The sequence below is a fragment of the Cupriavidus sp. KB_39 genome, assembly GCF_052114485.1.
In the GTDB taxonomy this organism is placed as follows: domain Bacteria; phylum Pseudomonadota; class Gammaproteobacteria; order Burkholderiales; family Burkholderiaceae; genus Cupriavidus.
In genome coordinates this window covers 173,014-288,356 of the sequence record NZ_JBFREV010000001.1, presented here as the reverse complement: position 1 = coordinate 288,356, position 115,343 = coordinate 173,014, and the positions used below count along the sequence as shown (strand labels likewise).

The window sequence follows — 115,343 nt, the reverse complement described above, 5'->3', positions numbered from 1 at the left end:
AACCCAGACCGCCAGCTAAGGTCCCCAAATATAGCTAAGTGGGAAACGAAGTGGGAAGGCTAAAACAGTCAGGAGGTTGGCTTAGAAGCAGCCACCCTTTAAAGAAAGCGTAATAGCTCACTGATCGAGTCGTCCTGCGCGGAAGATGTAACGGGGCTAAGCTATATACCGAAGCTGCGGACGCACAGTAATGTGCGTGGTAGGAGAGCGTTCTGTAAGCCTGTGAAGGTGTCTTGTAAAGGATGCTGGAGGTATCAGAAGTGCGAATGCTGACATGAGTAGCGATAAAGGGGGTGAAAGGCCCCCTCGCCGTAAGCCCAAGGTTTCCTACGCAACGTTCATCGGCGTAGGGTGAGTCGGCCCCTAAGGCGAGGCAGAGATGCGTAGCTGATGGGAAGCAGGTTAATATTCCTGCACCGTCGTATGATGCGATGGGGGGACGGATCGCGGAAGGTTGTCCGGGTGTTGGAAGTCCCGGTCCCTGCATTGGAGAAGGCGCTTAGGCAAATCCGGGCGCGTAATTCAAGGATGTGGGGCGAGCGGCCTTGAGCCGCGAAGCAATTGGAAGTGGTTCCAAGAAAAGCCTCTAAGCTTCAGTCATACGAGACCGTACCGCAAACCGACACAGGTGGGCGAGATGAGTATTCTAAGGCGCTTGAGAGAACTCGGGAGAAGGAACTCGGCAAATTGGTACCGTAACTTCGGGATAAGGTACGCCCTTGTAGCTTGACTGGCCTGCGCCAGGAGGGTGAAGGGGTTGCAATAAAATGGTGGCTGCGACTGTTTAATAAAAACACAGCACTCTGCAAACACGAAAGTGGACGTATAGGGTGTGACGCCTGCCCGGTGCCGGAAGATTAAATGATGGGGTGCAAGCTCTTGATTGAAGTCCCGGTAAACGGCGGCCGTAACTATAACGGTCCTAAGGTAGCGAAATTCCTTGTCGGGTAAGTTCCGACCTGCACGAATGGCGTAACGATGGCCACACTGTCTCCTCCCGAGACTCAGCGAAGTTGAAGTGTTTGTGATGATGCAATCTCCCCGCGGCTAGACGGAAAGACCCCATGAACCTTTACTGTAGCTTTGCATTGGACTTTGAACCGATCTGTGTAGGATAGGTGGGAGGCTTTGAAGCGTGGACGCTAGTTCACGTGGAGCCGTCCTTGAAATACCACCCTGGTTTGTTTGAGGTTCTAACCTTGGCCCGTGAATCCGGGTCGGGGACAGTGCATGGTAGGCAGTTTGACTGGGGCGGTCTCCTCCCAAAGTGTAACGGAGGAGTTCGAAGGTACGCTTGGTACGGTCGGACATCGTACCTAAAGTGCAATGGCAAAAGCGTGCTTAACTGCGAGACTGACAAGTCGAGCAGGTGCGAAAGCAGGACATAGTGATCCGGTGGTTCTGAATGGAAGGGCCATCGCTCAACGGATAAAAGGTACTCTGGGGATAACAGGCTGATACCGCCCAAGAGTTCATATCGACGGCGGTGTTTGGCACCTCGATGTCGGCTCATCTCATCCTGGGGCTGTAGCCGGTCCCAAGGGTATGGCTGTTCGCCATTTAAAGAGGTACGTGAGCTGGGTTTAAAACGTCGTGAGACAGTTTGGTCCCTATCTGCCGTGGGCGTTGGAATCTTGACGGGGGCTGCTCCTAGTACGAGAGGACCGGAGTGGACGTACCGCTGGTGTACCTGTTGTCTCGCCAGAGGCATCGCAGGGTAGCTATGTACGGAAGAGATAACCGCTGAAAGCATCTAAGCGGGAAACTCGCCTGAAGATGAGGATTCCCTGGAGGCTTGACCTCCTTGAAGGGTCGTTCGAGACCAGGACGTTGATAGGCTGGAACCACCCCTTCCCATCCCGAACAGGACCGTGAAACGACTTTGCGCCGATGATAGTGCGGACTACCCGTGTGAAAGTAGGTCATCGCCAGGCTCTTATACCCAGAACCCCCAGCCCCATAAAGGCTGGGGGTTTTGCTTTGTGGGCTTCCGATTCAGCATACTGCACGTGCGATCGGAATTGTCCGTCGCGCCGTGGCTTCCGGATCGCGTACCGGCATCGGTGCCGCGACCGGCGTATCCATCAGCTTCCGATACCAGCCGTGGAAATGGCGCATGCCATCTTCCAGCGGGGTCTGGTACGGACCCGCRTCYGTCTTTCCTTGTCGATATAGCGCGCGCCGGCCGGCGTCTACGCGCTCGGCAATCTCGTCGTCCTCGATCGCCGTTTCCATATAGGCGGCGCGGTGCGCCTCCACCAGTTCGCGGTCGAACGCGGCCAGCTCCTCCGGGTAATAGAACTCGATGACRTTCATCGTCTCGTGGACACCCTTCGGATAAAGCGTCGACAGCACCAGCGCGTACGGGAAGACCTCGATCATATGGGTCGGATAATAGGTCGCCCAGATCGCACCGAAGTCAGGTACCCGGCCATCGCCGTAAGCGAGCAGTCGCTCATGCCAGGTACGGTACGTGTCGGTGCCTGCGATCTCCAGCGTTGGATGCACGTCGATCCGCTGCACGCTGTACCAGTCTCCATATTCCCAGCTCAGTCCCTCGCTATGCACGTAGCGGCCCAGTCCCGGGTGGAAGGGGCCGATGTGATAGTCGTCGTTGTAGATTTCGACGAAGGTCTTCCAGTTGCAGTCGCAACGGTGCATTTCCACGTGGTCGAGCACGTAGTCGCCAAAATCCAGTTCGGGCCGGTCGAACAGGCCGCGCAGGTCTTGCGCGGCGTTGCGCGGGCCCTCGAACAGGAAGCCATTCACGTTCTGGAGCGGAAAGCGCTCCAGGTTCCGGCACGGTTTTTCAGGAAATTGCGGTGCGCCGATCAACTGGCCGCTGCTGTCGTAGGTCCAGCCGTGGAGCGGGCAGACGATGTTGCCGCCGCGCTCGCGCAGGTTACCCTGGCCGTTGCCGGCAGTCGCGCCGGGTCCGCCGGGGCCGTATTGGCCGAGCATGAGCGCCTGCCGATGCCGGCAGACATTCGAGATCAATTCCACGCCATGGTCGGTGCGCACCAGGACGCGTGCGTTGTCCTCATGGCCCAGCGCGCGCCAGTCTCCCGGGTCGGGCACCATGCGGTCGTGGCCGATATAGCTGGAGCTGCGCGGGAAGATGCGTTCCATCTCCATTGCAAAGACGTCTTCATCGCAATAACTTGAAACCGATAACTGCAGGGCCTCCGCTTCGAAATGGGAGGACTGACTCAGATCGGACATGGGTGTTCTCCTTGCACGGATGAGCGCCGCCGCGCATGGCGGACGCATACGAGGAAAAATCAGAAAAAAGTGAGAGAGGGGACGCGGGCGGGCTAGGGCCCGTYGCGGGCAGCGAGTCGTGCCAGGCGCTCGGGTACGCGTTGGCGCGGACAGGTGGCGCACATCTCGCCGTCGGTGCGGCGGTAGTGGAGGCAGCAACCCTTGCGGGCGAGGGCGAGCCGTTCGGCGCCGCTGCCATCGCGGTAGGCGAGGAAACCGCATTCGCCGCCCAGGCCGATGGCCTCGAGCCAGCGTTGTCCCAGCGCATGCATGCGCGGCGCGTCCCAATCGGTTCGCTCGCGYTGCACGCACAGTAAGGCGCCGAGGACGCAATCAGCCAGCAGTCGGCCGGCCGCCTTGACCGGCAGCGGGCCGACGTCACGCCATTGCGCGTGCAGCCGAGTCCAGCCTTCGGCGATCTGGCGGGCGACGCCCCGCAGCCCGTCATCCTCCGCGCCCAGCCGCGGCGTATGCGGCGCGATGCGGAAACCGTGGATGCCGCCCGCCTCGGTGCGCTGGGACAATGCCGACAGATCCGGCGCGCACGCACAGCAATGCACGCCGACTATGCCGAGATACACCGGTTGCCAGATATGCAATCCCCAAGCGCGAAGTGACCAATAGTGCGCCCCGGCTTCGGGGACATGCGTGCCGAGGTGCCGCACCATCGGTGCGATGTCCTCCGCGCGCGCCTCACTCCACGCGCGCCCGCCCCGGCCGCCGCCATCGTCGATTCCGTTGATTCCGTCGATTCCGTCGATCGTGCCGATGGTGCCGATGGTGCCGTCAAGTCCCGGCACCACACGTGCCGCCGTGGCCAGCAGCGCGTGGAGCCGGTCCGGCGCGGGCGCGAGCATCAGGCGGCCGCCTTGACGTTGGCGGAGCGGGCGCGGCCCGCCAYGGGGTTGGRCAGCGACCCCGCCATGGTCAGGCTCGACGCCGGATCCGCCAGGTTCACCATCTGCAGGTTGTTCTTGAGCTGCAGCCGGTTCAGGCACGAGTGCAGGAAATCCGGCGCGAAGAAGTCGTAGCGCGCGAACTTGTGCTGCAACTCGGGATGCGCCGCCTGGTAGTCGTGCGCGCTGTCSGCCACCACCTGCCAGAAGTCRTCCTCGGAACAGCTGCCGCCCTCCACCAGGATCTGCGCCATGTGCCGGAACACGCCGTCGAACACGTCGATGAAGATGCCGAGCAGCTTGTAGTCCTCGGGCACGTCCACGGCGAGCCGCTGGATGCCTTCCGGCAGCACCGCGTCCTTGTTCAGGATGGCCGACTCCTCGGCGATGTCCTTCATGAACACSCGCGCGACGGTATGCCCCTCCAGCACCAGGATCAGGTTYTCGCAATGCGGCATGAACACGAGGTCGTGCGCATAGAAGCAGTGCATCAGCGGTTCGAGGTAGGCGCGCAGGTACTGGCGCAGCCACGTCCGCGCGGAGAGCCCCGAGCGGCGGATCAGCGCCGGCAGCAGGGCGTCGCCCTGCGGGTCGGTGTGGAGCAGCGCGGCCATCGTCATCAGCCGTTCACCCTCGCGCAGCTTGCCGAGCGGGCTTTCGCGCCAGAGCGCCGACAGCATCTTCTTGTAGGGGCTGTCCGTCTCGAGCGCAGCCTCGTAGTAGCGGTTGCGATAGCCGACCGACGCCACCTCGCGCAGGATGCTGAAACCGTAGCCGCGCAGCGTGGCATCGTCGTTGATCAGCCCGTCCAGGAAGGCGTTGATGGCGGGCGTGCCGGCCATGTAGTACGGCGACAGCCCGCGCATGAAGCCCATGTTCAGYACCGACAGCGAGGTCTTCACATAGCACTTGTCCGGCTGGGAGGCGTTGAAGTACGTGCGCACCGACTGCTGGGCGGTGTACAGGTCGTCGCTGTAGCCGAGCGGGATGATCTTGCGATTGGCTACATCGGCGGCAAACGCGATGCTGAGCTTGTTGAACCACTGCCACGGGTGGGCCGGCATGTAGAGGTAGTCCTCTGGCGCTACATCGGCCTGCGCCAGCGCCTGGCGGAACGCGGCCAGGCGCGCTTCGCCCAGTTCGCTCGCCATGTGGGCCTCGTAGTCCAGCCCGGGAATGCTGGCGAAGTGGGCGTTGTCACGATGCACGGCCAGCCAGATCACGGCGAAGCGCGAGCCGGTCTCCGGGGCGAAGGCGCGGTAGTCCTCGGCATCGAAGCCGAGCCGGCCGTTGTTCGCCACGAAGCCCGGGTGGCCTTCGATCATCGCCCACTCGTAGGTCTGGAAATCCGCGTCGAGCAGGGCCTCTGCGCTCGGCGCCTGCGGGTTGTGCTTGTAGGCCGCGCCGAACAGCGTGCTGCTGATCTCGTCGAGGTAGACCGGCAGCTTGTCGGCGGGAATGCCGAGCGTGTGCTTGAAGTCGTTGATGAAGGTCAACGCGTCCAGCGGCACGCTGGCGCCGTCGAGCACGCGCTCGATGCTGGCCGGGTCGATGCGCCAGTGGCGCAGGGCCATCGGCTGGCCGTCGAAGGTGTAGTGGCAGTTGGGCGTGTCGGCGTCGATGCGGTAGCGGGTCCAGCCGTCCGCATCGGCCGCGCCTTGCGCCGCCGGCGTGATGACTACCTCGTGCGCGTATTCGGCGATGGCCTTGCGCACGAGCAGGCGGTTCACTTTGGCCCAGACGGCCGGTTCGAGGTGGCTGACCACATGGCGCGGCTCGCGCGTGGTCTGGGCTTGCAAGGTGGCGTGGATGGTGGCGTCAAGCGGGGCGTTCATCGGTGAAATCTCCTCGGATGGATCGTTCGAAATCGGGGCGGGTGCAGAAGGCCAGCCAGGCGGTCTTCTGCGGCAGGGTGATCTGGCGGTCGTAGGCGAAGCCCACGGCGCGGTTCAGGGCATGGACCTTGTCGTTGCGCGCATCGGGCTCCACCACCACGCGCTGGGCGCCCAGTGTGTAGAACGTGTGCGCCATGACGTGGCGCAGCACGTCGCGCGTGAAGTGGCGGATCGGCGCGGCCGGCGGGCCGACAAAGAAATGCATGCCGATGTCACTGGCGCGCGGCGCGAAGTGCGTGCCGACGGGCTCGTGCGCGGGGTCGTAGCATTCGATCAGGAACGCCGGCGCCCCCTCGCAGAGGCCCATGTAGGCGCCGCCATGGCCGCTCGCGAGCAGATCCGTGTAGAAGCGGCGCGTCTCGTCGAGCGTCAGGTCCTGCATGTTCCAGAAGCGCGCGTAGTCCATGGTGAACCAGCGATGGAGCAGGCCGATGTCGTGGTCGAGCGACAGCGCCCGGATCGTCATGGCCGGGTGGAGCGACGGGCGCAACGCGGCGGGAATCGGCTCGGCGCCTCCACGGGTGATGTCCCAGCGGTCAGCTTGCATGGGGCGCTCCAGCAAGTCCGGCGGTACCCGCGGCATCGGTCTGAGGCTGCGCGGCTGGCGCCGCGTGGCGACGATCCACCCCAAAGGTCCAGCGGTCCAGCGCGGCGGTCAGCAGCATGCCGGCGGCGGCCAGCACGAAGGTGACCTCGATGCCGAAGCGGTTCACGATCAGCCCGGCGCCGAACGACGACAGCAGCACCCCCAGGTTCTGGAAGAAGTTGGCGATGCTGAAGTCCTTGGCGTAGGCGTCCGGCGTGCTGACCTTGAACAGCGTCACCTCCAGCTTCACGATGACCTGGAACATCGACCACCCGTACAGGCAGCGTCCGATCAGCACCAGCGCCGGGGACGGCGCCGCCTGCAACAGCAGCCCCACAGTGCCCAGCAGCAGGTTGCCGAGCGTATGGTCGAGCAGCTTGCGGCCGTCCCGCGTGGCCCGCTTGTTGGCGATCAGCGCCACCAGCGCGACCACGCCCGGAATCGCGAACACCAGCCCCGTCAGCATCTGGTTGTGCATGCCGGAGATCTGCTCCCAGTACACCGAGAAGAACGGGCGGACGAGGTAGGCGCTGAAGTCGAACAGCAGCATCAGCAGGCTCAGGCGCAGGATCAGCCCCAGCGTGCCGCGCCGCGCCGTGCTGGCGGCACTGCCTGCCGCCGGCGGCGGCGCATCGGTGCCCAGCACGCGCACCACCCGGCCGGTCCGGATCAGGTAGATGCACAACGCCATCTGCACGAAGTCGCCAGCGGCCATCATCCACAGGCAGGTGCGCGGGCCGAACTGCTGGAGCGCCATCCCGCCCGCCATCGCCCCGAAGATGCCGCCGATATGCACCACCACCGAGAGCAGGCCGATGGTGGCGCCGTGCGTCTCGGCCTTCTCCAGCCGCATCAGGTACGGAAACATCAGCAGGTAGCTGCTCTTGGTCATGAACATCAGCATGGTCAGCACCCAGAAGGCGGTGACCGTCTCCGCCCAGGCGCTCAGGGCGCCGAAGGTGCCGGCTACGAGCTGGGTGTAGACCAGCAGGTGCATGGTTTCCACGCGCCGCGCCACGCGCGCCCAGAGCGGCAGCGTGCACATCACGGCGATGGAGATGGCGGCGATGTAGGCGCCCACGTGCACCGGGCTGGTGATGCCGTAGCGCACTTCGAAGAACTGCGGGTAGAACGCGATCAGGATGGCGTCGCTGATGACGCCGAACGCGGACATGATGACGATGGTGAGTCGCAGGCTCATGGTCTATCCCGCCACCGTGATCAGCTGCGCCAGCGCTGGCTGGGTCGGCATGGGCGTGCCGTTGCCGGGGGCCGGCACGGTTGCCGAAGCTTCCGTCGCCTCGATTCGCTCGAAGCCGCTGTTGGCGCGCGGGGCGAAGTCCTGGAACGTGGTGCGCGCCTCGGCGCGATAGTGGTCCACGCCGGTCAGCGCGTGCAGCAGCCGTGCATTGCGATGGCAGGCCATGCCCAGGTCCGGGTTGGTCAGGCCGTGGCTGTGGAARCCGGCGTTCTGCACGAAGATCTCGTCGCCATGCACGTCTACCGCGAAGTTGCGCGCCTGCTGGTAGCGGCCRCCCGCRTCCCAGCGGATGCGCTCGCGAATGCCGTCGATAAAGGCYGGCACGCGATGCGTGTAGCCGGTCGCCATGACCACGCCGTCGGCCACGTGGCGGTAGGCCTCGCCCAGATCCATGTGGCGGAACGTCATCTCGTACTGGCGCGCGGCGGGGTCGAAGTGCATGCCGTCCAGCGCGAGGTTGGTCAGCAGTTGCGTGCGGGCCCCGGCGCGGTGGCGCTTTTCGTCGAGCGTGTCGTAGATCTGGTCGATCAGCGTCTTGTTGATGCCGTTGTAGATGCTGCGCTGGTCCTCCAGCACGCGCGTCTTCACGGATTCGCCCAGGTCGTAGAAGTGGTCGCTGTAGGCCGGCGAGATCAACTCCAGCGTGAGCTTGGCGTTCTCCATCTGGAAGAAGCGCGGCGAGCGGGTCACCCAGTTCAGCGTATAGCCGTGGGTGTCGCAGTCCTTGAGCAGGTCGTGGTAGACCTCGGCGCCGCTCTGCCCGCTGCCGATGACAGTGATGGTGCGGCGCTGCTGGAGCCAGCGCTTGTTGGCGAGGTAGGCGGAGGTGTGGATCGGCGCGTGCTCGCCCGCGCAGCAGGCGGGCAGGTTCGGCGTGCTGCCGATGCCGAGCACAAGCCGCCGCGCGCGATGCCGGAACGGCGTTCCGGTGTGCGTATCGACGCCACTCACCACGTAGCCGGGCAGCGACGGGTCGTGACGGATGTCGAGCACGTCCTGCCGATAGCGCACGTTGGGCAGCTGCCCGGCGGCCCACTTGCAGTAGCGGTCGTACTCCTGCCGCGTCAGATAGAAGTTCTCGCGGATGTAGTAGTTGTAGATGCGGCCCTGCTGCTTGCAGTAGTTCAGGTAGCTGAAGCGGCTGGTGGGGTCTGCCATCGACACGAGGTCGGCCAGGAACGGGTTCTGCAACGTCGTGCCGTCCACGAGCATGCCCGTGTGCCAGCCGAACGCTTCCTTCTTCTCGAGGAACAGGCTGCGTACGCCGGGCAGCGGATCGGCCAGGCACGCGAGGCCGAGATTGAACGGGCCCAGTCCGACGCCGATAAAGTCATAAGGATCTTCATTGCTCATGTTTAGCCCTGGTGGATCGCGAAACAGGAAGGCTTCCGCAGTGGAAGGGGGATACCCATCAAGACGAATGGCCTCGCAATTCGTTTAGTTCGGCCATGTCATTCACTTAAAACATGCGGGGCTGTGCGGGCTCGCGTCATCGAAGCCGTGCTACGCGTGCCCGGGCACGCGCGAGGCACGCATGGCGCGTGCACGTGTGGAAGATCGGCAAGCGGAAGGAGAGCGGCGCGCGGCATCCACCGCGCGGCCGTAGAGATCAGCGGGCGACGGTCATCGCGCAGCCGTGCGCTCAGCGCGCGATATTCATCGCACTGAGGGCGCTGCGCGCATCCTGGAGGATGAAGTTCACCATCGTGGCCGAGATGCCCAGCCGCTCGGCGATGCGCTTCTGCGTCTGGTCCTCGTAGTAGTACTGCACCACCGCGTCGCGGGTGCGTGATGGCAGGCGCCGCATCGCGTCACGCAGGCAGGTGGTTTGCTCATGCGCCATGGCGATGCAGTCCGGCGAGTTGGTGTCGAGCGGTGCGTCCTGCTCGGGCACATCGCCGATGAATAGCCGCTTCTCCAATTGTTGGCGCCGGTAGCTATCCAGCGCGAGATTGCGCACCACCCGGCTGATGTAACTCGCCTCGCTGCGCAAGGCTTCGGGGCAGGGGTCCTGGCAGAGCTTGAGAAACGCGTCGTGCAATACGTCCTCGGCCAGGCAGGGGCAGCCCAGGATGCGGGTGGCAGCGTGAAGCAGGTTGCGCCGTTGCGTGATGAAGGTGTGGAAAACCGTGCCGGATGGATCGTGCGCAGGGGGCGTGTCAGCGCGGGCAGGGGGCGTGCGATCGTCGATCACTGTCATGTGAACTCCATGGGAAGGGCCATGCGTTCCCCGCAGCGGGGATGTACCGTTTTCAACGAGGCGCCCATCCTAAAGTAAATGCGAATCGTTCTTATTAATGACCGCGCCGCACAAGTGGTCACTGRGGACGAAAGCTGAACACAGACTTAAATGACGTGATATGCGAGGAAGATACGTCTTGTTACACGCACGATGSCGACAGACGCCAGTGCAGGCCTTACCCATCGGTTGTAATTCCGGAGCGCTCCCTAGCCGGCACGCGGCCCCCAGGGCGCCCGGCACCGCACGTGCGGGACCGGCACGGCTTTCGCTACCTCATGAAGGGAGCGGTGGTGATTTCCTCCCGCCGCAAGCGATTTGCCATGTGGAGGTAAGCCATGAAGACCATGAAGACGATGCGCGCCAGCAGTGTGTTGGCCGCCGGGGCGCTGGCGCTGATGTCGGTGTCGGCGCTCGCGCAGATGACGCCGGGCCCGCGTGACCCCTACACGCAGGGCGGTGTCACGTCCACGCCGGTCGACCCCTCGACCAGCGGCGCGCGCACGGGCGACAAGTTCGACCCGTACTCGCAGGGCGCGGCGCAACCGACGCGACAGGATCTGGCCCCGCAGCAACAGCAGCAGATGCAGATGCCTTCGCAAAAGTACGATCTGGTGCCGGGCGCGACGACCACGACSAATCGTAGCTATGGCAGYGCYGCCTATCAGGGCGACATGCGYTGGACCACGCCGAATCTTGGCCGGCCCATCGGCGAGCGGAATCGCTATCTTGATGGCGCCTGATCGTTGATCGGACCCCAAATAAGAAACGCCCCCGTTTTTCCGGGGGCGTTTCTTATTTGAGGCGGCAAGGCGCAGTCGGACGCGTGAGCGTCACAAAAGTGCGCCATAATTCACTGAAAGCCGCTATCCGTACTCACCCGCCGTGTATTTCAGTGCATTACACGGCAAGTCCTGTCATCCAGATTCTTCTTCAAGCTGGTACGATGACGCGCATCTCGTCATTCGGCTATGGAACTAGTTGCAATCCTGTTAGCCGAATGCTGCATTGCATCACGACGGCGACGGCTTCCCTGGAGGAGACGGTTGTCTTTACCCTGATACAAAGGGTGCCGCCGTGCGGTGCAGACATTACCGTGGCAATGCGCCGCCAGCAGGCATCGGGAAAACCGATTATTGTGGCGGCCGGCAAGACGTAGCGCGACGTTCAGATCGGCGCACGGGCTGGCGCGAAGCACGGTGAACCGGACAAGCGAAGGAACGTGCAGGACATTTCAGAATACGGGGAGCAGGGCGGTTCCACGAACCCCCTGCGGCCGGACACGCGCGCGCGGCGCGGCCGGTCTTGTGTTTTCCTCCAGGCCAGCAAATGGCGAAAGCAGGGGCCCATGGCGACAATCCGCTGAACCCGACGACCGAATTTCGTGCCGGCGACCCGGCACGCCACTTGCGTCCACGCGCTGCGCCGTGGCGCCCGCCTGGTCTACGGGGCCAGGCCACAACATTCCGTTTCATCCTCGAGGAAATCGCTATGCAAGCAATGCGCGCCAGGCGTGCTTTGATTCCGGGCATGCTGGCCATCGCCGTCACGGTCCTTGCCGCCTGCGGCAAGGAAAACAAGCCGCCCGCAGCCCAGACGCCGGAAGTAAAGGTCGTGACGCTGAAGGACGAGACCGTGACACTCGACTCGTCGCTGCCCGGCCGGACCACGGCCTTCCGGATCGCCGAAGTCCGCCCGCAGGTGGACGGCATCATCCTGAAGCGGCTGTTCGTGGAAGGCTCCGACGTCAAGCAGGGCCAGCAGCTGTACCAGATCGACCCGGCTACCTACGAAGCCACGGCCAAGAGCGCCGATGCCACGCTGGCGTCGTCGCGCCTGCTCGCGGAGCGCTACGGGCGCCTGGTGGGCGAGGAAGCGGTCAGCAAGCAGCAGCACGACGAAGCCAAGGCTGCCTACCTGCAGGCCCAGTCGACGGCGGACCGCGCCCATATCAACCTGCGCTACACCAAGGTGCTGTCCCCGATTTCGGGCCGCATCGGCCGCTCGGTGGTCACCGAGGGGGCGCTGGTCACCAATGGCCAGGCCACCGCGCTGACCACCGTGCAGCAGCTGGACCCGATCTACGTGGATGTGACGCAACCGTCCACCACGCTGCTGCGGCTGCGGCGCGAACTGGCCGACGGCCGGCTCCAGGCCGCCGGCGCCAACGCTGCCAAGGTGATGCTGATGCTCGAGGATGGCAGCACCTATAAGGAAGCAGGCCGGCTGGAGTTCTCCGAAGTGTCCGTGGACCCGAGCACCGGCTCGGTCACGCTGCGCGCGGTGTTCCCGAACCCGCGCCACGAACTGCTCCCGGGCATGTTCGTGCACGCGCGGCTGGCCGAAGGCGTGAAGACCTCGGCCATCCTGGCGCCGCAGCGCGGCGTCACGCGTGACCTCAAGGGCCAGGCGACCTCGCTGGTGGTGAACGCCAACAATGAAGTCGAGCAGCGCGTGCTGAAGACCGACCGGACCATTGGCGACAAATGGCTGGTCACGGACGGCCTGAAAGCCGGCGACCGCGTCATCGTGGAAGGCCTCCAGTTCGTGCGCCCCGGCGCCAAGGTCAAGGCCACCGAGGCCAGCGCCACCGCCACCGCCGTTACGGCCCCCAATGCCGCCTCGGCCCCGGCCGCCGCTTCCGCGCCCGGCGCGGCCAAGTCCTGACCGGGACCGACGCATGAGGAATCGCCATGTCTAATTTCTTCATCGACCGGCCGATCTTTGCCTGGGTGATCGCGCTGGTCATCATGCTGGCAGGGGGCTTGGCCATCCGGTCGCTGCCTATCAACCAGTACCCGGCCATCGCCCCGCCGACCATCGCCATTTCGGTGAACTACCCGGGTGCGTCCGCGCAGACCGTGCAGGACACCGTGGTGCAGGTCATCGAACAGCAGATGAACGGGCTGGACAAGCTGCGCTACATCTCGTCGGAGTCGAACTCCGACGGCAGCATGACCATCACCGTGACGTTCGAGCAGGGCACCAGCCCGGACATCGCCCAGGTACAGGTCCAGAACAAGCTCGCCCTGGCCACGCCGCTCCTGCCGCAGGAAGTGCAGCAGCAGGGTATTCGCGTGACCAAGTCCGTGCGGAACTTCCTGGTCATCGTCGGCCTGGTGTCGACCGACCCCAGCCAGACGCGGGAGGATCTGTCGAACTACATCGTCTCGAACCTCCAGGATCCGATCTCGCGGACCGCTGGCGTGGGTGACTTCCAGGTGTTCGGCTCGCAGTACGCCATGCGCATCTGGCTGGACCCGGCCAAGCTCAACAGCTTCCAGCTGGCGCCGCTGGACGTGAGCACTGCCATCAAGGCGCAGAACGTGCAGGTGGCCTCCGGCCAGCTGGGCGGCCTGCCGGCCGTGCGCGGGCAGCAGCTCAATGCGTCGGTGATCGGCAAGACCCGTCTCCAGACCGCCGAGCAGTTCGGCAACATCCTGCTGAAGGTCAATCCGGACGGCTCGCAGGTGCGCCTCAAGGACGTGGCCGACGTGGGCCTGGGCGGCCAGGACTACAACATCAACGCGCAGTACAACGGCCGCCCGGCTTCGGGTATCGCCATCCGGCTGGCCTCGGGCGCTAACGCGCTGGATACGGTGAAGGCCATCCGCGCCACGCTGAACCAGCTCGAGCCGTCGTTCCCGGCGGGCATGCAGGTGGTGTTCCCGTACGACACGACGCCAGTCATCGCCGATTCGATCCACGAAGTGGTGAAGACGCTGCTCGAAGCCATCGTGCTCGTGTTCCTGGTGATGTATCTGTTCCTGCAGAACTTCCGCGCCACGCTGATCCCGACGATCGCCGTGCCGGTGGTGCTGCTGGGCACGTTTGGCGTGCTGGCGGCGTTCGGCTACTCGATCAACACCCTGACGATGTTCGGCATGGTGCTCGCCATCGGCCTGCTGGTGGACGATGCCATCGTGGTGGTGGAGAACGTCGAGCGGGTGATGTCCGAGGAGGGGCTGGGGCCGAAGGAGGCCGCCCGGAAGTCGATGGGGCAGATCCAGGGCGCACTGGTCGGCATCGCGCTGGTGCTGTCGGCGGTGTTCCTGCCGATGGCGTTCTTCGGCGGCTCCACGGGCGTGATCTACCGCCAGTTCTCGATCACGATCGTCTCGGCGATGGTGCTCTCGGTGCTGGTGGCGCTGATCTTGACCCCGGCGCTGTGCGCGACCATGCTCAAGCCGATCGAGAAGGGCGACCACGGCGAGCACAAGAAGGGCTTCTTCGGCTGGTTCAACCGCAGCTTCATCCGCTCCACGCAGCGCTATGAGCGCAGCGTGGTCGGCATCCTGAAGCGGCGCGTGCCCTACCTGATCATCTACGTGCTGATCGTGGCGGGCATGGCCTTCCTGTTCACGCGCATCCCCACCTCGTTCCTGCCGGAAGAAGACCAGGGCGTGCTCTACGCCCAGGTGCAGACCCCGGCCGGCGCCACGGCGGAGCGCACGCAGGCGGTGCTCGACCAGATGCGGAACTACCTGCTCAATGACGAGGGCAAGATCGTCAGCTCGCTCTTCACCGTGAACGGCTTCAACTTCGCCGGCCGCGGCCAGAGTTCGGGCCTGGCGTTCATCCTGCTCAAGCCGTTCAAGGAGCGCGAGGGTGACGCCACCAGCGTGTTCGACCTCACCAAGCGCGCCCAGGCCAAGTTCAGCACCTTCCGGGACTCGCTGGCCTTCGCCTTTGCGCCGCCGGCCGTGCAGGAGCTGGGCAACGCTACCGGCTTCGACTTCTACATGCAGGACCAGGCCGGCCTGGGGCATGACGCGCTGATGGAAGCCCGCAACAAGTTCCTGTCGCTGGCCGCCAAGGACCCGGCGCTGCAACGCGTGCGCCCGAACGGGCTGAACGACGAGCCGCAGTACCAGCTGGAGATCGACGACGAGCGCGCCCGCGCGCAAGGCGTGTCGCTGGCGGACATCAACAGCACCATCTCCATCGCCTGGGGTTCCAGCTACGTGAACGACTTCATCGACCGCGGTCGCGTGAAGCGCGTCTACCTGCAGGGCCGCCCCAACGCGCGCATGAATCCGGAAGATCTGGACAAGTGGTTCGTGCGTAACGACAAGGGCGACATGGTGGCGTTCTCGACCTTCGCCACCGGCAAGTGGGGCTATGGCTCGCCCAAGCTCCAGCGCTACAACGGCGTGCCGGCGGTGGAAATCCTGGGCGAACCGGCGGCGGGCAAGAGCTCCGGCGAGGCCATGGCGGCGGTGGAAGCCATCATGAAGCAGATGCCGCAGGGCATTGCCTACTCGTGGACCGGCCTGTCGTACGAAGAGCGGCTGTCGGGCTCGCAGGCGCCGGCGCTCTACGCGCTGTCCCTGCTGGTGGTGTTCCTGTGCCTCGCCGCGCTGTATGAAAGCTGGGCGATTCCGTTCTCGGTGATGCTGGTGGTGCCGCTCGGGGTGGTCGGCGCGCTGCTGGCGACGATTGGCCGGGGCTTGTCCAACGACGTGTTCTTCCAGGTGGGCCTGCTGACGACCRTCGGCCTGTCCGCCAAGAACGCGATCCTGATCGTGGAATTCGCCAAGGAACTGCACGAGCAGGGCAAGAGCCTGGTCGATGCGGCCGTGGAGGCGTGCCGGATGCGCCTGCGGCCGATCATCATGACCTCGCTCGCGTTCATTCTCGGCGTGTTCCCGCTGGCGGTGTCGCAAGGCGCCGGCTCGGGCAGCCAGCACGCCATCGGTACCGGCGTGATCGGCGGCATGCTCACGGCCACGGTGCTGGCCATCTTCTGGGTGCCGCTGTTCTTCGTGGTGGTGAACGCGCTCAAGGAGCGCCGCGAGAAGCACGATTCCTCCTCCCTCGAAAAGGAGGCCAAAGCATGAGACAAACGCTAATCAGCATGGCCGTCGCCGCTAGCGCGGCGCTCGCGGGGTGCAGCCTGATCCCGACCTACGAGCGTCCGGCGGCGCCGGTGGAAGCCGCCTATCCGCAGGGCGAAGCCTACCCGGCCGCCAACGGCGCCGGCCAGGTGCCACCGGCCGCGGAACTGGGGTGGCGCGACTACTTCGCCGATCCGCGCCTGCAGCGGCTGATCGACGTCGCGCTGCAGAACAACCGCAACCTGCGCGTGGCGGCCCTGAACGTGGAGGCGTACCGCGCGCAGTACCGCATCCAGCGCGCGGACCTGTTCCCGCAGGTGGGCGTGGCGGCGCAGGGCACGCGGCAGCGCGTGCCGGCCGACCTCTCCAGCACGGGCCAGCGGGTCATCAGCAGTTCGTATGGCGTGTCGCTGGGCACCACCGTTTGGGAAATCGACCTGTTCGGCCGGCTGCGCAGCCTGAGCCAGGCAGCGCTGGAGCAGTATTTCGCCAGCGACGAAGCCCAGCGCAGCACGCATATCGCGCTGGTGGCCAGCGTCGCCAACGCCTACCTGACGCTGCGCGCCGACGAGGCGCAGCTGAAGCTGACGCGCGAGACGCTGGTGACCTACGAGCGGACCTACAACCTCACGCGCCGCAGCTACGAGGAAGGCATTTCCTCGCGGCTGGACCTGCGCCAGTCGCAGACCCAGGTGGAAAACGCCCGGGCCTCGCTGAGCCGCTATACGCGGCTGGTGGCGCAGGACACCAATGCGCTGACGCTGCTGCTCGGCGCGAGCCTGCCGGCGGACCTGCCCGAAGGGCTGCCGCTCGATGGCAAGCTGGTGGCGGACGTGCCGGCGGGTTTGCCGTCTGACCTGCTCCAGAACCGCCCGGACATCCTCGCCGCCGAGCACCGCCTGCTGTCGGCCAACGCCGATATCGGCGCGGCGCGCGCGGCGTTCTTCCCGAGCATCTCGCTGACCGCCTCGGCGGGCACGGCGAGCCGCCAGTTGTCGGGGCTGTTCGATGCGGGTTCGGGCACGTGGCTGTTCTCGCCGCAGATCAACCTGCCGATCTTCACGGCGGGTAGCCTGAGCGCCAGCCTGGATTACGCGCGGATCCAGAAGGACATCAACGTGGCGACGTACGAGCAGACCGTGCAGTCGGCCTTCCGCGAAGTGGCGGACGGGCTGGCGGCGCGCGGCACGTACACGGAGCAGCTCCAGGCGCAGGTGCGCCTGGTCGAGGCGAGCCGGGACTACTTCCAGCTCGCCGAGGGTCGCTATCGTACCGGGGTGGACAACTACCTGACGCTGCTCGACGCACAACGCCAGTTGTACGCGCAGCAACAGGTGCTGATCGACTCGCGCCTCAACCAGCTGACCAGCGAGGTCAACCTGTACAAGGCGCTGGGCGGTGGGTGGAACGAGGTGACGGCGCAGGCGAAGGGCGGCTGAAGACGTTCTCCCCTCTCCTGCTTGCGGGAGAGGGGAGCCCAAGCCAGCGCTGCTACAGCGTCGACTTCCCGAACAAGCTTTCCAGCAGGTCCACCACCAGCTCGGCCGTCTGATTGTGGACGTCCCGGGCCGGGTTCAGCTCCAGCACATCGAGCGACCCCAGCGCCCCGGTATCCTCGATCATCTCCAGCGCCAGATGCGCCTCCCGATACGTCGGCCCGCCGCGTACCGGCGTACCCACCCCCGGCGCGATCTGCGCATCCAGRAAATCCACATCGAAGCTGACATGCAGATGCGTATTCGCGTCGATGCCGGCGAGCGCCTGCTCCATCGTCTGACGCATGCCGTTTTCGTCGATATAACGCATGTCGTAGACCGTCAGCCCCAGCTCGCGCAGGCGCAGCTTCTCCCCGGCATCCACGCTGCGGATGCCCACCTGGCGGATCGACTGGGCCGACATGGCCGGCGTGACGCCGCTCAGGGCGGTCAGCGGCGCAGGGCCGTCGCCGCACAGGCAGGCCACCGGCATGCCGTGGATATTGCCCGTGGGGCTGGTGCTGCCGGTGTTGGCATCCGCGTGGGCATCGAGCCACAGCACCAGCAGCCGCTTGCCGGTCTCGCGGCARTGGCGCGCGGCGGCGCTGATCGAGCCGATGGCCAGGCAGTGGTCGCCGCCCATCARCAGCGGCATCTGGCCGCTGGCGAAGCAGGCATAGGCGGTGTCGAACACCAACTGGTTCCACGTCAGCACTTCCTGCAGGTGGCGCATGCCGTCGACGGGAAGCTGGCCGGGGTTGCCCGGGCCGCTGAGGTTGCCGAAGTCGGTCACCTGCAGTCCGTTGCGCGCCAGCGCCCYGGCAATATCGGCCACGCGCAGGGCCTCGGGCCCCATCGACGTACCGCGAATGCTGGCACCGACATCGGTGGGCGCGCCAATCAGCGTGACAGGATGCATGGGAGGCTCCGGTAGTTGCGGCTCCTCCCCATATTAGGCGCTATTCCGCCGCCGGGGCCGGCGCGCCCTGGTGGATAGGCGCCGACTGGATGGCGAACAGGGCCGCGCTGGCCGCCAGCCCCAGCCCGCCCGAGACCCAGAGCGCCTGTGCACCCCAGACGTCGATACAGAGCCCGAACAGCCACGGTGCCAGCGCCTGCGCGATGCGCGCCGGCACCATCAGCACACCCTGCCGATGCCCATACCCCTGCGGCCCGAAGATGACGAGCGGCAGCGTGCCCTTGGCGATGGTCAGGATGCCGTTGCCGGCGCCGTGCAGCACCCCGAACAGCGTGGCGGCCGGCGCGCCCGCGACCATGAAGGCCGCCGCGCCGATCGGGTGCAGGGCCGCCGCCAGCCGTGCCGACAGCAGCGGATGAACCTTGCGTAACAATCCGAACTCCAGCAGCCGGGCGCCAACCTGCGACGGCCCGATCAGCGCGCCGACGAGCACGGCCGTCGCCAACGTGGCGCCGCCGGCCTGCAACAGCCGCGGCAGGTGCGCGGCCATGGCCGTGCTGATGAACCACGTCGCCGCGAACACGAAGGCCAGTACCCAGGTGGCCGGCGCGCCCGACGCCGGTCCGGGCGCCGCCGGTTTGCCGGCTGCGGGTGCCGTGGATGGGGGCGCCGGATCGGCCCCCGCACGCGGCAGGCTCGCATTGAGCGCGAGGCCCACCGTCAGGTGCAAGGCGGCCCAGACCAGACAGGCCACGCGCCAGCCATAGTGGCTCTCCAGCCAGGATGACAGCGGCCATCCCACGGTGCTGGCAAAGCCGGCGATCAGCGTGATGCCAGTGATCGCATTGCGCGAGCGCGTGCCGTACAGGCGCACCAGCGTGGCGAACGCCGCTTCGTAGAGCCCGCTGCCCATGCCGATGCCGATGACGAGCCACGCCAGGAACAGTCCCACGCTTTCCCGGGCCAGGCCGAGCCCCGCCAGGCCGGCCGCGAAGACGAGGCTGGTGGCCATCAGCACCGGCCGTCCGCCCAGCCGGTCGATCAGCCGGCCCGCGTAGGGGCCGAGCAGCGCCGAGACCACCAGCGCGGCGCTGAACGCCGCGAAGACCGTCGGCACCGACACGCCGGTGYCGCGCGCCATCGGCACCGCGAGCATGGCCACTAGATAGTAAGAGGATGCCCAGGCGAGCGTCTGTGCAGCCCCGAGCCGTGCCACGAGGCTGCCATTCGGTACGTCGGTCATGGTTGGCCTTATTCGACTTCGCCTTCGTCGGTGTCGCCCGCAGCYGCTTGGCGCTCGTGGTCCATCGCCGCCGCCGCCAGCGCCGCCGCCCGGGCCGGCGCGGCGTCCTTGCGCTCGCTGTAGCGGTCGGTCAGGTAGTCGGAGCGGTCCCGGATCAGCAGCGTGAACTTGTACAGCTCCTCCATGACGTCGACCACGCGGTCGTAGTAGGCGGACGGCTTCATGCGCCCGGCGTCGTCGAATTCCTGGTACGCCTTGGCCACGGAGGACTGGTTGGGAATCGTCACCATGCGCATCCAGCGGCCCAGCACGCGCAGCGCGTTGACGGCGTTGAACGACTGCGATCCGCCGCAGACCTGCATGACCGCCAGCGTGCGGCCCTGCGTAGGGCGGATGCCGGCGCTTTCCAGCGGCAGCCAGTCGATCTGGTTCTTGAACACCGCGGTCAGCGTGCCGTGGCGCTCGGGGCTGCACCAGACCTGGCCTTCCGACCATGCGGACAGMTCGCGCAGTTCCACCACCTTGGGGTGATCGGCGGGCACGCTGTCAGTGACCGGCAGGCCGCTCGGATCGAACACGCGCGTCTCGGCGCCGAAGTGGCGGAGGATGCGTTCGGCTTCCAGCGTCAGGAGCCGGCTGTAGGACGTCTCGCGCAGCGAGCCATAGAGCAGCAGGATGCGGGGCGGATGGGTGCTGACCCGCGTGGGCTCGAGCTTCTGGACGTCGGGCGTCTCCAGCAGCGCCGGCACGACATTGGGCAAGGCAATCGTCATGGACCCACCCTSCGGCCCTGCGCGTCGATGACCACCTCGCCATCCTCCTTGGTGAACGGGCTTTGCTGCGGCGACGGCAGGATATCGAGCACAAGTTCAGACGGCCGGCACAGCCGCACGCCGAGGTCGGTCACGACGAACGGGCGGTTGATCAGGATGGGATGGGCGAGCATGGCGTCCAGCAACTGGTCATCCGTCAAGGCCGGATCGGCCAGCCCCAGCGCGGCGTAGGGCGTGCCCTTTTCGCGAATCGCCTCGCGCACGGTCAGCCCGGCTTGTCCGATCATGGCCTGCAACTGCGCCCGCGACGGCGGCGTGTGCAGATATTCGATGACTTGCGGCTCGATCCCGGCATTGCGGATCATCGCCAGCGTGTTGCGGGACGTGCCGCAATCAGGATTGTGATAAATCGTGACAATCATCTTGGTTCCTCAGGGGAGCTTGGCCTCGTACCACCGCTGCGAGCGGTTGACGATGTGGACGACCAGCAGCATGACCGGCACCTCGATCAGCACGCCGACCACCGTAGCCAGCGCCGCGCCGGACTGGAAGCCGAACAGGCTGATCGCCGTGGCCACGGCCAATTCAAAGAAGTTACTCGCGCCGATCAGGCTGGACGGCCCCGCCACGCAGTGCGCCACGCCAAGCCGGCGATTGAGCAGGTAGGCGAGACCGGAATTGAAGAAGACCTGGATCAGGATCGGCACCGCCAGCAGCGCGATGACCATCGGCTGGTCGATGATCGCCTTGCCCTGGAAGGCGAACAGCAGCACCAGGGTCAGCAGCAGCGCACTAATAGAGTAGGGGCCAAGGTGTCGGAGCASGCGCTGGAAGTGCGCCGCGCCGCGCGCCAGCAGCAGCTTTCGCGCGATCTGCGCGATGACCACCGGCACCACGATGTACAGGCCGACCGAGGTCAGCAGGGTGTCCCACGGCACCGTGATCGACGACAGGCCGAGCAGCAGCGCTACCACCGGCGCGAAGGCCACGATCATGATGCCGTCGTTCAGCGCCACCTGCGACAGCGTGAAATACGGATCGCCTTTGCAGAGCTGGCTCCAGACGAACACCATCGCCGTGCATGGCGCAGCCGCCAGCAGGATCAGGCCGGCCACATAGCTGTCCAGCTGATCGACGGGCAGCAGCGGCGCGAATAAATGCCGCACAAACAGCCAGCCCAGCAGCGCCATCGAGAACGGCTTGACGGCCCAGTTGATAAACAGCGTCACGCCGATGCCGCGCCAGTGCGATTTCACCTGCCCCAGCGCCGTGAAATCGATCTTCAGCAGCATCGGGATGATCATCACCCAGATCAGCACGCCCACGGGCAGGTTGACCTGCGCGTACTCCATGCGCCCGATGGCCTGGAACACGCCGGGCAGCATCTGGCCGAGCGCGATGCCGACCACGATGCACAACGCCACCCAGACGGTGAGATAACGTTCAAAGAATCCTATGGCGGGCGCGGAGGCGGCTCGGGCTGGCGCTGCAATGTCCGGGCTGCTCATCCTTCGGCTCCCTGCAACGGCGGGGTGGCGCAAGCCGCCGTCGGCCCGCACGGATTGCCGCCGCAGCAGTTCTCGGTGAGGAAGCCGATCAGGTCGTTCATGGTTTCGTAGCGGGCGGTGTAGATGACCGACCGTCCGGCCTGCCGGCTGTTGGCGAGGCCGGCCCGGTGCAGCTCCTTCAGATGGAAGGAAAGCGACGAGGCCGGCACATCCAGGAGCGTGGCGATCTGCCCGGCGGGCAGGCCCTCCGGCCCGGCCTGGACCAGCGCGCGGAACACCGCCAGCCGGGAGGCATGGGCGAGGGCGGCCAGCGCTTCGATGATTTGAGAAGATTCCATGATTCGAATGTAGTCGAAATATCGAATCGAAGCAACGCAGTTCTCCCACGTTCCGCCCTGCAAATTAAGGAAATTTCGACCTATAATCATTGACCGCACAACGATTGATCGGGCAATAGAATGACTTCCGCGTCGCAAGAAGGGCAGGGCGCTCCACATACGTCCGGCAACGGGCAAATCCTGCCGTTCCGGGAATCGCTGCTGGCGATGATCGGCATCGCCTTCGTGGTGATGCTTGTGGCGCTGGACCAGACCGTGGTGGCCACCGCGCTGCCGACGGTGGTCGCCGAACTGCAGGGCTTCGAGTACTACGCCTGGGTCGCCACGGCCTACCTGCTGACGTCGGTCGTCACCGTGCCGATCTTCGGCCGGCTGGGCGACTACTACGGCCGCAAGCCCTTCGTGCTGGTGTCGATCGTGGTCTTTCTGGTGGCCTCGGTGCTGTGCGGCATGGCGCCCAGCATGCCGTTCCTCGTGGCGGCGCGCGCCCTGCAGGGCATTGGCGGCGGCATGCTCGTGGGCACCGCCTTCGCCTGTATTCCCGATCTGTTCCCAGACCCGCACGTGCGCCTGCGCTGGCAGGTGATGATGAGCACCGCATTCGGGCTCGCCAATGCCATCGGCCCGTCCATGGGTGGCGTGCTGACCGAATGGTATGGCTGGCGCGCGGTGTTCTATATCAATGTGCCGGTGGGCCTGCTCGGCCTGCTGTTCGCGTGGCGCTACCTGCCGCATCTGCGCCATCAGGCGCACAAGGGGCCGATTCGCGTGGACTGGCTGGGCGCGCTGCTGATCGCGGCGGGGCTCGGTTGCCTCCAGCTCTCGGTGGAATGGCTGCCGGAGCGCGGGCTGGACATCGTGACGATTGGCCTGGCCGTGCTGTCCGTGGCGTCGTTCGTCGGCCTCTGGCAGTGGTCGCACCGCGCGGCGGACCCCCTGCTGCCGCTCGACATGTTCCGCAATCCAGCGCTGGCCTCGCTGTTCGTGCTTGGCGTGCTGGGCGGGTTTGCGATGTTCGCGCTGCTGCTCTACGCGCCGCTGCTGTTCCAGGGCGGGTTTGGTTATTCGCCGAAGGAGGCCGGACTGCTGGTGACGCCGATGGTGGTCTGCATCACCATCGGCAGCATTCTCAATGGCCGCATCATCACGCGCATTCCGGTGCCGAACAGCATGCTTTATGCGGGATTTGCGCTGCTGGCGCTCGCCTGCCTCGGTTTGTCGCAGGCCACGCGCGGCATGCATCACATGGTGCTGCTTGGGACCATGCTGCTGGCCGGCCTCGGGCTCGGCTTCGTGCTGCCGAACCTGACTGTGTTCGCCCAGCAGACGGCCGGCCGCGCCCACCTCGGCATTGCAACAGCGATGTTGCAATCGTTGCGGATGGTAGGCGGCATGGTCGGCACCGCGTTGGTTGGCACGATGGTGACGCGCAGCTATACCGGAGGCGTGGAGCGTGCGTTGCAGGCGGCTGGCGCGTCGGACTGGGCCGGGCGGATGACCGACCCCCAGATCCTGATCGACAAGGTCGCGCAAGCAGAATTGCTGACCAACCTTCAGGAGGCAGGGCACAATGGAGCCCTGCTGCTCGAGCAGGCGCGCCAATCGCTCGTCGGGGCCATCCATCTTGGCTTGCTCGTGGCGGCGATTGCGGCCCTGGTGGGGCTCTGGCGCGTACGCCGGGTCCCGCCGGTGAAGCTGACGCGGGTGCAGGAGCCCGCGATGGCAGCCGACTGATCCGCCTGAGATCACGGCGCCCCCGCGGATGCAAGCGTCCGCCTAAAGGAGATTCGGAGTGGAACTGGAGCGACAAAGCCTGGCCGTACTGCAACAGTTTGGACGCACTTACCGCGCCTATGCGGCGGCGTTCGAGCAGCGCATCGGCCATCCGCTGCCGCGCTGGCGCATCTTGTCCGCGCTGCATGGCCACGATGGCCCCATCGCGCAAAAGCCGCTGGCGGACCGCGTCGGCATGGACCCCGGCGCCCTCACGCGCCAGTTGAAGGCGTTGCAGGAACTGGGCTGGATCGAACGCACCACGAGCGAGCGCGACAATCGCATGACCAATGTCACGCTGACCCCGCTCGGGCGCGATATCGTCGAGCAGGCCCTGCCGCGCCGCTCGACCTTCCTCCAGGACGTGCTGGCCGATGTGTCCGAGACGACCATGCACAACCTCTCCAAGGGTCTGGCGCAGCTCGAGGCGGGCATTGCCGATGCCGCGGCCCGCACCGTGGCCGAGCGCGACGCCGCCTGAGCCGGTCCCCCATCCTTCCGCTATCCCGCTATCCCACCTTCCCGCCCAGCAGCGCCGCAATGGCCAGCGGGTTGGTCGGAAAATACAGATGCACATATGACGCCGTGAGCGAGCCGGTCTGGTAGACCGCCTCGCCCGGCGCGCCATCGCGCGGGGACACCGCCCGCACCGCCGGCGCCAGCGGCGAATCGGTCTTCGAATAGTGGAAGGTGTGGCCGCGCAGGGGTTCTCCGGGTTTGTCCGGCAGACCCGGAAACGTTACGGACTGGTGGCCGATGGCGGCAAGCCGCCGCTGCATCGTCACTGTGCCCGGCAACAGGCCGGCCATCTGGTGGCTGACGCCTTCCTTGTCTACCAACGTATCGAACAGCGCCATCATGCCGCCGCACTCGGCCAGTATCGGCAGGCCGTCCGCATGGGCGCGCCGCAGTGCCGTGCGCATGTCGGCATTGGCCGCGAGCGTGGCGCCGTGCAGCTCCGGATAGCCGCCGGGCAGCCACAGCGCGTCGCACGCGGGCAGCGCGCGGTCGCGCAGCGGCGAGAACCACACCACATCGGCGCCGAGCGCGAACAGCGTGTCCACATTGGCGGGATAGATAAAGCGAAACGCGTCGTCGCGGGCAATCGCCACGGTCTTATGTGCCAGCGGGCGCGGGCCGGGCGCAGCCGGCGGCGCTGGCGCCGGGAAGGGCACAGCGGGCGGCAACTGGCCGATCGGCAAGGCTTCCAGCGCGTCGGCCATGCGGTCGAGGCGCTCGATCAGGTCTGGCAGTTCGTCGGCGCTGAACAGGCCCAGATGGCGCTCGGGCAGGCTCGCCGCCGCGTCGCGCGCCAGCGCACCGGCCCAGCCGATGTCCGCCGGCAGGCTTTCGCGCAGCAGGTCGGCGTGGCGCGCCGTGCCGACCCCGTTGGCCAGTACGCGCATTGGCGGCAGCGGCGCCCCATAGTGCGCCAGCCCGTAGGCCAGCGCRCCGAAGGTCTGCGCCATGGCGCCGGCCTGGATCACGGCCAGCACSGGCAGRCCGAAGCGCCGCGCCACGTCGGCGCTGCTCGGCGTGCCGTCGTGCAGGCCCATCACGCCTTCCACGAGGATCAGGTCGGCCACTTCCGCCGCCTCGGCCAGCCGCGCGCGCGCGTCGGCCTCGCCCGTCATCCAGAGATCGATCGAATGCACCGGCGCGCCGCTGGCCGCCGCCAGCAGCGTCGGGTCGAGGAAGTCCGGGCCAGTCTTGAATACGCGGACGGTGCGGCCCTGGCGGGCATGCAGCCGGGCCAGCGCGGCCGTGACGGTGGTCTTGCCTTGCCCGGAAGCCGGGGCGGCCACGAGCAGGGCGGGCACGGCGCGGCCGGGGGGGCCGGGGGACGGCGGGGTGGTTGTGGCAGTTGTGGCGGGATGGTGTTCGGGCATGTCGGTAGGTGGCGCATGACAACGGTGTCATACGGCGAAATCGATTATAGCGAGCGGTCGCGATGGCAATGGCTTCGGTTTTGCTTCGGTTTTGCTTCGGTCTTGCTTCAGTTTGGACTCAGTGTTGTCTCAGTTTCGCCCTAGGGGCAGGACGACGCCCTGCAGCGCCGCGCATTCGAACAGTTCGCGGTCGTTGCTGACGCCGAGCTTGTGCATCGCGCAGTTCTTTTGCCGGCTGATGGTCTTCACGCTGCGGCACAGCGTGGCGGCGATCTCCGTGACCGTGCGCCCGGTCAGGTATAGCCGCAGGACCTCGGTTTCGCGCGCGGACAGGCGCTGCACGCCGTTGCGCCCGCACGGCAGCATGGTGCGCAGCTCGGTGGGCGCCAGCGCGCGCAGCGCGGACTTGCCGATGTAGGTGAAGCCGCGCTGCGCCCGCGCGATGGCGGTGACGATCTCGGTCAATGGGCAATCCTTGAGCAGCAGGCCATGGACGTGCGCGTCCAGGATCGTGCGCAGGACCAGTGGATTGGTGATCATCGTCAGCACGATGATCGACAGCGCGGGGTAGCGCCGCCGCAGGCTGGTGATCAGCCGCACGCCGTCCAGTTCGGCCGGGCCGGGCATGTGGTAGTCCGTGACCACCACGTCGGGCTGCAGAATTTCCACCTGTTGATGCAGTTCTGTTGCGCTTGCCACTTCCCCGCAGACTTCCCAACCCGTCTGTGTCTGCAAGCACGCGCGGATTGCCGCCGTAATGACGGGATGGTCGTCGGCCAGCAAAATCCTCAATGTCATCCAATGCCTCCTGTGCACATGGGTCCGATACGACTTTTGGCAGGCGTGAAAAAAGGCGCCGCACGCGGGAGGGCGTGCGGCGCAAACACGCAGGCAACTGCGTGCACGCGTGCGCGCGGACCAAACGGGATACGACCCGGCGCACGTCAATGCCCGCTGAGATTAATGCGGACTCCTGCGCAAATGATTTGAGACGATTCGGAAAATGCAGGCGGCTGAGAGCCGGGACTTGCGCGGCAGGGGTTGGCCGGAAAGGAAAGACCCCGCGCGGCGGTTACCGCGCGGGGTCCGAGGGTGTCACGGAGGGTGTCCCGGCGCCGGGGCGCCGGGGGAGGAGCGTCAGGCCACCGCCAGGCGGCGCGGCTCTGGCCGGCCCTGCCGGCGGTTCTCGATGGCGCGGATGGGGTCCCGTAGCACGGCGGCGCCCACGTCCATGATGTCACGCATCGCCACGCGGTCCGGGGTTTGCTCGGCGGTCCAGAACTGGAGCGAGGCCCAGCCCGGGAAACTGCCCGGCGGCGCCAGCAGGCGCGTCTTGCGGTCGCGCGTGACCAGCGGCACGTTGAAGTCGAGTACCGGGCAGATGCCGCCGGCCGCGTGCAGCAGGGTGATCTGCGTGTGCCACGACGGCACCACRGTYTCCCGATGCCCCGGCGTATTGGCCTGCCGCGCCAGGAACGCCCGCAGCGGGCTGCCGGCCTCGCAGTCTTCCTGCAGCAGGATCCAGTCGCTCTCCGCGTCGTCGGGGCCATGGGCGCGCGCGGCGCTGACCAGCCGGCGCGGCGTGGCGAGGATGCTGTGCGGCATCACGCCGTCTGGCACGGTGGCGCCATCCACCACGAAGGCGCAATCGAGCTGACCGGTATCCAGGCTGCCGGCCAGGGAGGCATCGGCAATGACCGGCCGGGTCACAAAACTGTCTTGCGGGAATTGCTCGCACAGCGTGCTGAGGATCTCGGTGATGACCGGATCGCCAATCGACGATGAAAAACCAATGGAAATACGACGTCCGGTGGCACCGGTTTGTGTGCTTTCGGCCAGCGGGCGGACCAGTAGATTCCACTTTGCAAGAATCTGCCTGGCAGTATGCTCGAGCCGCAGCGCATGGGGCGTTGGCTCCAACGTGCCATTGCGCTTGACGAACAGCGCGTCGCCGGTGATCTCGCGCAGCCGCGCGAGGCTATAGGCCACGGTGGGGACACGGCCCTGGGTACAGGCGGCCACCGCGTTGAGGTCCCGATATTCCATCAACAGGACAAAGACGTGCAAAAGCTTGGTGCTGACGTGCCGCATGCTGACTTCTCCCGATCCAGATTGTTGGTTTTATTTTTTGTGGGCACTAAGGAAGTTGCGACTTCCTGCCTGTGTGGTCGCAGCTTGAAAGCGCGTCGGCACCCCCGTGCYGGACCAAGCCGAAACTGCCAGGACTTATGAACTGCTAGAGGGCGGGGAATTGCAAAGTGGTCAAGAGTCGCCCGGGTTACCGAAATCTGCAGTGCATGCCACGGGTTCGCCGCGCGACGCCGAAGCGTTGCATGGCACGTGACGTAAGCAGTGGTCCCCTTCTTCCTCAGGCCGGTTGGCGGCGGCAATGAAATCCGCGCCGATAGTCGCCTGTCCGGGAGCGCGCAGTGGCACTCTTTGCAGGCGTTTCGAAATTTAGTTGGTGCCGAGGAATCTTAATACATCATTTAGCAAACTACTAGGAACTCGGTTCGATTCCTGACACAACAGGGATGCATATCGGGCCTTATGTCCGGACAATCAGACAACGCGAAAGCCGTGCCTGGCGCGCCTTGCAGGGCGATGGCCGACCCGCGTGACCGGCGTTTGCAAGTGTGAGCCAGCAATGTCCGACGGGTTTGAAGCGGCTGTCCGGCAGTGAGTGATGACATGAATTTGTCCAATTTGGAATACCGAAATTTGCGCCATTTCCCTGTCAACATCGGACACGCCTGACACGGACTCGGACCACGCGGGGCACGCGGCCGGGTCGTTAATTTGCTTAACTCGCGCTGCAAAGACACTGAATTCCTTTTGCCCGGGCATTGGGCTACCTTACCGGCAGGGTGGGCTGGCCGCGTGCATGCGCGGGGCGAGCGCTTGGTGCAAGCGGAGGCATTCGGATGAACAGACGCTATTCGGAGGAGCAGATCCGCATGTACCTGGCCGAGGCCGCCAGTGGGGTGCCCGTGCGGGAACTCTGCGCGCGCTATGGTTTCAGCGATGCGTCGTTCTACGGATGGCGTGCGAAGTACGGCCCGGCACGYGAGTCCGATGTGCCGGACGGGCGCCGCATGCGCCAGTTGCAGCAGGAGAACGCGCGTCTTAAGAGTATGCTTGCGGACGCACTGCTCAAGCTCGAGCTGCTGCGCAACCGTACCGGCCGCAATGGCGATGGCAACGGCAAGGACCGCTAGCGCATAGCGCGCGGATCGCCGTTGCCGGGCGCGCGGGCCGGTGTTTTTTATCATCATGGCGATGCATGCGTGCATCGCCGGCAGTTTCCGGAGTTTCCTGGTGAAGAGGTTTTTCGTAGCGTGGGGTGTGGGGTTTGGGTTGTTGATGACAGCGGGCATGGCATGGGCGCAGACGCCGCCGATCGACCCGGGCACGCCGATGATCGCGCCGCCGCCCCCGCGCATGCTCGACCCGGCCACGGCGACGCTCGACGGCGAAGGTGCCACGCCGGGCGTCTCGCAACGCGAGCATTGCCGGCAACTGCTGGACCAGATCAACGGCCTGTCCAAGGAGCCGCAGCAGTGGGAACAGGGCAAGTCGTCCGTGACCACGGCGGATGGCCGCACCTATTCCACGCTGGAACGCGCGCCTGATCGCAAGCGGCTGGAAGAGGCCTATCGYCAGGAGTGCGCGCAGTCGGCCAGGTAGTACCCCCTCGTCCGTCCTCATCCGTCATTGTGGGAGCCAATATGTACCGGTTGCGACGTATTCTGGCGTGGTGCTGTGGATGGATGTTGTTACTCGGCGGCGGGACCGCCTGGGCGCAGGCCAAGCTCGACAATGCGCATCTCGACCAGTTGCTGGCGCCCGTGGCGCTCTATCCGGACGCGCTGTTGTCGCAGGTGCTGATGGCGTCGACCTACCCGGCCGACGTGGCCGCGGCAGCGGAATGGTCGAAGGCCAATGCCAGCCTGTCCGGCGACGCGGCAACCAAGGCGGTGGCCAACGAACAGTGGGACCCGAGCGTGCAGTCGCTCGTCGCCTTCCCGTCCGTGATGGATATGATGGGCCGCCAGCCGCAATGGGTGGACTCGGTGGGCGACGCCTTCCTCGCCCAGCCCGATGATGTGATGGACTCGGTGCAGCGCCTGCGCGTACAGGCCCAGAAAGCCGGCRCGCTGAAGACCACCGAGCAGCAGAAGGTGGTGACACAGCAGTCCGGCGGCACCACCATCGTGCAGATCGAGCCCGCCAATCCGCAAGTGGTCTATGTGCCGACCTACAACCCCACGGTGGTCTACGGCGCGTGGCCCTATCCGGCGTATCCGCCAGCCTACTATCCACCKCCGCCCGGATCGGTCTTCGCCAGCGCCGTGGTGGCGGGCGTGGGCTTTGGCCTGGGCGTGGCCGCGGTCAATTCACTGTGGGGCGGGTTCAACTGGAACTCGCACGACGTGAACATCAACGTAAATCGCTACAACAATATCAATGTGAATCAGCGGCTCGATGTGAACCGCTCGAACGTGAACTGGCAGCACAACCCGGCCAATCGCGGCAACGTGCCGTACAAGAATTCGAACGTGGCGAATCGCTTCGACACGCAGCGGCAGCAGGGGCTGGCGAACCGGCAGGCGGGGCAGGGCGGGCAGCGGCTTGGGCAGGGCGGCCAGGGCGTGCAGGGTGGCCGGCCTACGCCGCAGGCGGGCTCGCGCGATGCCGCGCGTGACCGCGCCGCGCAATCGTTCCAGGGCCGCACGGGCCAGTCGATCGCCGGACACGGGCCGAACGTCAATCGCGGCGGTGGGGGCGGCATGCAGAATCCCCGGCCCGCCGGCGCCGATCGGCAGCGGGCCGATCAGTCCGCCGCGCGCGACCGCGCACGGGACAGCAATCGTAATAGCGCCTTGCGCGATGCCGGCAACGGCGACCGCATGCGGCAGCAGGTGCAGCGCGGCGGGAATGCGGGCGGCTTCCAGCGCGGCGGGAATGCCGGTGGCATGCAACGCGCCAGCCATCCGGCGCAGCGGTCCATGCCGCAACGTGGTGGCGGTGGAGGGGGAGGGGGCGGCGCGCACTTCGGTGGAGGAGGCGGCGGTGGTGGCGGTCATCTTGGACATGGTCGGAGATAAGACATGATGAGAGCGACGTTGTCCGCCACCATGACGCGTATCGTGCGCCGGGTCCTGGGCGCCGCGATGCTGGCCGTGCCGTTGCTGGCGGTGTCCGTGCCGGCGCAGGCGCAGCGGGTCTATCCCTCGCCCGAGGCTGCCTCGGACGCCCTGGGCGACGCCATCGCCCGCAGCGACCATGACGCGCTCAAGGGCGTGCTCGGCCCGAACTACCGGACGCTGCTGCCGCCGCAGGGCGTCGATCAGGAGGATATCTACGAGTTCCTGGCCGCGTGGGCGCGCCACCATGCGGTGGAGCGCGCGGGCGAGGATACGGCGCGCGTGGCGGTGGGGGAGAGCGGCTGGACCTTCCCCGTGCCCATCGTCAAGCGCAAGGCGGGCTGGCAGTTCGATATGCCGGCTGGTCAGCGCGAGGTGCATGTGCGGCGCATCGGCCGCAACGAACTGGTGACGATGGACACGCTGCTCCAGCTGGCGGACGCGCAGCAGCGCTACGCCGAGCTGGCCGGCAATGGCCGCTATGCGGCCCAGCTCGTCAGCAGCCCGGGCAAGACCAACGGGCTCTACTGGCCGTCTTCGTCGGCCGAGAATGACAGCCCGCTGGGCCCCGATGCGCTGGCGATGGGCCCCGACACTCCGCCAAACGAGGCGTTCTACGGCTACCGGTACCGCATCATCGCCGCGCCGAAGGGCAGCAACGCGAAGTACGCGATCGTCGCGTGGCCGGCCCGCTATGGCGACAGCGGCGTCAACACCTTCATCCTGGACAGCGAGCGCCAGTTTTATGAGCGCGACCTGGGAACAGCCACCGCCAGCCGGGCTGCCGCACTGCGCACATTTTCGCCCGAGGGGTGGACGCGGGTAGCGGAACAGTAGATCCGGTTACTCTGCCGCATCATCTGTCGAACAGGCGCCTATATGGCGCCTTTTTCTTTCTTTTCCTGCTAAACGGCACAACGGTGCGCCCGGGCTCCATGGTAGCTGGTCGCCCTCCAGGCAAGGGGAAAACTGTTTCGAAATCTAATGTTGTGCTTTGCAGACAATGCCGCTAATCCATCACGCCGACTATGGTATGCTGCGTCGCACAATAGCGGAGGAGACCCGTTCCTAGATGAGCAGGAGTCTTCATATGGCCAAAAGCCTGTCGACGGACTGGGAAACGCAACTGCGACAAATCGGTCGCACGCAATTCCGGACCGCAAAGCAAATCCGAACATGGCTGGGGCGCCTTGACTTGGCGTCTCCGGCAACCCGCCGCCGCATGCCGGCCCCGGGTGATACCGCGCCGGGTGACCTGCCCGGCACGTGGCAATCCTTGAAGCTCAGCCTCGCCCCATTGCCGGGCGAACTGGTGCCGCAGCTCTCGTATCGTCTCTATATTCCAGCCGGTGCCAAGGGCGCGTTGCCCGTGGTGATGATGCTGCACGGCTGCCAGCAGACGCCGGAAGACCTGGCGGCCGGCACGCGCATGAACGCGCTGGCCGAGCGCGAGGGCTTTATCGTCGCCTATCCGCAGCAGCCGCTGCGGCGCTCGGTACATCGGTGCTGGCAGTGGTTCGACCTCGCCGCCGGCGAAGGCGGGCGCGAGGCGCAGGCCGTGGCGATGCTGATCGACGAACTGGCGAGCCGCCCCGACGTGCGCGCGGACCAGATCTATCTGGCAGGACTTTCCGCCGGGGCGGCGATGGCCGCAGTAGTGGCGCTGCGCTATCCAAGCAAGGTGGCGGCCGTGGGGCTGCATTCGGGCGTGGTGATCGGCGCTGCCGATACGCCCCGGGCCGGGCTCCGGGCAATGCAGCATGGCTCCCAGGCTGAACCGGCCTGGCTGCTCGACGCCGCCGGTGCGGTGCCGGGCGGCCCGGTGATGCCGGCCATCGTGCTGCACGGGCTGGCCGACGAGGCGGTGCACCCGATCAACGGCCGCCTGCTGGCGCGCCAGTTCCTGGCCTACAACCGTCTCGATGACCGCCTGGGCACCACGGCCGCCAATGACGCGCCGCCGGTACCGGATGGCGATTTCCGCGACGCCCGCTTCGGCCGCTGGAATCGCGATCTTGTGCGGCTGGTGGAAGTGGCCGGTCTGGGCCACGCCTGGAGCGGCGGCGACGGCAAGGTGCAATATCACAGCGATACCGGCCCAGACGCCAGCAAGCTGATGTGGCAGTTCTTCCGCGATCACCGACGCGGCGGGGCATAAAAAAACGGGGAAGGCCAGCAGCCTTCCCCGTTTTTCTTTGCGTCGGGAATCGGGACGTCAGTAATCGGGACGTCAGTGCGAACGCTTCCGCACGAACAGCGCCGTCACCACGCCAATCACACACACCGCCACCACGTAATGCGCCGGGGCGAGCGGGTCGTTCTTGAGCATCAGCGTCACTGCCACCGGCGTCAGGCCGCCGAAGATGGCGTAGGCCACGTTGTACGAGAAGGACAGGCCCGAGAACCGCACCTGCGGCGGGAAGGCATGTACCAGCACGTATGGCACGGCACCGATCGAGCCGACGAAGAAGCCGGCCACCGCGTACAGCGGAATCAGCAGGTCTGGGCGCGCGCCAATTGTCGTATAGAGCACATAGGCGCTGATGGCGAGCAGCGTGCCGCCCACCGACAGCGTCAGCCGGGCGCCGAAACGGTCGGCCAGCAGGCCGGCCACGATGCAGCCGACCGACAGGCACAGCGTGGCGATGCTGGTGGCCAGTTGCGCGGTGCGGCCGTCGAARTGATAKGACTTCTGCAGGAAGCCCTGCGTCATCAGGATCACCACCACGATGCCGGCGGACAGCATCCACGTGAGCAGCATCGACACGACTACCGCGCCGCGATGGTCGCGCACGACAGACTTCAGCGGCATTTCGGCGGCGAGTGCCTTGCGCTTCTGGAGTTCGGCGAACACGGGCGTCTCGTGCAGCCAGCGGCGCAGGTACATCGAGCCGATGCCGAACACGCCACCCAGCAGGAAGGGCAGGCGCCAGCCATAGTCATGCAGCTCCGCCGGCGTGAACACGGTGTTCATGCCGGTGGCCACGAGCGAGCCGAGCAGGATGCCGGCGGTCAGGCCCGCCGTGAGCGTGCCGCAGGCGTAGCCGATGCGGCGCGGCGGCACGTGCTCCGAGACRAAGACCCAGGCGCCCGGCACCTCGCCGCCGACGGCTGCGCCCTGMAGGATGCGCAGGATCAGCAGCGCGATCGGGGCCAGCAGGCCAATCGTCGCGTAGGTCGGCAGCAGGCCCATCAGCATCGTCGGCACGGACATCAGCAGGATGGACAGCGTGAACATCTTCTTGCGGCCGAGCAGGTCGCCGAAGTGCGCCATGATGATCCCGCCGAGCGGCCGCGCCAGGTAACCGGCGGCAAAAATGCCGTAGGTCTGGAGCTGGCGCAGCCAGTCCGGCACSGAAGGCGGGAAGAACAGCTCGCCAATTACCGTGGCGAAGAAGACGAAAATGATGAAGTCGTAGAACTCGAGCGCGCCACCGAGGGCGGCGAGGGCAAGCGTCTTGTAATCCTGTCCGGTCAGCGGGCGGGCGGCTTGGCCGTCCTGCGCACCCGGTGCCCCGACAGTACTGCTGGTGGTAGGCATGAAATGACTCGCATGGTGAATTCACATGCGAAGCGCGCAACACGGATGACGTGGAGGGGACGGCCGAACGGATGACAGCGCGGAATGGGCAGGCCTGTGGCCGGCGGGTAGGCCGGCGGGGGCGCCACGGGACGCTTCGCAAAGGCGTAAAGATACCAGAACGACCCCTCGCCCATTTGGTTTTGGCCCTGTCGGATTCAAAATCGCCCGTCGGCCTGCCATAATCCGTCACAATAATGCCAAAAGAAGTGAAATCCGGGATACAAAGCGCCATCGGCGAACCATAAAAAGCCGACCAAATTGGCGTGTGGGGTCAAATCTTCTGGGGTGACATGGCTTTCAAGGATTCCATCCAGGCCGCCACCGGGGCGGCCATGGCGACGCCCCGCAGGCGGGTGGCGTTGCGCGTGGCGGGCGGTGCGGTGGCCGCGCTGGCGATTTTCGGACTCGCCGGCTATTTTGGCGGGCCGCCGCTGATCAAATATCTGGTCGAGAAAAACGCGACTGAGGCGCTGGGCCGCAAGGTCACGCTCGGTGCGGCACAGGTGCGGCCGTTCGAGCTGGCCGCGACACTGAACGACCTGACCATCTTCGAGCCGGACGGCAAGACGCCGATGGTGACGCTGGGGCAGATCGAGGCCAATACTTCGGCGGCCTCGGTGTGGCACCTCGCGCCGGTGGTGGACTTCCTCCATATCGACCGGCTGGCCGTGCATGTGGTGCGTAATGCACAAGGGCAGATGAATTTCGCCGATGTGCAGGAGCGCTTCGCCGCGCAGCCGCCCAAGCCGGCGGATAGCAAGCCGGCGCGGTTCTCCGTCAGCAATATCGCGGTGTCCAACACCAGCTTCGTCTACGAGGACAAGGTGCTGGATACGGTGCAGCGCGTGGAGAACTTCACGCTGACGCTGCCGTTCCTCTCCAACCTGCCGCACGACGCCACGATCAACACGCGCCCGACGCTGTTCGCGAAGATCAACGGCACGCCGCTGGCGCTGGCCGGCACCACGCAGCCGTTYGCTGACACGCGCGAGACCAATCTCAACGTCAACCTGGACGGCCTGGAGGTGGCGCGCTATATGGCGTTCGCGCCGCGCCTGAAGGATGCCGAGGTCAAGGGCGGGCTGGTCGATACGCGCCTGAATATCGGGTTCCGGCAGGATAAGGACAAGCAGGACCTGTTCGTCACCGGTACGGTGACCCTGCGCGATGCCGATGTGCGAACCCACGCGGGCGCGGAACTGGTCAAGGCCGGGAAGCTGACCGTGGACGTGGGCCGGCTCGAGCCGCTCGCGCACAAGGTTCAGCTTCGCAGCATCGAGCTGGAAGGTCTGGGTTTGCAGGCCGCYCGGCGCGCCGACGGCACGCTGAACCTCGCCACGGCTTTCCTGCCGGAAGCCGCGAAGACGCCGGCACCTGCCGCCGCCGCGCCCGCTGSGCCCGCCTCCGCCCCGGCCGCTGCCGGCGTGCAGGCGCCACCCAAGGCGGACGAGGTGCCGTGGTCCTATGCCGTGGAGCGCGTGGCGCTCAAGAGTGCGCGGATTGGCTTTGTCGATGAACTCGCGCCGTCTGGCCCCGGCAAGCTCGATCTCGGCCCGATCAACGTGGACGTGGCCGGCCTGGCCAGCACCGGCGACAAGCCGGCGAAGCTCGACGCCACCGTGACCATCGCCGACGGCCAGACGCTCAAGCACACCGGGGAACTGGCGCTGACCCAGGGCACGCTGGCGGGTACGCTCGAATCCACGGGGCTGCGGCCGCAGGGCTTCGCCGCCTGGTGGCCGCGTGCGCTGCGCAGCCAGTTTGGCGATACCGGCATCAATGCCGAACTCCACTACAAGATGGCGTGGTCCCAGCCGGTGTTCCAGTTCACGCTGGAGAAATCGCGGCTGGAACTGTCGCCGGTCTACGTGGCCACGCGCGAGCCGATCGTCCTGCCKGCGACRCCGGCTGCGGCCGAGCGTCCGGCGAATGCCGAACGGCGTGCCGCACGCGCCGAATCGGCTGCCCGAGGCGACAATGCCGGCAACAACGCGGGCAACGGCAGGGGCCGCGGGCTGCGCGTGACGCGCCGCGCCGCCGATCTGGAGGGCGACAAGCTGCCGCTGGTCCGGGCGGAAAAGCTCGTGCTCGAGAACATCAGCCTCGACCTGGCGCGGCAGAACTTCGAGGCCGGGCAGGTCTCGCTCGTGAAGCCGCAGATCGCCGCCACGCGCGACTTTCACGGCGAACTGCTGGAAATGGCCCGCATCTGGGCGGTGGAATCCGCCGAGCAGAAGGCGGCGCCGGCCAGGCCGGCTGTCCCGACGACTCCGGCTGCGCCCGCTGCCGGCGCCACGAATGGCCGCAACAGCGCCGCCGCCCCGCCGGGCTGGAAAGTCCGTCTGGGCAAGGTGTCGGTCGAAGGGGGCGCCGCGCGGCTGGCGGACTACGCGCCGGCCGAGGGCAATCGTGGCCGGCCGGTCATCCATCAATTCCGCAATATCGGCCTGACCACGGGCACCGTGACGTGGCCGCTCGCGGCCGGCGCGATGCCGATGAAGCTGTACGCGGAGAGTGGCCGCAAAGGCGTGATGAGCCTGGACGGCGATGTCACGCCGACGCTGCCGGCCGCGCAATTGCAGGTGGATTTGCGCGACATCGACATGACATCGCTCCAGCCATACATGGCGGATCGCTTCAACGCGGCGCTGCGTAGCGGGTTGCTGTCGGTGAAGGGCAAACTCGGTGTGGTGGCGCCAACCGGCAAGCCGATCGCGGCGCGCTTCAACGGCAACGTGCTGGCCGGCAACGTCCGCACCGTGGACCGCATCAGCGGCGAGGACTTCCTGCGCTGGCGCGCGCTGGCCGTGACGGGCGTCGACTTCAATATGGACGAGGCCAAGGGGCCGCTGCAACTGGGGATCAACAGCGTGGCGCTGTCCGATTTCTATGCGCGCGTGATCCTCAACGCCAATGGCCGGCTCAACCTGCAGGACGTAATGGCCGGCGGCGCGGAGAAGGGCGAGGCGGCGCCCTCCACGAGCCTGACGCAGGCTAACCCCGCTTCGGCGCCCGCGGCCTCCACGCCGGCGGCACAGGCCAAGGCGCCGGCACCCGCAGGCCCGCGTCCGCAGATCCGGCTCGGCGGCGTGGCGATCCAGAAGGGCAACATCAATTTCTCGGACTTCTTCGTCAAGCCGAACTACACGGCGAACCTGACCGACATGAAGGGCTCGGTGTCGAAGGTGTCGTCGGCGGACCCCACGCCGGCGGATCTCGTGCTCGACGGCCGGCTCGACGACGACGCGCCGGTCAGCATCAGTGGCAAGATCAATCCGCTCGGCGAGCAACTGTATCTCGACATCGCCGCGAAGGCCGCCGGCGTGGAGCTGACGCGCCTGACGCCCTACGCGGCCAAGTACGCGGGCTACCCGATCACCAAGGGCAAGCTCACGGTGGACGTGGCGTACAAGATCGAGAACGGCAAGCTGGATGCCCGCAACCACCTCTACCTGGATCAGCTGACCTTCGGCGAGCGCGTGGACAGCCCGGACGCGGTGAAGCTGCCGGTGCTGCTGGCCGTGTCGCTGCTGAAGGACCGCAACGGGGTGATCGATGTGAACCTGCCGGTGTCGGGGTCGCTGTCCGATCCCGAGTTCAGCATCGGCGGCGTGATCGTGCGCGTGATCGTCAACCTGCTGACCAAGGCCATCACGTCGCCGTTCTCGCTGATTGCCTCGGCGTTTGGTGGCAGTGGCGAGGAACTGGGCTATATCGAGTTCGCGCCAGGTTCCTCCACGCTGACCGATGCCGCACGCGACAAGATCGCCACGGTGGGCAAGGCGCTCAACGACCGACCTTCGCTGCGCCTGGAGATCAGCGGGCGCATCGATCCGGCGACCGATGCCGATGGCGCCCGCCGCGTCTGGCTGGATCAGCGGGTGTCCGAAGCCAAGCAGCGCGAGTTGCGCCGCAGCGCACAAGCCGGTGCGCAGGCGGAAGAGGGCGAGGGCGGCCAGCAGGGCGCGCGGGTGACGGTGTCGCCGCARGAATATCCGAAGTACGTGGAAGCCGTGTACAAGCGCGAGTCGTTCAAGAAGCCCACCAACTTCATCGGCCTGAACAAGTCCTTGTCCCCGCAGGAGATGGAAAAGCTGCTGCTGGAGCACGCCCCCGTGACCGATACCGAGCTGCGGGCGCTGGCCGACCAGCGCGCGCTGGCCGTCAAGCAGGCGCTGGAACGCGATGGCAAGGTGCCGGACGCGAAACTGTTCCTGACTGCACCGAAGCTGACTGCCGAGGGGATCAAGGACAAAGGCGGACCGAACCGCGTCGACTTCTCGATTCGGCAATGAGGGAGGATGGCCGGACGCCGGGTCCGGTCATCAACGCSCCGTCATCCGGGATGGTGGGGTGGCTCGCGGCAGATGCCCACGCGGCGCCTGCGCTCGCGCGCACAGCGCCGGTAGCGCATCCGGTACGGATGGCTGCAGCGCCAAATGGCGCTCGCGACAGTCACGACGAGCAGCGCCGCCATCAGGGCGGCGAGCAGGGTGAGTGACATCGCGCCTCTCCTTCTCTCTCGCAGAGGCGCCTCGCTGCGTGTCCTGGCTAGATCAGCAGCGGCAGCGCCTCGAGAACCAGCACGCCCAGCAAGACCCCGATGATCGCGCCGGCACAACGGCAACTGATGCGCAGCGCCTTGGCAGCCACCGGAATCGCGCCCATCGCCAGTAGTCCGACGAGCGCCATGGGGATCAGAAATACAAGATCGTGCGCCTGTAGGTGAATCATGGCGGTCTCCTGTCTTGTTTCTTTGTGTTTCCAGTATAGGCCGTGTGTGGCGAATACAAGGCCGCCGCTCTCAGGGTTCACCCGTAGCGTTTGAAACGTGCGTGCAGTGCACGCGACACCCCAGGTATCTCCCAAGAGACTCTGCCCGCCCCAAGGTACGCATATCGGCACGGGCGGCTGCTACGCGKGGGCGCGTGTCCTATGCTGGACTCAGCGCACACCCCGGCGCTGCCGGGCGCTGCGCGTTGGATCGGAATCAATGTTCGACGTAGGAGGACGCCATGGAACTTCACATGCAATCGCACCATTACGTGCGCCGCTTGCCAGACTGGACAGCGGCTGCCGTATCGGGACTCGCAGCCGGCGCGCTGCTGATCGTGCTCGAAATGTTCTGGTCGACGATGGTATCGGGGGTCCATCCATGGGGCACCACGCGCATGATCGCTGCCATCGTGCTGGGGCGGGACGTGCTGCAGACCTCGCTGTTCAGCGTGGGCACGGTGGCCGTGGCCGTCATCATTCACTTCGTGCTGGGCGCGATACTTGGCATGGTGCTGTGCGCGCTCATCGCGCCGTTCCAGCTTGACTCGAGCGTGGGCATGTCGATGCTGGCCGGCGCCGTGTTCGGGCTGGTGGTCTACCTGTTCAACTTCTATGTCATGACGCGAGCCTTTCCGTGGTTCGTGGATGCGCGCGGCTGGCACACGCTGATCGGGCACCTGGTTTTCGGCATGGCCATCGCGCTCTGCTACTGGAAGCTGGAGAGCCGCGACGTATCGCACTAGATCCCTGGCGCGTTTGTGCATCGCCGCACGACGACGCGGCGATGTCGCCTTGCAGTGACCTGAGCCCATGCACTAGTCTTATTCCACCTGCGTGACCTGCGCATCCCTCGCGGTACTGCCTCCGCGTGGAGGAGGGTGGATATGGCGATAGCCATCGCACTCGTCGTCATCGTCGTTGCTTCGGTGCTCTTTCATTTCGTGAGCCCGTGGTGGGCGACGCCGCTCGCGTCCAACTGGAAACAGATGGACGATACGTTGACCATTACGCTGGTCATCACGGGCTTTCTCTTCATCGTCATCAACCTGTTCGTCGGCTACATCGTGTGGCGCTACCGCCATCGCGAGGGGCATCGCGCCGCCTATCAGCCGGAGAACCGCAAGCTGGAGCTATGGCTGATCGGGCTCACGGGCATCGGCATCATTGCGATGCTGGCGCCGGGGCTGATCGTCTACGCCGACTACGTGCGGCCGCCGCGCGACGCGATGGTGGTGGAGGTGGTAGGCCAGCAGTGGCAATGGGCATTTCGCTTTCCCGGGAAGAGCGGGCAACTCGGTACATCCGATGCGCGCTTCGTCACGGCGTCCAATCCGCTCGGGATCAACCCGGACGATCCGCGCGGGCAGGACAACATCGTGGTGGTGGGGCCCGAGGTGCATCTGCCGCTGAACCGGCCGGTGAAGGTGCTGCTGCGCTCGAAGGATGTGCTGCACGATTTCTACGTACCGCCGATTCGCGCGCGCATGAACATGGTGCCGGGCATGGTCACCTCGTTCTGGTTCACGCCAACGCAGGTCGGCAAGTTCGACATCCTCTGCGCGCAGCTGTGTGGCGTGGGGCACTACAACATGCGCGGCCACATGGTCGTGGAGGATCAGGCTTCGTTCGACGCGTGGCTCGCCAAGCAGCAGACCTTCGCGATGACGATGGCCAAGACCGCGCCGCCGATCGCCGCGGCGCCGGGCACGGCGGCAACGCCCACGCCGGAGACCACGGTGGCCTCCGGCACCGACCTCGTCGAGCAGGGCCGCGCGCTGGCGCAGAGCAAGGGCTGCGTGGCGTGCCACAGCGTGGACGGCAAGCCCGGCGTGGGGCCGACGTGGAAGGGGCTGTACGGCAGCACGCAGACGTTTGCCGATGGCAGCAGTGCCTCGGTGGATGACGCGTTCCTGAAGACCGAGATCGTCGATCCGCACGCGCGGCTGGTCAAGGGTTTCGGGCCGCTGATGCCGCCATTGCCGGTCACCGATGCGGAAATCGCCGCGCTGACCGCCTATATCCGTTCGCTCGGCAGCGGCGCGGCCGCCGCGCCGCAGGCGGGCAAGTAACGCGCGGGAGGAGGATGAGATGGCTTACGCCGATGATGCCCACCACGGCCCGCAAACCTTCGGGGCGCGCTACATCTGGAGCCAGGACCACAAGGTGATCGCGGTGCAGTACACCATCGTCGCGATCATCGTGGGGCTGGTCGGCGTCGCGCTGTCCAACCTCATGCGGATGCAGCTGGGCTTCCCGGGCAAGTTCGATTTCATCGACGCCAACCGCTATTACCAGTTCGTCACCATGCACGGCATGATCATGGTGATCTACCTGCTGACGGCGCTGTTCCTGGGTGGCTTTGGCAACTACCTGATCCCGTTGATGGTGGGCGCGCGTGACATGGTGTTCCCCTTCCTCAACATGCTCAGCTTCTGGGTCTATTTCCTGTCGGTGATCGTGCTGCTGGCGAGCTTCTTCGTGCCGGGCGGGCCCACAGGTGCAGGCTGGACGCTTTACCCGCCGCAGGCCATCCTGCCCGGCACGCCTGGCTATGACTGGGGCATCATCCTGATGCTGGTGTCGCTGCTGATCTTCATCGTCGCGGCCACGATGGGCGGCCTGAACTACGTGACCACCGTGCTCCAGGCGCGCACCGAGGGCATGACGCTGCTGCGCATGCCGCTCGCCGTGTGGGGCATCTTCATGGCGACCATCCTCGCGCTGCTGGCGTTTCCGGCGCTGTTCGTCTCGGGCGTGATGATGTTGCTCGACAAGACGCTGCACACGAGTTTCTTCATGCCGGCGATGGTGTCGATGGGGCAGCAGCTCGACTACAAGGGCGGCAGCCCGTTGCTGTTCCAGCACCTGTTCTGGTTCTTCGGGCATCCCGAGGTCTATATCGTGGCGCTGCCGGCCTTCGGCATCGTCTCGGACCTCGTCAGCGTGCATTCGCGCAAGAGCATCTTCGGCTATCGCACGATGGTGTGGGCCATCCTCGCCATCGGCCTGCTTTCCGTGGTGGTGTGGGCGCACCATATGTTCGTCAGCGGCATGAATCCGTACTTCGGCTTCTTCTTCGCCACGACCACGCTGATCATCGCGGTGCCGACGGCCATCAAGGTCTACAACTGGGTCATCACGCTGTGGCGCGGCGATATCCACTTCTCGGTGCCGATGCTGTTTGCGATTGCCTTTATCAGCACCTTCGTGATCGGCGGGCTGACCGGCCTKTTCCTCGGCAATGTCAGCGTGGAYATCCCGCTGTCCAACACCTATTTCGTGGTCGCGCACTTCCACATGGTGATGGGCGTGTCGCCGATCCTGGTGGTGTTTGGCGGCCTCTATCACTGGTATCCCAAGGTGACCGGGCGCATGCTCAACGACACGCTGGGCCATATCCACTTCTGGGTCACCTTCATCGGCACCTACGCCATCTTCTTCCCAATGCACTACCTGGGCGTGCTGGGCATGCCGCGCCGCTACTACGCGTTCGACAACTACAGCTTCATTCCCGAGTCGGCGCACGTGATGAATATGTATATCTCGATCGCCGCGTTCGTGGTGGCCTTCGCACAGTTGCTGTTCGTCTTCAATCTCGCATGGAGCGTGCGGCACGGACGGCCCTCCGGCTCGAATCCCTGGCGCGCGGCATCGCTGGAATGGCAGACGCCGGAGACGCCACCCGTGCATGGCAACTGGGGGCCGCACCAGCCGGTGGTCTATCGCTGGGCTTATGCATACAGCGTGCCGGACGCGCCCGAGGACTTCATCGCCCAGAACGCGCCGCCTGAGGCCGGTGGGCATGAGCCCGAGCCATACGAAAGCAAGGGGGCCGTGGCATGAACGCCGAATCGATCGCCACGCAAGCGCCGTCAGGCGTGTTCCGGGTCTCACGCGAGGGGCCGAACGGCGGCCCCGGCGGGGGCGGCGCCATGCACGACCGCGAGGTGCGCGCGCCCGGCAGCGTTGGCCTGTGGGCGYTTATTGGTGTCGTTACGTCGCTGTTCTCGCTGTTTCTCGTCGCCTTTGCAATGCGGATGGATAGCCCGGACTGGCATCGCGTGGCGCTGCCCTGGCAGGTGTGGCTGTCCACGGGACTGCTGGCTGCAGCCAGCGTGGCGATGCAGGTTTCCACGCGTGCCGCGCGGGCCGGTCAGATGGAGCGGGCGCGCAGGGCACTGCGCCTGGGCGGTCTTGGCGCTGCGGCCTTTGTGGCGTCGCAGCTCTGGGCCTGGCAGGCGCTGTACGCGCTGCACGTGGTGCCGGCCAATAATCCGGCCGGCAGCTTCTTCTACCTGCTCACGGCCATGCATGGCCTGCACGTGGTGGGCGGGCTGGTCGCGTTCGCGTACGTGGCGATGGATCGCGGCAGCGGCACGCGCACCGTGACGCGTATCGGCCTGTGCACCCGGTACTGGCATTTCCTGCTGGCGCTGTGGATTGTGTTGCTAGGGGCGCTGGGCTGGCTGACGCCCGAGATCGTTCGCTACATCTGCGGCACCGCCTAGCGGAGAGGGGGAATACCGATGACCTCGCAAGTTTCGTCGCCCACATCGCCGACTTCACCCACGCCGCCGGCGCACGGCATGGCGGACCATCTGCCGTCCGGCATGAAGGGCCTGCTCGCGGACTGGTCATCGGACCAGATGGCCTTCAAGGTGTCGTGGGGCAAGGCCATGATGTGGATCTTCCTGCTGTCCGACACCTTCATCTTCAGTTGCTTCCTGACCGGCTACATGACCGTGCGGATGTCGACGACGGTGCCGTGGCCCAATCCGAGCGAGGTGTTCGCGCTGGAGATTGCCGGCCGGCAAGTGCCGCTGATCCTGATCGCCATCATGACGTTCGTGCTGATCACGAGTAGCGGCACCATGGCGATGGCCGTCAACTTCGCCTACCGGCGCCAGCGCCGCGAGTGCGCAATGTTGATGCTGGCCACGGCGCTCCTCGGAGCATCGTTCGTCGGCATGCAGGCGTTCGAATGGTCGAAGCTGATCCACGAAGGCGTGCGGCCGTGGGGCAACCCGATGGGCGCGGCGCAGTTCGGATCGACGTTCTTCATGATTACCGGCTTCCACGGCTTTCACGTGTCGTGTGGTGTGATCTACCTGCTCGTCATCGCCAACAAGGTGCGGCAGGGGCACTACGACGTGACGGGCAACTACCAGCCCGTGGAGATCGCCGGGCTGTACTGGCACTTCGTGGACCTGGTCTGGGTCTTTATCTTCGCGCTGTTCTATCTCTGGTGAGGCTGGCCATGGCATCGACTCCCACCGCTCCCGATCCGGCCATCGAACCCTCGTCGCATGGCGGGCAGGCCCATCCGATCGGCCTGTACCTGAAGGTCTGGATCCTGTTGTTCATCCTGTCCACGATGTCGTACATGGTGGACTACTTCCACGTGCAAGGCTTCCTGCGCTGGGCGCTGATCCTGATCTTCATGGGGCTGAAGGCGGGGCTGATCGTCGCCGTGTTCATGCACATGGCGTGGGAGCGCATGGCACTGATCTGCGCCATCCTGCTGCCGCCGCTGTGCCTGCTGGTGCTGGTATGGCTGATGGCGGAAGAGGCCGACTACACGTTCCTGACGCGGGGGGTGTTTTTCAAGTAGGGAAGGGCASCTGGATGATCGGTTGCAAAACAAAGGCTGGGTTTCCCCGGCCTTTGTTCTCAGCTTGCGGACGACGCGCGCCCGCTCTTACGCTCAAACCTGCGTAATAAACTTCGTCACCAGATACCCGTCGAATGTCTCCATCCCGCCTTCGCTGCCGATGCCGGAGTCCTTGATGCCGCCGAACGGTGTTTCGGACAGGGCCATGCCGAAGTGGTTGATGTTGACCATGCCGGCTTCCAGGCCGTTGGAGACCAGGTGGGCCGTCTTCAGCGAGTTGGTGAAGACGTACGAGGCCAGGCCGAAGGGCAGGCTGTTGGCGCGGCGCAGGACTTCCTCGGCGTCCTTGAAGCGCGTGACCGGCGCTACCGGGCCGAACGGCTCGTCCACCATCAGCTTGGCGTCGTCGGGCAGGTCCGTCACCACGGTCGGGGCGAAGAAGAAGCCCTTGTCGCCGATGCGTGCGCCGCCGGCCACGATCTTGCCGCCGCGGTGGTTGGCATCGTCGAGGAACTGTTCCATCGATGCGATGCGCCGCTCGTGTGCGAGCGGGCCCATTTGCGTGCCATCGTCGAGGCCGTTGCCGACCTTGATCGAACCGATGACCTCGGTGAAGCGCGCCAGGAACTTGTCGTAGGCTTTTTCCTGAACGTAGAAGCGCGTCGGGGAGACGCACACCTGGCCGGCGTTGCGCAGCTTGAAGCGCGCCAGCATCTCGGCSGCCGGCTCGATGTCGGCATCGTCGAAGACGAGCACCGGTGAATGACCGCCCAGTTCCATCGTCACACGCTTCATGTGCGCGCCGGCCAGCGCAGCCAGCTGCTTGCCCACCGGCACGGAGCCCGTGAACGAGATCTTGCGCACGATCGGCGATTCGATCAAGTAGGTCGACACCTCGCTCGGCACGCCCCAGACGATGTTCAGCACGCCCGGGGGCAGGCCGGCGTCATGGAACAGGCGCGCCAGCGCCACTACGGCACTCGGCGAATCCTCCGGGCCYTTCAGGATCAGCGTGCAGCCGGCGCCCAGSGCCGCCACGATCTTGCGGATGGCCTGGTTGAACGGRAAGTTCCACGGCGTGAAGGCGGCGCAGACGCCAATCGGCTCSCGCACGACGATCTGGCGCACGGCCGGGTTGCGCGGCGGAATCACGCGGCCGTAGATCCGGCGGGCTTCCTCGGCATGCCATTCGGCGTGCTCGGCGCAGATCATCACTTCGCCCACGGCCTCGGCCAGCGGTTTGCCCTGGTCCAGCGTGATGTCGCGGCCGATTTCCTTGGCGCGCTGACGCGTCAGTTCTGCCACGCGGCGCAGGATCGCGGAGCGCTCCAGCGGCGAGGTCTTCTTCCACGTCTCGAAAGCGCGCTGCGCCGCGGCCAGGGCGCGATCAAGGTCGCCGCGCGTGGCGTGGGGCAGCTTGCCAAGGACTTCCTGGGTCGCCGGGTTGATGACATCCTGCTCGCGCCGGTCGCCTCCCTTGATGAATTCCCCATCAATATAGAGGGCGAGATCCTGGTACATGCGTGTCTCCTGAGTCGGTCGGGTCGAGAAACCGCAAGCTTAACGCGTCGGACCGGAACGCGCACGGGGTCGTAGTGGCCGATAATCGGCCACTTGCCCGCGGGAATCCACGCTAGACTGGCGGACCCGAGATGCCGCATATCGTCCCAACCGCCCTCCATGAAGCCAGACGCCAGACTGACCACGGGCCCGATCGGCCGCACGCTGTTGCTGTTCTCGCTGCCCGTGCTGGGCAGCAACATCCTTCAGTCGTTGAACGCGTCGATCAACTCGGTCTGGGTGGGCCGCTACCTCGGCGAGGCCGCGCTGACGGCCACGTCCAACGCCAATATCATCCTGTTCTTCCTGCTTGGCGTGGTGTTCGGCATCAGCATGGCCAACACGATCATGATTGGCCAGGCCGTGGGCGCCCGGAATRTCGACGAAGCGCGCCGCGTGGTCGGCACCGGCACGACGTTCTTCGTGGGCCTGTCGATCCTGGCGGCGGTGCTCGGTTTCGTCTTCACGCCACRCATCCTCGCGGCGATGCATACGCCCGACGATGCCGCGCCACTGGCGGTGATCTACCTGCGCATCATCTTCGTGGCGCTGCCGTTCATGTACTTCTACAACTTCGTGATGATGACGCTGCGCGGGGCAGGGGACTCGCGCACGCCGTTCTATTTCATGCTGTTGTCGGTGGTGCTCGACGTGGTGCTGAACCCGGTGCTGATCTTTGGCGTCGGGCCGTTGCCGGCGCTCGGCATCGCAGGCTCCGCGCTGGCTACGCTGATCGCCCAGCTGGTGAGCCTCGTGGCGATGATCGCGGTGCTGTACCGGCGACGCCATTTCCTGCTGCTGCACAAGGAGCAACTGGCGCTGCTGTGGCCCGATCCGGCAATTCTCCGTGCGCTGGTGGCGAAGGGCTTGCCGATGGGCCTGCAGATGGTGGTGATCTCATCGTCCGCGATTGTCATGATGTCGCTGGTCAATACCTATGGCTCGCAGACCACGGCGGCCTACGGGGTGGCCTCTCAGTTGTGGACTTACGTGCAGATGCCGGCCCTGGCCGTAGGCGCCAGCGTGTCGTCGATGGTCGCGCAGAATGTCGGTGCGGGCCTATGGCCGCGCGTGGCCCGTATCACGCGCATGGGTCTGCTGTTCAATCTGGTGATGACCGGGGCGATTGTGGGGCTGATCTACCTGTTCAACCGGCATTCGCTTGGCATCTTCCTGGGCGATGACAGCACGGCAATCGGCATCGCCCAGCACATCAACCGCGTGGTGCTGTGGTCGTTCATCCTGTTCGGCTTCACCATCGTCGTGTTCGGCACGGTGCGCGCCACCGGGGCGGTCATGGCGCCGCTCGTCATCCTGTTCGTGTCGATGTGGGGGATACGGCTGCCGTTCGCATGGCTGCTGGAGCCGCATATCGGCGCGGAGTCGATCTGGTGGAGCTTCCCGGTTGGTTCGATCGTGTCCGTGGCGCTGGCCTTTGCCTACTACCGCTTCGGCAACTGGAAGCGCAGCCACATCATGCCTGCCGAGCCGCATGCGGAGGCCGTCGGCCTCGCGCCCGATACCAGCATGGGCACGCCTTGCGAAGAYGCCGATACCACAACGGCGCCCGCGCGGTGATCGGATGACAGGTGRGTGCGCTTTCACCTGAGAGACATTTGAGTCGCCGCGCGCGCCGCGGTGCAGCAATGTAAGGCATTCGAAAGCCACGCCTTCCCCAAATATCAGAACGCCGCTTCATGCGGCGTTCTTTGCTTTCAGTCCCCTTTCGCCCAGCCTTTCAGTTGACTTTCACGCGTTGTCGATCATATCGGTTAAATACATCACAACATGATGTATTGGAGTCGGCCCACTTCTGATAACGGAATCAGGAATTACCCTGAAGCCAGACAAATGAAAGGCGCCTGAAAGATCGCGTCTCTACTGTTCGCTCCGTCGCATCGGATGCTTTGCCTGTCATGCATCCGCAGTGCGGGCGCCAGAGCCGGCGGCCGCGCGGTACCGATTTTCACCACTTTGAGGAGATTCATTTTGCGCATACGCAGCCAAAAGGACTTTGCCTCCGGCCTGATGTTCGTCCTGGTCGGCCTGGGCTTTTCCTTCGTCGCGCGCGGCTATTCCATGGGAACGGCGGCGAAGATGGGGCCAGGATATTTTCCGTTCCTGCTCGGACTCGTGCTCGCCCTGCTGGGCGCGATCGTGACGGTGGGTTCGCTCTCGACGAAGGGCGAAGACGACCAGCTCGCGCGCTGGGACCTCAAGACGCTGTTGTGGATTCTCGGTTCCGTGGTGCTGTTCGGCCTGTTGCTCAAGCCGCTCGGCATGGTGTTGTCGGTCTTTGTGCTGGTGCTGGTCTCGTCGATGGCGAGCCATGAGTTCAGCTGGAAGGGYGCACTCCTGAACGGCGTGGTGCTCGTGCTGATCAGCCTGGGCGCSTTCGTGTACGGCATCAACCTGCAGATGCCGGTGTGGCCTGCCTTCATYACCGGCTAAGGAGCCCGTCCAAATGGAATTGTTCGATCACCTTGCCCTGGGCTTCTCCACGGCATTGTCCCTGCAGAACCTCGCGTACGCCTTCCTCGGGTGCGTGCTGGGGACGCTGATTGGCGTGCTGCCGGGCCTCGGCCCTCTCGCCACCATCGCCATGCTGCTGCCGGTCACGTACACGCTGCCCCCGGTGGCTGCGCTGATCATGCTGGCTGGTATTTACTACGGCGCCCAGTACGGCGGTTCCACCACCGCCATTCTGGTGAACCTGCCCGGTGAGTCGTCGTCGGTGGTGACCACCATCGATGGCTATCAGATGGCGCGGCGCGGCCGTGCTGGCGTGGCGCTGGCCACTGCCGGTCTCGGTTCGTTCTTCGCTGGTTGCGTGGCTACGCTGATTCTGGCGGCTTTCGCAACGCCGCTGTCGGAACTGGCATTCAAGTTCGGCCCCGCCGAGTACTTCTCGCTGATGGTGTTGGGCCTGATCGGTGCCGTGGTGCTGGCCTCGGGCTCGCTGCCGAAGGCCGTGTCGATGATCGTGCTGGGTCTGCTGCTGGGCCTGATCGGTACCGACGTGAACTCGGGTGCCGCGCGCTTCTCGTTCGACGTGCCTGAGCTGACCGACGGCATCGACTTCGTCGCACTGGCCATGGGTATGTTCGGCTTCGCGGAAATCATCGCGAACCTGGAACAGAAGGAAGCCCGCGAGACGTTCACGAACAAGGTGACGAACCTGTTCCCGACCAAGGAAGACTTCCGACGCATGATCCCGGCGGTGCTGCGTGGCACGGCCCTGGGTTCGGCGCTGGGTATTCTCCCCGGCGGCGGTGCGGCACTGGCTTCGTTCGCGGCTTACTCGCTCGAGAAGAAGACCTCGAAGTACGCGCATGAATTCGGCAAGGGCGCCATCGAAGGCGTGGCGGGTCCGGAATCGGCCAATAACGCCGCGGCACAGACGTCCTTCATCCCGCTGCTGACGCTGGGCATTCCGCCTAACGCCGTGATGGCGCTGATGGTGGGCGCGATGACCATCCACAACATCCAGCCCGGCCCGCAGGTGATGACCAGCAACCCGGCGCTGTTCTGGGGCCTGATCGCCTCGATGTGGATCGGTAACCTGATGCTGATCATCCTGAACCTGCCGATGATCGGTATCTGGGTGAAGCTGCTGACCGTGCCGTATCGCTTCCTGTACCCCGCGATTCTCGTGTTCTGCGGCATTGGCGTGTACTCGGTCAACAACCAGACGTTCGACGTGTTCATGGCGGCTGGCTTCGGCGTGATCGGCTATCTGTTCCTGAAACTCAAGTGCGAACCGGCCCCGCTGCTGCTCGGCTTCGTGCTGGGACCGATGATGGAAGAGAACTTCCGCCGCTCGCTGCTGCTGTCGCGTGGTGACTTCACCGTATTCGTGACGCGTCCGCTGTCGATGGGCCTGCTGATTGCTGCTGCCGCACTGGTGGCCGTGGTGGCACTGCCGTCGATCAAGGCCAAGCGCGAGGAAGCGTTCCAGGAGGAATAGCGCTCCGTGGCGCTCTCCTGAGCAACACCGGCTTTTGCCGGGCACACAACGCAAGCTTTCGGGGTGCCTCGTGCACCCCGTTTTTTTAAGGACTTTCCAAAGCGACTGCGCCCATGATCACGCCTTCGCTCGACCGGGTCGTTTCCCGGCTCTACATCCTCAAGCTCGTCCAGGCCAGCCCCTCTACCGTCTTCAGTCTGATGGAGCGGCTGCGCGAGCGCGGCATCGACAAGAACATCCGCGCACTGCGGCCCATTCTGCGCAGCCTGATGATCGCTCGCTCGATCACGGCGGAACTCGTGGAAGGTAACGGCCGCGTCTATACCATCACCGACAGCGGTCGCGCCGAACTGGACGCGTACCTCTCGCACCTCGACGTACTCAAGTCCGACCTGCCGGGCGCMGGCAACCACGCGCAAAAGAAAGACGCCGCCTGAAGCGGCGGCGTCCTGGCCCGAGGAGAGGGCTCTTGCTATGTAGCGGGGCTTACTGCTGGCTGACCAGTTCCTGCGCCGTGGCGTTGCTCGTGCTGCTCTGTGCCACCAGGACCTTGATCTTGTTCGGCACCACGGCACCGAAGCCGTCGGCCGGGATCGTGGTAATCAGCCAGTCGTCGTTCTTGTTCACGGTCAGCGCGCCCGAATCGAAGATCACGGTCTTGGTACCGGCCGCGGTCACGCGCAGGCGATAGGTGCCGCCATCCACATAGATCGAATCCTGACCCGAAGCCGGCACCGCATTCTTATAGCTGATGGCGGCGATCGTCGGGTTCACGGCGGCGATGTCCTGCGCCGGCGTGGTCAGGTACATGTCCACGTTCTGCGCATTGATCGAGGCGTTCAGACCACGAATCCGGGCGGAGGTGTCCAGCAGGCCCTTGCCGTACGGATCGTCGATCTGCAGCACGTCGGCGGCCGTCGTGCCAGGCAGCGCCACCACGGTGTACTTGTGGCCGGTGTGCGCCGARACCGTGGTCGCACCGATCTGCGTGGACGTGTTGGCCAGGTTGAACGCGAACAGGTTATTGCCTTCCTCGACGTTGAAATAGCCCGAGACTGTCTTGTAGGGGATGTTCCTCAGCGAGGTCAGCGCGCCGTTCTGCAGCACGTCGACGTTGGGGCCGGCCGTCACGGCGTGGATGACGCGCACCGAGGGCTTGCTCAGGCCCACGCGGTCGTCGATGCCGTCATCGCCGCCACCGCACGCTGCCAGGACTGCCGTGGTCGCGAGCGCCAGGCCCAGAATGATGTTCCGCTTGATTTCCATGGTTCTTCACCTCTTTTACGTTGGGATCATTGGGGCGCGCGACACGCACAAGACCTCACACCGACCCAATGCGCCGGTGCTCTCTCGAATGGCGATGGTGGCGTGCCGCGCGGGCAATCGTTACTGTTGCTGCTGGCAGCCGTGCGTGAATGCGCTTGCCTGATGCAACGATAGACATGCGGGGAGAGGGGAGACAGCCGGGCGACTCCGATATCAATGTCGGAGAATTCCCACAGTTCGGTTACAAAGCTGATACAAGTACACGTTGTGTCGCGCGCATCGAGCATGGGGAATGCCGCGCGAAGACATGGCGCGGCACGTGGTCCAAAAGGGTGAGGTAGTTCTTACACGGCGCTATGCGTTGTCGGCCGTGGGGCAAGAGGGGTGGCGCGCGGCGCGGTGCCGCGCGCGGGAAATACTTACACCATCACGACCTGATTGCGGCCGTTGCGCTTGGCCTGATAGAGGCCGGTATCCGCTGCCTGCACGAGGCGGCTGGCATCGCCAGTTTCATCGGGCACGATCACCGCGCCGCCGATGCTGATGGTCACCACGCCACTGGKGGGCGACCCGTTGTGCGGAATCTGCAGCGACTCGATCGCGCGCCGCACCTTCTCCGCGAGCAACCTTGCACCGCCCGCCGAGGTGGCCGGCAGGATCATCGAGAACTCCTCGCCCCCAAAACGCGCGGGCAGGTCAGCCGGCCGCGCGCAGTTGTCGCGGATYACGCCCGCCACGCGGCGCAGCACCTCGTCGCCGGCCACGTGGCCGTAGGTGTCGTTGTAGGCCTTGAAGGCATCCACGTCGATCATCAGCAGTGCGAGTTGCGTCTGCTCGCGCTGTGCGCGCCGCCACTCGGCGCCGAGGTACTCGTCGAAATAGCGGCGGTTCGAGAGCCCGGTCAGGCCGTCGGAGTTGGTCAGCCGCTGCAGTTCGAGGTTGGTTTCGAGCAACTGCTGCTGGCTCTGCCGGAGTGCCCGATACGCTTCGTCGCGCTGCAACAGGTTCAGGTAGGAGCGCGAGTGATAGCGGATGCGCGCCACGAGTTCTATGGTGTCCGGCAGCTTCACGAGATAGTCGTTGGCGCCAGCCGCGAACGCGGCGCTCTTCATCGTCGCCTCTTCCTTGGTGGAGAGCACGATGATGGGGATGTCGCGCGTGCCCGGGTTCTCCCGATAGCGCCGCACAAGCGTCAGGCCGTCGGTGCCCGGCATCACCAGGTCCTGCAGGATGACGGTTGGCTGCGTGCGCTCCGCCACGGCCACGGCCTCGTCCGGCTGCGCGCAGTAGTGGAAGTCGATGTCGGGCTCGCCGGCCAGCGCGCGGCGCACCGCTTCGCCGATGATGGCCTGGTCGTCGACCAGCAGCACCATCGCCATGTATTCGTTGTTGGCGCCTTTTGTGCTGTTCGCGCTATTTGCCGCCGCATCGGCTTGAGGTTTAGGTCTTGGCATTTTCATGCATCCTGTGCTTTGTTCTTGTTCTGGTGGCCGCCGCCGCACGCCTTCACCAGCCGCGCGGCAATCCGCGGCAGCGGCAGGATCTCGACGGCGGCGTCCAGCGCCGCAGCCGCCTTGGGCATGCCGTACACCGCGCTGGTGGCCTGGTCCTGCGCAATGGTGAGGTAGCCACGGTCGCGCATCGCCTTGAGGCCGAGGGCACCGTCGCGGCCCATGCCGGTGAGCAGCACGCCGACCGCCTCGCCGCGCCAGTGCTCCACCACCGATTCGAAGAACACGTCGATGGAAGGCCGGTACAGGTAATCGCCCGGCTCCGGGGTGTAGGCCATCCGCGCGGCATGTATCAACCGCAGATGATCGTTCGTGCCCGCCAGGACCACGGTGCCGATTCGCGGCCGCTCGCCGGCGCGCGCGATGCCCACCGGCAGCGCGCACTGGGCGTTGAGCCACTCGGCCATGCCGGGCGCGAACGCCTCGTCCACGTGCTGCACGGCGACCACCGCCGCGCCGAAGTCAGCCGGCAGCGCGCCCAGCAACGTGGCCAGTGCAGCCGGCCCGCCTGCCGAGGCGCCAATCGCCACCAGGCGGGGCGCGGCCGGCGTAGGCGTGGCGGCAGTCAGGGAATGCGATGCGATGGCGCGGCCATTCAGCAGCCGGGCGATGTTGCGGAGCTTGCGCAGCAGCGGCCCCGCCGCGAGTTGCGCGTCCGGTTCGGTCAGGGTGGGCGTGTCCACCGCATCGATCGCGCCGTGACCCATCGCGGCGAACACCTGGTCCGCGTTGCGCCCGAGGTCCATCGTCACCACGACGATCGCGCACGGCGTGGCGGCCATGATGCGCCGTGTGGCTTCCACGCCATCCATGACCGGCATCAGCAGGTCCATCAGGATCAGGTCGGGCGTTTGCGTGGCCGCCATGCGTATGGCCTGCTCGCCATCGCCGGCCACCCAGATGATCTCGTGCGTGGCATCGAGCGCGATGGCGCGCCGCAGCGCCGCCACGGCCAGCGAAGAATCATTGACGATACCGATCTTCATGCACGTGCCTCGCCGATGAGATCCAGCACGGCGTCCAGCAACGCCGTGTCATGGAAACTGCCCTTGGCCAGATAATAGTCCGCGCCAGCCTGCAACCCGCGTTCGCGATCCTGCTCGCGGTCCTTGTACGACACGATCATCACCGGCAACTGCCGCAGGCGCGGCTCCTCGCGGATGCGGGTGACCAGTTCGATGCCGTCCATGCGCGGCATGTCCACGTCCGTGATGACGAGGTCGAAGGGCTCCGCGCGCAGGACGTTCCAGCCATCCATGCCGTCCACGGCCACGGCCACATCGTAGCCACGCCCGGCCAGCAGCTTGCGCTCCAGTTCGCGCACGGTCAGGGAATCGTCGACCACCAGCACCCGCTTGCGGCGGACGTCGGCAGTGCCGGCGCCGGCCTGGCGCACGCGCTCGATCCGGCCATCCGACACGAGTTTCTCGACCGAGCGCAGCATGTCCTCGACATCGAAGATCAGGACGGGCGTGCCGTCGTCGGTCAGGCTGCCCGCCGCGATGTCCTTGATCTTGCCCAGCGCCTGCGCCAGCGGCTGCACCACCAGCATGCGTTCACCCAGCAGGCGGTCCACGGCAATGCCGTAGACGCGATCCTGCTCGCCGATGATGACTACCGGCACGGTGTCGGCGTCCGGGGTGGCGGTCTCGGGCCGTTGCAGCAGTTGCGCCGCGCTGACGAGGCCTACGGGCCGGCCGTCATGGCGGAAGTGCTGGTGCTGTTCCACCTGCTCGATCTCGTCCCGGCGCACCGCCACGGCACGCATGACGTGCCCGAGCGGGAAGGCATAGGCTTCGCCGGCGACTTCTACCAGCAGCGTGCGCACGACGGACAGCGTAAGCGGCAATTCGAGATGGAAGTGGAGCCCGCTGCCGGGCTGCTGCGAGAGCCGCAGGCTGCCGCGCACGGCGCGCACCATGTCCTGCACCGCATCCAGCCCGACGCCACGCCCCGAGACATGAGACACCGTCTCGCGCAGGCTGAAGCCGGGCAGCAGCAGGAATTCGAGCAGTTCCGTCTCGGACATCCGCGCCGCCGTCTCGGGCTGCGCCAGGCTGCGGCGCACGATGGCCTCGCGCAACGCGYCGAAGTCCACGCCGGCCCCATCGTCGAAGATCTCGATGACAAGCCGCCCGGCGTTATGGCGTGCGTGCAGCGAGAYGCGYCCTTCCTCGGGCTTGCCGGCGGCRCGGCGCACTTCGGGCGGCTCGATGCCGTGATCCACCGCATTGCGCAGCAGGTGGGCCAGCGGGGCGTCGAGCTGTTCGAGGATGTCGCGGTCCACCTGGGTTTGTTCGCCCGCCAGCGCCAGATGCACGGGCTTACCGAGCGCGCGGCCGAGGTCGCGCACCATGCGCGAATAGCCCATGATGCCRTCCGAGAGCGGTCGCATGCGACAGGACAGCGCGGTGTCGTAAAGCTGGCGCGACAGCCGGCTCGCCCGATGATCGTACTGGTCGATCTCCTCCACGCGTTGCGAAAGCTGGCCGTGGCTGTCCTCAAGCAACTGGCGCGCTTCGGCCAGCGCGGCGCGTAGCCGTGGCACGGTACCATCGGCACTGGCCAGCAGGGCCTGGATGCCTTCCAGCGCCTGGAGCGCGCGCATTTGCTGGCGCCGCGCCTGCTGCATGGCGCCGCAGAACGGGCGCAGCCAGTGCGTCTCCACCATGGATTCGCCGGCCATGGCCAGCAGCCGGTCCAGCCGGTCCGCGTTGACGCGCAGCATGCGTTCCTGCGGGTCGGCGGCGGCCGTGGCCTGAGGGGCGGGCGGGACTTCGGGGGGAAGAACCTCGGGCGTTGCTGCGGATACCGCCGGCATCCGCGCGGGGGCCGGCTCCAGTTCAGTGCCGTCGAGCAGCGCGTTGAGGTGCGCGACGCAGGCGTCGATCTCGGCCAGTCCTTCCCGCTCGGGCCAGTCGAGCGCGCCGCCCGGGGGATGGCCGATCCGCTGCAGCAGGTCGGTGCCCTGCAGCAGGGCGTCGATATGGGACGGCGTCAGCAGCAGGCCGCCACGCTGCGCGGCGACGAGGCAGTCTTCCATCACATGCGCCACGCGCACGCCGCCATCCAGCCCGACGATGCGCGCTGCACCCTTGAGCGAGTGGGCGGCGCGCATGCACGATTCCAGGTGCGTGGCCGCCGCAGGCTCGCGTTCGAGCGCCAGCAGCCCCGCGTTTAGGATTTCCGCCTGCGCGTCCGCCTCCAGCGCGAACAGTTCGAGCATCGAGGCATCGCGGAGCTGTTCGGGATTCATGACAGGCTCCGCGACAGCGCCTGCCGGAGCAGGTCGGCATCGAGCAGGCCGACCGTGTGGCCGTCATGCTCGAACAGGGCGCGCGTGTAGTGCGCGGAGGCGCGGGCGAGCGTAGCCGGTAGCGGCAGCAGCGCGGCGTGGGGCACGTGCTGCACGCCTGCCACTTCGGCCACAGGCAGCGCAATGGCATTGCGCCCCTGGCCCAGCATCAGGAACCGTCCCGCGCGGCTGGGATCGGCCGCCGTGCCGCCGAACAGCAGCGCCAGCGACACGCAGGTCAGCAGCGCCCCGCGCACCGATGCCACGCCAACCAGCGCCGCGTGGCGGCGGTGCGGCAGCGAGTGGATCGGCGCGGGCGCGGTGACTTCGCCGAGCACGGCGGTCGGCAGCGCGAGCCATTCATCGCCCACGCGGAAGACCACGCAAGACTGCCCTGCGGCACGGTCGACATGGAACGCACTCCTGGTAGGTTGATCGAGCGTGGCGGCATCCACAAGGTCATCGACGGCCAGCGCGTCGAGCAGCGCCGTGGCGGCTTGCGCGTAGGTCGGGCAGTTGCGGCAGTGGACGTGCGTCGCCAGCAGCGGGCACGAGGCGTCGCCGGACACGCCGATGCGTCGCCAGCAATCGTCGATGGCGGCAAGGTTCGGCAGCAGGGTGGCGGAGGTTTCAACCATGGCTCATGCGGGCGTGACGTTGGGCGCGTTCGCGCAGGCGCGCGGCACCGCCGGCGTCGCCCTCGCTATCGAGCAGGGCGGCAAGGTGGTAGAGGGCTTCCTCGTGGCCGGGATCGAGGTACACCGCCTTGCGGTAGGCGGCATGCGCATCGGCGACGTGGCCGGCGGCGTCGTGCAGCACGCCGAGCAGGCAGTAGGCGTTGGCGGATGGGCCGCGCTGTGCCAGGTATTGCTCGCACGCGACGGTGGCGTCGGCCACATCGCCACGGTCAGCCATGGCAGCAATCTCCGCGAGCGCATCGCCGCCGGCTTGCTGCGCGGGCGGGCGCGCGTGCGTGGCGGCGGGCGGCGCRGCGCGCAACGSGGGGGCCGGCTGGGGCCGGCGCGCGGGAGCGGCGGGGGAAGCCGGCAGCGGCGCACGGGGTAAGGCCGATGCCAACGACGCCGGCACGTCCCGCACGGGCGGGCGCACCGCGTGGGGATGGAAGGCGAAGGCGAGCGGCACCCCGGCGCCGGCGAGCCCTTCGCGCGTCAGCAGGCTGGCTTCGGCCGGGCCGACGAAGATCAGGCCGTCCGGGCGCGCCAGGCGCACCAGCGCCTGCGCCGCGCGGCGCTGCGTATCCGGATCGAAATAGATCAGCAGGTTGCGGCAGAACACCACGTGGTAGGGCGGCTCGGCTGCGAGCAGCGACGGGTCGAGGAGATTCCCGGATAGCAGCCGGACCTGTGCCCGGACGCCATCGGCAATCTGGTAGCCCGCCGCYACCGGCGCGAAGTAGCGCTCGCGGAAGTCCAGCGGCCGGCCCCGGAACGCGTTGTTRCCATAGTGGCCGGCGCGCGCGCGCTCCAGCGCCCGGGCGCTGACATCCACGGCATCCACGCGAAACCGTTCGGGCGGCACGCCGGCGTCCAGCAGCGCCATGACGATGGAGTACGGCTCCTCGCCGGTGGAGCAGGGCACGCTCAGCACGCGCAGCATCGGCACACCATCGCCGAAGATACGGTGGGCGGCAAAGCTCGCCATGGCCAGCAGCGCTTCACGATGGCGGAAGAACCAGGTTTCGGGCACCACTACGGCTTCGATCAGCGCCTGCAGCTCGTCTGGCACCGCGTGCAGCACGTTCCAGTAGTTGCCGAGATCGGCGGCGCCCACGGCGATCTGACGTTCCAGCACGGCGCGCGCGATGGTGCCGGCGCCGATGGCGCCCGCATCGAGCCCGATGCGTTCTTTCAGCAACACYTCGATGGGCGTGAGCGGGTGCGGGGCGTCGGTCATGCCGGGGCTGGATCGGGAAACAGCAGGTCGTGCACGGCATCGGGCAGCAGCGCGCCCACGCGCACCCATTGCACGAGGCCGCGCGCGTCGTGCAGCACGGGCCCGAGGTAGCGCACCGGGGCAGGGTCGATGCCRCCGTCGACGAAGGCGGCGGGATCGGCGCGCAGGGTTTCCGTGGCGTATTCGAGCCGCAGGCCGAGCAGGCGGGCGGGTTGATCGTGGGTTGTGCGGCGATAGTGCACCAGCACGGTCCGCGTGCTCCGGCGCGCCACGGCGGGCGTGCCCGTGGCCAGCGCCGGGATGTCGATCACCGGCACCGGCTGGCCATGACGCACCATCAGCCCGGCGACCCATGCCGGCGCCCCCGGAATCTGCTTGAGCGTGGTCAGCGGCAGCACCTCGGCCACCTCGGCGGTATCGAGCGCGTAGTGGTCAGGACCGATGCGGAACAGCAGGAAGAGGGCCATGGCGGGACATGCGCGTCGCGGAGCCCGCGCTCACACCTTGAAGCGGGAGACGCCGCTGCGCAGTTCGTTGGCCACGAGGGTCAGCTCGTCGATGGCCTGGCTCGACTGGCGCAGCGACTCCACGGTCTGCTGCGCGGCTTCGGACAGCTGCATCAGCGCCTGGTTGATCTGTTCGGCGCCGCCGGCCTGCGCCTGCATGCCCTCGTTCACCATCTGCACGCGCGGCGCCAGYGACTGCACCTGGCCGATGATCTGGGAAAGCTGGTCGCCCACCTGGGTCACCTCGGACATGCCCCGGCGCACTTCCTCCGAGAACTTGTCCATGCCCATCACCCCGGCCGAGACGGCCGACTGGATCTCGCGCACCATCTGCTCGATATCGTAGGTGGCCACGGCGGTCTGGTCCGCCAGACGCCGGATCTCGGTCGCCACCACGGAAAAGCCGCGCCCGTACTCGCCGGCCTTCTCGGCCTCGATGGCGGCGTTCAGGGACAGCAGATTGGTCTGGTCCGCCACGCGGGCGATGGTGGTCACCACCTGATTGATATTGCCGGCGCGCTCGTTGAGCGTGGCCAGCCGGGCGTTGACCGAGCCGGCGGCCTCCATCACATGGTGCATGGTCGCCTCCATGCGCGACAGCCCGACCTGCCCGGTGCCCGCCAGCCCGGCGGTCTGCTCGGCGGCATGGGAGACTTCGCCCATTGTCCGCACGAGGTCACGCGAAGTGGCCGAGATCTCGCGCGAGGTAGCGCCGATCTGGGTCGTGGTGGCGGCGGTCTCGGTGGCCGTAGCCTGCTGCTGGCGGGCGGTGGCGGCGATCTCGTTGACCGACGTGGTGACCTGGATCGCCGAGCGCTGCGCCTGCCCGACCAGCGTGGTCAGTTCGCCGGACATCTGGTTGAAGCCTTCCTCGACGGCMAGGAATTCGTCGCGCCGCCCCAGCGCCATGCGCTGGCGCAGGTCGCCGCCGCGCATGCCGGTCAGCAGCGAGACGATGCCGCCCATCGGCACGGTAATCGAACGCAGCAGCAGGTAGCCGCAGACCGCGGCCACTACCACCGCCAGCGTCAGCGCCACCTCGATACTCTTCTTGGCGCCATCCACGGCCTTGCTGATGTCGGTGGCGGCGCCGCTCGCGATGGCGTTGTTGTCGTCGACCAGGGATTGCAGCGCCTTGCGGCCGTCGAGCCAGACGTCGTGGGCCTGCCCGCGCAGGGCGGTCTCGGCGGTGGCGGTGTCGCGCCATTTGGTCGGGTCGAGGTAAAGTTGCGCAGCCTGGTCGTATCGTGCGTGAAGTTCCTTGAACGCCGCGAAACGGGCTCGATCGTCCGCGCGGACGATGGATGCTTCATACAGCTGTTCCATGCGGTGGAAACGCTGGGTGGCGTCCTGGTGCTGGGCCAGCAGGCGGTTGCGCGCGCCGGCGTCGTCGGTGGTCACGATCTGCCAGGCCAGCACGTAGAACTCGCCCCAGATGCCGCGCATGCCCGCGCTGTAGTTCAGGCCGGGCAGGGCATCGTTGCGCATGACATCGCTTTCATGCTCGATGGCGGACAGGCGGTTATAGGCGACCACGCCCATCAGCGCCATGACAAGGAGAATGAGGCTGAAACTCGCCAGGATGCGCGAGCGAATGGTCCAGTTGTTCACGGTCGGGTCCGCGTTGGTCTGCTTGAATGAGCCGCTGGCAGGATTCGCGGCGGGGCGCTATCCGCCGGAAGGCGGATGGCCTTGCGGGTGCGGCAGGCGTTTGCGGCGTAGGGTACTGTAAGCGCCCGGCGCTGACAACGTGGGAGGGTGCCGGGCAGCCGCCCGCCAGCCCGCGCCGTTGCGCGGTTGCGCCGCATTTCTGTACCGCTTGATTTTTCCATGGTTTTCGTCACACTTGCCAAATAGCTTGAGCGGGACATATGTTCATCACAACTGATAGGGCAGGGATGGTGGCCAGGTCGGAGGTACAGGCGACTGGCGCCTTGCCGCCGGCGGATCTCGATCCGCTGACCGGCGTGGTCGCTCGCCAGGCATACTTGACGCGACTGGAGGCGCGCCTGCGCAGCGAGGCGCCGCCACGCTTTGCTTTGCTGCTGGTGGGCATCGACGACTTTCGCGCCTTCAACGACATGCACGGGCATGCCGAGGGCGACGCCATTCTCCAGGGCGTGGCCCGGCGGCTGGCCGACGCCTCCCCGCGCGACGCCATCATCGGCCGCGTGGGCAGCGACGAGTTCGGCGTGCTGCTGACCTCCATTTCGGACCCGACGCTGGTGCGCCACGTGAGCGCCGCCATCCTGTCGATGCTGTCCGCCCCCTATGAAATGAACGGCCGCCGGCACCATGTGCTGGCCAGTATCGGCGCCTGCGTGATGCCGGCCGGYGGCGAGAATTCGTCCGATGTCCTGGCGGCGGCCAGCCTGGCGCTGGCCCGGGCCAAGCACGACGGCGGCCGGACCATCCGCTTCTTCAAGCCGCAGATGCGCACCGACGTGACCACGCGGCTGTCGCTGGTGCAGGCGCTGCGCGAGGCCTATGCCCAGCGCCAGTTCGAGTTGCTCTATCAACCCCAGGTGGATCTGCGCGATGGCCGCGTGGTGGGCGCCGAGGCGCTGATGCGCTGGCGCCACCCGACGCTGGGCCTGCTGACGCCCGCCGCTTTCATCGACGCCCTGGCGGCCAGCAGCGTGGCCGGCGACGTGGGCATGTGGCTGCTGCATACCGCCTGCGCCCAGGCGCGGGCGTGGTCGCTGACCTTCGCCGAACCGCCGCGCGTGGCCATCAACCTGTTCGCCGCCCAGCTATCGGAAAGCCGGCTGCTGACCGAGGTGCGCCACGTGCTGCGCGCGCTGGAGCTGCCGGCGAAGCTGCTGGAGATCGAAATCACCGAGACCATCGCCCTGCAGCAGGGCGACGATGTCTCCGACCAGCTCCAGGCCCTGCGCCGGGACGGCGTGACGCTGACCTGCGACGATTTCGGCACCGGCTACGCCTCCCTGAGCTTCCTGAAGACGTTCCCCGTGGACCGGCTCAAGATCGACCAGTCCTTTATCCGCAACGTCACCCACGACGATGTGGACGCCGCCATCGTCCGCTCGGTCATCAATGTGGGCGAAAGCCTGCGCATCGGCGTGGTGGCGGAAGGCGTGGAGACCGCCGAGCAGCGCGATTTCCTGCTCGCCAACCGCTGCATCGAGGCCCAAGGCTACTTCTATGGCCGCCCGATGCCGCCTGACCGGCTGACCGACTTCCTGCGCAACCAGCCGCGCTGAGCGTTTATGCTGCGTCGCAGCAAACCGGTCGTCCTGTCAGCATCTGCAAGACTTGTTTCCGCGCATATCCGCCCGACCTCAGGACGGTGCGGGGGAAATATGTGCTTACAAAGTCAGGTCCGCAAGTCGCGTTCCCTGCCGTTATCCGATATACGGTGACATTACGGCGACACCCGCCAAACGCGGTGGGTGTCCGGAACAGAGATGATTTGCACGATGCAACCCCTTAATCGCCTGGCGATTGCCCTGGCTGCCGCGCTGGCGGCGCACGGCCTGATGGCGCAGGCCCAGGATTACGCACCGCCCGGCTACGCGCAGGGCGCCCCGGACGGCTCCGTCCTCGGCAACCCCGACGCACTGGCGCCGAACGGGCAATATGCCGATCCGTCATCCCGGATCGCCACCCTGACCGATGCAGCCGGCGGCATCAGCTTCGCGCCGGCCGGCTCGGACGAATGGGCGGCCATCGGCCTGAACCGGCCCGTGACCACCGGCGACCGGCTCTGGGTSGATCCGGGCGGCCGGGCCGAAGTCCATGCCGGCACCACCACGGTGCGGCTGGGCGGCGGCACGGCCGCCAGCATCCTCAACCTCGACGACGACACCACGCAGGTCAAGCTCACGCAAGGCTCGCTGCAACTGCGCGTGCGCGCCCTGCCGCAGGGCCAGCAGGTGGAAGTCGATACGCCCAACCTCGCCTTCGTGCCCAATGAACCGGGCGATTATCGGATCGACGTCTCGCCCGATGGCAGCACCACGCTGGTCAGCATGCGCCACGGCAGCGCAGTCGTGTATGGGGATTCGCGCTCGGTCGAGCTGTCGCGCGGCCAGCGCATGCGCTTTGCCGGCACCGACCTTGCCGATGCCGGCGCGGGCGCGTACCCGCCGCCAGACGGCTTCGACCAATGGACCGCCGCCCGTGACGCCCGCGAGGACCAGTCCGTCGCCGCGCGCTATGTGCCGCGCGAGATGACCGGCTACGCCGCGCTGGATGATTATGGCGACTGGCAGCAGGACGCCGGCTACGGCGCGGTGTGGTTCCCGCGCGCGGTGCCGAGCGGCTGGGCGCCGTACAGCACGGGGCACTGGGCCTGGGTGGCGCCRTGGGGCTGGACCTGGATCGATGACGCGCCTTGGGGCTTTGCCCCGTCGCACTATGGCCGCTGGGCCCATTTCGGCAACCGCTGGGGCTGGGTGCCCGGCCCGGCCAGCGTGCGCCCGTACTACGCGCCGGCCGTGGTCGGCTTTATCGGCGGCAGCGCGGCCACTATCCGGATTGGCGGCGGCCCCGGGGTCGCCTGGTACCCGCTCGGGCCGCGCGATGTCTACCGGCCGGGCTATCGGGCCAGCCAGAACTATGTCTCGCGGATTAACTACGCCCCGATCCACCACTATGGGCGGGGCGGGGACGGCCGTGACCGGGACCGGGAGCGCTGGGTTAATCGCAACGTGCCGGGCGCCATCACGGGCATGCCGTCGCGCAATTTCGTCGAAGGCCGGCCTGTGCCGCGCGGGTCCCACCACGACGCGTGGCGGACCTTGCCGGTGGGCGAGGGCCGGGGCGCGCCGCCGATGGCGCCAGTCAAGCGTAGTTATATAGGCGAGGCGCCGACGCGTGCGCTGCCGCCGATGGCGCGGCAGGGGTTCGAGCGGCAGGCCATCGCCACGCACCTGCCGGGCCGTCCGGCGTTCGACGACCGGCGCCCGGGGCGCCCGCCGTCTCAACAGGCGGGGCAGGCCGATAGAGGTGATCGCGGTGACCGAGGGGGGCCGGGCGGCCAAGGTGGACAGGGCCGGCCGGACGTGCGCCTGACCGAGGCCGCGCTGGCAGCCCGCCATCGTGGCGGCGATCCGAGCCGTGACGGCGCGCCGCGCGGCTTCGTGAACCCGGTGCAGGGTGGCGCCCAGCGTCCCGACGACAATCCGCGCGACAACGGCAGGAACTGGAGCACACGCCCGGACCAGATGCGCGGCGTGCCGCCCGAGGCCCAACGCCAGCAACAGGCCGTGCAGCGCCAGCAGTTCGAGCAACAACGGCAGTTGGGCGAGCAGCAGCGGCAATCGGCCGATTTCCAGCAACGCCAGCAGCAGGCGCTACAGAATCAGCGCCAGGAGCAGCAGCGGCAATTGCAGGAGCAGCAGCGCCAGGGGCAGGATCTGCAGCGGCGCCAGCAGTACGACCAGCAGCGTATGGCGCAGGAGCAGCAGCGCCAGCTTCAGGACCAGCAGCGCGAAGCGACCCAGCGCCGTCAGTTCGACCAGCAGCGGGCGCAGCAGGAGCAGCAGCGCCAGCAGCAGGACCAGCAGCGCGAGGCGATGCAGCGCCACCAGTTCGACCAGCAACGGGCGCAGCAGGAGCAACAGCGCCAGCAGCAGGATCAGCAGCGGCAGCAGCGCCAGCAGTTCGAGCAGCAACGCGCGCAGCAGGAGCAGCAACGCCAGCAGATGGAACACCAGCGGGCCGCGCAGGAGCAACAGCGCCAGCAGATGGAGCACCAGCGCCAGGCTGCGCAACAGCAGCGGCAGGCGCAGGAGCAGCAGCGCGCGCAGCAGGACCAGCAGCGCCAGCAGATGGAGCAGCAGCGTCAGGCCCAGCAGCAGCGGCAGGCCCAGGACCAGCAGCAACGGGCGCAGCAGCAACAGCAACAGCAGCAGGAACGCCAGCGGCAGTTCCAGCAGCAACAGCAGCAGCAACAACAGCGCGGCCAGAATGAGCCGGGTGACCGGGGCGGCCACGGCAACCGCGGGGCGATGCAGGCGCGCAACGACGATCGGCGCTAACCCGCGCGACGCGCACCAAAGACAAAGGGCGTCCGGAGCCACCGGACGCCCTTCGCTTTCTCTCCACATTTCACGCCGGCTGTGCCGCCGGCTGGTACCGCCTTGCTACGCCTTCTCCCTCCGTAGAAGCCTGTTGCTGCGCCGCCTGGCTTACTTCGCCAGTTCCGACAGGCGCACCGGTGCGATCTTGCCGTTCTGGACCCAGCCGACCACGGTGTCCGCCACCGAGCCGCCCTTGGCGTCGATGCCCTCCACCTCGTTCGGGTTCACGTCCTTCGGCAGGGCCTTGACGGCCTCCGGAATCTTGGCGCGGATGGCCGCCGAGTCGGTGGTCGTGCCGGCCAGCTTCATCGCATTGGCCAGCGCCCACGTCATCGTGTAGTTCAGGGACATCTCCGTGGTGGCATCGCGGCCATCATGGAGCTTCTTGTACTTGGCGTTGTAGGCCTGCGCGGCCGGGCGCGTGTCGTTGACCAGCGGCATCACGCCGATCGAGCCCTCGAGCATGCCGAGCCCGTTGGTGACCTTGGCCATCTCGTCCATCTTGGCCTGGTCCATGACGATGAAGCCGCCCTTGAAGCCCAGCTCGCGCGCCTGCTTGACGACCAGCGCGGTCGGCTCCGAGGGGCCGCCCACGAACATCACGTCCGGCTTCTCGGCGATTGCGCGCGACACGCCGGTGTAGAAGTCGGTCGCCTTGGTGTACGACATCGGGTTGTTGCCCACGATCTTGCCGCCGGCGCCTTCCCAGGCCGGCACGAAGGCCTGCACCCATGCCTTGGCGTAGTCATGGTCGGCCGGCACCAGTGCCACGTTCTTGCCGTAGCGCTTCATCTGGGCCTTGATAAACGGCTCGATATAGCCGGTATAGGCCGGCGGGATGCGGATGGTCAGCTTGTTGCCGGCATCGGTGATGCGCGGCACGCTCGAGTAGGCCATGACCAGGAACTTCTCCTGCTCGTTGAAGGCCTGCAGCGCGAAGATGCCGCCCGAATGCGGCACGAAGACGGCCGGGGTCTTGTGCTGCTGCACCAGGCGGCGGGCGTTGATGGCGGCCTCGGCCGGCGCGTACTTGTCGTCCAGCGCCACCACTTCCAGCTTGACCTTCTTGCCGTTGACGGCCAGGCCCTGCGCGTTGATCTCGTCCACGGCCATCTGGATGCCAGACAGCACGTTCTTGCCATACAGCGCGGCGCCGCCGGAGAGCGGGCCAGTGTAGCCAATCTTGACCACTTCCTGCGCGAGCGCGGGCGTGGCGGCGAAGAGCGCGGCCACGGCGCATGCGGCCAGCGGGAAGAAACGACCCATCGTCTTGTGCTGCATTGCTGTCTCCTTTTTGGATTTGGTACTGCGCTTGTCTGGTGTTGTTCGATCTACCCGCCGATGTAAGCCTTCCGAATGCCTTCGTCCTTGAGCAGCGACTCCCGGTCGCCTTCCATCACGATCCGGCCGCTCTCGATCACGTACGCSCGRTGCGCGATGCCGAGGGCGGCGTAGGCGTTCTGCTCGGCCAGCAGCACCGTGGTGCCGGCGCGGTTGATGCGCTGGATCACCTCGAACATCTGCTTGACCACCAGCGGCGCCAGCCCCAGCGACGGCTCGTCCAGCAGCAGCGCACGCGGGCGGCCCATCAGCGCGCGGCCCAGCGCCACCATCTGCTGTTGCCCGCCGGACAGCGAGCCCGCCGGATCGTCCTTCTTCTGGCGCAGGATCGGGAACATCTCGAAGACTTCCTCGAGCGTCTCCCGGATGCCCGCGCTGTCGCGGCGGTGCACGTAGGCGCCCAACGTCAGGTTCTTCTGCACGCTCATCGCCGGAAACAGCTTGCGGCCTTCGGGGCAGTGCACCAGCCCGGCCTGCACGATCTGCGACGGCTTCATGCCGGACAGCTCGCGGCCATCGAAGCGCATGCTGCCGCCGCTGGTGCGATGGATGCCGCTCATCGCCAGGAAGATCGARCTCTTGCCCGCGCCGTTGGCGCCGAGCAGCACCACCAGTTCRCCGGCCTTGGCGTGCAGCGAGACGTTGTCCAGCGCACGGAAGCTGCCGTACGACAGCGAGACGCGTTCAAGCTGCAACATGGTCGGCTCCCAGATAGGCTTCGATGACGCGCGGGTCCTGCTGGACCTGCGCCGGCGTGCCTTCGGCGATCTTCTCGCCGTAGTTGAGCACCATGATCTTGTCGGCCAGCCGCATGATCATGTCCATCTTGTGTTCGATCAGGCAGACGGTCTTGCCGTGCCGCACCATCTTGCGGATCAGTTCGGCCAGCCCCACGGTTTCCTCGGGGTTCACGCCGCCGGCCGGTTCATCGAGCAGCAGCAGTTCGGGGTCCGTGGCCAGCGCCAGCGCGAATGCCACGCGCTTGCGGGCTTCCTGGGTGATGTCGGCGGCCACCTCATGGGCCAGATGCGTCAGGCCGACGAAGTCGAGCGCCGCCTCGGCCTTCTCGCGGCACAGCCGCTCTTCCTGGCGCAGGCGCCGGGAGTTGAACAGCACGTCGGCCAGCCCCGACGACGTGCGCAGCCGGTGGCCGACGATCAGGTTGTCGAGCACCGTCGCGCGGTCGAACAGGGCCGTGGCCTGGAACGTGCGCGCCACGCCGAGCCGGGCGATCTGGTCCGCGCGCAGGCCGGCCACGTCCTGCCCCTTGAACAGGATCTGGCCAGAACTCGGCGCGTGCGTGCCGGCAATCAGGTTGAAGAAGGTGGTCTTGCCGGCGCCATTCGGGCCGATGATCGCGTTGATATGGCCGGCTTCGAACGCCACGGACACGTCGTGCACCGCGGTCAGCCCGCCGAATTTCTTGGTGAGGTTGCGGATCTCAAGCATTCTCGGCTCCGGGGCGGGTGGTCGGGACGGGTGGCTGCACGTTGCCGGGGCGCGCGGCGGCATGCTGGCCACGGCGTGCGGCGGCGGCGCGGCGGGCCTGCTTCTTCAGGTACGAGCCGACGATGCCATCCGGGAAGAAGATGATCAGCAGGATCAGCACCGGGCCGAACACGAGCATGCGGTAGTCCTGCAGGAACTGGAGCGTCTGGGTGACCCAGGGCACCAGCACCGAGCCGAGCAGCGGTCCGAGCAGCGTGCCGGTACCGCCGACCAGCATCGCCATGACCATGTCGAACGTGACATCGGTACGGGCGATGTCCGGGCCCAGGAAGCGCACCTGCCCCGCGTAGAGTGCGCCGGCATAGCCGGCGAAGCCCACCGACAGCACGAACGACAGCACCTTGGTGCGCATCAGGTTGATGCCCAGCGCTTCGGCCAGCGCGTCGCTGTTGCGTACCGCCAGGAAGCTGCGGCCCAGCAGCGAGCTGACGATGCGATGCATGATGAACATGCCGATCACCAGGAAGGTCAGCACGAGGTAGTACTGCGCCGGCACGCTGTCGAAGGTGATCGGGCCGATGGCCGCCGGCACCGGAATGCCGATCAGGCCGACCGTGCCGTGCGTGAGGCCTTCCCACTTCTCGATCAGCAGGTAGATGATGTAGCCGACGCACATCGTGAAGATCGAGAAGTAATGGCCCTTGAGGCGCAGCGACACCACGCCCACCACGTAGCCGAACGCCATGCAGACCACGCCGGAGAGCGCGAAGGCGAGCCAGAACGGCAGTTGGTGGTCCACGGTCAGGATGCCCACCGTGTAGGCGCCAATCGCCATGAAGCCGCCGTGCGCCAGGTTGAGCTGGCCCGTATAGCCGGTCAGCAGGTTCAGGCCGAGCGTGGCGATGCCGTAGATGAACGCCAGCGTCATCACGGTCAGGAAGTAGCTGTTGGGCACGACCAGCGGAAACGCGATGGCGGCCGCCAGCAGCAGGGCCCAGCCGGTCTTTCCTTGCAGTGCTTTCATGGATCGCTCCTTACGCCGTCTTGGCGGCGAACAGGCCCTGCGGGCGGATGGACAGGATGATCACCAGCAGCATGAACGCGATGATGTCCTTGTAGTCGGTGGAGATATAGAAGCCGCCGAAGCTCTCGGCCATGCCGATGATCAGGCCGCCGACGATCGCGCCCGGGATGCTGCCCATGCCGCCGAGGATGATGATCACGAACGCCTTGGTGATGACCAGGTTGCCCATGCTSGGGTAGACGAGGTTGATCGGCGCGTACAGCGTGGCGGCGATGGCGGCGAGCGCGCCCGAGATGGCGAAGACCAGCAGGGTGACGCGCGTGGCGTCGATRCCGACCAGCGCGGCACCCTCGCGGTTCTGGGCCATCGCCATGATCGTGGAGCCGGTGACCGTGCGCGTCAGGAACAGGTGCAGCAGCACCATCAGGCCGAACGCGGCGACGATGATCAGCAGGCGCTGCATCGGCGCGGTGAGGCCGAGGAACTCCACCATCTGGCCGTACGGCGTGGGCATGCGGTGGAAGTCCGCGCCCCACAGCGCCTGCGCGCCGGCTTCCAGGAACAGCAGGATGCCGATGGCGGCAATCATGTCGTGGATCTCGGGCGCGTTGCGCAGSGGATGAAACACCAGGCGGTCCGCCAGCATCGACAGAACGGCCACCACGGCCGCGGCGGCCAGCATCGCCAGCCAGTAGTTCAGGCCCAGCGTGGTCATGGCGTAGTACGACACATAGGCACCGGCCATGTACAGCGCGCCATGCGCGAAGTTCGGCACGTGCAGGATGCCGTAGACCAGCGTGAGCCCCAGCGCCACCAGGCTATACACGCCGCCCAGCGTCAGGCCGTTGAGAAACTGTTGGAAAAACAATGCCACGGGATTACCTCGTACGGTTCGCGAAACAAGGTGCGCGCCGGCGCGGGACCGGGGCGCGTGGAGGTGCGTTGCCGTTGGGGCGGCAGCGCGGGCCGGATCGGCGTTGCGTCAGCCTGACCGGCGCGGATGCTGGGGGTTCAGCGCTGTCGCGGGGTGGCCGTCGATGTGGCGGGCAAGCGCGGCCAGCCTGGCGCTGGTGCCGCGTGTCGGTTGTCTTGCATGTGTTGTCTCCTTGCGTTGCCGCGCCAGGTGGCGCGCCACTCTCCTGGAACCCGGCAGGGCCGAGGGTCCGGTGACGCCGTGTCGTTGCCGCGAATCCTGTCTCCCGCAGCGGGGCAGTGGAGGCGGTTCGCGTTCTAGCACGGTCGTTCGTTTTCAGCGAATTTGCATGGCGATTCGACCAGCGTCAAGCAATCGGGCGATGCATTCCGCTGTGCGAAATACGCATCCCGCGCCAGTGCTTGGGGTCTTGGTGTTATCCCTGATTCTTTGGGGGTAAACGGGGGGCGGCGTGCGCTGCCGTGGGCATGCGGATTGATGCCTGACGGGAAACACTGTGCGCGCCGAGTCGGTCTGGCGTGGGGTCCACGCGCCACCTACCATGGTCTCAGGCATCGACCACAGGAGAAACGTCATGACCCAACGTACGAACTACTTCCAGCAATCCCCGGAACTGACCAAGAAGCTCATCGAGTTCGGGGCCCTGTTCCAGAAGACCACGATCGAGGCACCGATCCACGAGCTCGTCGAGATTCGCGCGTCGCAGCTCAATGGCTGTGCGTTCTGTGTCGACATGCACATCAAGATGGCCAAGATCCACGGCGAGCGGGAACTGCGCCTGCACCACGTGGCGATCTGGCGCGAATCGACGCTCTTCTCGCCGCGCGAACGCGCCGCGCTGGCTTGGACCGAAGCGCTGACCCACCTTGCCGCCGACGGCGTGCCCGACGCTATCTACGAGCGCGTGCGCACCCAGTACAGCGAAAAGGAACTGTCGGATCTGACCTTCCTGGTCGGGGCCATCAATGCCTGGAACCGCCTGAACGTGGCGTTCCGCATGGTGCCCGGTTCCTCGGACAAGGCGTTCGGACTCGACAAGGCCAACCTGGAGTAATGCCATGAAGACAGTCGCATCCGTTGCTGCAACCCTGATGCTGTCGTGCCTGATGGTGGCCGGGCCGGCAGCCGCCGCGCCGCAGGCCAGCGTCAAGCAGTTGATGACGAAGCCGTTGCCCGAGTATCCGGGCAAGGAAGGCGAGATGATCGTCGTGGACTATCCGCCGGGCGCCGTGGATCCCGTGCATCGTCATGATGCGCACGCCTTCGTCTATGTGCTGGAGGGCAGCATCATCATGGGCCTGAAGGGCGGCAAGGARGTCACGCTCAAGGCGGGCGATACCTTCTACGAAGGCCAGAACGATATCCACACGGTCGGGCGCAACGCCAGCAATACCGAGCCGGCGAAGTTCGTGGTGTTCCTGATCAAGAAAAAGGGCGCGCCGATCCTGACGCCGGTGAAGTAACCGGACAGGGGCCTCCGCGCGTCCCCGTCAACGTCATCTGACTTGGCAACATTTGCCTGCCCCGGACCCATCCCCTAGGGGGTCGTGCGTTTGGGGCGGGTGTCGTGCACGGTGGAGGGCGGCGGGTACACGTCGTCGCTCGCGGCGATGGGCTCGCGCGGGGGCGGGGGCGTGGAGGAGGTGTCCCGGGGCGGCGTGTCGCAGCCGGCCACGCCAAGCCCGAGCAGGGTAATGAGAATGCATCCGGCCAACGCGCTGCCCAGGGCGCGGCCAGGACGGGGATCTCGGTGRTAGGCCATGAATGGTCCCGGTGAATGTGCTGTCTTCCAGCATAGACCACCGGTGTTGCCTGCGGATGACTTGTGAGTGCGAACCGATTCWGCCCGTCCCTGGGGCTGACATGCCGGTTCAGCGCGCCTTGGCCCAGCGATCGAACACGGCGCAGGCGAGCAGCAGGGCGCTGGTAACAAAGAACACCGCGCGCATGCCAAGGTGCACGCTGATCTGCGCGCCGATCAACGGCCCGATCACCTGCCCGGAGAACTGCGCGGATTGCAGGTAGCCGAGCATCTTGCCGGACTGGTGCTCCTTGACGGCCTGGCGTACGAGCTTGCCGATGGCGGGGAGCAGCCCGGCGAGCGCCATCCCCATTACGCCGCGCAGCGCGGCCAGCGTCCACCAGTTGGTCACGAACGCCTGGGGAATCAGGACAAGGGCGGTGGCCACAAGGCAACCGATGATGACATGCCAGGCACCGACGCGGTCGGCCAGCGCCCCTAGCCGCGAGGCCGTCAGTACGCTGCCAAATGCCGAGCAGGCCATGACGATGCCGGCCACCGTGGCCAGCCGGTCGTGCGGTACATCGAGTTGTCCGATATAGACGGTGATGATTGGCTCGATCGACATATTGGCCAGCAACACCATCGCCGCGGTCACCAGCAAGGCCGGCAACGCGAAGCGATGCGCGCTGCGGGTAGCACCGTCGGAGGGCACGGRTTGGCTGGCGGCCTTCGGCGGACGTGTGAAATCCTCGCGCACGCCAAAGATCGTCAGCAGCGCCGCCACGCCGATCATGGCGCCGCCGGCGAAGAACGTGCCGCGAATCCCGATCAGGTTCGGCAGCAGGCCCCCAATGAGCGGGCCGACCAGATTACCCGTCAGCGCACCGGTGGACAGCACGCCGAGCGCCCAGCCCGCCCGCTCGGGCGGCGCCTGCGTGCCGATCATCACGGTGGCCGCCGACGCATAGCCGCCGATCAACCCCGCAGCGAAGCGCAGCGCAACGAGTTCATAGACGTTGTGGGCCAGCCCGATCATCGACATCACGATGGCCATGCCCACCGCGGCGCGTACCAGCATCGGCTTGCGCCCGAAACGGTCGGCCAGCTTGCCCCACAGGGGCGCGGTCACGGCGGTCGCAAGGAACGTGATGCCGAACGCCACGCCTGACCACTGCACCACTTCGTCCTGCGACGTCACGCCGAGTTGCTCCACGTACAACGGCAAGAACGGCAGCAGCATGCTGAGGCTGACCAGCGTGGTGAAGGAGCCGAAGACGGCAACCGCCAGATTCCGTTGCCAGTAAGCGGCATTGCGGCCGACGTAGCTGTCAGTCGGGTGCCGGGTTGCGGGAGAGGGGAGGGAGGGGGCGGATTCAGTCATTGCGGCGGACGTCTGCGATCGGTGGGGGGCACGGGCCCAATCTAGCTGCCCGGCGCCGAGCGAAGAAGACACATCGCGGATCAACAGTTTTGTGCGTTGGTAAAGAATGCGGCGCGCCGGCCCCCCCGATGGCCGGATATCGAACACCACTTGCGCGGCGCTCGTTGGTTTGGCCGTTGCGTCCCCCATAATGAGCCGCCGACTCGCGCGGCAATTCAAAGAAACAGAATCGGAGACAGCAATTGAGTATCAAGACACGCGCCACGGGCGCCGCACGCATGGCGGCCATCCTCATTGCGGGACTGGCCATCGGCCAGGGGGCGAGCGCAGCAGAATGGCCGACGAAGCCGATCAAGGTCATCGTTCCTTATACGCCGGGCGGGTCGACCGACACCGTGTCGCGCGTGGTGTTCGAGCGGGTCTCGCAGACCCTTGGCCAGCCCATCATCATCGAGAACAAGCCGGGCGCCAACAGCACGCTTGGCGTGGGTGTCGCGGCGCGTTCCGCGCCTGACGGCTATACGTTCGTGTCGGTGCTGGCCGCCTACAGCGCCAACATGTCGCTCTACTCGAAGCTGAGCTACAAGCCGTCTGACCTGGTGCCGGTGGCCGAGATGGCGGAACTGCCGCTGTTCCTGTTTGCCAGCAAGCGGCTGCCGGTAAAGACCGTCGGCGAACTCGTCGCCTATGGGCGCAAGAACCCGGACGCGCTGACCTTCGGCTCGAGCGGCGTTGGCAGCTCGGCGCACCTGACCGGCGAACGTCTGGCGATGGAGTCGAAGCTCAAGATGACGCACGTGCCCTACAACGGTAGCGCGCCGATCCTGCCGGCGCTGGTGTCTGGCGAGGTGTCGATTGCGTTCGATCCGCTGCTGGTGCCCATGCCCCACGTGAAGTCCGGCAAGATCAACGTGCTGGCTGTGGCGTCGGCAAAGCGCTGGCCCGGMGAACCGCAGATCCCSACCATGGAGGARTCYGGCTTCCCCGGGTTTGTCATGAGTTCGTGGACCGGCCTGCTGGCGCCGGCCGGCACGCCGCAGCCGGTGGTGGACCGCATGGCGAAGGCCATCGCCGCCGCCACYACCAGCCCCGAGGTATCGAAGAAGCTGACCGAGCTCGGCTTCGTGCCGGTCAGCGATACGCCGGAGGCCTTCCGCAAGCTGATCGAGCGCGACACGGTGCGGTACGGCGAGATCGTCAAGGCGGGGAAGATCTCGCTGGACTGAGTGGCGTCGCTTTTGTGCACATAGCGGGCAATTGCGCATACGCGGGCGGGCGCGGTAGTAGAATCGCGCCATCCCCACTCAGCGCGCTCGCAGTGTTCCATGTCCGATGAAAAGAAGAGCTTGTCCGAGACCATCCGTACGGCGATCGAGCAAGACATTCTGAGCGGGAAGTTGCCCAGCGGCACGCAGCTGGAGGAACAGCAGTTGCTCGCGCGCTTCAAGGTGTCGCGCACCCCGGTGCGCGAGGCGCTGATCCAGCTCGAATCCGCCGGACTGGTCGATCTGGTGCCGCGTCAGGGCGCCATCGTGGCATCGATCACGCTGCGCGAATACGTGGCGATGAGCGAGATCCTGGTGCAGTTGGAGTCGCTGGCCGCCCGGCTGGCGGCACGCCGCATTTCGGCGCCGCAGCGCAAGGCGATCCAGACGGCACTGGAGGCATGCCGGGCGGCTGCCGAGCAGGCCGATGGCGGGGCGTACCGCAAGGCCAACGACACGTTCCATCACATCATCTACGAAGCCAGCTGTAACGACATCCTGTCGCGCCAGATCCTCACCATGCGCGCACGGATGCGCGGCATGCGCGATCTGCGCTTCGAAAAGCCTGCGCGCATCCGCGCCTCGCTGGCGGAGCACGAGGAAGTGCTGGAAGCGATCCTGCGCGGCAGCGAGGACGCCGCCGCGGCSGCCATGGTGCGCCACATCGCCACGGGYGGCGATGTCTATGCGGACATGATCGCCTCGATGCCCGGCGACGGTGCGGGGCGGGGGCGTGGCCGGCGCTGATCGGCGCCGGGGCTCYTCATCGTCGGATCTTCGTCAATCAAGCTTCACGCCGGCCTGCACGATACGCTCCAGCGCATTGCGCCCATCGGCGGAGGCCCACGCGCCGAACTCCGCCGGCGATTCCGATAGCGACACTTCGCTGCCATTGGCGGCCAGCTTGGCGCGGATTTGCGGGTCGGCCATGACCTTGCGCGTGGCCGCGAAGATCTTGTCCCGAATCTCCGGGGGCAAGCCCGCCGGGCCATAGAGRCCGAACCAGAACGTGAAGTTGAACCCCGGGAGCCCGGTTTCGGCCAGCGATGGCAGGCCGGGCGCCACTTCGGACGGCTTCGGCGTCGTCACCCCAATCATCTTCACGACRCCTTGCGTGCCCATCGGCAACACCGAGGCGGCCGTCCCGAATGACATTTGCACTTCACCGGCTGCCACGGCCTGCAAGGCCGGCGCGCCGCCCTTGTACGGCACATGCGTCATGCGCACGCCCGTGGCTTTCTCGAACTGCAGCCCCGCCACGTGCGGCGAACCGCCAATGCCGGACGACGAGTAGTTGAAGCCGCCCGCATCGGCCTTCGCCTTGGCCACGAGCGCCTTGACGTCCGCGACACCCAGGTTCTTGTTGACGGCCAGGATCAACGGCGAGACGGTCAGGCGCGTGATGGGCGTGAAATCCTCCCCTTTGTAGCGCGCCTTGTAGAGCCGCTGGTCGATGCCATACAGCGTGGCCGTGGCCAACGCCAGCGTATAGCCGTCCGGCGGGGCGCTGGCCAATGCGGTGGAGGCCAGCGTGCTGCCCGCACCGGGCTTGTTATCGACGACGATGGTCTGTCCGAGTTGCTTGGACAAGGCTTCGCCGAAGATGCGCGCCACGTAGTCGGCCGCGCCGGCCGGCGTGTAGCCCACCAGCACGCGAATGGGGCGATTCGGGTAGTCGTCGGCCGCGAGCGCGGGCGAGGCGAACGTTGCCGCCAGCGCCGCCATCGCGAGTACGCGCCTGGCGCGCAAGTATCGAGGGTTCATCGCTTGTCTCCGCTTATTGTTTTGGCTTGTCGGGTGCGGCCGGTCACGCCGCGATATTGGCTTCACGCAATCGGCCGATGCGGGCATCGTCGTAGCCCAGGTCGCGMAGGATGGCGTCCGTATGGGCACCGGGGTCGGGCGCCGCGCTGAAGAATCGCTCGGGATGCGGCGCGGCGGAGAGGTTGATCGGCGAACGCAGCAGCGCCAGCGGTCCCAGTTCGGGGTGGTCGGCGGGGCGTGTCATGCGCAGGTGCTGGACCTGCGGATCCTCGAACGCCTGGCCGATATCGAAGACCGGGCCGCACGGCACGCCGACGGCGTTGAGCCTGTCCGTCAGCTCCGCAGCGGTGAACGCGGCTGTGCAATCGTTGATTGCCGCGTCGACCCGCTCGCGCTGTGCATTTCGCCCGGCGGCACTGTGCAGCGAGGTATCGGCCAACAGCGCATCCGCGCCGAGCGCCTGGCAGAAGTGGGTCCACATGCGGTCGGTGCTGGCGGCGATGTTGACGACGCCATCCTGGCATCGATACGTGCCCATCGGGGCCAGCGTGGGGTGCGCATTGCCTTGCTGCGTGGGCACCACGCCTTCCACCGTGTAGCGTGCGCCCTGGAAATCGAGCTTGTTCAGCATCGCCTCGATGAGCGAGGTGTGGACCCATTGGCCGCGTCCCGTGCGCTCGCGTTGCAGCAGCGCCAGCAGGATGCCTTGCCCCAGGAACATGCCGGCCGTGGTGTCCGAGATGGCGATACCCACGCGTAGCGGACCGTCCCCGGGCATGCCGGTCACSGAACTCAGTCCGCACATGCCCTGCACGATCTGGTCGAGCCCGGGGCGCTCGCAGTACGGGCCGTCCTGCCCGAATCCGGAAATGCTGGCCAGGATCACACGCGGGTTCAGCGCGCTCAGGCGTTCATAGGTCAGGCCCAGCCGCTCCTTCACCACGGAACGGAAGTTTTCCACCACCACGTCCGCGCGGCGCACCAGCGTGGCCAGGATCTCAGCCCCTTCGGGCGTCTTCAGGTCCAGGCAGAGGCTGCGCTTGTTGCGATGCAGATTCTGTTCGTCCGAGCCCCGGCGGCGCCCGGTGACCGAGCCGCGGTCGCGCGGCGGTGGCGGTTCGATGCGGATGACATCCGCCCCCCAGTCCGCCAGCAGCCGCACGGCAACCGGGCCGGCGCGGGCGATGGAAAGATCCAGGACGGTGTAGCCGGACAGCGGTGCGTCGTGAGTCATCGGTCCTCTTCGAGAATTCGTTATCGCCGGTAAAGTATACGAATAGGCAGSATAAATATACGTATACGGATTTACCATGATGCGACTTGACCGCACATGCGCTACGCTTCCCCCGGCCCACCTACGGCCAATAGGCCACTTTTTGCAGCGGARCCGGGCATACCCCCGCCGGCTTGGAGACCACAGACCGTATGCATACGAACGCAGTCCGTATAAGAAAGCATGGCGACGCCGACGTGCTCGAACTCGACGAAGTGCCGGTTGCTGCGCCCGCAGCCGCCGAAGTCCAGATCCGGCAATCGGCCATCGGCCTGAACTTCGCCGACATCTACCAGCGCAACGGCGCCCATGGCCCGCACACGCCGACGCCGTTTCCCATCACGTTGGGATCGGTCGGCGCGGGCATCGTCACGGCGGTCGGGCGGGAGGTGTCGGGCGTTGTGGTCGGGCAGCGCGTGGCGGCCATGTATCCGGGCGCGTATCAGGTCACGCGCAACGTGCCGGCCGATCGCGTCGTGCCGCTGCCGAACACGATTTCCGAGGAGGTGGCCGGCGCCACCCTGTTGCGGGGACTGACGGCCGAGTACCTGTTGCGGCGGCTGTATGTGGTGCAGCCCGGCGATGGGGTGCTGGTGCAYGCGGCGGCCGGCGGAATGGGCGTGCTGCTGTCGCAATGGGCGCGCTCGCTCGGCGCGACAGTGATCGGCACCGTGGGCAGCGAAGCCAAGCGCCGCGTGGCGCTGGACCACGGCTGCCATCACGTGATCTGCTATCGCGRCACGGATTTTGTCGCGGAAGTCATGGCGCTGACACAGGGCAAGGGTGTCGCCGTCGTCTACGACGCGGTCGGCAAGGACGTCTTCGTGCCATCGCTGCAATGCCTGAAGCCATGCGGGATGGCCATCAACTACGGTACCGCGTCCGGCGACGTGGAAGCATTCGACCTGCAGCTACTGCATGCGAAGTCGCTGATCGTGTCGCGGCCGACGCTGCGTACGTTCATCGCCGATGCGACGTCGCTACGTCGCGCGGCGCTGGCGCTTTTCTCGGCGGTGGAAGCAGGGCACCTGCGATTGGAGGTGGGGCAGCGCTTTGCCTTGTCCGACGTCCGGGAGGCCCATCGCAGCCTCGAAGGCCGCGCCACGACAGGCGCCACCGTGCTGATTCCCTGACCGGAGATCGCCCACATGAGACTGTTCCACGGCTGGTTATCCAGCGCGTCGCGCCGCGTGCGGCTGTGTATGGCGGAGAAGGGCGTCGATTACGAGAGCGTGCCTGTCGATCTGGCCGCGCAGGAGCATCATTCGCCGGCGTTCCTGGCGATGAATCCGAACGGCGTGGTGCCGGCGCTGGTGCTGGACGATGGCCGTTTCCTGTACGAAAGCGGCACGATCTGCGAATACCTCGACGACGYCCTGCCGCATCCCCCGCTGCGCCCGGCCGACCCGTATGCGCGGGCCACGATGCGCAACTTCGTCCGCTGGACCGACGACAAGCTGCTGCCTAACCTGCTGATCCTGAACTGGAGCATCGCGCTGCAGCCCGTGGCGTCGCAATGGAGCGATGCGGATCTGGCGGGGAAGCTTGCGCGCATCCCGACGCCGGAGCGGCGCGAAGCCTGGCGCCGTATCGCACGCAAGCCGTACTCGGACGAGGAGAAGCGCGCGGCGCTCGACGCCTTGCTGGCATTGCTGCCGMAGATGGCATCGATGCTCGACAACGGGCCCTGGCTGATGGGCCCACACTATTCGCTGGCCGATATCGCCGCGGTGCCGTTTATCGCGCGGATTGCCGAACTCGCGCCAGAGGCCATGGCGGCAGACCGCATGCCGRCGGTGGCCGACTGGTGGCAGCGCGTGCAGCAGCGTCCGGCCTTCGCGCAGGCGCGCATCGAACGATTCGACGTCGCGCTGCGAGCGCGAGAGACTACCCTTTCTTGATCCGGAGATTTGACGYATGGCTTCCGAAGGTTYGCTTCCCACGCTCGATATTGCCGCCCATGTGGCCACGCTGACGCTGCAGCGCCCCGATGTGGCCAACCGGCTGGGCCCTGACGATCTGCAGGCATTGCTGCAGCACATTGAAACCGTGAACGGCAGCGATGTCCGCGTGCTGATCCTGCGCAGCACGGGCAAGTACTTCTGCAGCGGCTTCGATATCGGCAAGCTCGCCGCCGGCCAGCGTGGCGCGGGCTTCGAGCCGCTGGTCAATGCGATGGAGGATTGCCGCGCGGTGACCATCGCCGAAATCCAGGGTGGCSTCTACGGCGGCGGCACGGACCTGTCGTTGGCGTGCGACTTCCGGCTCGGCACCGACGCCGTGGAGATGTTCATGCCAGCCGCGCGCCTGGGCCTGCATTTCTATGAGCGCGGCATGCGCCGCTACGTGACGAGGCTGGGCCTGAATGCCGCCAAGCGCCTGTTCCTGACCGCTGAACGGATCCAGGCRCCCGAGATGCTGGCGTGTGGGTTCCTGACCGAACTGCTCCCCGCGGATCAACTGCGCGAGCGTGCGGCGCAGTTGGCCGGGACCATCGCCGGGCTGGCGCCCATTGCCGTGCAGGGCATGAAGCGGCATCTGAACGCGATCGCGCGCGGAGACCTGGACACCGCGGCGCTTGCCGAGGACATCCGGCGCGCGACGCAATCGGAAGACATCCGCGAAGGCGCGCTCGCGTGGAAGGAAAAGCGCAAGCCAGCTTTTACGGGCAAGTAAGGTCGCATCACGCAGCAGACAAACACAAGACCAAAAGAAAGGGAGGGGCGATGGAGCACAAGGGAATGTCGCGCAGGCAGTGGCTGAAGTCGGCTGCCGTGCTGACGGCGGGGAGTGCGGTCACGGGAAGCGTGCGCGCGATGGCAGAAGATCCGGTGTTCTCGGTGGTCGAGACCGCCGATGGCAAGGTGCGGGGCCTGCGGTCAGGGGGCGTGCACGTGTTCAAGGGCCTGCGCTACGGCGCCGACACAGGCGGTGCCAACCGCTTCATGCCGCCGCAGCCGGTGGCGAAGTGGAGCGGCGTGCGCGATGCCACCGCCTACGGCAACTACGCGCCGCAGATGCCGGCCGACCGGCGCCGTGCCTACGCGGACCTGATCGCCTACGATCTGCAGCCGGGCGGCATGGGCGAAGACTGCCTGGTGCTGAACCTGTGGACGCCATCGCCCGCAAAGGCCGCGAAGCGGCCGGTGCTCGTGCATCTGCACGGCGGCGGGTTCTATGCGGGATCGGGCAATTCGCCGCAGTTCGACGGCGAGATGATGGCGCGCTTYGGCGACGTGGTGTTCATCACCATCAATCACCGGCTYGGYTCGTTTGGCTAYCTGAAYCTGGCCGAGGCCGGCGGCGAGCGCTATGCGCAGTCGGGCGCGGTGGGCATGCTCGATATTGTCGCGGCGCTGCGCTGGGTGCGGGAGAACGTGGAGTCGTTYGGYGGGGATCCGKCGCGCGTGCTGGTGTTTGGCCAGTCGGGCGGCGGCCTCAAGACCAGCACGCTGATGGCGATGCCGTCGGCGCAGGGGCTGTTTCATCGCGCTGGCGTCATGAGCGGTTCGGGCATTCGTGTGCTGACGGCGGCGCAGTCCACGGAGGTCGCGGCCAAGTACCTGTCCACGCTCCAGATCGGCAAGGGCTCGGTGGACCGACTGCATACGCTGCCGTTCGAGCAACTGCTGGCGGCGCAAATGCGCTTCGAAGCCGCAGACCGATTGAAGGGCGAGGCGCCACGCGCCTTCGCGCCGTCGATAGACGGTGTGGCGATTCCCCGCCATCCGTTCGATCCGGATGCGCCGGCCATCTCGTCGCAGGTGCCGATGATCATCAGCACGACGCTGGACGAGCGCGCGTACCGCCAGATCAATTTCGATCTCGACGATGCCGGGCTGCTGCGATTCGCGCAGACGCGCGTGGGCGACGAAGCGTCGCGTCTGGTGGCGATGTATCGGGATGAGGATCCGCGTGCCACGCCGTTCGTGCTGCAGGCGCGGATCGATACGGACATGACGTTCCGTCGCATCGCCCAGCTGCAGGCGGATCGCAAGGCCGCCGCGCACGCCAGTGGCAACAGCGCGCCGGTGTGGACATATCTGTGGAAGACGCCGAGCCCGGCTTACGGCGGCCGCTATGGCGCGCCGCATGGCGTCGATATCGGACCGAGTCTGCACGACATCCGCATGGGGCTGAACGGGCCGAGCGACACCAGCCTGCGTCTGGCCGATCAACTGGCCAGCGCCTGGGTCAGCTTCGCCGCGACGGGCGACCCCGCCAATGCCAAGACCCCGCAATGGCCAGCGTATTCGGCTACGCGGCGCACCACGTTGGTATTCGATGGCGAGGCCTCCGGCACCCGCGCGCAGGAGGATCCTCGCCGGGCGTTCCGGGAGTACTGGGCCGGGCGGCTGTAGGCCACCCGTGCCGGCTAGGGCTTGAAGAACGACACCGGCGTCATCAGCCGGTTTTCCTGGCTGATCAGGTAGGCGGCGTCGGCGCTTATCTTCAGGTACTCGCCCCAGGCCGGATCCTTCTGCAGCGCCTGGCGCTTGGCCTCGCGGTCGGCCGCGCTTTCATAGACCCAGATGTGCGTGTAGCTGTTCACATTGCCGGTCTCGGTTTGCATATAGGCCAGCGGCTTGCCCAGATGGCGGCTCTGGGTCTCGTAGCCGTGCTCGGCATACAGCGCCAGGTGTTTCTTGATCGTGCCGGGGCGGCAGGTGTAGGTGCGAACGTCGTACAGCATGGGGTTTCCTCCAGGGATAGCGATAGCGATGGCGATGGCGATGCGTGGCGTCAATCGACGGTGGCGCCGGACTGCTTGACCAGCACGGCCCAGCGCGCCACTTCCTGATTCACGTATTTCTGAAATGCGGGTTGATCGTCCCCGACCGGGTCGGCGCCCAGCCCTTTCAGCCGATCCTTGACGGCGGGGTCGGCCACGCTCTGGACGATGGCCTGCGAGAGCTTCTCGACGGCAGCTTTCGGCGTGCCGGCCGGTGCGAACAGGCCGAACCACGAGCGCGCGGTCATGCCCTGGAACGGCGTTTCGGAGAAGGCGGGCACGTCGGGCAGGGCGGCGTGGCGCTTGTTGCCCGTCACCGCCAGTGCCTTGAGCTTGCCGCTCTGCACTTGCGCGAGGACTTCGGGCAGGTTGGCGAACATGACCTGCACCTGGCCACCCATCACGTCATTGAGCGCCTGCGCCCCGCCCTTGTAGGCCACGTGCGTCATCTTCGTACCAGCCAGCGTGCTGAACTGCTCGCCGGCCAGATGGGAGGCGGTGCCGGTGCCGCCCGACGCGTAATTGACACGGCCGGCGTTGGACTTGGCGTAGGCGGCGAGTTCGGCCGCCGAATTGACCGGTACGGTCGGATTCACCACCAGCAGCAGGGGGACGGACGCCAGGTTCGACAACCCTACGAAATCCCGCGTGAGACTGTAGTTGAGCTTCTGGTAGAGCGATGCGTTGATGGCATGGCTCGACGTGGCCATCAGCAGCGTGTAGCCGTCGGCGTCCGCGCGTGCGGCCGAGACGGCGCCGATATTGCCATTGGCGCCGGCCTTGTTCTCCACCACGACCGACTGCCCGAGCCGGGCCGACATGGCCTGCGCCACGGTGCGCGCGATCACGTCGGTGGCGCCGCCAGCGGCGAACGGCACGATGATGCGCAGGGGATGATCGGGGTATTCCGCCATCGCGCTGAAGGGGATAACGGCCAATACGGCGGCCACGGCAAGGCCCCGCAACGGGGCGATGACTCGGTACATGTCTGTCTCCTGTGCTTTTGGTACTTTTTGGTGCTTATGGATGCACCATGAGGAGCACTGTACGCACGCGCGTGGCGGCAGTGTTAGGACGGATCAGACGTTGAGTTGGACTTTTTCGCGCGTTAGTCGAGCGGACGGCAGTGCTTCCTGCGGAAATCGCCCGGCGTGAGGCCGGTCTGCTTCTTGAAGAAGCGCGCGAAGTAGGCCGGATCCTCGATATTGAGCCGGAACGCGATCTCGGCGATGCCGGTTTCGGTGTTGCTGAGCCAGCGCTTGGCTTCCAGTACCACGCGTTCCTGTACCACCTGGCTGGCGGTGCGCGCCAGGGTGCGCTTGACTGCCTCGTTGAGCTGGCGCTCGCTCACGCAGAGCGCCTCGGCGTACTGGCCGATCGTGCCGAAGCGCAGGTAGTGGGTYTCCACCAGCATCGTGAAGCGGCGCGTGAGGGCCTGATGCGGGCCAACGCCGCCGGCGGGCTCGTTCTCGGGGCACAGGCGGCGCAGGCGCGTGAGCAGGATCAGCAGGCAGGCCTGCACCACGTCCGGGAAGCCGGGCTGGCGATTCCGCGCCTCCTGCTCCATCTCGTCGAGCAATGGCAGCAGGCCGTCATGCTGGTCCGGCGTGAGATAGAGCGCGCTCTGGGCGCGCGTGGGGTGGTAGAACGGGAATTTCGCGGCGTCGTCGGCGCGCGGAAACATCCGGGCGAAGAAGTCAGTGCTGAAGTTCAGCACGTAGCCGTGCGGCTTCACGGATGACGTCCAGGCATGCACCTGCCCGGGCGAGAGGAAGAACACCGAGTGGTCGCGCACGTCGAAATGCGCGAAGTCGAGCATGTGCGTGCCGCTCGCCCGGGTCATCCAGAGCAGGTGATAGTAGTTGTGCCGATGCAGGAAGCCGCGCGGGATGTCGTCGCGGTCCTGCAGCCGTACGAGGTCGAAGTAGAACGACCCATCGCCCGCGAAATCCGATGTCTCGAAGGTGGGAATCTCGCCGGCGGGGCTGGCGGGGAGGGCTTCGGGCAAGCGCGGGTCTCCTTGTGTTTCTGATCCTGGTTACCGGCGCCATGCTATCGCAAAACCGTGCTCACCATCCCCCGAAACGAGGCCATTGCGCTTCCACCACAGTGCTGCCCGCGACGACCGTGTAGGCGCCATGCTGCGCCCCAGTGGCGCACGCGTGATTGGGCAGCACGCGCAACAGCGTGCCGACCGRCAGCATCGGCGTGGCGGACGGATCCGTGCGATGGCTGACGATGCCATGCTCCTGGTTGGCATCGACCATCACCAGATCCGGCAGCGGCTTGCCGTCGATATCGCACACCAGCCCGTAGCCCTGGTCGATCGGCTGCTTCGCGGTGCCACGGTCGCGCGACATCGCCATCCATCCCGCGTCCGTGATCAGCCAGCCTTTCTCGCGCTGGTGGCCGATCACCGTGCACAACACCGACAGGGCGATGTCATCCACGTTGCAGACCCCGATGCCSTGCATCACCAGATCGAAGAACACGAACACGCCGGCCCGGACCTCCGTCACACCTTCGAGCGAGCGGGCGAAATGCGCGGTAGGCGTGCTGCCGACGCTCACCACCGGCGTCCGGTAACCGGCGGCGCGCAGCCGTTCCGCCGCCTGGACCGCGCCGGCGCGCTCCTGCTCGGCGACGGCTTCGATGGCCTCGGCCGAACGGCAATTGTAGGAATCGCCCGCATGGGTGAGCACGCCCGCGAGCCAGGCGCCCGTGCCTTCGTCCTTGCCCAGTGCGGCGGCGATATCGAGCAATGCCGGGTCCGCCGGCTTGACGCCCGAGCGGTGCCCGTCGGTATCGATCTCGATCAACACCGGCACGTTCAGGGCGCGTTCGCGACACCAGTYGGCGAGTGCGTGGGCGGCCTCGACGTTGTCCAGCAACAGCGTCAGCGCGGCGCCGCGTCGCAGAAGGTCTTCGACATGGGGCAGCTTGGACGGCACGATGCCCACTGCGTACAGGATGTCGCGCCAGCCGTGGTCGAGGAAGTAGCCTGCTTCCTTCAACGTTGACACGGTGATGGGCGTGCCCGGTGCGCCGATGCGAGACGCGACGTCGGCGGACTTGTTGGTCTTGGCGTGTGGTCGCAGCGTGACGCCGAAGGGCGCAAGGCGGTCTCGCAGCCGCGCGATATTGCGCTCCATCTTCAGCCGGTCCAGCACGAGGACCGGCGTTTCAAGTGCTTGCAAGTTCATGGGAATCCGTTATGCGAGTGCCAGCACGCGCTGGAGGTTCGAGCCTTGCAGTGTAGAGGGGCCGGACCCTCAGGTGGTTAATGCCATAGAATGGCTTCATTCACCTACAGGTTAATAATGAAGCTGGACATCGAGGATCTGCGGTTCATCCTGGCGCTGGACCGTCTGGGGAGCCTGGCCGCCCTGGCCCGGGAAGAGAATGTCACGCCGCCGGCCGTGACCAAGCGGCTGAGCCAGTTGGAGGCGCGCCTGGGGATCCGGCTGGCCCAGCGGACCACGCGGCGCCTGCAACTGACGCACGAAGGACACCTCCTGGCGCAGCACGCCACTGGCGTTCTGGAGCAGATGCAGGTGATCGAAGAGGCGCTACAGCAGCGTAGTCAGGTTGTGGCGGGCAAGCTGAAGGTCCACGGGCCGTTTGGCTTCGGGCGCCGCTACCTCGGACCGCTGTTGGCGCAGTTTCACAGCACCCATCCTAATCTCGAGGTGCAGTTGTACCTGTCGGACAACCTGATGSTGCCGCGCCAACCCGTGCATGGCCGCGATGCCTTCGACGTGCTGGTCAGCATCGGCACGATCCCGGATTCGCGCTGGATTGCGCATCGCCTTGCCCCGAACCGTCGCATCCTGTGCGCCGCGCCCGAATACCTCGCCAAGGCCCCGCCGTTGGAGACGCCGGCGGACCTTGAACGGCACGCCTGCCTGGTGCTCAGGGAGAACGACGAGGATGTGACGCTGTGGCGCTTTGCCGAAGACGACGGCGACGGCGACAGGAACCATCGCCCAGCGCGATCACGGGAACTGACCGTACGGGTGCGTCCCACGATGGAGAGCAATGATGGCGACGTGGTTCATCACTGGTGCCTGACCGGCAAGGGCATCATGGCGCGGTCGGAATGGGATGTGGCCGATGAACTGGCCGCCGGGCGGCTGGTGGCGCTGCTGCCAGCGTACCGGCTGCCCGATGCGGATGTGATGGCGCTGGTGCCGCAGTCGCGCCAGTCGTCCATGCGCACGCAACGATTCGTCGAGATGCTGCGCAACGCGCTGGGGCCCAGGCCGCCGTGGCGCATGACCCGCCAGCCGTAGAAGGCGGACGGGTCAAGCCAAGGCAGGTTACGACAGCTGAGCCATGGCCGGATCGCTCACCGTATCCTTGCCGGTCTCGATACGGCCCGCGATACGGCGGCGGAGCGACGGTGCCAGATCGCAACTGATCTCGAAGTCGTACCAGTTGCCGCTGTCACCGAGCGTCCAGGTCAGCTCGCCCACCTTGCCGGCCTCGACCTTCTGGCCCCACGGGCCGTCCGTGCGATAGGCCTTGGCGCTCGCGCTGAACGTGCAGGCCTTGTCGCTGCGGTTGTACAGCTTGACCTGCAGCACGGGCGGATCGCACGGTTCGTAGCAGACCTGGATTTCCGTGCCGCCGGCAGCCGACTGCTCGTTCAGGTCGCCCACGAATTCGCGGTGATAGCCGTTCGGGCCCAGCACCCACAGATCGTACTTGCCGTTGTCGGCCGCCACGTTCCACAGGCCGTCCAGACTCTTGCCCGCCTCCACCACGTAGCGGCGCGGAATGGCGTCGAGGTGCAGCTTGTCGTAGACGTGGAAGACCGTGCCAGCCGTTCCGGTGTTCGAGAACATCAGCGTGACGGTCTTGGCGCCGGCGTCGATGCGGGACGTGGTGTGCAGCTCGTACGGCAGCGCGCGCGAGGGACGCGTGCCGGCCACCTGCGGCGGCAACACGGGCGTGGCCGGCACGGGAATCGCGACCGAAGCCTTTTGCGTCAGCGCAAGGTTGTCGACCGTGACCTTGGTGCTGCGGCCCGCCAGCGTCGGCAGGGCGTCCTTGTTCGGGCTGACGAAGTTGAAGGCCGAGGTCAGGTCACCGCACACGGCGCGGCGATAGGCGCCGATCTGCGGCTCCTTCACGCCGAAGCGTTTTTCCAGGAAGAGCAGCGTGGACGTATGGTCGAAGACCTGCGAGTTGACGAAACCACCGCGGCTCCACGGCGAGACGATCCACATCGGCACGCGCGGGCCCGGACCGTAAGGCTTGCCATCGCTGGCCGACTGGTTCGTCGTGGCGGGCGCGTAGTTGTGATACTCGAAGGCCATGTCGGCATCGCTGAGCGTGCTGCCGCCGGCGAGCGTGGCATCGGCATTGCGCGACGGGGCCGAGGGCGGCGGCAGGTGGTCGAAGAAGCCGTCGTTCTCGTCGTAGTTGATCAGCAGCACGGTCTTGCTGAAGACCTCGGGGTTGGCGGTCAGCGCGTCCAGCACCTGCTGCACGTACCAGCCGCCCTGCGCCGGGCTCGACGGCCCCGGGTGTTCGCTATAGAGCGACGGCGGGATGATCCACGAGATTTCCGGCAGCGTGCCGTTCTGCACGTCGTCACGGAAGGACTGGAGCAGGCCGTCGGGCATGGTGTTGCCAAAGCCCTTGGCGAGCGGGCTCAGCGCGTCGTCGATCGTCGGATCGTAGGCGGGCGAGGTGCCGGGCAGCGCCACCGGGCGCCGTGCCACCGGCATCGACTCCATCGCCGTGCGCCAGTGCTGGAAGCTCATCATCTCGTTGCAGCCGTAGTTGTCGGCCAGGCTCTGATACACCTTCCAGCTCACCCCCGCATCCACCAGGCGGTCGGCGTAGGTCTTCCACGTCCAGCCCTGGGTCGACGGTCCCACGTCATTGCCGCCATTGAACTCGTTGACCATGGCCGCCACGTTGGCGCCGCTCGGGCCGTTCGTGCCGGTCCAGTAGAACAGGCGGTTCGGGATCGTGCCGGTGTGCATCGAGCAGTGGTAGGCGTCGCACAGCGTGAACGCATCGGCCAGCGCGCGCTGGAACGGCACCTCGGCGGTGTCGTAGTACGACATCGACAGCCGGTTCTTGGCCACGGGCCAGCGATTCATGCGCCCGTGGTCCCACGCCGCCTGCCCATCGGGCCAGGTATGCGGGGTGCTGCCCGCGCGCTGCGCGTTGCCCAGCGTGGCGTCAAGCCGATAGGGCGTGATCGTGTTGTTCGTGGCGTCGGTCTGGAAGAACGCGTTCTTGCCGTTCGCCAGAGGGATCGCGAAGCGGTCGCCGTAGCCGCGCACGCCCTTGAACGTGCCGAAATAGCTGTCGAAGGAGCGGTTCTCGAGCATCAGCAGCACCACGTGCTTGACGTCCTGGATCGTGCCAGTGGCGTTGTTCGCCTCGATGGCCAGGGCGCGGCGGATGCTGGGCGGGAACGATGCGAGCGTGGCAGCCGCAGCCGCGGTGCCGAGCGTGTTGCGCAGGAAGCTGCGCTTGGACGGGTTGAATGTCATGCCGGGTCGGTGTCGGTTGGATGGGGAGGGCGCGGGCGGCGCGGGGTTAGCGGTCAGGGAGCGGGCGCGCAGTGCGCCGTGGTGCAGGCAGCGGGCGTGGTGCCGGGGCCGCCGTTGCCACCGTCGCCGCCACCCGGGGCGGGCGGCGGGGTGTTGTTGTCGTCGCCGCCGCAGGCGCTCAACAGCAGGGCCAGACACAGTGCACCGGCACCGAGCACCGGCCTGTATATGCGCGAATGAACAGGTTTTGTGGTTGTCATGGGTTCTAGGTCAGAGAAGTTCAGGTGACGGATCGGGTCGCAATCGCCCGCATTCCGTACGGATTCCACGCCGCCTTTGTCTGCCAATGTCTTGATGGACAAGGATCACCCTACTCAGGTGGGGTGCCGGTGGGCGAGACGTGGAGTCTGTCTTCTTGATATGTCAATGATGTGACCAAATCCATACGAAGCGACCGTTTGAAAGTAAAGACATTTCAAATGAATGTCACTTTTTGGGGGTGGAGGCAGGTGGCGGGGAGGGCATTTACTGGCATTCGTCGGGGACTTGAACGCCAACGGTGATACCGTGATGCGATTACCGTGGGCGTGCAGAACGGTCTCGATATCTTCACCGCGGCGGCGCAGCCGAAGAGCTATGTGTCGCTCGATGGCGCCGATCATCTGTTGCAGGACCGGGCGTCGGCGGCCTACGCGGCGAACCTGATTGAAGCGTGGTCGCAGCGCTATCTGCCGGCTGGCGATCGAACCTCACTACCGGAGACACCATGACCTCCCTTTCATCCTCCCGCCGACAGGCATTCCGAAAACAGGTGGCGGCGAAACAGGCGCTGCTGGTGCCCGGCGCGTTCAACGCCATGAGTGCGCGCGTGATCGAGGACCTGGGCTTCCAGGCGGTCTACCTGACCGGCGCGGGCGTCACCAACATGTCATTCGGCCTGCCTGACCTTGGCTTCATCGGCCTGAGCGACATCGCCGAACATACCGCGCGCATCCGGGATGCCGTGGCGTTGCCGATGATCGTCGATGCCGATACAGGGTTTGGCAACGCACTGAATGTTCAGCACGCGGTGCGTACGCTCGAGCGCGCCGGGGCGGATGCGATCCAGCTCGAGGATCAGGTGATGCCCAAGAAATGCGGGCATTTCGCGGGCAAGCACGTCGTCAGCACGAGCGAGATGGTCGCCAAGATCCGCGCGGCGGCCGACGCCCGGCAGGATGACGCGTTCCAGATCATCGCCCGTACGGACGCTGCGGCGGTGCACGGCATCGAGGACGCCATCGACCGGGGGCACCGCTTTGCGGAGGCGGGCGCCGATATCCTGTTTCTCGAGGCGATTGAAGACTTGCCCGACATCGAGCGCCTGCCCGGACTCTTCCAGATTCCGTTGCTGATCAATATCGTCATCGGCGGCAAGACGCCCGTTCAGGATCGAGACGCGCTTCAGCGGCTCGGCTACGGGCTGGTCCTCTACGCGAACGCGGCGCTGCAGGGCGCGGTACGCGGCATGCAGCAGGCACTGGGCCAGTTGCAGTCGAACGGCCAGATGAACGAGGACCCCGCGATCGTGGCACCGTTCAGCGAGCGCCAGCGCCTGGTCAGGAAGCCGCTCTACGACGAGCTTGACGCCCGGTACAAGAGCGACGACTGAGCACGGGAGCCATCATGAGAACCGCCTTGCTCGTGCTCGACCTGATCAATGACATTGTGGATGCCCAAGGCAAGCTTGCCGGCGGCGGCACCGCAGCCCATGCGCGTTCGCAAGACCTGCTGCGCAACGTCGGTGGAGTCCACCGCGCGCGACGCGCATGACCGGGACTATCAGGTCATCGTCATCCAGGACGCCTGCGCGGCGCGCAGCGACGAAGACCACGGCCACGGGCTGAAGATGGGCTGCGCCACGGGCAGGCCGTGGCGCCGTGAAATCGAAAGACAAGGAGACAGACGATGCGTGTCATGGTGTTGGTGAAAGCGACCGAAGACAGCGAAAGGGGCGACCTGCCCAAAACCGAGATGTTCGAGGCGATGCACAGGTTCAACGAGGAGCTGGCAAAGGCCGGCATCCTGCGCGCGGCCGATGGCCTCAAGCCCTCGTCGCAGGGCAGGCGTGTGGCGTTCGATGGTGCCGGTCGTACGGTCATCGACGGACCGTTCGCCCAGACCCGTGAACTGGTGGCCGGCTTCTGGCTCTGGGAAGTCAAGGACATGGACGAAGCCGTCGCCTGGGTGAAACGCTGCCCCAACCCCATGCCAGGGCCGAGCGAGATCGAAATCCGGCCGCTGTACGAGATGTCGGATTTCGAATGAGGGGCTGAGTGCGGCTGCCTACCAGGCCTGGACGCCCAGCTTCACGCCCAGGCCAACCAGCAACACGCCAACGATCCAGCGCTGGGCGGTGAGCAGGCCCGGACGGCCGGCCATCGCCGTGGCCGCACTTCCCGAAGCAATCGCCACGCAGGCATTCACCGAGGCAAAGGCGGCCGTGAGCGCCAATCCCAGCGTGAGCGATTGCCTCAGCACGTCGCCGGCCTGGTAGTCGATGAATTGCGGCAGCACGGAGATGAAGACCAGGGCGAGCTTGGGGTTGAGCAGGCTGGTCACGGCCCCCATCGCCAGCAGCCTGCGTGTCGGCTGCGCATCCGCCTGCGCCACCTGGAGCGGGGAACGGCCGCCGGGGCGCAGGATCYGCCACGCCATGTAGAGCAAATAGCCGCTGCCGAACAGCGTCAGCAGGCGCGCGGCGCCGGGTATCGCCAGGAACAGCGCGCTGATGCCAAAGGCCGCGCCGAACATGTACGAGAGATAACCGAGCATGACGCCCGCCAGCGAGATCAGGCCCGCCCGGGTGCCTTGCGAAAYCGAGCGCGCCATCACATAGACCATGTTCGGCCCCGGGGTCACGGCGAGCAGCCCGCCCACCACCAGGAAATCCACCATTGCTTTCATGTCTGCCACCGTCCGAGAGATGAAGACAGTGTCGGGGGGACCGATCCCTAAGTAAAACGGAATATACTGAAGCGATTCATCAGATTATCTGAATCGCATGCGCAAGCTCGACCTCGATGTGCTGGAAATGATCGTTGCCGTGGCGGATGCGGGCTCCTTCGCTCGCGCGGCGGAGGCGCTGCACCGCTCGCCCTCGGCCGTCAGCATGCAGATCAAGGCGATCGAGGATGTCCTGGGCAAGCCGCTGTTCGTGCGGAATACCCGCAACGTCGCGCTGACCGACGACGGCCGGATGCTCACCGACTACGGCCGGCAGATGCTGGCCCTGCGCGAGGAGGCCTGGTCGGCGGTGGTGCGGCCGGAGATTCGCGGCCGCGTGACGATTGGCGTGCCGGACGACTACGCGTCGTCCCTGCTGCCTTCCGTCCTGCGCAAGTTCGCAGCCGCCCATCCGCGCGTGGAGATCCGCGTCATCGGCATGCCCAGCCACGCGYTGGTTCCCCTCCTGAAGGACAACACGCTCGACCTCGCCTGCATGACCAGGTCGCGTGGCGTGAGCGGCGAGTTCCTCCGATATGAGCCGATGGACTGGGTGGCCGCGCGAGGGGCAACCCAGATCTGGAAGGAGCGGCCATTGCCGATCGCCGTCTTTCCGCAGGGCAGCGCGGGGCGCGCCAGCGCCATCCACGCGCTGCAGCAGGCCGGYATCCCGTTTCGCATGTCCTACGAGAGCCCGAGCCTGCTTGGCCTGATCAGCATGGTCGACGCCGGCCTGGCCGTCGCCCCGCTCGCCCGTTGCAGCATCCCGGCGCAGCTAGATGCCCTCGGGGCGGCGGAAGGGCTGCCGGAACTGCCGCCGCTCGAAGTGATCCTCGCCCGAAGCGCCGGCTCCGCCCGCCCGCCATGCGATTTCCTGGCCGAACAGTTGCTGGCTAATTTGAAGGGGTGAGGGGTCTKGAAMGCGTAATCACTCAGCTAAAAGCTATCTATAAGACACGTCGCGTTGACTGTCYGGTTGTCATAAGCGCCGTTTCCGGGTCACATGTTTTCGCTGCATAGCGGGCGTGCCGCCGCGCGGAAACTGTTATGAATCTGCCATGAAGCGCACCACCTCGATTCCGCAACCGGCCGATGCCGGACTCCTGTCCGGCGACGCGGCCCATCCCGCTGACGGCGAGGACCGCAATTTCGTGACGGCGCTGGCGCGCGGGCTGGAGCTGCTGCGCGCGTTCGGCCCGAATGACGATTTCCTCGGCAATGCGGAGCTGTCGCGCCGGACCGGCATTCCGCGCCCCACGGTGTCGCGGCTGACCTACACGCTGGCGAGTCTCGGCTATCTGGTCTATGTGGAGGGACAGGAGAAGTACCGCATCGGGCAGGGCGCGATGCTGCCCGGACAGCGTTACCTTTCCGGCGCAGGCATCCGTGACATTGCCCAGCCGCTGATGCAGTCGCTGGCCTTCGCGACCGACTGCACCGTGGCGCTGGCGGCCCCGGACCGCCACGACATGCTGTACCTGGAAGTCTGCCAGCCGCGCGGCGCGCTGGTTATGCGCCTGACGCCGGGCTCGCGGCTGCCCATGGCCACGTCCGCCATCGGGCGTGCGTGGCTGGCCGGGCTGGCCCCGGCACGCCGCACGGCGGTGCTGGCGGAACTGGAGCGGCACCACGGCCCGCGCTGGCCGGGTCTGCGCGCCAAGCTGGATCGCGCCTTGCGCGACCACGCGCGGCGCGGCTTCTGCCTGGCCCATGCGGAGTGGGACCGCACGGTCAGCGGCGTGGCCGCGCCGGTGCGCCTGCAGGATGGCGCGGAGGTACTGTCGATCAATATCGGCGGGGCGTCCACGCGTCTTTCGCCCGAAATTCTCGAAACCAATCTCGGCCCGCGCATCCGCGAACTGGCCGATACGCTGGCCGCACGGCTCTGGCAGGCGGCCTGACGACCGAACACGCGAACGCTCGAACATTCGAACACCAAGAGGAGACAAGCATGGAGATTCGTAACAAGACCGTCATCGTGACGGGCGGCGGCACGGGCATCGGCCGGGCGCTGGTGCTGGCGTTCGCACAGGCCGGCGCGCGCGGCGTGGCCGTGGCGGACATCGACCACGCCGGCGCTGCCCAGGTGGCCGCCGAGGCCGCGGCGGCGGCGCCCGACTGCCAGATCTTCGCCCAGCGCGTGGATGTGGCCGATGCGGCCGCCGTGCAGGGGCTTGTCGATACGGCCACGGAGCGCTTTGGTCAGGTAGACATCTTCTGCTCGAACGCCGGCATCATCCTGCGCAAGGGGCTGGACGCCACTGACGCCGAATGGCAGCGCATCTGGGAGATCAACGTCATGGCCCATATCCACGCGGCCAAGGCGGTACTGCCGCAGATGCTCGAGCGCGGCGAGGGCTACTTCGTCAACACGGTGTCGGCGGCGGGTTTGCTGTCGCAGATCGGCTCGGCGCCCTATGCGGTGACCAAGCACGCGGCCATCGGCTTTGCGGAATGGCTGTCGATTACCTATGGAGAGCAGGGCATCCGGGTCAGCTGCATCTGCCCGCAGGGCGTGCAGACCAAAATGCTGTTTGGCGAGGGCGGCGAGCGCAAGGGCTTCCTGCAGGCAGGTTCCGTCACGCCGGAGCATGTTGCCGAGAAGACGCTCGAAGGCGTGGCCAATGAGAGTTTCCTGATTTTGCCGCACCCGGAGGTGCTCGAGTACTACCGCCGCAAGGGCCAGGATTACGACCGCTGGCTGCGCGGCATGCGCCGCCTGCACGACCAGGTGTCTAAGGAATTCGGAAATATCGCCGTATAAGATGACAGGCGGCAGAAGATCGCCGCCCATCCCAAAAAAAGACAAGACAATCAGGAGACAACTTCATGCGAGTACGTGTATACCCGCGCCGCCGCTTTATGGCCGCCATGGCCACGATGGCGGGCGTGGCAGTGACGGCGGCGTTCTCCGCGGTGCCGGGGGCGGCCCAGGCCCAGGCCCAGAACTATCCGAACAAGCCGATCCGCATGGTGGTGGGATTTCCGAGCGGTGGCGCGCCGGACATCCTCGCGCGGATTTTTTCCGAGAAGATCTCCCCGTCGTGGGGCCAGCCCGTGGTGGTGGACAACAAGCCCGGCGCGGGCGGCAACATCGGCGGCGAGGCCGTGGCCCATGCGGCGCCGGACGGCTACACGCTGGCGCTCGGCACTGTCGGCACGCACTCGATCAACGGCGCGCTGTACAGCAAGATGCCGTACGACATGGTCAAGGACTTCGCGCCGGTGATCCTGCTGGCGTCCACGCCCAATGTGCTGGTGGTCAATCCGTCCGTGCCGGCCAAGAACGTGCAGGAGCTGATTGCGCTGGCCAAGTCCAAGCCCGGCGCGCTGCAGTTCGGCACGCCCGGTGTCGGCACGTCACTGCACGTGGCCGGGGAACTGTTCAACACGATGGCGCAAGTCAAGATCACCCACGTGCCGTACAAGGGCCGGGCGATGGCCATCCCGGACCTGCTGGGCGGACACATTCCCATGATGTTTGACAACCTGCCCTCGGCGCTGCCGGTGGTGAAGGAGGGCAAGCTGCGCGCGCTCGGCGTGACCAGCGCCAAGCGCTCGCCGTCCGCGCCGGACATCCCCACCATTGCCGAGCAGGGCCTGCCCGGCTACGAGGCCGAGTCCTGGTTCGCCGTCTTCGCGCCAGCCAACACGCCCAAGGACGTGGTGGCCAAGCTCAACACCGAGCTGAACCGCATCTTCAAGCTGCCCGACGTGCAGGCCAAGCTGAAGACGCTGGGGCTCGATCCCGTGCTCGGMACGCCCGAGGCGCTGGCCACGTACCAGCGTAGCGAAATCGCCAAATGGGCCAAGGTGGTGAAGGACTCGGGCGCCAAGGCGGAGTAAGGCGCGGCGCTACATGGCGGGCGGGCGCGCCCCGCCATACCCCTGCTGGCGGAAGCGGTAGCCCACCTTGGGCACCGCCGCCACGCAGTTGTCGAGGCCGAGCGGGTGCAACGCCCGCCGCAACCGCGACACCAGCTGCGTGAGGCAATTCTCATCGACCATCGCCTCGGCGCCCCACACCGCCTCGATAATCTGCTGCCGCGACATCACGGTGTCGCGGTGCTCGATCAAGGCGGCCAGCAGGCGTAACTCAAAGCGCGTGACCTTGGCGACCACCCCGCCGTAGGAAATGACGCCCTGTGTCTCATCGACATGGAGGTCGTCCTCCGTGGCCGGCAAGGGCTGGGTGGCGGGCGGCATGCCCAGCCGGGCCAGCACATGCGCCAGGCCGCGCGCCTGTTCGAGTTCCGCACGGGCCTGGCCGGCGGGATCGGGCGCCAGCACGGTGTTCGGCACCGGGATGAAACGGTAGCCCTCGCGCGGCACGGTCACGATGTGCCCGTCCAGACCGACGGCGCTCAGTGCCTTGCGCAGCCGGTAGACCAGTTGCACGAGGTAAAGCTCGTCCACCAGTTCGGCACGCTTGCCCCAGACGCCATTCAGTAAATAATCCTTCGGCTTAACCGCTGGTTTTTCCTCTACCAATAACCGCAGCAATCGCTTTTGCTGGCCGGTTATCGTTGTCTCCACGCCGCCGCGAATCACGCGGTCATTGTCCCAGTCAAAAAATACCGAATCGCCATTACGGATCATTTCGCAACCCTCATGTCGTCTGCGATGGACGACAAGCGTACGGGCGCGATTCACCGGCTCCCATGGAAGATATTTTCGCGGCGATGTGCCCCGAGCGGGTGACGCCATCGCACCGGGCACGCGCAATATCACACGGGGTTGAAACAATGCGGCCGGACGCGCAATGGTTGTCGTCATTCTTTTCAGGAATTCACGTTGTCCACGCGGCGTAACCCAGCGCCGCGCGCGAACTCTCTAACATCGCGCGTTCCCGCTTATGGCGACGATCATAACCCATTCGGGTCCGGCATCCTTGTGCGTCCGCACACTCAAAACTGCCAGTGCATAACCGGATGGATTCCCGGAAATCCACGTCATCCATTTTTTTGGCGTAGAAACATGATTCTTCGCATCGATTTTTTTTATAGCCTGCGATTAATCCTGACACAGAATATTCCATCCCCATTCCATGTCATTAAGTCTGGCCCGAGAGAAAGATGGCATGGCCGCCTGGCGAGGGTTTTGTCAACGCGAAGGGAACCGGCGGCATTCATCCAATTCTGCAAGGACAGATAGTCATGGCAAAAGTATCGGACAACAGCACCCCGGGCCAGCAAGGGCGGACAGGATTCGCATCCACGGGATATCGGAATGGGGCTCCCGATGAGCAGGCGCCGCCGAAAACGCCGCTGTCGCGCTTCAAGGGCCGCAGGCAAGCATTGAAGGGCGGGCGCGCCGGCAGTGCGCTGGTGTACAACGGCGACCCTGGCGATCCCGCCAAGCCGCAATCGGTAGGTGCCACGGAGCGCACTTACCAGCAAAACAAGTTCGATCCGGCCACGGAGACCGAGGACTATTCGTACACGGCGACGCGCGTGGTCAAGCGTGTCTACAACACCTACGGGGCCGTGCCCCAAGGCAGGAAGGTGTTTGGGTATTTCACGGATTGGTCGCAGTACGACGGTCGCCTCGAGGGCAACTTCAACAATGCATCGGCCGGGCGCGGCCTGGACATGATGCTGGTGAACGCGGCCGCCTACGACAAGATCATCATCGGCTTCGCCGGCATCGTCGGCGACAAGGGCGAGAAGCAGTACGTGATCGACAACGCCGCCGTGGACTTCGGCAAGAARCTGCACGAAGCCACCTTCGTTGATCCCTGGGGCGATGTGGCGTCGTTCCTGAACGTGGGGTTCACCAGCTGGGTCAGCAATGACTACCAGGATCTCTTCATCCAGAGCAAGGCCCAGGGCGTGCTCGGCGGCCTGAAAAAGCTGAAGGACAAGAACCCCAACCTGAAGTTGTCGCTCAGTCTGGGCGGCTGGACGATGAGCGAGGCGTTCCACGCAGTGGCGGCGAATCCGAGCCAGCGCAAGACGCTGATCGACAGCCTGGCGTTCATCGTCCAGCGTTTTCCGATGTTCACCGAGATCGACCTGGACTGGGAGTATCCGGGCAACGCGGGCGCCGGCAATCCGCACGGCCCCGAGGACGCTGGCAACTTCCAGACGCTGGTGCGCGAACTCAAGCAGCGCCTGCCAAGCATCCGGGTCAGCATTGCCGCGGGCGCGTCCATGTCGACGCTGCTGACGTCCGATATCAAGGGGATGATCGCGTCGGGCGTGGAAGGCATCAACCTGATGACCTACGATTACTTCGGCACGCCGTGGGCGCCCAAGCTCGCCCATCATTCGAACTTGTTCGATGTCGATCCGGCGGACCCCGAAGGCCACAGCATTGACCGTGCCGTGAAGTACCTGCTCGGACAGGGCGTGCCGTCGACCAATATCAACATTGGCTTCGCCGCCTACAGCCGTAGCGGGCGCAACGCCGTGATCGACAGCTGGTCGCCGCTGCAGGGTACGTACAACCCGGGCTCCGGCACCACCACCGGCACGTTCGAGTCGGGCACCACGGAATTCTTCGACCTGCTCTACAACTACCTCGACCTGGAGCACCAGACCGGCATCAACGGCTTCAACGTCTATACGGACGAGGTGGCCGACGCGGACTATCTGTACAGCCCGGAGAGCGGCCTGTTCCTSTCCGTCGATACCCCGCGCTCGGTGTACGCCAAGGGCGAGTACGTGCGCAAGCACAACCTCGGCGGCCTGTTCACGTGGACCATCGACATGGACAGCGGCGTGCTGGTCAACGCCGCGCGTGAGGGGTTGGGCGCACCCGTGCAGACGCGCGTCGTCGACATGGACCCGTTCTACTTCTCCGGTATCAACGTGCAGGACGGCGGCAGGGCGCCGGTAGCGGTGATCGACGGCCCCACGGAGGCGTTCGAGGGCGACGACGTGGAATTCACGGCGCTGCGTTCGGTGGGCTCTGACCTGACGTACAGCTGGAGCGCGCCGGGCCTGACCTTCATCGACGACAAGACCACGTCGACGGTGGGTGGCCTGCTGCCCACCGTGGCCCGTTCGTACACCATCACGCTGACCGTGCGTGACGGGAGCAACCGCACCAGCACGGCGACACAGACGCTGAAGGTCAAGGCGCGCACCGCGGCGCCGCCCACGTCGCGCATTTCGGTGGTGCTGGAGGCCGGCACGCCCTTCGCGCTCTCCGGGGAAGCGTCGTTCGATCCCGACAACGATCCGCTGACCTACCTCTGGGACGCGCCGGGCCTGCCGTTCTCCGGGAGTACCGAGGAGCTGGTGGAGGGTACGGCACCGTCGGTGGACGAGCAGACCGACTACTGGGTCAAGCTGACCGTGAACGATGGCACGCAGACCGACCAGAGCGCGATCTTCCTCTCCGTGGTGCCTGGCGAGACGCCGTCCGGCGGGGTGGTGGCCAAGATCACGGGTCGCTTGCAGGTGGAGGCGGGCGCGCCGATTTCGCTGTCGGCCGTCGACTCGACCGGCCCCGCGCCGCTGCTGTATGCGTGGGACGCGAACGGCCTGTCGTTCGATGGCGCCGACACGATCTCCGTGACCGGGAACGCGCCGATCGTCGACCGCGACACCACCATCCAGGTGACGGTGACGGTGACTGGCGCGGGCGGCAGCGGCGACCGGGACTCGGATACCGTGGAACTCCTGGTGCTGGCCGGCGGCAGTAGCGGCGACGAGGGCACGTGGCGTCCCGAGGGCTATCCGGGCGATGCCATCGTGACCAACAACTACCAGGGCCAGGGGCTGCATCAGTACAAGGCCAAGTGGTGGGCGGGCGCCGATCAGGAGCCGGGCGATCCTGACGTGACGACCACCCATGCGGAGGGCGACGCCAAGGTCTGGTACGACATGGGACCGGTCTGACAAACCGGGAAGACGGCCGGGTGAAGACCCGGTAGCGGTTCCGGGTGGCGGGTCATCGGCAGGATGACGCCCACCCGGTTTTTTGTTTCGGGCTACCTGATGTGGGGCGAGGCGCCATGGCCAGACTGCGGCGGCGGCGGAGGTGGTGGGTGGGATGGAGCCGGTGGGCGTGCGCGGCATGCCTCCTGGCGCTCTCCGGCTGCACGATGATCTGCATCCGTGGCGACCACAACCGCGTGCAGGATGCCGGCGGGCACGGCAAGATCATGCTGCCCGACCTTCGGCACGATGACAGCCCGACCCGCCATCAACCTGACGGTCAGGCGCGCCATCGTGAGGGCGGCCGGGGGCCCTAGGCTATCGCCTACGCGTCGGGTTCCGGCGGTTCCGGGCGGGCAACCGCGGGTCGCGCGTCGTCCTGGCTGCGCAGGCGGCTCAGGCTGATGGCGGCGCCGATGGCGGCGACTGCCGCGGCCACGCACAGCGCGCCGCGCGCGGCGCCGGTCGGATCGAGCCCGAACAGCAGCGCCACCACGGCCGTGCCGGTGGTCTGTCCCAGCAGTCGCGTTGTAGCTTGCGCGCCGCTCGCGCCGCCGCTGCGCTCGGGCGGCGTGGCGGTGATCATCGCGCGATTGTTCGGCGACTGGAAGAACCCGAAGCCGATGCCGCAGAGCGCCGTGCGCCAGGCGATGTCGAGGCTGGAGGCATCCTTGCCGARCAGGGCCAGTCCGATCAGGCCGCCGGACAGGCAGATCAGGCCGGCACCGGCCAGGATCGACGCCGGATACCGCTCGGAGAGGCGTCCCGATACCAGCGCCATCGCGGCCACCATCAGCGGCCAGGGCGTGATCAGCAGTCCGGTCTCCTGGAGACTGCGTGCAAGCTGGTATTCCAGATAGAACGGCAGCGACACAAACGCCAGCATCTGGGTCATGAACGAGCAGAACGACGTGCCCACCGCCAGCGTGAAGGCCCGGCTGGCGAACAGGTCCACCGGCACGAGCGGCGCGAGGCGCCCGCGCTGGCGCCGCACCAGCAGCCAGCCGAGCCCGATCGCCGCGACCAGGCCCGCCGCGCCGGCCAGCCGCAGCGGGGCATGCCCGAGCGCGTCCACGCCCAGCACAAACATCCCGAACACGATGGCTGACAGCACGGCGCTGGGGTAGTCGAATTCGCGCGGCTGGGCGGGCGTCTCCGGCAGCGCGGTACGCGAGATCGCCAGCGCGGCGAACGCCACGGGAATATTCACGGCGAACAGCCATGGCCAGCTGCCCACGGCGAGGATCAGCGCGCCGAGCGACGGGCCCACCGCAATCGTCACCCCCACGACCAGCGCGTTGAGCCCGATACCGCGCCCGAGCTTGGTCGGCGGGTAGATGAACCGTACCAGCGCGGTGTTCACACTCATGATGCCGGCGCCGCCAATGCCCTGCAGCACCCGCGCCGCCACCAGCATCGGCAGGTTGGTGGCCAGTGCGCAGAGCACCGAGCCGACCAGGAAGGTGGCCAGCCCGACCCGGTACACGCGCTTGTAGCCGAGGATGTCGCCCAGCGACGACAGCGGCAGCAGGCAGACGGTGACCGTGAGCTGGTAGGCGTTGACGACCCAGATGGTCCGGGCGGGATCGGAATCGAGCGCCCGCGAGATGGACGGCAGCGCGATATTGGCGATGGAGCCGTCCAGCACGGCCATGATCAGGCCGCAGAAAACCGTGAGGATGGCCCAGGTGCGCTGGGGCTGGGGAAGACCTTGATCGGGCGGCATGAAAGGGGGGCGACTGGCGTATTCGTGCCGCGCCCCGGCCCCGGGGGAACCGGACCGGCGCGGCCGCGCCATTATCGTCCGGTGCCGCCGTCCCCGCAAATCGCGCTTTTGTGGTAGGCGCGGGTGGCCTCAGACCTGCGGCGCGGTGTCGCCCTCGGCATAGTGCTGCACCACGGTATGGAGCTGGTCGGCGAGGCCAGCCACCTCGGGCGTCCACGTGGCAGCGGCCTCGCACAGGTGTTCGACGTTTCGGCACACGCCCACGATATCGTGGGCCTGGACGATCTGGAACGCGCCCGCCGACCGGTGCGCCCAGTGCCGCAACCCGGCGGGGTCGTGCGCGGCGATGATCCGGGTGAGGTCGGGCAGATCGGTCTGCAGGTGTTCGCGCAGCAGCGACTGGTAGCGCGAGATGTCGGCGGGCGGCAGCACGGGCGGGGCCGGTGGCGCGGCCGGTGCCGAGGGGAGCGGCATCGCGAACGTCCGCAGCACCTGTTCCATCTCCCGCAGCGAGGCAGGTTTGCCGATATGGCCAGCGAAGCCCAGCGTATCCCAATCCACGGCCTGTCCGGTCTGGGTCACGGCGCTGAAGGCGAGCACGGGCAGGGCGGGCCGCGTGCGCCGCAGGGACTCGAGCAGCGCGTAGCCATCCATCACCGGCATGTGGATGTCGGTCAGCACGAGGTCGGGCTCGGCGGACATCTGCTCCAGCATCGCCAGCGCCTGACGCCCGTCGCCCACCACCACCGGATGCCAGCCCAGCGTCTGCAACTGTTCGGCGACCAGCGTCTGGTTCAGCGCGTTGTCCTCCACGACCAGGATCGTCCGGCCCGGGGCGGGGTTGTCATCGTTGGCGAGGGCTGCCGAGGCTTCGTCCTCTGCATTGTCGGCGTCGCCCTCATCCTCGCCGGAATCGCCCAGCGCCGCCTCGATGGCTGCGAAGATCGCGCTGTGGCTGTAAACCATCGCCTCATGCACGCCCGGTGCACGGCGCGCGGGACGATCAGGACCGTTGCGCGTGAGCCACGCCACGCCGGCAGGGCGGATCTCGCGCAGGGCCGCGAGCTCCGGCAGGCCGTAGTCCCCGGTTGCGACCAGTACATGGGGCCGGTTCCCGCGCAGGTATGCCAGCGCGCCGCCCAGGGTGTACGCGACATGGGTTTGCCATCCGGCCGATTGCAGCCAGGCGTCGATGGCCTCGCCGGACTCGGCTTCYTGGCACAGGACCATGGCGCGGCCGCCCGGCGCGGGCGGGGGCTGGGCGGCCCAGCCGGCGGCCCGTTCGAGCGGAATCGCCACGGTGAACGCCGTGCCGACGCCCTCCACGCTCTCCACGGCGATGCGGCCGTCCATCAGTTCGCAAAGCCGGGCGCAGATGGACAGCCCGAGGCCCGTCCCGCCATGGCGGCTGGTCGCTCCGGCGTCCCCTTGCACGAATGGCTGGAACACCCGCGCGACCAGTTCGGGCGGCATGCCGACGCCGGAATCCAGCACGCGGCACACCAGCGTCGTCCTGCCCCGGGGATCGGTGCTGACCTCGGCGGCCAGCGTGATCTTGCCGCAGGACGTGAACTTGAACGCGTTGCTGAGCAGGTTGTTGGCGATCTGCGCCAGCCGGGTCCGATCGCCCACGAGCACGRTATCGAGCGACGGCATCAGGTTGGCATGGAAGCGGATCGGCCGGTCCGCCGCCAGCGGGGCGAAGGCCAGCGCCACGCTTTCCAGTTCGTCGATGGGCCGGAACGGCGCTGCGGCCAGCGTCATCTCGCCGGCGTCGATCTTGGAGAAATCGAGGATGTCGTTGACGATGCGCCGCAAGCCCTCCGACGCCGCGTTCAGCGCGCGCAGGCGCGGCGCGTGGGCTTCCAGGCCCTCGTCGCGCGCCAGCAGTTCGAGGTTGCCGAGCAGCGCATTCAGCGGCGTGCGGATCTCGTGGCTCATCGACGCGAAGAAGTTCGAGCGGGCCCGCATCATCGCCTCGGAGGTCTGCTGTGCCGCGCGCAGTTCGTGCTCGATCTGCTGTTGCGCCGTCACGTCCTGAATCGCACAGAACAGCACGTCCTCCTCCTGATACCGGGCGCGCGCGTGCGTGATCTGGAGGAACTGCTGTGCTTCGTCGTGCGGCTTGGGGGCGTCGTCCGGCTCCCGGGCGGGTACCACCACCTGCGCGACCGACACGATATCGCCCGGCGTGTCACGGCGTGCGCCATGCCGCAGCGCCTGCACCACGTGCGCGGGCAGCCGGCCGCCCTTGTTCAGGCTCAACAGCGAATCGGCGACCTGATTCGACGTCAGCACCACGTCGTCCTGGAGCCGGACGATGCACAGCCCGATCGGCGTGGCGCTGACCAGGATATGGTTGATCGTCTCGCTCTCCAGCGCACGGGCGGCTTCCGCGTGGCTGCGGCGCAGCAGGTGAACATCCCAATATCGCGCCGTCACGACAATGGCAGCGATCAGCAGCGCCCCGATCAGACCGATCAGCCCCAGCGCCTGCGCCACGGCGCTGAACAGGAGGCCGTACGAGAGCAGATAGACCAGCGCGCCGAAGCCGTGACCCAGCGGCTGGATCAGCACCATACCGGCGCGGGTAAAGGCAAAGGCGTCGGACGAGCGATCGCGCGCGTCAGTCAAGATGCGCCGAACCACCGCCGGCGGGGCGGGCGGGGACGGCGGTGACACGTCGATCTGCGCCTGCGCGTGGTTCACCAGCATCAAGGTGGCGGGGTCGCTGGGCCGCTGCAACTGGGCAAGGAAAGCGCCCACCGGGACGCTCGCGGCGACGAAGGCGACGGGTCGTTCCCCGTCGCTAACGGACATGAGGGCCGTCATCGCTGGCAACTGGAGCATGGGGTCGACGGTCGGGCCGATCCAGCGGGGCTCCCCTCGCGTGCCCGGCGCCGGGCCGGCGGGCAAAGCCCGCAGCGCCTCGGCGAAGCTGTCGCGCAACGTCGTCACAAGCCCCGGTTGCAGCGCAAGGGCCGTGGCCGAGGTACTGCCCGGCGACAGGACGATCGCGTAGGCCGCGTCGGCATCGACGATATAGGCCGGGTGATGGAGATCGAGCGCCTGTTGGGTGGTCAGCGCGGCATTGGCTACCTGCTGCAGYTGCCAGAGTCGATCAGGCAGCGCCGCACCCCAGGCGGCGCGCGTCTCGGGGGGAATCAGCAGGGTGTAGCGGCCGTCGGGCGGCGAGGCAATCCCGCTGGCGTGGACCTGCTGGAGCAGCGCCCGGGGCAGGTCGGCATCGGCGTGCGCCGGGTTGGGGGCCGGCCGGTACCGCTGCACATTCACCACGGTCAGGGCGGTGCGCCGCAGGAAGGTCGCCTCGCCCTGCAATTGCAGCGAGATTGCGCTGACATACTGGGCGACATGCCCGCGACGGTAGTCGATCTCCCGCGCCGCCGCCAGCACGGCAAGCAGCACCGCGGAGACGACGACAATGGCGATCAGCAGGCCGATGGTGGTGTAGTAGAGGTGCTGCTGCCGCCGGGCATTGCGCGCGAGCGAGGCGAAGGCCTGGGCGAGCGACTCTTGCGTGCGGTCGAGAATCTGCTGCATGAAGGATCAGATCAACCCGTGCTCGTAGGCATACCGGATGAGGTCCGTGTTGGTCTGGATGCTGAGCTTGCGCATGGCCACGGTCTTCTGGCTCGAGACCGTGCTGACCGAGCGGCCGAGCTTGCTGGCAATCTCGTTGAGCTGCAGCCCCTGCGCGTAGAGCCGCACGATCTCCAGTTCGCGCACGGTCAGTTCGGTGGATGGCGCGGCGGTGCTCGCGGCCTCCAGCACGGCGCGGATGGAGGGGGAAAAGAAATCGCCGCTGGTGGACGTGACCTGGATGCACGCGCGGATCACCTCGTGCGGATCGTCCTCCTTGCTCACGAAGGCGCGCGCGCCGAGTTTCATCGAGCGATGAATGACACCGGTATTGGTCTGGGCGCTGATCACGACGACCGGCGTCTTCGGATGCAGCCGCACCAGCCGGCGCAGCAGGTTGAAGCCGTCCAGCGAGCGGTCGCCGTGGCCCATGCTGAAATCGGTCACGGCGACGTCCGCCGGGGTGTGGCTCAGGGCGCTGGTCAGCTCGCTGCCATTCGTGCATTCGCACGCAATGACAAAGCCAGGCGTGCGCTGGAAGCAGTCTCGCAGGGCTGCCACCACGAGTGGGTGATCATCGGCCAGTGCAACTCGAATGATTCTTCCGGACATGCCTCGATTTCCTCTCGCTGACTGGCAGCGCATTCGGTATAAAACAGTGAAATGACAGCGCGTTGCGTGAAGTGTAGTGCTTTCGCAATGCTTAGGAAAATGCCTGCTGGATATCGATGATGTCTATCTTGAATTTCCGATGAATTAGGACCAGTCCGATATCGATGACGTATCTGCGAAGTCCATGACAATTGCAACAGTGTTGTTGCAATGCCGCGGCGTGGAACGCGATGATCGACCCTTTGCAGATTGTTGACGCCGGCGATTTCAGATTCGGAAAGATAAGATATTTTCGCAATAAATTCGATACGAAGAGAATCGTAATTTGGCGAAAAATTGATTGCATCATCGATTTCTACTCGACGCTGTTCGCAGTCTGGCGTGGGGCTGGAAAGGGGCTGGGATGGTGCTGGCGAAGGGGGCGGTGCCGGGCGGCGCCCGCCAGGGCCCGCCGGGAATACATCTACCGCCATTGGGGTCATTGGCCCGCCATCACGTGCCGGGCAGATTGGTGGCATGCTGTGGCGGCGCTCGCGCAATCCTGGCGCGACGCTCTTCCACGGTGAGGTGTGCCATGGCAAACCGCCCATTCTCCGAGTTTCCCGCCCATGAACGGCAAGACGTCGAGGCCGTGTTCCGGCAAGTCGGTCTTGCGTCACAAGAGTTCGAGATCTCAGACGTCAATGGCACGTCGGCCCGGCAGGTCACCGTGCGAAGGCAGCGCACCGGGGCCGAAAGCGTCTACGACGCCAGCCCCGGCAACGTATGGGTCGAGGAGTTCGAGAGCGATCTCGAGTGCGGCCTGTTCGGCCAGGTCTCGGTCTGACGGCGCTGGCGGTGCATGATCAGGCACCCAGGAGTGCCAGCCTGCCAGCGTCCTGACCGACGCTAGGAYGTGTGCCGCCCGCGTTCCGGCGCGCGGCCGACAATGGCGGCGCCCGCGATCAACTCCTTCAGCAGCGCCAGCGACGACGCGCCGGGCATCCGGCACGGGTCCAGCTCGCCCTGGGCGGAGTAGCGCAGCAGCGTGGCGGCGTTGATCTTGCTCGCGTTGACGCGCCCCATCGACCAGCCCGCGAAGGCCCGCTCGGCGATTTCCTCGTAGTGCAGCAGTACCACGTCGTGGTGGCGCTTGTCCCGGCCAATGCTGAGGTACAGGCGCGAAACCGCCTCGCGGTCGCCTTCGAGCGCCTGCAGGAACACCCCGTTGCCGTGGCAGAGCACCCCGGTAATGCCATGGMGCAGGTTCTGCGCGAGGCTGGTTTCGAGAATATCGTCCAGCATGGCCGGTTCCATCGGCGCGCTGGCGCGGCTGGCGTAGATCAGGCGGACTAGCATCGGCAAATCCTCAGCGGCGATTCAGGTTGAGCAGCGTCAGGAACTCACGGCGCAGCTTGTCGTCCTTGAGGAACGAGCCGCGCATGACGCTGTTGGTCATCTTGGCGTCGGTGTCGCGCACGCCGCGCCAGTGCATGCAGAAATGCTCGGCCTCCATGACGATGGCCAGGCCATCGGGGTTCATCTTCTCCTGGAGCAGATCGGCGATCTGCGCCACCGCTTCCTCCTGGATCTGCGGACGGCACATGATCCATTCGGCCATGCGCGCGTACTTGGACAGGCCGATCAGGTTGGAATGGCGGTTCGGCATCACGCCGACCCAGAGACTGCCGATGATCGGGCACAGGTGGTGCGAGCACGCGCTGCGCACGCGGATCGGGCCCACGATCATCAGTTCGTTGAGCTGCTCGACGTTCGGAAACTCGGTGACCTCCGGCGCCTTGGCGTAGCGGCCCGCGAAAATCTCCTTCAGGTACATCTTGGCCACGCGGCGCGCGGTCTCGCGCGTGTTGTGATCCTGGTCCACGTCGATGACGAGCGTGCGCAGCACCTCTTCCATGCGCGCCTCGACTTCGGCCTGCAACGCGTCCAGCTCGCCGTGCTCGATAAAGCGGGCGATGTTGTCGTTGGCGTGGAAACGCTCGCCGGCGGCTTGCAGGCGGCCCCGGATGCGTTCCGAGACTGGTGTGGAGGCGGGCGCGGGGAGGGAATCCCCGGAATGATCCTTGTGTGGCATGAGCGGGTGCTGGGGCAGTGGTGCGCGGTGCTTCACTATATGGCAGATGGCAGGGCGCCACAACCGGCCCCATCCGCGTGGGCAAACCGGCTAGCGCAGCACGGCCAATGCCGGCAGCAGCGCCAGCGGCATGACAAGGGCGCCAGTCTTCAGGAATGTGCCGGCGCCCACGGCATGGCCCTCACGCCGTAGGGCGGTCAGCCACAGCAGCGTGGCCAGCGAGCCGGTAACGGAGAGGTTCGGGCCCAGATCCACGCCGATCAGCACCGCTGCCGTCACGGTGTCCGAGGCGTGGCCGGCCGCCAGCGCCGAGGCCGACAGCAGCCCCGCCGGCAGGTTGTTCACGATATTGCTGATTACGCCCACCATCACSCCGGCCAGCCCGGCACCGAGCAGGCCGGCCGGGCCACCCTGCGCGGACATCGTGGAAAGATCGCGCACCCAGTGCGCCAGCGTATCGACCAGCCCGGTGCGYTCCAGGCCCGCCACCAGCACGAACAGCCCCGCCACCAGCGGCAGCACGCCCCAGGAAACCTCTTTCAGCGCCGGCACCAGCAGGCGGGGCCGCGTGGCGCAGACGGCGGCCAGCGTGGCCAGCCCGCCGAGGCAACTCGGCCAGCCCAGGTCCTGGCCGCGCAGCGAGGCCACCAGCAGCGCCAGCCCGGTACCGACGATGCCGAGCGTGGTCAGCCATGCCTGCGGCGTCAGCGGCGGCACGGGTACGTCTGAATCGATGCGTTCCGCCAGCGCATGGCGCTGCGTCCAGTACAGGACGACGAAGGTCATGACGATGGCGACCACGGACGGCAGTGTGAAGCGTGCGAGCCAGCCCGCCAGCGGCGGCATCCGCTCGCCGAACAGCACGAGATTGGCCGGRTTCGAGATCGGCAGCACGAAGCTCGCCGCGTTGGCGATGAACGCGCAGGCGTAGAGGTAGGGCAGCGGATGCTTGACCCGCGCGGCGCGCGTGGCCGCCAGCACCGCCGGCGTCAGCACCACGGCGGTGGCGTCGTTCGACATGAACACCGTGACCGCCGTGCCGAAGCCGTAGACCAGCAGGAACAGCCGGCGCGCCGAGCCCCGCGCGCCGCGAACGGCCAGCGCGGCCACATGGTCGAACAGGCCGGTCTTGCGGGCCAGTTCCGAGATCAGCATCATCCCGGCCAGGAACAGGTAGACGTCGTTGCCGCGCGCCACGGCGGCCAGCGCCTCGCGCCAGGGCAGCAGGCCCGCCACGCAGAGCAGCAGCGCGCCGGCCATGGCCCAGAAGGCTTCGGGCAGACGGAACGGACGCAGCAGCACGCCGGCGGTGGCCGCCGCGGCCACCGTCCAGATCATCGAGGCATGTTCACCGGGCATGGGAGGGAGCGTGTCGTCGGTTCAGAGCGGCGCGGCGGGGCTGGCCGGGGCAGCGGGCGGCAAACTGGTCGCGGCGGGCGTGGGGCCGGCCGGGCCCGGCGTCACCGGCACGCCGGCATCGGCAGGCAGGTCCGCCACCGCTGGCGGGGGCGGGAAGCCCAGCGCCGCGATGCCGTGCGCGCCGTCCGCGTTCTCGGCATAGGCCCAGTCGCCGTTGAACTTGGCGAGGTCCGCAGGCGGGGGGAAGGGGGCTTCCGGCACGCCGGCCAGCCGGCCTTCCATATAGGCGGCCCAGATCGGCAGCGCCGTGGTGGCGCCGAACTCGTGCCGGCCCAGGCTGTGGTTGTCGTCGAAGCCCATCCACGTCACCGTGACCACGTCGGCCGCATAGCCGGCGAACCAGCCGTCCACGGCATCGTTGGTCGTACCGGTCTTGCCGGCGATGTCGCCGCGCCGCAGGTAGCGCCGCACGCCGTTGCCGGTGCCGGCATCGACYACGCTCTGYARCAGGCTGTCCATCACGAAAGCGTTGCGCGCGGAAATCACTTGCGGCGGTTCCGCACCTGCATCGCCCGTGCCGGCGGTAAACAGCACGTTGCCTTCGCCATCGGTGATCTTGTCGATCAGGTACGGCTCCACGCGATGGCCGTGGTTGGCAAACACGCCATAGGCGGCCGCCAGCCGCAGCGGGGAGGTGCTGCCGGTACCCAGCGCCAGCGGCAGGTAGGGCGGCAGCCGCTTGGTGGCGAAACCGAACTTGCCGGCATGCTCGATGGCGTACGGCACGCCCACGGCCTGCAAGGTGCGGATGGCCGGCAGGTTGCGCGACTCGGCCAGCGCCTGGCGCACCGTGATCGGGCCCACGAAGCGGTTGTCGTCGTTCGACGGCTGCCAGCGCGGATTGTCCAGCGGCGCGTCGTTGATCAGCGTGGCCGGCGAGATGCCGCGCTCCAGCGCCGCGGAATAGATAAAGGGCTTGAAGGTCGAGCCGGGCTGGCGCTGGGCCTGCGTGGCGTGGTTGAAGCGATTGGTGGCGAAGTCCGCGCCGCCGATCATGGCCTCGATGGCGCCGGTGCGGCTGTCCAGMGAGACCAGCGCGGCCTGGGGCAGGGCGGCGTTAGGGGCATCGGCAGGCTTGGCGCCGTGGCGCTTGCCATAGCGCTCCAGGCCGGCCTGCACGGCGTCGTAGGCCAGCGTCTGGCGCATCGACGACACCGTGGTGTAGACATTCAGCCCGCGTGTATAGGCGTCGTCGCCAAAGCGGTCGTGCGCCAGTTGCCGGGCGAGTTCGGCCACGTACTCGGCATGGCCCGCGAAGCGGCCATTGCCGGCGTTGCTGACCACCAGCCGGGCCGCGCGCGCCTCGCGGTATTCATCCTGGTTGATCATGCCGAGCGCCAGCATGCGCCCCAGCACGTACTCCTGCCGCCGCTTGGCGCGCGGGAAGTTGACCACCGGATTCATCGTGGAGGGCGCCTTGGGCAGCCCGGCCAGCATCGCGGACTCCGCCAGCGACAACGCCGCGAGCGGCTTGCCGAAGTAGGTCTGCGCGGCACTGCCAAAGCCGTAGGCGTGCTCGCCCAGGTAGACCTGGTTCATGTACAGCTCGAGGATGCGCGCCTTGGGCAGCGTGCGGTCGATCTGCCAGGCCAGCAGGATCTCGTACCACTTGCGGGACAGCGTTTTCTCGCGCGAGAGGTAGAAATTGCGCGCCACCTGCATGGTGATGGTGGAGGCGCCCTGCGCGTAGCCTTCGCCCAGATTGGCCAGCGCGGCGCGGAACAGGCCCGGCACGTCCACGCCCACATGATGGAAGAACTGGTCGTCCTCGGCGGCGAGCAGTGCATTGGACATGCGCTGCGGCACGTGCTCGATCGGGATGAACTCGCGGTGCTCGGTGCCGAACTCGCCGATCAGCACGTCGTCGCTGGTGTAGACACGCAGCGGCACGTCGGGGCGGTAGTCGCGCAAGGCATCGACATTGGGGAGCTGCCGCAGGCTGATGACCGCGGCAAAACCGGCGAGCAACACGCCGCTCGCTGCCAGCGCCGCGGTGACGGCCGCAGCCTTGACTGCAAATCTTTTCATGGCGCGCATTCTACCGTGCTGCAGGTAGCGGCAACGCCACTCCGGTATCTGAATGATCGGTGGGTGGCACCTTATCCACACGGACGGTCGGTCGTTCGTGTGGATGATGAGGCACTTGTTGCGCGAATTCGCAGAGGGCCTGCCACGTCTCGGGCCGTTCGACGATGGTGAAGTGGTCCACGCCGGGAATGGTCTGGAGCGAAACCGGCCCCGGCCAGGCCGCCATCAGCCGTTCCGAGCACTCGTGCGGGACCACGTCGTCCGTCTCGGCCAGCAGCACCTTGGTGCTCTGCACGACCTTCTTGCAGTGCGAAATCGAGTCGAAATGGTGACGCATGAGCTGGCGCAGCGGCACCAGCGGAAAGCGCTTGCGGACGATTTCCAGCAGCGAGTCGTAGGGGGTGATCAGCTGCAGGCTTTCGAAATCCTGCAGATCGGCGAGCTGGATGGCCACCCCGGTCCCGAGCGAGCGGCCCACCACGTGCACGCGCACGCCGGGAAAGGCGCGGCGGATATGGAGCAGGAACTGGCTGGCATCGGCCACGGCGGCGGCCTCTGAAGGCATGCCGTCAGAATGGCCCAGGCCGCGATAGTCGAATGTGGCGAAGCCCATGCCCGGCGCCAGCCACTTCACGTATTGCAGGGTTTCCAGCACGTCCTCGCCACGGCCCGGCAGGTAGAACAGCAGGTCCCGCACGCCTTCGTGGTCCGCGTGGTAGACGTAGCCCCGGAACAGGCCGCCCGGCACGGTGTGCGAATAGGCGACGATGCCTTCGGGCAGGTCGCGCGGCGGGCGCCGGCGGGCATCGAACAGCAGCTTTTCCTGGTTCACGGCCAGGTAGGTCCAGTAGCAGACAAAGCCGCCGGCGGTCAGCAGCGTGGCGGCGACCGAGCGGCGGAGCAGCGTGGTGAGGCGGGGGGCGTCGAGGGCAGACATGGGGCGATGGGGCAGGCGCGGCGGCAGGTGGCGACGAAGCTACCTGATTTTGAGGGATGAGGGCGTTCGACCGCCAGAGGCGCCGCCGAGTTCTTGTACGATACGCCTCACAAACATGGAAGGAACCTTGGCATGAACGACGAACAGAAGCGCGCGGAAGAAAACGAGGCGATGGAACGCGTGGTCAACGCCACGCGCCAGGTACAGGTGGCGTTTGCCGCGCTGCAGAGCCAGTATCCGCCGCAGGGCAGCGGCAAGCCGTCGAAGATGGCGCTCCAGACCTTCGACGCCGCGCTCCAGGCGCTCGAAGACGCACAGGCCGGCTTCGACGATCTGCTGAACGAACTGCTCGACGGCAACCGCTGACTCCCTGTCACGCGTCATCTACGGTTGCAGCGTGAACCGCTGCTGCCGCACCGAGGCCGAATCCAGGCCGACCTGCACGTTGAAATCGCCCGGCTCGGCCACGTACTCCAGCTTGCCGTTGTAGAAGCGCAGCTTGTCTTCGCCGATCGGGAAGCTCACCACGCGGGACTCGCCSGGCTTGAGCATCACCTTGCGGAAGTCCTTCAGCTCCTTCACCGGCCGCACCACCGAGGCGGTCACGTCCTGAATGTAGAGCTGCACCACGGTCTCGCCTTCGCGCGTGCCGGTATTCTTCACGGTCACGCTGGCGGTGATCTGGCCGTTGCGCGGCAGCGCCTGGCCCGAGAGCGCCACGTCGGAGAGACTGAACGTGGTGTAGCTCAGGCCATAGCCGAACGGATACAGCGGGCCGGATTCCTCCTCGAAGTACTGGGAGGTGTAGTTCGGCGGCTTGCCCGGCGTGAACGGCCGTCCAATGCGCAGGTGGTTGTAGTACGTGGGAATCTGGCCGAGCGAGCGCGGGAACGAGATCGGCAGCTTGCCGGACGGGTTTTCGTCGCCAAACAGCACATCGGCGATGGCGTGGCCGCCCTCGGTGCCCGGATACCAGGCTTCCAGCAGCGCGTCGGCGTTGTCGCGCTCCCAGTTGATGGTCAGCGGGCGGCCGTTCATCAGCACCACCACCAGCGGCTTGCCGGTGGTGCGCAGCGCCCGCAGCAGCGTCTGCTGGCTGCCCGGCAGGGACAGCGTGGTGCGGCTGGAAGCCTCGTGCGACATCCCGCGCGACTCGCCCACGGCCACCACGATGGTATCGGCCTGCCGCGCCGTCTCCACGGCCTCGGCAATCATCTCGCCCGGGGAGCGCTTGTCCTGCACCACCTCGGGGTTATCCCAGTTCAGGAAGTTCAGGTAGCCGACCACGCGTTCGTCGTCGGTCATGTTGGCGCCGCGCGCGTACCTCACCTGGCCGCTTCCGGCCAGCGCGTCGCGCATGCCCTGCAGCAGCGTCACGGACTGGGTGGCCTTGCCTGCCGCCGACCAGCTACCCATGATGTCGATGGGCGCGTCAGCCAGCGGGCCGATCACGGCCACCGTGCCGCCCTTCTTCAGCGGCAGCGTCTGGTTGCGGTTTTCCAGCAGCACGAGCGACTTGCGCGCCGCGGTGCGGGCCTCCGCGCGATGCAGGCGGCTCTCGGCGTTCACGTCGGCCGGGTCCTGTGCCGCCGTGCCGATGCGGCGATACGGGTCCTGGAACAGGCCCATGTCGTACTTGGCGCCCAGCACCTCGCGCACGGCCTCGTCGATCAGCCGCACCGGCACCTCGCCTGTCTTCACGAGGTCGGGCAACTGCTCCAGGTAGCGCGAATCCGCCATGCTCATGTCCACGCCGGCCTCGATGGCGAGGCGGGCGGCCTGGCGGCCGTTGTCGGCCACGCCGTGGCGCAGCAACTCGTCGATGGCACCGTGGTCGCTCACGGTCACGCCCTTGAAGCCCCATTCCTTGCGGAGGAGGTCGCGCAGCAGCCATTTGTTCGACGTGGCCGGCACGCCGTTCACCGAGTTCAGCGCGATCATCACCCCGCCGGCACCCGCATCCAGCCCGGCGCGGTAGGGCGGCAGGTAGTCCTGGTACATACGCTGCGGGCTCATGTCCACGGTGTTGTAATCGCGCCCGCCCTCCACGGCGCCATACAGCGCGAAGTGCTTGACGAAGGCCATCACGCTGTCCGGGTTGGCCGGCGTGGCGCCCTGGAAGCCGCGCACGCTGGCGCGCGCGCATTGGGAGACGAGGTACGGGTCTTCGCCAAAGCCCTCGGAGGTGCGCCCCCAGCGCGGATCGCGGGAGATATCGACCATCGGCGCGAAGGTGGCATCCAGGCCGTCGGCGCTGGCTTCCTTGCCCGAGATGCGCGCGGCCTGCTCGACCACGGCCATGTCCCAGCTCGACGCCAGGCCGAGGCTGATCGGGAACACSGTGCGATGGCCGTGCACSACGTCATAGGCGAAGAAAATGGGAATCTTCAGGCGGCTCTGCTGCGCGGCGGCGTCCTGGAGCGGGCGGTTGTCGGCRCGGGTCACCGAGTTGAAGGTGCCCCCCACGCGGCCGGCGGCGATTTCCTTGATCAACTGCGGCTGCGGCATGTCCTGGCCGATGCTGATGAGCCGCAGCTGGCCGATCTTCTCCTCCAGGGTCATCTTGCCGATCAGGTCGGCGATGAACGCGTTCTTGTCGCCGGCGGCGACCGGTGCGGCGCCGGCCAGCGCCGGCGTACAAACCAGGCTGGCCGCAAGGGCCAGCGTCGAAAGCAATCGCATGTGGTGAGTCTTCCCCAATGAGCCAGGCCCGCAATCATGCCCCGAAGTGCCCTGAAAGTGTGCACAAGGGTGCAGGAAGCGGCGCCGGCCGGCTGTCGTCCAACGTCTGATCGGCACGTCGGGCGAAATCGGTTATTTTTGTGGACTGCGTCGGCAGTTTACCCAAATAGGACGGCAACTTTGCCTCCCGGGCGCTGTCAGCCTGTTTTCGATTCGATTTTTCTGGAGGGATTCGTGGTTCTTGCCGTCTTTGCCGCGTCATTACGTAACAAGATGCAACTTGCCTTGCCGGCCATCGCGCTCGCGGGCGCGTTCGTGGCCAGCACGCCAGCCGCYGCCTTCTCGCTCGACGACGTGACCACCCGCGCCAGATCGATGGCGGACCAGCCYTATGTGGCCCCGGTCAGCAACCTGCCGCCGGCCTTCTCGAAGATGCAGTTTGCCGACTACATCAAGATCCAGCCGAAGATGGATGCGGTGGAGTGGAAGGACCAGCCCACGCCGTACCGGCTGGGCTTCTACCATCAGGGCATGCACTTCAGCACGCCGGTCAAGATCAACGAGATCGTCGGCAGGAACGTGCAGGAGATCCGCTACTCGCCCACCCGTTTCGATTTCGGCGACCTCAAGCTCGACAAGGCCGCGACCAACAACCTCGGCTACGCAGGCTTCCGCGTGCTCTACCCGCTGAACCGGCCAGACAAGCTCGATGAAGTGATGAGCATCCTGGGCGCGAGCTACTTCCGCGTGATCGGCAAGGGCCAGGTCTACGGGCTCTCCGCGCGSGGGCTGGCGATCGATACCGGCCTGCCSGTGGCCGAGGAGTTCCCGGCCTTCCGCGAATTCTGGATCGAGCGGCCTACGGCGCCGGGCAAGCCGCTGGTGTTCTTCGCGTT

Annotated in this window: 100 protein-coding genes, 1 pseudogene and 1 other annotated feature (2 of these 102 only partly in view); of the genes and pseudogenes, 47 read left to right on the top strand and 54 right to left on the bottom strand. The window is 66.6% G+C overall.

Going from position 1 to position 115,343, the window contains the following annotated elements; all coding sequences use genetic code 11:
• Positions 1-1,934: a sequence feature (most likely nonfunctional fraction of RNA operon), on the top strand (it extends 978 nt beyond the left edge of the window).
• A 61-nt stretch (positions 1,935-1,995) separates the two neighbouring features.
• From AB4Z27_RS01265 to AB4Z27_RS01235, 7 genes are all read right to left on the bottom strand, one after another.
• On the bottom strand, positions 1,996-3,222 hold the full coding sequence (locus AB4Z27_RS01265) for an aromatic ring-hydroxylating oxygenase subunit alpha (protein ID WP_441643801.1): 1,227 nt from the start codon (positions 3,220-3,222) through the stop codon (positions 1,996-1,998).
• Between the two features lie 92 nt (positions 3,223-3,314).
• Positions 3,315-4,118 (bottom strand): siderophore ferric iron reductase, encoded by an 804-nt coding sequence (locus tag AB4Z27_RS01260; protein ID WP_441643800.1) that lies wholly within the window; start codon positions 4,116-4,118, stop codon positions 3,315-3,317.
• The gene (locus tag AB4Z27_RS01255) at positions 4,118-5,956 is read right to left on the bottom strand and encodes an IucA/IucC family protein (protein ID WP_441643805.1); all 1,839 of its coding nucleotides are present in this window, start codon (positions 5,954-5,956) and stop codon (positions 4,118-4,120) included. The genes AB4Z27_RS01260 and AB4Z27_RS01255 overlap by 1 nt, the downstream gene beginning before the upstream one ends.
• Before the next feature lie 19 nt (positions 5,957-5,975).
• Positions 5,976-6,599, bottom strand: coding sequence for a GNAT family N-acetyltransferase (locus tag AB4Z27_RS01250; RefSeq protein ID WP_441643799.1), 624 nt, complete (start codon positions 6,597-6,599; stop codon positions 5,976-5,978).
• Complete coding sequence (locus tag AB4Z27_RS01245; RefSeq protein WP_441643798.1) at positions 6,589-7,839, bottom strand: MFS transporter; 1,251 nt, start codon at positions 7,837-7,839, stop codon at positions 6,589-6,591. The genes AB4Z27_RS01250 and AB4Z27_RS01245 overlap by 11 nt, the downstream gene beginning before the upstream one ends.
• A gap of 3 nt (positions 7,840-7,842) precedes the next feature.
• Positions 7,843-9,252, bottom strand: coding sequence for a lysine N(6)-hydroxylase/L-ornithine N(5)-oxygenase family protein (locus tag AB4Z27_RS01240; protein WP_441643797.1), 1,410 nt, complete (start codon positions 9,250-9,252; stop codon positions 7,843-7,845).
• Between the two features lie 289 nt (positions 9,253-9,541).
• Complete coding sequence (locus tag AB4Z27_RS01235; RefSeq protein ID WP_441643796.1) at positions 9,542-10,099, bottom strand: sigma-70 family RNA polymerase sigma factor; 558 nt, start codon at positions 10,097-10,099, stop codon at positions 9,542-9,544.
• Between the two features lie 377 nt (positions 10,100-10,476).
• On the opposite strand from AB4Z27_RS01235, the gene AB4Z27_RS01230 reads away from it, so the two are divergent.
• From AB4Z27_RS01230 to AB4Z27_RS01210, 5 genes are all read left to right on the top strand, one after another.
• Positions 10,477-10,881, top strand: a complete 405-nt coding sequence (locus AB4Z27_RS01230; RefSeq protein ID WP_255370807.1) for an endonuclease — start codon at positions 10,477-10,479, stop codon at positions 10,879-10,881.
• Between the two features lie 83 nt (positions 10,882-10,964).
• Positions 10,965-11,297 carry a hypothetical protein gene (locus AB4Z27_RS01225; protein ID WP_441643795.1) on the top strand — a complete coding sequence of 111 codons (333 nt, stop codon included), beginning with the start codon at positions 10,965-10,967 and terminating at the stop codon, positions 11,295-11,297.
• Positions 11,298-11,629: 332 nt separating this feature from the next.
• Positions 11,630-12,805: an efflux RND transporter periplasmic adaptor subunit gene (locus AB4Z27_RS01220; protein ID WP_143093889.1), complete on the top strand. Its 1,176-nt coding sequence runs from the start codon at positions 11,630-11,632 to the stop codon at positions 12,803-12,805.
• Positions 12,806-12,831: 26 nt separating this feature from the next.
• Entirely contained in the window at positions 12,832-15,978 is a 3,147-nt protein-coding gene (locus tag AB4Z27_RS01215; RefSeq protein ID WP_441643794.1) for an efflux RND transporter permease subunit, read from the top strand.
• The gene (locus AB4Z27_RS01210; protein WP_441593694.1) at positions 15,975-17,414 is read left to right on the top strand and encodes an AdeC/AdeK/OprM family multidrug efflux complex outer membrane factor; all 1,440 of its coding nucleotides are present in this window, start codon (positions 15,975-15,977) and stop codon (positions 17,412-17,414) included. Before AB4Z27_RS01215 ends, AB4Z27_RS01210 begins: the two co-directional genes overlap by 4 nt.
• 52 nt (positions 17,415-17,466) lie before the next feature.
• Here AB4Z27_RS01210 and rocF read toward each other — a convergent pair whose 3' ends face one another.
• The 6 genes from rocF to AB4Z27_RS01180 are packed head-to-tail and all read right to left on the bottom strand — an operon-like array spanning position 17,467 to position 22,231.
• Complete coding sequence (rocF, locus tag AB4Z27_RS01205) at positions 17,467-18,369, bottom strand: arginase (RefSeq protein ID WP_441643793.1); 903 nt, start codon at positions 18,367-18,369, stop codon at positions 17,467-17,469.
• A gap of 40 nt (positions 18,370-18,409) precedes the next feature.
• Positions 18,410-19,612: an MFS transporter gene (locus AB4Z27_RS01200; RefSeq protein WP_441643792.1), complete on the bottom strand. Its 1,203-nt coding sequence runs from the start codon at positions 19,610-19,612 to the stop codon at positions 18,410-18,412.
• 8 nt (positions 19,613-19,620) lie between these two features.
• Positions 19,621-20,385, bottom strand: coding sequence for an arsenical resistance protein ArsH (arsH, locus tag AB4Z27_RS01195; RefSeq protein ID WP_441643791.1), 765 nt, complete (start codon positions 20,383-20,385; stop codon positions 19,621-19,623).
• Positions 20,382-20,807, bottom strand: coding sequence for an arsenate reductase (glutaredoxin) (gene arsC / locus AB4Z27_RS01190; RefSeq protein WP_092294433.1), 426 nt, complete (start codon positions 20,805-20,807; stop codon positions 20,382-20,384). The genes arsH and arsC overlap by 4 nt, the downstream gene beginning before the upstream one ends.
• 9 nt (positions 20,808-20,816) lie before the next feature.
• Positions 20,817-21,893, bottom strand: a complete 1,077-nt coding sequence (arsB, locus tag AB4Z27_RS01185) for an ACR3 family arsenite efflux transporter (protein WP_441643790.1) — start codon at positions 21,891-21,893, stop codon at positions 20,817-20,819.
• The gene (locus AB4Z27_RS01180) at positions 21,890-22,231 is read right to left on the bottom strand and encodes an ArsR/SmtB family transcription factor (RefSeq protein ID WP_092294437.1); all 342 of its coding nucleotides are present in this window, start codon (positions 22,229-22,231) and stop codon (positions 21,890-21,892) included. The genes arsB and AB4Z27_RS01180 overlap by 4 nt, the downstream gene beginning before the upstream one ends.
• 120 nt (positions 22,232-22,351) lie before the next feature.
• On the opposite strand from AB4Z27_RS01180, the gene AB4Z27_RS01175 reads away from it, so the two are divergent.
• Both AB4Z27_RS01175 and AB4Z27_RS01170 read left to right on the top strand, forming a co-directional pair.
• Positions 22,352-23,965 carry an MFS transporter gene (locus AB4Z27_RS01175; protein WP_092294439.1) on the top strand — a complete coding sequence of 538 codons (1,614 nt, stop codon included), beginning with the start codon at positions 22,352-22,354 and terminating at the stop codon, positions 23,963-23,965.
• Between the two features lie 58 nt (positions 23,966-24,023).
• On the top strand, positions 24,024-24,485 hold the full coding sequence (locus AB4Z27_RS01170; protein ID WP_092294441.1) for a MarR family winged helix-turn-helix transcriptional regulator: 462 nt from the start codon (positions 24,024-24,026) through the stop codon (positions 24,483-24,485).
• Between the two features lie 28 nt (positions 24,486-24,513).
• Here the strand turns inward: AB4Z27_RS01170 and AB4Z27_RS01165 are convergent, their stop codons facing one another.
• The 3 genes from AB4Z27_RS01165 to AB4Z27_RS01155 all read right to left on the bottom strand — a co-directional run bounded on the left by AB4Z27_RS01165 (position 24,514) and on the right by AB4Z27_RS01155 (position 27,984).
• Positions 24,514-25,815, bottom strand: coding sequence for a cobyrinate a,c-diamide synthase (locus tag AB4Z27_RS01165; protein ID WP_255370829.1), 1,302 nt, complete (start codon positions 25,813-25,815; stop codon positions 24,514-24,516).
• 207 nt (positions 25,816-26,022) lie between these two features.
• Positions 26,023-26,691: a response regulator gene (locus tag AB4Z27_RS01160; RefSeq protein WP_092294445.1), complete on the bottom strand. Its 669-nt coding sequence runs from the start codon at positions 26,689-26,691 to the stop codon at positions 26,023-26,025.
• A gap of 339 nt (positions 26,692-27,030) precedes the next feature.
• Positions 27,031-27,984 (bottom strand): LysR family transcriptional regulator, encoded by a 954-nt coding sequence (locus AB4Z27_RS01155; protein ID WP_092294447.1) that lies wholly within the window; start codon positions 27,982-27,984, stop codon positions 27,031-27,033.
• A gap of 833 nt (positions 27,985-28,817) precedes the next feature.
• Between AB4Z27_RS01155 and AB4Z27_RS01150 the strand changes: the two genes are divergently transcribed.
• The 5 genes from AB4Z27_RS01150 (at position 28,818) to AB4Z27_RS01130 (ending at position 33,198) form a co-directional block, all read left to right on the top strand.
• The gene (locus AB4Z27_RS01150) at positions 28,818-29,111 is read left to right on the top strand and encodes a transposase (RefSeq protein WP_092294449.1); all 294 of its coding nucleotides are present in this window, start codon (positions 28,818-28,820) and stop codon (positions 29,109-29,111) included.
• Between the two features lie 157 nt (positions 29,112-29,268).
• Positions 29,269-29,580: a hypothetical protein gene (locus AB4Z27_RS01145; RefSeq protein ID WP_441643789.1), complete on the top strand. Its 312-nt coding sequence runs from the start codon at positions 29,269-29,271 to the stop codon at positions 29,578-29,580.
• Positions 29,581-29,621: 41 nt separating this feature from the next.
• Positions 29,622-31,001 carry a DUF3300 domain-containing protein gene (locus AB4Z27_RS01140; protein WP_441643788.1) on the top strand — a complete coding sequence of 460 codons (1,380 nt, stop codon included), beginning with the start codon at positions 29,622-29,624 and terminating at the stop codon, positions 30,999-31,001.
• 3 nt (positions 31,002-31,004) lie between these two features.
• The gene (locus AB4Z27_RS01135; RefSeq protein WP_441643787.1) at positions 31,005-31,877 is read left to right on the top strand and encodes a DUF2950 domain-containing protein; all 873 of its coding nucleotides are present in this window, start codon (positions 31,005-31,007) and stop codon (positions 31,875-31,877) included.
• A gap of 385 nt (positions 31,878-32,262) precedes the next feature.
• Positions 32,263-33,198 carry an extracellular catalytic domain type 1 short-chain-length polyhydroxyalkanoate depolymerase gene (locus AB4Z27_RS01130; RefSeq protein ID WP_255370808.1) on the top strand — a complete coding sequence of 312 codons (936 nt, stop codon included), beginning with the start codon at positions 32,263-32,265 and terminating at the stop codon, positions 33,196-33,198.
• A 72-nt stretch (positions 33,199-33,270) separates the two neighbouring features.
• Here the strand turns inward: AB4Z27_RS01130 and AB4Z27_RS01125 are convergent, their stop codons facing one another.
• Entirely contained in the window at positions 33,271-34,581 is a 1,311-nt protein-coding gene (locus AB4Z27_RS01125) for an MFS transporter (RefSeq protein WP_092294459.1), read from the bottom strand.
• A gap of 332 nt (positions 34,582-34,913) precedes the next feature.
• Here AB4Z27_RS01125 and AB4Z27_RS01120 point away from each other — a divergent pair, with 332 nt between their 5' ends.
• A complete protein-coding gene (locus AB4Z27_RS01120) occupies positions 34,914-38,918 on the top strand; it encodes a DUF748 domain-containing protein (RefSeq protein ID WP_441643786.1) in 4,005 nt (1,334 codons plus the stop codon).
• Between the two features lie 41 nt (positions 38,919-38,959).
• Here the strand turns inward: AB4Z27_RS01120 and AB4Z27_RS01115 are convergent, their stop codons facing one another.
• Both AB4Z27_RS01115 and AB4Z27_RS01110 read right to left on the bottom strand, forming a co-directional pair.
• On the bottom strand, positions 38,960-39,127 hold the full coding sequence (locus AB4Z27_RS01115) for a hypothetical protein (RefSeq protein WP_177219909.1): 168 nt from the start codon (positions 39,125-39,127) through the stop codon (positions 38,960-38,962).
• Between the two features lie 47 nt (positions 39,128-39,174).
• Positions 39,175-39,357: a hypothetical protein gene (locus AB4Z27_RS01110; protein ID WP_066736414.1), complete on the bottom strand. Its 183-nt coding sequence runs from the start codon at positions 39,355-39,357 to the stop codon at positions 39,175-39,177.
• 281 nt (positions 39,358-39,638) lie between these two features.
• Between AB4Z27_RS01110 and AB4Z27_RS01105 the strand changes: the two genes are divergently transcribed.
• The 6 genes from AB4Z27_RS01105 (at position 39,639) to AB4Z27_RS01080 (ending at position 45,010) form a co-directional block, all read left to right on the top strand.
• Entirely contained in the window at positions 39,639-40,142 is a 504-nt protein-coding gene (locus AB4Z27_RS01105) for a hypothetical protein (RefSeq protein ID WP_092294463.1), read from the top strand.
• Between the two features lie 141 nt (positions 40,143-40,283).
• On the top strand, positions 40,284-41,468 hold the full coding sequence (locus AB4Z27_RS01100) for a cytochrome c oxidase subunit II (protein WP_092294465.1): 1,185 nt from the start codon (positions 40,284-40,286) through the stop codon (positions 41,466-41,468).
• Between the two features lie 19 nt (positions 41,469-41,487).
• On the top strand, positions 41,488-43,242 hold the full coding sequence (ctaD, locus tag AB4Z27_RS01095; protein WP_092294467.1) for a cytochrome c oxidase subunit I: 1,755 nt from the start codon (positions 41,488-41,490) through the stop codon (positions 43,240-43,242).
• Positions 43,239-43,907: a bb3-type cytochrome oxidase subunit III gene (locus AB4Z27_RS01090; protein WP_441643785.1), complete on the top strand. Its 669-nt coding sequence runs from the start codon at positions 43,239-43,241 to the stop codon at positions 43,905-43,907. The genes ctaD and AB4Z27_RS01090 overlap by 4 nt, the downstream gene beginning before the upstream one ends.
• A gap of 18 nt (positions 43,908-43,925) precedes the next feature.
• Positions 43,926-44,648, top strand: coding sequence for a heme-copper oxidase subunit III family protein (locus tag AB4Z27_RS01085; RefSeq protein ID WP_092294471.1), 723 nt, complete (start codon positions 43,926-43,928; stop codon positions 44,646-44,648).
• 8 nt (positions 44,649-44,656) lie between these two features.
• Complete coding sequence (locus tag AB4Z27_RS01080; RefSeq protein WP_092294473.1) at positions 44,657-45,010, top strand: cytochrome C oxidase subunit IV family protein; 354 nt, start codon at positions 44,657-44,659, stop codon at positions 45,008-45,010.
• 93 nt (positions 45,011-45,103) lie between these two features.
• On the opposite strand, the gene AB4Z27_RS01075 is transcribed toward AB4Z27_RS01080, so the two are convergent.
• Positions 45,104-46,531 (bottom strand): NAD-dependent succinate-semialdehyde dehydrogenase, encoded by a 1,428-nt coding sequence (locus AB4Z27_RS01075; RefSeq protein WP_441643784.1) that lies wholly within the window; start codon positions 46,529-46,531, stop codon positions 45,104-45,106.
• Between the two features lie 159 nt (positions 46,532-46,690).
• Here AB4Z27_RS01075 and AB4Z27_RS01070 point away from each other — a divergent pair, with 159 nt between their 5' ends.
• The 4 genes from AB4Z27_RS01070 (at position 46,691) to AB4Z27_RS01055 (ending at position 50,974) form a co-directional block, all read left to right on the top strand.
• Positions 46,691-48,148: an MATE family efflux transporter gene (locus AB4Z27_RS01070; protein WP_441643783.1), complete on the top strand. Its 1,458-nt coding sequence runs from the start codon at positions 46,691-46,693 to the stop codon at positions 48,146-48,148.
• A gap of 411 nt (positions 48,149-48,559) precedes the next feature.
• Complete coding sequence (locus AB4Z27_RS01065; protein ID WP_092294478.1) at positions 48,560-49,021, top strand: tripartite tricarboxylate transporter TctB family protein; 462 nt, start codon at positions 48,560-48,562, stop codon at positions 49,019-49,021.
• Positions 49,022-49,034: 13 nt separating this feature from the next.
• Complete coding sequence (locus tag AB4Z27_RS01060; RefSeq protein ID WP_092294480.1) at positions 49,035-50,537, top strand: tripartite tricarboxylate transporter permease; 1,503 nt, start codon at positions 49,035-49,037, stop codon at positions 50,535-50,537.
• Between the two features lie 113 nt (positions 50,538-50,650).
• Complete coding sequence (locus tag AB4Z27_RS01055; RefSeq protein WP_092294482.1) at positions 50,651-50,974, top strand: helix-turn-helix transcriptional regulator; 324 nt, start codon at positions 50,651-50,653, stop codon at positions 50,972-50,974.
• A gap of 49 nt (positions 50,975-51,023) precedes the next feature.
• Here AB4Z27_RS01055 and AB4Z27_RS01050 read toward each other — a convergent pair whose 3' ends face one another.
• From AB4Z27_RS01050 to AB4Z27_RS01015, 8 genes are all read right to left on the bottom strand, one after another.
• Positions 51,024-51,803, bottom strand: a complete 780-nt coding sequence (locus AB4Z27_RS01050; protein ID WP_092294484.1) for a DUF4397 domain-containing protein — start codon at positions 51,801-51,803, stop codon at positions 51,024-51,026.
• 419 nt (positions 51,804-52,222) lie between these two features.
• Complete coding sequence (locus tag AB4Z27_RS01045) at positions 52,223-53,257, bottom strand: diguanylate cyclase domain-containing protein (RefSeq protein WP_441643782.1); 1,035 nt, start codon at positions 53,255-53,257, stop codon at positions 52,223-52,225.
• A gap of 2 nt (positions 53,258-53,259) precedes the next feature.
• The gene (locus tag AB4Z27_RS01040; protein ID WP_441643781.1) at positions 53,260-54,300 is read right to left on the bottom strand and encodes a chemotaxis response regulator protein-glutamate methylesterase; all 1,041 of its coding nucleotides are present in this window, start codon (positions 54,298-54,300) and stop codon (positions 53,260-53,262) included.
• On the bottom strand, positions 54,297-56,570 hold the full coding sequence (locus tag AB4Z27_RS01035) for a hybrid sensor histidine kinase/response regulator (protein WP_441643780.1): 2,274 nt from the start codon (positions 56,568-56,570) through the stop codon (positions 54,297-54,299). The genes AB4Z27_RS01040 and AB4Z27_RS01035 overlap by 4 nt, the downstream gene beginning before the upstream one ends.
• Positions 56,567-57,247, bottom strand: a complete 681-nt coding sequence (locus AB4Z27_RS01030) for a chemotaxis protein CheW (RefSeq protein ID WP_441593680.1) — start codon at positions 57,245-57,247, stop codon at positions 56,567-56,569. The genes AB4Z27_RS01035 and AB4Z27_RS01030 overlap by 4 nt, the downstream gene beginning before the upstream one ends.
• The gene (locus tag AB4Z27_RS01025) at positions 57,240-58,523 is read right to left on the bottom strand and encodes a CheR family methyltransferase (RefSeq protein ID WP_441643779.1); all 1,284 of its coding nucleotides are present in this window, start codon (positions 58,521-58,523) and stop codon (positions 57,240-57,242) included. The genes AB4Z27_RS01030 and AB4Z27_RS01025 overlap by 8 nt, the downstream gene beginning before the upstream one ends.
• Positions 58,520-58,990 (bottom strand): chemotaxis protein CheW, encoded by a 471-nt coding sequence (locus AB4Z27_RS01020; RefSeq protein WP_441592845.1) that lies wholly within the window; start codon positions 58,988-58,990, stop codon positions 58,520-58,522. Before AB4Z27_RS01020 ends, AB4Z27_RS01025 begins: the two co-directional genes overlap by 4 nt.
• Positions 58,991-59,020: 30 nt before the next feature.
• Positions 59,021-60,640 (bottom strand): methyl-accepting chemotaxis protein, encoded by a 1,620-nt coding sequence (locus tag AB4Z27_RS01015; RefSeq protein ID WP_441592844.1) that lies wholly within the window; start codon positions 60,638-60,640, stop codon positions 59,021-59,023.
• A 287-nt stretch (positions 60,641-60,927) separates the two neighbouring features.
• Here AB4Z27_RS01015 and AB4Z27_RS01010 point away from each other — a divergent pair, with 287 nt between their 5' ends.
• Positions 60,928-62,253: a putative bifunctional diguanylate cyclase/phosphodiesterase gene (locus tag AB4Z27_RS01010; protein ID WP_092294498.1), complete on the top strand. Its 1,326-nt coding sequence runs from the start codon at positions 60,928-60,930 to the stop codon at positions 62,251-62,253.
• A 216-nt stretch (positions 62,254-62,469) separates the two neighbouring features.
• Positions 62,470-65,034, top strand: coding sequence for a DUF6600 domain-containing protein (locus tag AB4Z27_RS01005; RefSeq protein WP_441643778.1), 2,565 nt, complete (start codon positions 62,470-62,472; stop codon positions 65,032-65,034).
• Between the two features lie 150 nt (positions 65,035-65,184).
• On the opposite strand, the gene AB4Z27_RS01000 is transcribed toward AB4Z27_RS01005, so the two are convergent.
• Genes AB4Z27_RS01000 through AB4Z27_RS00980 form a run of 5 tightly spaced genes read right to left on the bottom strand, consistent with a single transcriptional unit; the run spans position 65,185 to position 69,764 of the window.
• Positions 65,185-66,357 carry an ABC transporter substrate-binding protein gene (locus tag AB4Z27_RS01000; RefSeq protein ID WP_092294500.1) on the bottom strand — a complete coding sequence of 391 codons (1,173 nt, stop codon included), beginning with the start codon at positions 66,355-66,357 and terminating at the stop codon, positions 65,185-65,187.
• A 50-nt stretch (positions 66,358-66,407) separates the two neighbouring features.
• Positions 66,408-67,115, bottom strand: coding sequence for an ABC transporter ATP-binding protein (locus AB4Z27_RS00995; RefSeq protein WP_092294502.1), 708 nt, complete (start codon positions 67,113-67,115; stop codon positions 66,408-66,410).
• Positions 67,102-67,866 carry an ABC transporter ATP-binding protein gene (locus AB4Z27_RS00990; RefSeq protein ID WP_092294504.1) on the bottom strand — a complete coding sequence of 255 codons (765 nt, stop codon included), beginning with the start codon at positions 67,864-67,866 and terminating at the stop codon, positions 67,102-67,104. Before AB4Z27_RS00990 ends, AB4Z27_RS00995 begins: the two co-directional genes overlap by 14 nt.
• The gene (locus AB4Z27_RS00985) at positions 67,859-68,890 is read right to left on the bottom strand and encodes a branched-chain amino acid ABC transporter permease (RefSeq protein ID WP_441643777.1); all 1,032 of its coding nucleotides are present in this window, start codon (positions 68,888-68,890) and stop codon (positions 67,859-67,861) included. Before AB4Z27_RS00985 ends, AB4Z27_RS00990 begins: the two co-directional genes overlap by 8 nt.
• Positions 68,891-68,900: 10 nt before the next feature.
• Positions 68,901-69,764, bottom strand: coding sequence for a branched-chain amino acid ABC transporter permease (locus AB4Z27_RS00980; protein WP_092294508.1), 864 nt, complete (start codon positions 69,762-69,764; stop codon positions 68,901-68,903).
• Between the two features lie 634 nt (positions 69,765-70,398).
• Here AB4Z27_RS00980 and AB4Z27_RS00975 point away from each other — a divergent pair.
• Together AB4Z27_RS00975 and AB4Z27_RS00970 are read left to right on the top strand one after the other, a co-directional pair.
• On the top strand, positions 70,399-70,878 hold the full coding sequence (locus tag AB4Z27_RS00975; RefSeq protein WP_092294510.1) for a carboxymuconolactone decarboxylase family protein: 480 nt from the start codon (positions 70,399-70,401) through the stop codon (positions 70,876-70,878).
• Between the two features lie 4 nt (positions 70,879-70,882).
• Positions 70,883-71,287 carry a cupin domain-containing protein gene (locus AB4Z27_RS00970; RefSeq protein ID WP_092294512.1) on the top strand — a complete coding sequence of 135 codons (405 nt, stop codon included), beginning with the start codon at positions 70,883-70,885 and terminating at the stop codon, positions 71,285-71,287.
• 74 nt (positions 71,288-71,361) lie between these two features.
• On the opposite strand, the gene AB4Z27_RS00965 is transcribed toward AB4Z27_RS00970, so the two are convergent.
• Together AB4Z27_RS00965 and AB4Z27_RS00960 are read right to left on the bottom strand one after the other, a co-directional pair.
• A complete protein-coding gene (locus tag AB4Z27_RS00965; RefSeq protein ID WP_143093890.1) occupies positions 71,362-71,586 on the bottom strand; it encodes a hypothetical protein in 225 nt (74 codons plus the stop codon).
• A 109-nt stretch (positions 71,587-71,695) separates the two neighbouring features.
• Complete coding sequence (locus AB4Z27_RS00960) at positions 71,696-72,949, bottom strand: MFS transporter (RefSeq protein WP_441643776.1); 1,254 nt, start codon at positions 72,947-72,949, stop codon at positions 71,696-71,698.
• A 278-nt stretch (positions 72,950-73,227) separates the two neighbouring features.
• Here AB4Z27_RS00960 and AB4Z27_RS00955 point away from each other — a divergent pair, with 278 nt between their 5' ends.
• Both AB4Z27_RS00955 and AB4Z27_RS00950 read left to right on the top strand, forming a co-directional pair.
• Entirely contained in the window at positions 73,228-74,175 is a 948-nt protein-coding gene (locus AB4Z27_RS00955; protein WP_441643804.1) for a Bug family tripartite tricarboxylate transporter substrate binding protein, read from the top strand.
• Positions 74,176-74,274: 99 nt separating this feature from the next.
• Positions 74,275-74,961, top strand: coding sequence for a GntR family transcriptional regulator (locus AB4Z27_RS00950; protein WP_092294518.1), 687 nt, complete (start codon positions 74,275-74,277; stop codon positions 74,959-74,961).
• Positions 74,962-74,994: 33 nt separating this feature from the next.
• On the opposite strand, the gene AB4Z27_RS00945 is transcribed toward AB4Z27_RS00950, so the two are convergent.
• Positions 74,995-75,978 carry a Bug family tripartite tricarboxylate transporter substrate binding protein gene (locus tag AB4Z27_RS00945; RefSeq protein WP_369823418.1) on the bottom strand — a complete coding sequence of 328 codons (984 nt, stop codon included), beginning with the start codon at positions 75,976-75,978 and terminating at the stop codon, positions 74,995-74,997.
• Between the two features lie 43 nt (positions 75,979-76,021).
• A complete protein-coding gene (locus AB4Z27_RS00940; protein ID WP_092294522.1) occupies positions 76,022-77,212 on the bottom strand; it encodes a CaiB/BaiF CoA transferase family protein in 1,191 nt (396 codons plus the stop codon).
• Between the two features lie 191 nt (positions 77,213-77,403).
• Between AB4Z27_RS00940 and AB4Z27_RS00935 the strand changes: the two genes are divergently transcribed.
• The 4 genes from AB4Z27_RS00935 to AB4Z27_RS00920 all read left to right on the top strand — a co-directional run bounded on the left by AB4Z27_RS00935 (position 77,404) and on the right by AB4Z27_RS00920 (position 81,612).
• Positions 77,404-78,384: a quinone oxidoreductase family protein gene (locus tag AB4Z27_RS00935; protein WP_441643775.1), complete on the top strand. Its 981-nt coding sequence runs from the start codon at positions 77,404-77,406 to the stop codon at positions 78,382-78,384.
• Positions 78,385-78,399: 15 nt separating this feature from the next.
• Positions 78,400-79,152 carry a glutathione S-transferase family protein gene (locus AB4Z27_RS00930; protein ID WP_441643774.1) on the top strand — a complete coding sequence of 251 codons (753 nt, stop codon included), beginning with the start codon at positions 78,400-78,402 and terminating at the stop codon, positions 79,150-79,152.
• A gap of 16 nt (positions 79,153-79,168) precedes the next feature.
• Positions 79,169-79,927 carry an enoyl-CoA hydratase/isomerase family protein gene (locus AB4Z27_RS00925; protein WP_441643773.1) on the top strand — a complete coding sequence of 253 codons (759 nt, stop codon included), beginning with the start codon at positions 79,169-79,171 and terminating at the stop codon, positions 79,925-79,927.
• 65 nt (positions 79,928-79,992) lie between these two features.
• A complete protein-coding gene (locus tag AB4Z27_RS00920) occupies positions 79,993-81,612 on the top strand; it encodes a carboxylesterase/lipase family protein (RefSeq protein ID WP_441643772.1) in 1,620 nt (539 codons plus the stop codon).
• Between the two features lie 14 nt (positions 81,613-81,626).
• Here the strand turns inward: AB4Z27_RS00920 and AB4Z27_RS00915 are convergent, their stop codons facing one another.
• The 4 genes from AB4Z27_RS00915 to AB4Z27_RS00900 form a co-directional block, all read right to left on the bottom strand.
• Positions 81,627-81,944, bottom strand: coding sequence for an NIPSNAP family protein (locus AB4Z27_RS00915; protein ID WP_092294531.1), 318 nt, complete (start codon positions 81,942-81,944; stop codon positions 81,627-81,629).
• A 50-nt stretch (positions 81,945-81,994) separates the two neighbouring features.
• The gene (locus AB4Z27_RS00910; RefSeq protein WP_092294532.1) at positions 81,995-82,969 is read right to left on the bottom strand and encodes a Bug family tripartite tricarboxylate transporter substrate binding protein; all 975 of its coding nucleotides are present in this window, start codon (positions 82,967-82,969) and stop codon (positions 81,995-81,997) included.
• 122 nt (positions 82,970-83,091) lie between these two features.
• Positions 83,092-83,991, bottom strand: a complete 900-nt coding sequence (locus AB4Z27_RS00905) for a helix-turn-helix domain-containing protein (RefSeq protein ID WP_441643771.1) — start codon at positions 83,989-83,991, stop codon at positions 83,092-83,094.
• 61 nt (positions 83,992-84,052) lie between these two features.
• The gene (locus AB4Z27_RS00900) at positions 84,053-85,186 is read right to left on the bottom strand and encodes an alanine racemase (protein ID WP_441643770.1); all 1,134 of its coding nucleotides are present in this window, start codon (positions 85,184-85,186) and stop codon (positions 84,053-84,055) included.
• 90 nt (positions 85,187-85,276) lie between these two features.
• On the opposite strand from AB4Z27_RS00900, the gene AB4Z27_RS00895 reads away from it, so the two are divergent.
• Positions 85,277-86,275, top strand: coding sequence for a LysR family transcriptional regulator (locus AB4Z27_RS00895; RefSeq protein ID WP_441643769.1), 999 nt, complete (start codon positions 85,277-85,279; stop codon positions 86,273-86,275).
• A 27-nt stretch (positions 86,276-86,302) separates the two neighbouring features.
• Here AB4Z27_RS00895 and AB4Z27_RS00890 read toward each other — a convergent pair whose 3' ends face one another.
• Together AB4Z27_RS00890 and AB4Z27_RS00885 are read right to left on the bottom strand one after the other, a co-directional pair.
• Entirely contained in the window at positions 86,303-88,498 is a 2,196-nt protein-coding gene (locus tag AB4Z27_RS00890; protein WP_441592832.1) for a phosphocholine-specific phospholipase C, read from the bottom strand.
• Between the two features lie 53 nt (positions 88,499-88,551).
• A complete protein-coding gene (locus AB4Z27_RS00885) occupies positions 88,552-88,860 on the bottom strand; it encodes a hypothetical protein (RefSeq protein WP_441592831.1) in 309 nt (102 codons plus the stop codon).
• 219 nt (positions 88,861-89,079) lie between these two features.
• Here AB4Z27_RS00885 and AB4Z27_RS00880 point away from each other — a divergent pair, with 219 nt between their 5' ends.
• The 5 genes and pseudogenes from AB4Z27_RS00880 to AB4Z27_RS00860 form a co-directional block, all read left to right on the top strand.
• Positions 89,080-89,268 carry a hypothetical protein gene (locus tag AB4Z27_RS00880; RefSeq protein WP_177219911.1) on the top strand — a complete coding sequence of 63 codons (189 nt, stop codon included), beginning with the start codon at positions 89,080-89,082 and terminating at the stop codon, positions 89,266-89,268.
• Positions 89,265-90,149, top strand: a complete 885-nt coding sequence (locus tag AB4Z27_RS00875; protein WP_092294542.1) for an isocitrate lyase/PEP mutase family protein — start codon at positions 89,265-89,267, stop codon at positions 90,147-90,149. The genes AB4Z27_RS00880 and AB4Z27_RS00875 overlap by 4 nt, the downstream gene beginning before the upstream one ends.
• A 14-nt stretch (positions 90,150-90,163) precedes the next feature.
• A complete protein-coding gene (locus tag AB4Z27_RS00870; RefSeq protein WP_441592851.1) occupies positions 90,164-90,310 on the top strand; it encodes a hypothetical protein in 147 nt (48 codons plus the stop codon).
• Positions 90,249-90,467 carry an isochorismatase family protein gene (locus AB4Z27_RS00865; RefSeq protein WP_255370833.1) on the top strand — a complete coding sequence of 73 codons (219 nt, stop codon included), beginning with the start codon at positions 90,249-90,251 and terminating at the stop codon, positions 90,465-90,467. Before AB4Z27_RS00870 ends, AB4Z27_RS00865 begins: the two co-directional genes overlap by 62 nt.
• Positions 90,446-90,799, top strand: a pseudogene (locus AB4Z27_RS00860) (YciI family protein); the annotation flags it as partial. The gene AB4Z27_RS00865 and the pseudogene AB4Z27_RS00860, both read left to right, overlap by 22 nt.
• 24 nt (positions 90,800-90,823) lie before the next feature.
• Here the strand turns inward: AB4Z27_RS00860 and AB4Z27_RS00855 are convergent.
• Positions 90,824-91,444, bottom strand: a complete 621-nt coding sequence (locus AB4Z27_RS00855) for a LysE family translocator (protein ID WP_441643768.1) — start codon at positions 91,442-91,444, stop codon at positions 90,824-90,826.
• A gap of 97 nt (positions 91,445-91,541) precedes the next feature.
• Here AB4Z27_RS00855 and AB4Z27_RS00850 point away from each other — a divergent pair, with 97 nt between their 5' ends.
• The 4 genes from AB4Z27_RS00850 (at position 91,542) to AB4Z27_RS00835 (ending at position 95,329) form a co-directional block, all read left to right on the top strand.
• Positions 91,542-92,393 carry a LysR substrate-binding domain-containing protein gene (locus AB4Z27_RS00850; protein ID WP_092294550.1) on the top strand — a complete coding sequence of 284 codons (852 nt, stop codon included), beginning with the start codon at positions 91,542-91,544 and terminating at the stop codon, positions 92,391-92,393.
• A gap of 148 nt (positions 92,394-92,541) precedes the next feature.
• Positions 92,542-93,384, top strand: a complete 843-nt coding sequence (locus AB4Z27_RS00845) for an IclR family transcriptional regulator (RefSeq protein ID WP_092294552.1) — start codon at positions 92,542-92,544, stop codon at positions 93,382-93,384.
• A 50-nt stretch (positions 93,385-93,434) separates the two neighbouring features.
• Positions 93,435-94,247 carry an SDR family oxidoreductase gene (locus AB4Z27_RS00840; RefSeq protein ID WP_092294554.1) on the top strand — a complete coding sequence of 271 codons (813 nt, stop codon included), beginning with the start codon at positions 93,435-93,437 and terminating at the stop codon, positions 94,245-94,247.
• A gap of 107 nt (positions 94,248-94,354) precedes the next feature.
• Positions 94,355-95,329 carry a Bug family tripartite tricarboxylate transporter substrate binding protein gene (locus AB4Z27_RS00835; RefSeq protein ID WP_369823434.1) on the top strand — a complete coding sequence of 325 codons (975 nt, stop codon included), beginning with the start codon at positions 94,355-94,357 and terminating at the stop codon, positions 95,327-95,329.
• A gap of 9 nt (positions 95,330-95,338) precedes the next feature.
• Here the strand turns inward: AB4Z27_RS00835 and AB4Z27_RS00830 are convergent, their stop codons facing one another.
• Positions 95,339-96,082 carry a winged helix-turn-helix domain-containing protein gene (locus AB4Z27_RS00830; RefSeq protein WP_177219913.1) on the bottom strand — a complete coding sequence of 248 codons (744 nt, stop codon included), beginning with the start codon at positions 96,080-96,082 and terminating at the stop codon, positions 95,339-95,341.
• Between the two features lie 557 nt (positions 96,083-96,639).
• On the opposite strand from AB4Z27_RS00830, the gene AB4Z27_RS00825 reads away from it, so the two are divergent.
• On the top strand, positions 96,640-99,330 hold the full coding sequence (locus AB4Z27_RS00825; protein WP_092294560.1) for a glycoside hydrolase family 18 protein: 2,691 nt from the start codon (positions 96,640-96,642) through the stop codon (positions 99,328-99,330).
• Between the two features lie 364 nt (positions 99,331-99,694).
• On the opposite strand, the gene AB4Z27_RS00820 is transcribed toward AB4Z27_RS00825, so the two are convergent.
• From AB4Z27_RS00820 to AB4Z27_RS00810, 3 genes are all read right to left on the bottom strand, one after another.
• Positions 99,695-101,095 (bottom strand): MFS transporter, encoded by a 1,401-nt coding sequence (locus tag AB4Z27_RS00820; protein ID WP_441643767.1) that lies wholly within the window; start codon positions 101,093-101,095, stop codon positions 99,695-99,697.
• A gap of 129 nt (positions 101,096-101,224) precedes the next feature.
• Entirely contained in the window at positions 101,225-104,656 is a 3,432-nt protein-coding gene (locus tag AB4Z27_RS00815; RefSeq protein ID WP_441643766.1) for an ATP-binding protein, read from the bottom strand.
• Between the two features lie 6 nt (positions 104,657-104,662).
• Positions 104,663-105,307 (bottom strand): response regulator transcription factor, encoded by a 645-nt coding sequence (locus AB4Z27_RS00810; RefSeq protein ID WP_092294566.1) that lies wholly within the window; start codon positions 105,305-105,307, stop codon positions 104,663-104,665.
• A gap of 574 nt (positions 105,308-105,881) precedes the next feature.
• Here AB4Z27_RS00810 and AB4Z27_RS00805 point away from each other — a divergent pair.
• Entirely contained in the window at positions 105,882-106,133 is a 252-nt protein-coding gene (locus AB4Z27_RS00805) for a hypothetical protein (protein ID WP_092294568.1), read from the top strand.
• A 62-nt stretch (positions 106,134-106,195) separates the two neighbouring features.
• Here AB4Z27_RS00805 and AB4Z27_RS00800 read toward each other — a convergent pair whose 3' ends face one another.
• From AB4Z27_RS00800 to AB4Z27_RS00780, 5 genes are all read right to left on the bottom strand, one after another.
• Positions 106,196-106,645: a BLUF domain-containing protein gene (locus AB4Z27_RS00800; protein WP_441643765.1), complete on the bottom strand. Its 450-nt coding sequence runs from the start codon at positions 106,643-106,645 to the stop codon at positions 106,196-106,198.
• 10 nt (positions 106,646-106,655) lie between these two features.
• Entirely contained in the window at positions 106,656-107,381 is a 726-nt protein-coding gene (gene folE, locus AB4Z27_RS00795) for a GTP cyclohydrolase I (RefSeq protein ID WP_092294572.1), read from the bottom strand.
• A gap of 90 nt (positions 107,382-107,471) precedes the next feature.
• The gene (locus tag AB4Z27_RS00790) at positions 107,472-108,740 is read right to left on the bottom strand and encodes an arsenic transporter (RefSeq protein WP_092294574.1); all 1,269 of its coding nucleotides are present in this window, start codon (positions 108,738-108,740) and stop codon (positions 107,472-107,474) included.
• A 21-nt stretch (positions 108,741-108,761) separates the two neighbouring features.
• Positions 108,762-110,828, bottom strand: a complete 2,067-nt coding sequence (locus AB4Z27_RS00785; RefSeq protein WP_369823419.1) for a penicillin-binding protein 1A — start codon at positions 110,826-110,828, stop codon at positions 108,762-108,764.
• Between the two features lie 10 nt (positions 110,829-110,838).
• Positions 110,839-111,765 carry an alpha/beta hydrolase gene (locus tag AB4Z27_RS00780; protein WP_441643764.1) on the bottom strand — a complete coding sequence of 309 codons (927 nt, stop codon included), beginning with the start codon at positions 111,763-111,765 and terminating at the stop codon, positions 110,839-110,841.
• Positions 111,766-111,897: 132 nt separating this feature from the next.
• On the opposite strand from AB4Z27_RS00780, the gene AB4Z27_RS00775 reads away from it, so the two are divergent.
• Positions 111,898-112,131 carry a hypothetical protein gene (locus AB4Z27_RS00775; protein WP_092294580.1) on the top strand — a complete coding sequence of 78 codons (234 nt, stop codon included), beginning with the start codon at positions 111,898-111,900 and terminating at the stop codon, positions 112,129-112,131.
• Between the two features lie 18 nt (positions 112,132-112,149).
• Here the strand turns inward: AB4Z27_RS00775 and bglX are convergent, their stop codons facing one another.
• The gene (gene bglX / locus AB4Z27_RS00770) at positions 112,150-114,447 is read right to left on the bottom strand and encodes a beta-glucosidase BglX (protein ID WP_441592824.1); all 2,298 of its coding nucleotides are present in this window, start codon (positions 114,445-114,447) and stop codon (positions 112,150-112,152) included.
• A gap of 273 nt (positions 114,448-114,720) precedes the next feature.
• Between bglX and AB4Z27_RS00765 the strand changes: the two genes are divergently transcribed.
• On the top strand, positions 114,721-115,343 hold the 5' portion of the coding sequence (locus AB4Z27_RS00765; RefSeq protein WP_177219914.1) for a glucan biosynthesis protein G. Its footprint extends 925 nt past the window's final position; the window shows 623 of its 1,548 coding nt (coding positions 1-623); the start codon lies at positions 114,721-114,723; its stop codon lies beyond the right edge, outside the window.

Bases quoted from the DNA above. Each gene is read 5' to 3' on its own strand.
- AB4Z27_RS00780 (WP_441643764.1), bottom strand. From the start codon at position 111,765: ATGTCTGCCCTCGACGCCCCCCGCCTCACCACGCTGCTCCGCCGCTCG.
- AB4Z27_RS00810 (WP_092294566.1), bottom strand. From the start codon at position 105,307: ATGTCCGGAAGAATCATTCGAGTTGCACTGGCCGATGATCACCCACTC.
- AB4Z27_RS01130 (WP_255370808.1), top strand. From the start codon at position 32,263: ATGCCGGCCCCGGGTGATACCGCGCCGGGTGACCTGCCCGGCACGTGG.
- AB4Z27_RS00805 (WP_092294568.1), top strand. From the start codon at position 105,882: ATGGCAAACCGCCCATTCTCCGAGTTTCCCGCCCATGAACGGCAAGAC.
- AB4Z27_RS01245 (WP_441643798.1), bottom strand. From the start codon at position 7,839: ATGAGCCTGCGACTCACCATCGTCATCATGTCCGCGTTCGGCGTCATC.
- AB4Z27_RS01100 (WP_092294465.1), top strand. From the start codon at position 40,284: ATGGCGATAGCCATCGCACTCGTCGTCATCGTCGTTGCTTCGGTGCTC.
- AB4Z27_RS00985 (WP_441643777.1), bottom strand. From the start codon at position 68,890: ATGAAAGCACTGCAAGGAAAGACCGGCTGGGCCCTGCTGCTGGCGGCC.
- AB4Z27_RS00890 (WP_441592832.1), bottom strand. From the start codon at position 88,498: ATGACATTCAACCCGTCCAAGCGCAGCTTCCTGCGCAACACGCTCGGC.
- AB4Z27_RS01250 (WP_441643799.1), bottom strand. From the start codon at position 6,599: ATGCAAGCTGACCGCTGGGACATCACCCGTGGAGGCGCCGAGCCGATT.
- AB4Z27_RS01210 (WP_441593694.1), top strand. From the start codon at position 15,975: ATGAGACAAACGCTAATCAGCATGGCCGTCGCCGCTAGCGCGGCGCTC.
- AB4Z27_RS00975 (WP_092294510.1), top strand. From the start codon at position 70,399: ATGACCCAACGTACGAACTACTTCCAGCAATCCCCGGAACTGACCAAG.
- AB4Z27_RS01220 (WP_143093889.1), top strand. From the start codon at position 11,630: ATGCAAGCAATGCGCGCCAGGCGTGCTTTGATTCCGGGCATGCTGGCC.
- AB4Z27_RS01110 (WP_066736414.1), bottom strand. From the start codon at position 39,357: ATGATTCACCTACAGGCGCACGATCTTGTATTTCTGATCCCCATGGCG.
- AB4Z27_RS01160 (WP_092294445.1), bottom strand. From the start codon at position 26,691: ATGACATTGAGGATTTTGCTGGCCGACGACCATCCCGTCATTACGGCG.
- AB4Z27_RS01135 (WP_441643787.1), top strand. From the start codon at position 31,005: ATGATGAGAGCGACGTTGTCCGCCACCATGACGCGTATCGTGCGCCGG.
- AB4Z27_RS00840 (WP_092294554.1), top strand. From the start codon at position 93,435: ATGGAGATTCGTAACAAGACCGTCATCGTGACGGGCGGCGGCACGGGC.
- AB4Z27_RS01180 (WP_092294437.1), bottom strand. From the start codon at position 22,231: ATGGAATCTTCTCAAATCATCGAAGCGCTGGCCGCCCTCGCCCATGCC.
- AB4Z27_RS00915 (WP_092294531.1), bottom strand. From the start codon at position 81,944: ATGCTGTACGACGTTCGCACCTACACCTGCCGCCCCGGCACGATCAAG.
- AB4Z27_RS01235 (WP_441643796.1), bottom strand. From the start codon at position 10,099: ATGACAGTGATCGACGATCGCACGCCCCCTGCCCGCGCTGACACGCCC.
- folE (WP_092294572.1), bottom strand. From the start codon at position 107,381: ATGCCACACAAGGATCATTCCGGGGATTCCCTCCCCGCGCCCGCCTCC.
- AB4Z27_RS00865 (WP_255370833.1), top strand. From the start codon at position 90,249: ATGCGCGTTCGCAAGACCTGCTGCGCAACGTCGGTGGAGTCCACCGCG.
- AB4Z27_RS01175 (WP_092294439.1), top strand. From the start codon at position 22,352: ATGACTTCCGCGTCGCAAGAAGGGCAGGGCGCTCCACATACGTCCGGC.
- AB4Z27_RS01105 (WP_092294463.1), top strand. From the start codon at position 39,639: ATGGAACTTCACATGCAATCGCACCATTACGTGCGCCGCTTGCCAGAC.
- AB4Z27_RS00870 (WP_441592851.1), top strand. From the start codon at position 90,164: ATGAGAACCGCCTTGCTCGTGCTCGACCTGATCAATGACATTGTGGAT.
- AB4Z27_RS00830 (WP_177219913.1), bottom strand. From the start codon at position 96,082: ATGATCCGTAATGGCGATTCGGTATTTTTTGACTGGGACAATGACCGC.
- AB4Z27_RS01060 (WP_092294480.1), top strand. From the start codon at position 49,035: ATGGAATTGTTCGATCACCTTGCCCTGGGCTTCTCCACGGCATTGTCC.
- AB4Z27_RS01085 (WP_092294471.1), top strand. From the start codon at position 43,926: ATGACCTCGCAAGTTTCGTCGCCCACATCGCCGACTTCACCCACGCCG.
- AB4Z27_RS01115 (WP_177219909.1), bottom strand. From the start codon at position 39,127: ATGTCACTCACCCTGCTCGCCGCCCTGATGGCGGCGCTGCTCGTCGTG.
- AB4Z27_RS00845 (WP_092294552.1), top strand. From the start codon at position 92,542: ATGAAGCGCACCACCTCGATTCCGCAACCGGCCGATGCCGGACTCCTG.
- AB4Z27_RS00990 (WP_092294504.1), bottom strand. From the start codon at position 67,866: ATGCTTGAGATCCGCAACCTCACCAAGAAATTCGGCGGGCTGACCGCG.
- AB4Z27_RS00910 (WP_092294532.1), bottom strand. From the start codon at position 82,969: ATGTACCGAGTCATCGCCCCGTTGCGGGGCCTTGCCGTGGCCGCCGTA.
- AB4Z27_RS00775 (WP_092294580.1), top strand. From the start codon at position 111,898: ATGAACGACGAACAGAAGCGCGCGGAAGAAAACGAGGCGATGGAACGC.
- AB4Z27_RS01030 (WP_441593680.1), bottom strand. From the start codon at position 57,247: ATGGTTGAAACCTCCGCCACCCTGCTGCCGAACCTTGCCGCCATCGAC.
- AB4Z27_RS01080 (WP_092294473.1), top strand. From the start codon at position 44,657: ATGGCATCGACTCCCACCGCTCCCGATCCGGCCATCGAACCCTCGTCG.
- AB4Z27_RS01000 (WP_092294500.1), bottom strand. From the start codon at position 66,357: ATGCAGCACAAGACGATGGGTCGTTTCTTCCCGCTGGCCGCATGCGCC.
- AB4Z27_RS01040 (WP_441643781.1), bottom strand. From the start codon at position 54,300: ATGAAGATCGGTATCGTCAATGATTCTTCGCTGGCCGTGGCGGCGCTG.
- AB4Z27_RS00875 (WP_092294542.1), top strand. From the start codon at position 89,265: ATGACCTCCCTTTCATCCTCCCGCCGACAGGCATTCCGAAAACAGGTG.